The sequence below is a fragment of the Burkholderia sp. AU19243 genome (assembly GCF_018148075.1).
GTDB lineage: Bacteria > Pseudomonadota > Gammaproteobacteria > Burkholderiales > Burkholderiaceae > Burkholderia > Burkholderia latens_A.
On the sequence record NZ_JAGSTV010000008.1, the window covers coordinates 56,825 to 169,140 of the forward strand.

At 67.8% G+C, this 112,316-nt stretch carries 103 protein-coding genes and 2 pseudogenes (1 of these 105 cut by a window edge); 53 read left to right on the forward strand and 52 right to left on the reverse strand.

The window, feature by feature from the left end; translation table 11 throughout:
• Both KDW55_RS16755 and gabD read left to right on the forward strand, forming a co-directional pair.
• On the forward strand, positions 1–1,001 hold the 3' portion of the coding sequence (locus KDW55_RS16755) for a 4-aminobutyrate--2-oxoglutarate transaminase (protein ID WP_156789119.1). The gene continues 283 nt to the left of window position 1, outside the view; the window shows 1,001 of its 1,284 coding nt (coding positions 284–1,284); its start codon lies off the left edge, out of view; its stop codon occupies positions 999–1,001.
• Positions 1,002–1,098: 97 nt separating this feature from the next.
• Complete coding sequence (gabD, locus tag KDW55_RS16760; protein WP_069243367.1) at positions 1,099–2,568, forward strand: NADP-dependent succinate-semialdehyde dehydrogenase; 1,470 nt, start codon at positions 1,099–1,101, stop codon at positions 2,566–2,568.
• A 109-nt stretch (positions 2,569–2,677) separates the two neighbouring features.
• Here gabD and KDW55_RS16765 read toward each other — a convergent pair whose 3' ends face one another.
• The 3 genes from KDW55_RS16765 to KDW55_RS16775 form a co-directional block, all read right to left on the reverse strand.
• Complete coding sequence (locus KDW55_RS16765) at positions 2,678–4,222, reverse strand: PAS domain-containing methyl-accepting chemotaxis protein (RefSeq protein WP_209825353.1); 1,545 nt, start codon at positions 4,220–4,222, stop codon at positions 2,678–2,680.
• Positions 4,223–4,617: 395 nt separating this feature from the next.
• Positions 4,618–6,162: a PAS domain-containing methyl-accepting chemotaxis protein gene (locus KDW55_RS16770; protein WP_212161446.1), complete on the reverse strand. Its 1,545-nt coding sequence runs from the start codon at positions 6,160–6,162 to the stop codon at positions 4,618–4,620.
• A gap of 75 nt (positions 6,163–6,237) precedes the next feature.
• Positions 6,238–6,513: a hypothetical protein gene (locus KDW55_RS16775; protein WP_212161447.1), complete on the reverse strand. Its 276-nt coding sequence runs from the start codon at positions 6,511–6,513 to the stop codon at positions 6,238–6,240.
• Positions 6,514–6,652: 139 nt separating this feature from the next.
• Here KDW55_RS16775 and KDW55_RS16780 point away from each other — a divergent pair, with 139 nt between their 5' ends.
• Positions 6,653–7,213 carry a GNAT family N-acetyltransferase gene (locus KDW55_RS16780; RefSeq protein WP_212161465.1) on the forward strand — a complete coding sequence of 187 codons (561 nt, stop codon included), beginning with the start codon at positions 6,653–6,655 and terminating at the stop codon, positions 7,211–7,213.
• Between the two features lie 65 nt (positions 7,214–7,278).
• On the forward strand, positions 7,279–7,806 hold the full coding sequence (locus KDW55_RS16785) for a DUF523 domain-containing protein (RefSeq protein ID WP_040138767.1): 528 nt from the start codon (positions 7,279–7,281) through the stop codon (positions 7,804–7,806).
• 105 nt (positions 7,807–7,911) lie between these two features.
• On the opposite strand, the gene pcaF is transcribed toward KDW55_RS16785, so the two are convergent.
• On the reverse strand, positions 7,912–9,114 hold the full coding sequence (pcaF, locus tag KDW55_RS16790) for a 3-oxoadipyl-CoA thiolase (protein WP_040138768.1): 1,203 nt from the start codon (positions 9,112–9,114) through the stop codon (positions 7,912–7,914).
• 227 nt (positions 9,115–9,341) lie between these two features.
• Here pcaF and KDW55_RS16795 point away from each other — a divergent pair, with 227 nt between their 5' ends.
• Positions 9,342–10,130, forward strand: coding sequence for an IclR family transcriptional regulator (locus KDW55_RS16795; RefSeq protein ID WP_040140837.1), 789 nt, complete (start codon positions 9,342–9,344; stop codon positions 10,128–10,130).
• Positions 10,131–10,448: 318 nt separating this feature from the next.
• Here the strand turns inward: KDW55_RS16795 and KDW55_RS16800 are convergent, their stop codons facing one another.
• Positions 10,449–11,780: an MFS transporter gene (locus KDW55_RS16800; RefSeq protein WP_212161448.1), complete on the reverse strand. Its 1,332-nt coding sequence runs from the start codon at positions 11,778–11,780 to the stop codon at positions 10,449–10,451.
• A 64-nt stretch (positions 11,781–11,844) separates the two neighbouring features.
• On the reverse strand, positions 11,845–13,035 hold the full coding sequence (locus tag KDW55_RS16805; RefSeq protein ID WP_040140838.1) for a M20 aminoacylase family protein: 1,191 nt from the start codon (positions 13,033–13,035) through the stop codon (positions 11,845–11,847).
• Positions 13,036–13,259: 224 nt separating this feature from the next.
• Between KDW55_RS16805 and KDW55_RS16810 the strand changes: the two genes are divergently transcribed.
• The 3 genes from KDW55_RS16810 to KDW55_RS16820 all read left to right on the forward strand — a co-directional run bounded on the left by KDW55_RS16810 (position 13,260) and on the right by KDW55_RS16820 (position 15,590).
• Entirely contained in the window at positions 13,260–13,898 is a 639-nt protein-coding gene (locus KDW55_RS16810; RefSeq protein ID WP_040138771.1) for a TetR/AcrR family transcriptional regulator, read from the forward strand.
• A gap of 45 nt (positions 13,899–13,943) precedes the next feature.
• Positions 13,944–14,927: an MDR family oxidoreductase gene (locus tag KDW55_RS16815; protein WP_069243373.1), complete on the forward strand. Its 984-nt coding sequence runs from the start codon at positions 13,944–13,946 to the stop codon at positions 14,925–14,927.
• A gap of 84 nt (positions 14,928–15,011) precedes the next feature.
• Positions 15,012–15,590: a peroxidase-related enzyme gene (locus tag KDW55_RS16820; RefSeq protein ID WP_212161450.1), complete on the forward strand. Its 579-nt coding sequence runs from the start codon at positions 15,012–15,014 to the stop codon at positions 15,588–15,590.
• A gap of 130 nt (positions 15,591–15,720) precedes the next feature.
• Here KDW55_RS16820 and KDW55_RS16825 read toward each other — a convergent pair whose 3' ends face one another.
• A complete protein-coding gene (locus KDW55_RS16825) occupies positions 15,721–16,596 on the reverse strand; it encodes an SDR family NAD(P)-dependent oxidoreductase (protein WP_040138774.1) in 876 nt (291 codons plus the stop codon).
• Between the two features lie 204 nt (positions 16,597–16,800).
• Entirely contained in the window at positions 16,801–17,379 is a 579-nt protein-coding gene (locus tag KDW55_RS16830; protein WP_069243375.1) for a TetR/AcrR family transcriptional regulator, read from the reverse strand.
• 202 nt (positions 17,380–17,581) lie between these two features.
• On the opposite strand from KDW55_RS16830, the gene zwf reads away from it, so the two are divergent.
• Positions 17,582–19,057 carry a glucose-6-phosphate dehydrogenase gene (gene zwf, locus KDW55_RS16835; protein WP_040138776.1) on the forward strand — a complete coding sequence of 492 codons (1,476 nt, stop codon included), beginning with the start codon at positions 17,582–17,584 and terminating at the stop codon, positions 19,055–19,057.
• Positions 19,058–19,257: 200 nt separating this feature from the next.
• Here the strand turns inward: zwf and KDW55_RS16840 are convergent, their stop codons facing one another.
• Entirely contained in the window at positions 19,258–20,199 is a 942-nt protein-coding gene (locus KDW55_RS16840) for a LysR family transcriptional regulator (protein ID WP_040138777.1), read from the reverse strand.
• Positions 20,200–20,300: 101 nt separating this feature from the next.
• Between KDW55_RS16840 and KDW55_RS16845 the strand changes: the two genes are divergently transcribed.
• The 5 genes from KDW55_RS16845 to KDW55_RS16865 all read left to right on the forward strand — a co-directional run bounded on the left by KDW55_RS16845 (position 20,301) and on the right by KDW55_RS16865 (position 24,958).
• Entirely contained in the window at positions 20,301–21,503 is a 1,203-nt protein-coding gene (locus KDW55_RS16845; protein WP_212161451.1) for an MFS transporter, read from the forward strand.
• 29 nt (positions 21,504–21,532) lie between these two features.
• On the forward strand, positions 21,533–21,856 hold the full coding sequence (locus KDW55_RS16850) for a hypothetical protein (protein WP_059548323.1): 324 nt from the start codon (positions 21,533–21,535) through the stop codon (positions 21,854–21,856).
• Between the two features lie 12 nt (positions 21,857–21,868).
• On the forward strand, positions 21,869–22,813 hold the full coding sequence (locus KDW55_RS16855; protein WP_209825347.1) for an LLM class oxidoreductase: 945 nt from the start codon (positions 21,869–21,871) through the stop codon (positions 22,811–22,813).
• Between the two features lie 149 nt (positions 22,814–22,962).
• Positions 22,963–23,769 carry a 2,5-didehydrogluconate reductase DkgB gene (gene dkgB / locus KDW55_RS16860; RefSeq protein WP_212197994.1) on the forward strand — a complete coding sequence of 269 codons (807 nt, stop codon included), beginning with the start codon at positions 22,963–22,965 and terminating at the stop codon, positions 23,767–23,769.
• 70 nt (positions 23,770–23,839) lie between these two features.
• Complete coding sequence (locus KDW55_RS16865) at positions 23,840–24,958, forward strand: alkene reductase (protein WP_212161452.1); 1,119 nt, start codon at positions 23,840–23,842, stop codon at positions 24,956–24,958.
• A gap of 23 nt (positions 24,959–24,981) precedes the next feature.
• Here KDW55_RS16865 and KDW55_RS16870 read toward each other — a convergent pair whose 3' ends face one another.
• Positions 24,982–25,662, reverse strand: a complete 681-nt coding sequence (locus KDW55_RS16870) for a class I SAM-dependent methyltransferase (protein WP_212197995.1) — start codon at positions 25,660–25,662, stop codon at positions 24,982–24,984.
• Positions 25,663–25,710: 48 nt separating this feature from the next.
• Between KDW55_RS16870 and KDW55_RS16875 the strand changes: the two genes are divergently transcribed.
• From KDW55_RS16875 to KDW55_RS16885, 3 genes are all read left to right on the forward strand, one after another.
• Positions 25,711–26,388: a TetR family transcriptional regulator gene (locus tag KDW55_RS16875; RefSeq protein WP_059548330.1), complete on the forward strand. Its 678-nt coding sequence runs from the start codon at positions 25,711–25,713 to the stop codon at positions 26,386–26,388.
• Positions 26,389–26,909: 521 nt separating this feature from the next.
• Positions 26,910–28,298 (forward strand): NCS2 family permease, encoded by a 1,389-nt coding sequence (locus KDW55_RS16880; protein ID WP_040138784.1) that lies wholly within the window; start codon positions 26,910–26,912, stop codon positions 28,296–28,298.
• A 213-nt stretch (positions 28,299–28,511) separates the two neighbouring features.
• Positions 28,512–29,105: a hypothetical protein gene (locus tag KDW55_RS16885; RefSeq protein WP_059548333.1), complete on the forward strand. Its 594-nt coding sequence runs from the start codon at positions 28,512–28,514 to the stop codon at positions 29,103–29,105.
• A gap of 9 nt (positions 29,106–29,114) precedes the next feature.
• Here KDW55_RS16885 and KDW55_RS16890 read toward each other — a convergent pair whose 3' ends face one another.
• Together KDW55_RS16890 and KDW55_RS16895 are read right to left on the reverse strand one after the other, a co-directional pair.
• Positions 29,115–29,516: a CopD family protein gene (locus KDW55_RS16890; RefSeq protein WP_059548521.1), complete on the reverse strand. Its 402-nt coding sequence runs from the start codon at positions 29,514–29,516 to the stop codon at positions 29,115–29,117.
• Entirely contained in the window at positions 29,513–29,815 is a 303-nt protein-coding gene (locus KDW55_RS16895; protein WP_212161456.1) for a DUF3817 domain-containing protein, read from the reverse strand. Before KDW55_RS16895 ends, KDW55_RS16890 begins: the two co-directional genes overlap by 4 nt.
• A gap of 106 nt (positions 29,816–29,921) precedes the next feature.
• Here KDW55_RS16895 and KDW55_RS16900 point away from each other — a divergent pair, with 106 nt between their 5' ends.
• The 4 genes from KDW55_RS16900 (at position 29,922) to KDW55_RS16915 (ending at position 34,240) form a co-directional block, all read left to right on the forward strand.
• Entirely contained in the window at positions 29,922–30,869 is a 948-nt protein-coding gene (locus tag KDW55_RS16900; RefSeq protein WP_212161457.1) for a helix-turn-helix domain-containing protein, read from the forward strand.
• 67 nt (positions 30,870–30,936) lie between these two features.
• Positions 30,937–31,857 (forward strand): LysR substrate-binding domain-containing protein, encoded by a 921-nt coding sequence (locus tag KDW55_RS16905; RefSeq protein ID WP_040138788.1) that lies wholly within the window; start codon positions 30,937–30,939, stop codon positions 31,855–31,857.
• A gap of 225 nt (positions 31,858–32,082) precedes the next feature.
• A complete protein-coding gene (locus KDW55_RS16910; protein ID WP_212161458.1) occupies positions 32,083–32,865 on the forward strand; it encodes an ABC transporter substrate-binding protein in 783 nt (260 codons plus the stop codon).
• A gap of 259 nt (positions 32,866–33,124) precedes the next feature.
• Positions 33,125–34,240, forward strand: coding sequence for a succinylglutamate desuccinylase/aspartoacylase family protein (locus tag KDW55_RS16915; RefSeq protein WP_212161459.1), 1,116 nt, complete (start codon positions 33,125–33,127; stop codon positions 34,238–34,240).
• A gap of 162 nt (positions 34,241–34,402) precedes the next feature.
• On the opposite strand, the gene KDW55_RS16920 is transcribed toward KDW55_RS16915, so the two are convergent.
• Positions 34,403–35,209: a MetQ/NlpA family lipoprotein gene (locus KDW55_RS16920; RefSeq protein ID WP_040140846.1), complete on the reverse strand. Its 807-nt coding sequence runs from the start codon at positions 35,207–35,209 to the stop codon at positions 34,403–34,405.
• A gap of 308 nt (positions 35,210–35,517) precedes the next feature.
• Here KDW55_RS16920 and KDW55_RS16925 point away from each other — a divergent pair, with 308 nt between their 5' ends.
• The 9 genes and pseudogenes from KDW55_RS16925 (at position 35,518) to KDW55_RS16965 (ending at position 44,798) form a co-directional block, all read left to right on the forward strand.
• Positions 35,518–36,678 carry a porin gene (locus KDW55_RS16925; protein WP_040138791.1) on the forward strand — a complete coding sequence of 387 codons (1,161 nt, stop codon included), beginning with the start codon at positions 35,518–35,520 and terminating at the stop codon, positions 36,676–36,678.
• Positions 36,679–36,898: 220 nt separating this feature from the next.
• Entirely contained in the window at positions 36,899–37,159 is a 261-nt protein-coding gene (locus KDW55_RS16930) for a DUF2866 domain-containing protein (RefSeq protein WP_040138792.1), read from the forward strand.
• Between the two features lie 112 nt (positions 37,160–37,271).
• A complete protein-coding gene (locus tag KDW55_RS16935) occupies positions 37,272–37,655 on the forward strand; it encodes a DUF6232 family protein (RefSeq protein WP_040138793.1) in 384 nt (127 codons plus the stop codon).
• Positions 37,656–37,726: 71 nt separating this feature from the next.
• Positions 37,727–37,954 carry a hypothetical protein gene (locus KDW55_RS16940; protein WP_040138794.1) on the forward strand — a complete coding sequence of 76 codons (228 nt, stop codon included), beginning with the start codon at positions 37,727–37,729 and terminating at the stop codon, positions 37,952–37,954.
• A 238-nt stretch (positions 37,955–38,192) separates the two neighbouring features.
• Positions 38,193–40,463 (forward strand): TonB-dependent hemoglobin/transferrin/lactoferrin family receptor, encoded by a 2,271-nt coding sequence (locus tag KDW55_RS16945; protein WP_212161462.1) that lies wholly within the window; start codon positions 38,193–38,195, stop codon positions 40,461–40,463.
• Between the two features lie 70 nt (positions 40,464–40,533).
• Positions 40,534–41,625 carry a hemin-degrading factor gene (locus KDW55_RS16950; protein WP_040140847.1) on the forward strand — a complete coding sequence of 364 codons (1,092 nt, stop codon included), beginning with the start codon at positions 40,534–40,536 and terminating at the stop codon, positions 41,623–41,625.
• 14 nt (positions 41,626–41,639) lie between these two features.
• Positions 41,640–42,533: a helical backbone metal receptor gene (locus tag KDW55_RS16955; RefSeq protein WP_349252605.1), complete on the forward strand. Its 894-nt coding sequence runs from the start codon at positions 41,640–41,642 to the stop codon at positions 42,531–42,533.
• Positions 42,534–42,993: 460 nt separating this feature from the next.
• Positions 42,994–43,944: pseudogene (locus KDW55_RS16960) on the forward strand (iron ABC transporter permease); the annotation flags it as partial.
• Positions 43,945–43,961: 17 nt separating this feature from the next.
• Positions 43,962–44,798 carry a heme ABC transporter ATP-binding protein gene (locus KDW55_RS16965; RefSeq protein ID WP_212161464.1) on the forward strand — a complete coding sequence of 279 codons (837 nt, stop codon included), beginning with the start codon at positions 43,962–43,964 and terminating at the stop codon, positions 44,796–44,798.
• Positions 44,799–44,834: 36 nt separating this feature from the next.
• Here the strand turns inward: KDW55_RS16965 and KDW55_RS16970 are convergent, their stop codons facing one another.
• The 8 genes from KDW55_RS16970 to KDW55_RS17005 all read right to left on the reverse strand — a co-directional run bounded on the left by KDW55_RS16970 (position 44,835) and on the right by KDW55_RS17005 (position 52,413).
• Positions 44,835–45,446, reverse strand: a complete 612-nt coding sequence (locus KDW55_RS16970; RefSeq protein WP_040138798.1) for a trimeric intracellular cation channel family protein — start codon at positions 45,444–45,446, stop codon at positions 44,835–44,837.
• 8 nt (positions 45,447–45,454) lie between these two features.
• The gene (locus KDW55_RS16975) at positions 45,455–47,608 is read right to left on the reverse strand and encodes a PBP1A family penicillin-binding protein (protein WP_212197996.1); all 2,154 of its coding nucleotides are present in this window, start codon (positions 47,606–47,608) and stop codon (positions 45,455–45,457) included.
• 473 nt (positions 47,609–48,081) lie between these two features.
• Positions 48,082–48,918 carry a bifunctional allantoicase/(S)-ureidoglycine aminohydrolase gene (locus tag KDW55_RS16980; protein ID WP_040138800.1) on the reverse strand — a complete coding sequence of 279 codons (837 nt, stop codon included), beginning with the start codon at positions 48,916–48,918 and terminating at the stop codon, positions 48,082–48,084.
• A gap of 894 nt (positions 48,919–49,812) precedes the next feature.
• On the reverse strand, positions 49,813–50,250 hold the full coding sequence (locus KDW55_RS16985) for a hypothetical protein (RefSeq protein ID WP_040138802.1): 438 nt from the start codon (positions 50,248–50,250) through the stop codon (positions 49,813–49,815).
• A 374-nt stretch (positions 50,251–50,624) separates the two neighbouring features.
• A complete protein-coding gene (locus tag KDW55_RS16990; protein WP_212161430.1) occupies positions 50,625–51,284 on the reverse strand; it encodes an isoprenylcysteine carboxylmethyltransferase family protein in 660 nt (219 codons plus the stop codon).
• A gap of 158 nt (positions 51,285–51,442) precedes the next feature.
• Entirely contained in the window at positions 51,443–51,607 is a 165-nt protein-coding gene (locus KDW55_RS16995; RefSeq protein WP_212161429.1) for a hypothetical protein, read from the reverse strand.
• Positions 51,608–51,777: 170 nt separating this feature from the next.
• Positions 51,778–51,990 carry a hypothetical protein gene (locus KDW55_RS17000; RefSeq protein ID WP_212161427.1) on the reverse strand — a complete coding sequence of 71 codons (213 nt, stop codon included), beginning with the start codon at positions 51,988–51,990 and terminating at the stop codon, positions 51,778–51,780.
• A 3-nt stretch (positions 51,991–51,993) separates the two neighbouring features.
• Positions 51,994–52,413: an HIT domain-containing protein gene (locus tag KDW55_RS17005; protein WP_040138804.1), complete on the reverse strand. Its 420-nt coding sequence runs from the start codon at positions 52,411–52,413 to the stop codon at positions 51,994–51,996.
• A 258-nt stretch (positions 52,414–52,671) separates the two neighbouring features.
• On the opposite strand from KDW55_RS17005, the gene KDW55_RS17010 reads away from it, so the two are divergent.
• On the forward strand, positions 52,672–54,081 hold the full coding sequence (locus tag KDW55_RS17010) for a serine hydrolase (protein WP_069243390.1): 1,410 nt from the start codon (positions 52,672–52,674) through the stop codon (positions 54,079–54,081).
• A gap of 69 nt (positions 54,082–54,150) precedes the next feature.
• Here the strand turns inward: KDW55_RS17010 and KDW55_RS17015 are convergent, their stop codons facing one another.
• The 3 genes and pseudogenes from KDW55_RS17015 to KDW55_RS17025 all read right to left on the reverse strand — a co-directional run.
• Entirely contained in the window at positions 54,151–54,774 is a 624-nt protein-coding gene (locus tag KDW55_RS17015; protein WP_212197997.1) for a glutathione S-transferase, read from the reverse strand.
• Positions 54,775–54,846: 72 nt separating this feature from the next.
• Positions 54,847–55,071, reverse strand: coding sequence for a DUF1731 domain-containing protein (locus tag KDW55_RS17020; protein ID WP_069243392.1), 225 nt, complete (start codon positions 55,069–55,071; stop codon positions 54,847–54,849).
• A gap of 133 nt (positions 55,072–55,204) precedes the next feature.
• Positions 55,205–55,381: pseudogene (locus KDW55_RS17025) on the reverse strand (DUF2269 family protein); the annotation flags it as partial.
• Positions 55,382–55,458: 77 nt separating this feature from the next.
• On the opposite strand from KDW55_RS17025, the gene fabV reads away from it, so the two are divergent.
• Positions 55,459–56,661 carry an enoyl-ACP reductase FabV gene (gene fabV, locus KDW55_RS17030; protein ID WP_040138809.1) on the forward strand — a complete coding sequence of 401 codons (1,203 nt, stop codon included), beginning with the start codon at positions 55,459–55,461 and terminating at the stop codon, positions 56,659–56,661.
• Positions 56,662–56,719: 58 nt separating this feature from the next.
• Here the strand turns inward: fabV and KDW55_RS17035 are convergent, their stop codons facing one another.
• A complete protein-coding gene (locus tag KDW55_RS17035) occupies positions 56,720–57,424 on the reverse strand; it encodes an SDR family oxidoreductase (RefSeq protein WP_212197998.1) in 705 nt (234 codons plus the stop codon).
• A 344-nt stretch (positions 57,425–57,768) separates the two neighbouring features.
• Between KDW55_RS17035 and KDW55_RS17040 the strand changes: the two genes are divergently transcribed.
• On the forward strand, positions 57,769–58,353 hold the full coding sequence (locus KDW55_RS17040) for a TetR family transcriptional regulator (RefSeq protein ID WP_040138810.1): 585 nt from the start codon (positions 57,769–57,771) through the stop codon (positions 58,351–58,353).
• Between the two features lie 34 nt (positions 58,354–58,387).
• Here the strand turns inward: KDW55_RS17040 and KDW55_RS17045 are convergent, their stop codons facing one another.
• Together KDW55_RS17045 and KDW55_RS17050 are read right to left on the reverse strand one after the other, a co-directional pair.
• The gene (locus tag KDW55_RS17045; protein WP_212197999.1) at positions 58,388–58,966 is read right to left on the reverse strand and encodes a hypothetical protein; all 579 of its coding nucleotides are present in this window, start codon (positions 58,964–58,966) and stop codon (positions 58,388–58,390) included.
• A gap of 263 nt (positions 58,967–59,229) precedes the next feature.
• Positions 59,230–59,760: a GNAT family N-acetyltransferase gene (locus KDW55_RS17050; protein WP_069243394.1), complete on the reverse strand. Its 531-nt coding sequence runs from the start codon at positions 59,758–59,760 to the stop codon at positions 59,230–59,232.
• A gap of 202 nt (positions 59,761–59,962) precedes the next feature.
• On the opposite strand from KDW55_RS17050, the gene KDW55_RS17055 reads away from it, so the two are divergent.
• From KDW55_RS17055 to KDW55_RS17070, 4 genes are all read left to right on the forward strand, one after another.
• Positions 59,963–60,340, forward strand: coding sequence for a metalloregulator ArsR/SmtB family transcription factor (locus KDW55_RS17055; protein WP_212148050.1), 378 nt, complete (start codon positions 59,963–59,965; stop codon positions 60,338–60,340).
• Complete coding sequence (locus KDW55_RS17060) at positions 60,303–60,788, forward strand: SRPBCC family protein (RefSeq protein ID WP_069243395.1); 486 nt, start codon at positions 60,303–60,305, stop codon at positions 60,786–60,788. Before KDW55_RS17055 ends, KDW55_RS17060 begins: the two co-directional genes overlap by 38 nt.
• A 116-nt stretch (positions 60,789–60,904) precedes the next feature.
• Positions 60,905–61,381: an SRPBCC family protein gene (locus KDW55_RS17065; protein WP_059548360.1), complete on the forward strand. Its 477-nt coding sequence runs from the start codon at positions 60,905–60,907 to the stop codon at positions 61,379–61,381.
• Between the two features lie 299 nt (positions 61,382–61,680).
• Positions 61,681–62,319 (forward strand): 2-hydroxychromene-2-carboxylate isomerase, encoded by a 639-nt coding sequence (locus KDW55_RS17070; protein ID WP_059548361.1) that lies wholly within the window; start codon positions 61,681–61,683, stop codon positions 62,317–62,319.
• A gap of 17 nt (positions 62,320–62,336) precedes the next feature.
• Here the strand turns inward: KDW55_RS17070 and KDW55_RS17075 are convergent, their stop codons facing one another.
• Complete coding sequence (locus KDW55_RS17075) at positions 62,337–63,320, reverse strand: LysR family transcriptional regulator (protein WP_212161421.1); 984 nt, start codon at positions 63,318–63,320, stop codon at positions 62,337–62,339.
• Between the two features lie 100 nt (positions 63,321–63,420).
• Between KDW55_RS17075 and KDW55_RS17080 the strand changes: the two genes are divergently transcribed.
• Entirely contained in the window at positions 63,421–64,653 is a 1,233-nt protein-coding gene (locus KDW55_RS17080; protein WP_040140855.1) for an MFS transporter, read from the forward strand.
• A 425-nt stretch (positions 64,654–65,078) separates the two neighbouring features.
• Positions 65,079–65,774, forward strand: coding sequence for a phosphatase PAP2 family protein (locus tag KDW55_RS17085; RefSeq protein WP_059548527.1), 696 nt, complete (start codon positions 65,079–65,081; stop codon positions 65,772–65,774).
• 121 nt (positions 65,775–65,895) lie between these two features.
• Here the strand turns inward: KDW55_RS17085 and KDW55_RS17090 are convergent, their stop codons facing one another.
• Positions 65,896–66,555: a glutathione S-transferase family protein gene (locus KDW55_RS17090; RefSeq protein ID WP_212161420.1), complete on the reverse strand. Its 660-nt coding sequence runs from the start codon at positions 66,553–66,555 to the stop codon at positions 65,896–65,898.
• A 124-nt stretch (positions 66,556–66,679) separates the two neighbouring features.
• Positions 66,680–67,750: an MBL fold metallo-hydrolase gene (locus KDW55_RS17095; protein WP_212161419.1), complete on the reverse strand. Its 1,071-nt coding sequence runs from the start codon at positions 67,748–67,750 to the stop codon at positions 66,680–66,682.
• Between the two features lie 248 nt (positions 67,751–67,998).
• On the opposite strand from KDW55_RS17095, the gene KDW55_RS17100 reads away from it, so the two are divergent.
• Both KDW55_RS17100 and KDW55_RS17105 read left to right on the forward strand, forming a co-directional pair.
• Positions 67,999–68,904: an HTH-type transcriptional regulator ArgP gene (locus KDW55_RS17100; RefSeq protein ID WP_040138820.1), complete on the forward strand. Its 906-nt coding sequence runs from the start codon at positions 67,999–68,001 to the stop codon at positions 68,902–68,904.
• 225 nt (positions 68,905–69,129) lie between these two features.
• Positions 69,130–69,342, forward strand: coding sequence for a DUF1059 domain-containing protein (locus KDW55_RS17105; protein WP_040138821.1), 213 nt, complete (start codon positions 69,130–69,132; stop codon positions 69,340–69,342).
• A gap of 121 nt (positions 69,343–69,463) precedes the next feature.
• Here KDW55_RS17105 and ltaE read toward each other — a convergent pair whose 3' ends face one another.
• Positions 69,464–70,477, reverse strand: coding sequence for a low-specificity L-threonine aldolase (gene ltaE / locus KDW55_RS17110; RefSeq protein WP_069243583.1), 1,014 nt, complete (start codon positions 70,475–70,477; stop codon positions 69,464–69,466).
• Between the two features lie 387 nt (positions 70,478–70,864).
• Here ltaE and KDW55_RS17115 point away from each other — a divergent pair, with 387 nt between their 5' ends.
• From KDW55_RS17115 to KDW55_RS17125, 3 genes are read left to right on the forward strand one after another with little or no spacing between them, the layout of a single operon-like run.
• The gene (locus KDW55_RS17115) at positions 70,865–72,277 is read left to right on the forward strand and encodes a cytochrome ubiquinol oxidase subunit I (RefSeq protein WP_212161418.1); all 1,413 of its coding nucleotides are present in this window, start codon (positions 70,865–70,867) and stop codon (positions 72,275–72,277) included.
• Positions 72,278–72,306: 29 nt separating this feature from the next.
• Entirely contained in the window at positions 72,307–73,314 is a 1,008-nt protein-coding gene (gene cydB / locus KDW55_RS17120) for a cytochrome d ubiquinol oxidase subunit II (RefSeq protein ID WP_212161416.1), read from the forward strand.
• Positions 73,286–73,465: a hypothetical protein gene (locus tag KDW55_RS17125; RefSeq protein WP_040138825.1), complete on the forward strand. Its 180-nt coding sequence runs from the start codon at positions 73,286–73,288 to the stop codon at positions 73,463–73,465. The genes cydB and KDW55_RS17125 overlap by 29 nt, the downstream gene beginning before the upstream one ends.
• A 111-nt stretch (positions 73,466–73,576) precedes the next feature.
• Here KDW55_RS17125 and KDW55_RS17130 read toward each other — a convergent pair whose 3' ends face one another.
• From KDW55_RS17130 to KDW55_RS17155, 6 genes are all read right to left on the reverse strand, one after another.
• Positions 73,577–73,771: a YqaE/Pmp3 family membrane protein gene (locus tag KDW55_RS17130; RefSeq protein WP_040138826.1), complete on the reverse strand. Its 195-nt coding sequence runs from the start codon at positions 73,769–73,771 to the stop codon at positions 73,577–73,579.
• Positions 73,772–73,890: 119 nt separating this feature from the next.
• Entirely contained in the window at positions 73,891–74,346 is a 456-nt protein-coding gene (locus KDW55_RS17135) for a TIGR00725 family protein (protein WP_156789130.1), read from the reverse strand.
• 76 nt (positions 74,347–74,422) lie between these two features.
• Positions 74,423–75,253, reverse strand: coding sequence for an ABC transporter permease subunit (locus KDW55_RS17140; RefSeq protein ID WP_040138828.1), 831 nt, complete (start codon positions 75,251–75,253; stop codon positions 74,423–74,425).
• 10 nt (positions 75,254–75,263) lie between these two features.
• Positions 75,264–76,352, reverse strand: coding sequence for an extracellular solute-binding protein (locus KDW55_RS17145; protein ID WP_212161415.1), 1,089 nt, complete (start codon positions 76,350–76,352; stop codon positions 75,264–75,266).
• A 26-nt stretch (positions 76,353–76,378) separates the two neighbouring features.
• A complete protein-coding gene (locus KDW55_RS17150) occupies positions 76,379–77,422 on the reverse strand; it encodes an ABC transporter ATP-binding protein (protein WP_212161414.1) in 1,044 nt (347 codons plus the stop codon).
• 7 nt (positions 77,423–77,429) lie between these two features.
• Positions 77,430–78,281 carry an ABC transporter permease subunit gene (locus KDW55_RS17155; protein WP_212161413.1) on the reverse strand — a complete coding sequence of 284 codons (852 nt, stop codon included), beginning with the start codon at positions 78,279–78,281 and terminating at the stop codon, positions 77,430–77,432.
• Positions 78,282–78,445: 164 nt separating this feature from the next.
• Between KDW55_RS17155 and KDW55_RS17160 the strand changes: the two genes are divergently transcribed.
• Positions 78,446–79,342, forward strand: a complete 897-nt coding sequence (locus KDW55_RS17160) for a LysR substrate-binding domain-containing protein (protein WP_212161411.1) — start codon at positions 78,446–78,448, stop codon at positions 79,340–79,342.
• Between the two features lie 112 nt (positions 79,343–79,454).
• Here the strand turns inward: KDW55_RS17160 and KDW55_RS17165 are convergent, their stop codons facing one another.
• Positions 79,455–81,107, reverse strand: coding sequence for an alkaline phosphatase family protein (locus tag KDW55_RS17165; RefSeq protein ID WP_212161410.1), 1,653 nt, complete (start codon positions 81,105–81,107; stop codon positions 79,455–79,457).
• A gap of 251 nt (positions 81,108–81,358) precedes the next feature.
• Here KDW55_RS17165 and KDW55_RS17170 point away from each other — a divergent pair, with 251 nt between their 5' ends.
• Complete coding sequence (locus KDW55_RS17170; protein WP_040138834.1) at positions 81,359–81,580, forward strand: hypothetical protein; 222 nt, start codon at positions 81,359–81,361, stop codon at positions 81,578–81,580.
• 97 nt (positions 81,581–81,677) lie between these two features.
• On the opposite strand, the gene KDW55_RS17175 is transcribed toward KDW55_RS17170, so the two are convergent.
• Together KDW55_RS17175 and KDW55_RS17180 are read right to left on the reverse strand one after the other, a co-directional pair.
• Complete coding sequence (locus KDW55_RS17175; RefSeq protein ID WP_212161409.1) at positions 81,678–85,496, reverse strand: DUF748 domain-containing protein; 3,819 nt, start codon at positions 85,494–85,496, stop codon at positions 81,678–81,680.
• 151 nt (positions 85,497–85,647) lie between these two features.
• The gene (locus KDW55_RS17180; RefSeq protein WP_212161408.1) at positions 85,648–87,087 is read right to left on the reverse strand and encodes a DUF1254 domain-containing protein; all 1,440 of its coding nucleotides are present in this window, start codon (positions 87,085–87,087) and stop codon (positions 85,648–85,650) included.
• Between the two features lie 403 nt (positions 87,088–87,490).
• On the opposite strand from KDW55_RS17180, the gene KDW55_RS17185 reads away from it, so the two are divergent.
• Positions 87,491–90,313, forward strand: coding sequence for a heavy metal translocating P-type ATPase (locus KDW55_RS17185; RefSeq protein ID WP_212161406.1), 2,823 nt, complete (start codon positions 87,491–87,493; stop codon positions 90,311–90,313).
• A gap of 346 nt (positions 90,314–90,659) precedes the next feature.
• Here KDW55_RS17185 and KDW55_RS17190 read toward each other — a convergent pair whose 3' ends face one another.
• From KDW55_RS17190 to KDW55_RS17205, 4 genes are all read right to left on the reverse strand, one after another.
• Positions 90,660–91,139: a GNAT family N-acetyltransferase gene (locus KDW55_RS17190; protein ID WP_040138837.1), complete on the reverse strand. Its 480-nt coding sequence runs from the start codon at positions 91,137–91,139 to the stop codon at positions 90,660–90,662.
• 180 nt (positions 91,140–91,319) lie between these two features.
• On the reverse strand, positions 91,320–91,475 hold the full coding sequence (locus tag KDW55_RS17195; RefSeq protein ID WP_167432683.1) for a hypothetical protein: 156 nt from the start codon (positions 91,473–91,475) through the stop codon (positions 91,320–91,322).
• Between the two features lie 175 nt (positions 91,476–91,650).
• Complete coding sequence (locus KDW55_RS17200; RefSeq protein ID WP_349252604.1) at positions 91,651–92,901, reverse strand: flagellar hook-length control protein FliK; 1,251 nt, start codon at positions 92,899–92,901, stop codon at positions 91,651–91,653.
• A 287-nt stretch (positions 92,902–93,188) separates the two neighbouring features.
• A complete protein-coding gene (locus tag KDW55_RS17205; protein WP_040138839.1) occupies positions 93,189–93,887 on the reverse strand; it encodes an MgtC/SapB family protein in 699 nt (232 codons plus the stop codon).
• A 113-nt stretch (positions 93,888–94,000) separates the two neighbouring features.
• Here KDW55_RS17205 and KDW55_RS17210 point away from each other — a divergent pair, with 113 nt between their 5' ends.
• Positions 94,001–95,110, forward strand: coding sequence for an AGE family epimerase/isomerase (locus KDW55_RS17210; RefSeq protein ID WP_212161404.1), 1,110 nt, complete (start codon positions 94,001–94,003; stop codon positions 95,108–95,110).
• On the opposite strand, the gene KDW55_RS17215 is transcribed toward KDW55_RS17210, so the two are convergent.
• Positions 95,083–96,705: a methyl-accepting chemotaxis protein gene (locus KDW55_RS17215; protein WP_209825333.1), complete on the reverse strand. Its 1,623-nt coding sequence runs from the start codon at positions 96,703–96,705 to the stop codon at positions 95,083–95,085. The two genes, KDW55_RS17210 and KDW55_RS17215, sit on opposite strands and share 28 nt — an antisense overlap.
• 300 nt (positions 96,706–97,005) lie before the next feature.
• Here KDW55_RS17215 and KDW55_RS17220 point away from each other — a divergent pair, with 300 nt between their 5' ends.
• Positions 97,006–97,449, forward strand: coding sequence for a PaaI family thioesterase (locus tag KDW55_RS17220; protein ID WP_209825332.1), 444 nt, complete (start codon positions 97,006–97,008; stop codon positions 97,447–97,449).
• Positions 97,450–97,544: 95 nt separating this feature from the next.
• Here the strand turns inward: KDW55_RS17220 and KDW55_RS17225 are convergent, their stop codons facing one another.
• From KDW55_RS17225 to prpB, 5 genes are all read right to left on the reverse strand, one after another.
• Positions 97,545–98,597: a CaiB/BaiF CoA-transferase family protein gene (locus KDW55_RS17225; protein WP_059548400.1), complete on the reverse strand. Its 1,053-nt coding sequence runs from the start codon at positions 98,595–98,597 to the stop codon at positions 97,545–97,547.
• Positions 98,598–99,028: 431 nt separating this feature from the next.
• Positions 99,029–100,219, reverse strand: coding sequence for a 2-methylaconitate cis-trans isomerase PrpF (prpF, locus tag KDW55_RS17230; RefSeq protein WP_069243410.1), 1,191 nt, complete (start codon positions 100,217–100,219; stop codon positions 99,029–99,031).
• A gap of 27 nt (positions 100,220–100,246) precedes the next feature.
• The gene (gene acnD, locus KDW55_RS17235) at positions 100,247–102,841 is read right to left on the reverse strand and encodes a Fe/S-dependent 2-methylisocitrate dehydratase AcnD (protein ID WP_040138845.1); all 2,595 of its coding nucleotides are present in this window, start codon (positions 102,839–102,841) and stop codon (positions 100,247–100,249) included.
• Positions 102,842–102,923: 82 nt separating this feature from the next.
• Complete coding sequence (gene prpC, locus KDW55_RS17240) at positions 102,924–104,096, reverse strand: 2-methylcitrate synthase (RefSeq protein ID WP_040138846.1); 1,173 nt, start codon at positions 104,094–104,096, stop codon at positions 102,924–102,926.
• 107 nt (positions 104,097–104,203) lie between these two features.
• A complete protein-coding gene (gene prpB, locus KDW55_RS17245) occupies positions 104,204–105,097 on the reverse strand; it encodes a methylisocitrate lyase (RefSeq protein ID WP_069243412.1) in 894 nt (297 codons plus the stop codon).
• Positions 105,098–105,267: 170 nt separating this feature from the next.
• On the opposite strand from prpB, the gene prpR reads away from it, so the two are divergent.
• The gene (gene prpR / locus KDW55_RS17250; RefSeq protein WP_212161402.1) at positions 105,268–107,259 is read left to right on the forward strand and encodes a propionate catabolism operon regulatory protein PrpR; all 1,992 of its coding nucleotides are present in this window, start codon (positions 105,268–105,270) and stop codon (positions 107,257–107,259) included.
• Between the two features lie 62 nt (positions 107,260–107,321).
• Here the strand turns inward: prpR and KDW55_RS17255 are convergent, their stop codons facing one another.
• The gene (locus KDW55_RS17255; protein WP_212198000.1) at positions 107,322–107,978 is read right to left on the reverse strand and encodes an ABATE domain-containing protein; all 657 of its coding nucleotides are present in this window, start codon (positions 107,976–107,978) and stop codon (positions 107,322–107,324) included.
• Between the two features lie 214 nt (positions 107,979–108,192).
• Between KDW55_RS17255 and KDW55_RS17260 the strand changes: the two genes are divergently transcribed.
• Complete coding sequence (locus KDW55_RS17260) at positions 108,193–108,576, forward strand: VOC family protein (protein WP_040138850.1); 384 nt, start codon at positions 108,193–108,195, stop codon at positions 108,574–108,576.
• Between the two features lie 208 nt (positions 108,577–108,784).
• Here KDW55_RS17260 and KDW55_RS17265 read toward each other — a convergent pair whose 3' ends face one another.
• Positions 108,785–109,633, reverse strand: coding sequence for an ureidoglycolate lyase (locus KDW55_RS17265; RefSeq protein ID WP_040138851.1), 849 nt, complete (start codon positions 109,631–109,633; stop codon positions 108,785–108,787).
• A 657-nt stretch (positions 109,634–110,290) separates the two neighbouring features.
• Between KDW55_RS17265 and KDW55_RS17270 the strand changes: the two genes are divergently transcribed.
• Positions 110,291–111,112, forward strand: coding sequence for an IclR family transcriptional regulator (locus tag KDW55_RS17270; protein ID WP_249181329.1), 822 nt, complete (start codon positions 110,291–110,293; stop codon positions 111,110–111,112).
• A 260-nt stretch (positions 111,113–111,372) separates the two neighbouring features.
• Positions 111,373–111,924: a hypothetical protein gene (locus tag KDW55_RS17275; protein WP_040138853.1), complete on the forward strand. Its 552-nt coding sequence runs from the start codon at positions 111,373–111,375 to the stop codon at positions 111,922–111,924.
• The last annotated feature ends 392 nt before the right edge of the window (positions 111,925–112,316 follow it).

Genomic DNA, 112,316 nt, shown 5'->3' on the forward strand with positions numbered 1-112,316 from the left:
GCGCGCCGGGCGACTACCCGAAGAAGACCGCGTTCTTCACGACCGGCGCCGAAGCCGTCGAAAACGCGATCAAGATCGCACGCGCGGCGACGGGCCGTCCGGGCGTCATCGCGTTCTCGGGCGGCTTCCACGGCCGCACGATGATGGGCATGGCGCTGACCGGCAAGGTCGCGCCGTACAAGCTGAACTTCGGCCCGTTCCCGGGCGACGTGTTCCACGCACCGTATCCGAATGCGCTGCACGGCGTGACGACGGCCGACTCGATCAAGGCGATCGAGATGCTGTTCAAGGCCGACATCGATCCGAAGCGTGTCGCCGCGATCATTTTCGAACCGGTCCAGGGCGAAGGCGGCTTCAACCCGGCGCCGGCCGAATTCGTGCGCGCGCTGCGCAAGATCTGTAACGAGCATGGCATCCTGCTGATCGCCGACGAAGTGCAGACCGGCTTCGCGCGCACCGGCAAGCTGTTCGCGATGCAGCACTACGACGTGCTGGCCGACCTGATCACGATGGCGAAGAGCCTCGCGGGCGGCATGCCGCTGTCGGGCGTCGTCGGCCGTGCGGACCTGATGGACGCGGCCGCTCCCGGCGGCCTCGGCGGCACCTACGCGGGCAACCCGCTGGCCGTGGCATCGGCGCACGCGGTGCTCGAGATCATCGACGAAGAGAAGCTGTGCGAGCGCGCGACGCAACTCGGCGACGTGCTGAAGGCGAAGCTGAACGCGCTGCAGGCGGACGTGCCGCAGATCGCCGACGTGCGCGGTCCGGGCGCGATGATCGCGGTCGAATTCCTGAAGCCGGGCACGGGCGAGCCGGACGCCGACTTCACGAAGCGCGTGCAGGCGCGTGCGCTCGAGCGCGGGCTGCTGCTGCTCGTGTGCGGCGTGTACTCGAACGTCGTGCGCTTCCTGTTCCCGCTGACGATCCCGCAAGCCGTGTTCGACGAAGCGCTCGTGATCCTCGAGGAAGTGCTGAAGGAAACGGTCGGCGTGCCGGCCTGAGTTCCCGTCCACTGCGGCTGAATGCGCCGCCGCCGTCTTCACGACGGCGGCGGCGTTCATCTGTCCTTACCCGTCCTTTTCGAAGCAGGCGATTCATATGAGCACCGTTCAGGAAACCCTGGCACTGAAAGATCCGTCGCTGTTCCGCCAGCACGCGTACGTCAACGGCGAATGGCAACGCGCGGCGAACGGCGAGTCGTTCGAGGTCCGCAACCCGGCCACCGGCGGACTGCTCGGCACCGTGCCGGCGATGGGCGCGGCCGAGACGCGTCACGCGATCGAGGCCGCGAACGCCGCGTGGCCGGCGTGGCGCAAGAAGACCGCGAAGGAACGCGCGACGATCCTGCGCAAGTGGCACGACCTGATGATCGAGAACGCCGACGATCTCGCGCTGATCCTGACCACCGAGCAGGGCAAGTCGCTGGCAGAAGCAAAAGGCGAGATCGGCTATGCGGCATCGTTCCTCGAATGGTTCGCGGAAGAAGGCAAGCGCGTGTACGGCGATACGATCCCGACGCCGGCAAGCGACAAGCGCATCGTCGTGACGAAGGAAGCGATCGGCGTGTGCGCGGCGATCACGCCGTGGAACTTCCCGGCGGCGATGATCACGCGCAAGGTCGGCCCGGCGCTCGCGGCGGGCTGCCCGATCGTCGTGAAGCCGGCCGAGGCGACGCCGTTCTCGGCGCTCGCGATGGCCGTGCTGGCCGAGCGCGCGGGCGTGCCGGCCGGCGTGTTCAGCGTCGTCACGGGCGACCCGAAGGCGATCGGCGGCGAACTGACGTCGAACCCGATCGTGCGCAAGCTGTCGTTCACGGGCTCGACGCCGGTCGGCCGGCTGCTGATGTCGCAGTGCGCGGCAACGGTGAAGAAGGTCTCGCTGGAGCTGGGCGGCAACGCGCCGTTCATCGTGTTCGACGACGCCGACCTCGACGCGGCCGTGCAGGGCGCGATCGCGTCGAAGTATCGCAACAGCGGCCAGACATGCGTGTGCACGAACCGCTTCTACGTCCACGAAGCCGTGTACGACCAGTTTGCGCAGAAGCTCGCGGCGGCGGTCGGCCAGTTGAAGGTCGGCCGCGGCACGGAGCCGGGCGTCACGCAAGGGCCGCTGATCAACGAAGCGGCGGTGCTGAAGGTCGAGGCGCACATCGAAGATGCGCTCGCGAAGGGCGCGACCGTCGTGACGGGCGGCAAGCGCCATGCGCTCGGCCACGGCTTCTTCGAGCCGACCGTGCTGACGGGCGTCACGCCGGCGATGAAGGTTGCGAAGGAAGAGACGTTCGGGCCGCTCGCGCCGCTGTTCAAATTCGGCAGCGATGACGAGGTGATCCGCCTCGCGAACGACACCGAATTCGGTCTCGCCGCGTATTTCTACAGCCGCGACATCGGCCGCGTGTGGAAGGTCGCCGAAGCGCTCGAATACGGGATGGTCGGCATCAACACGGGCCTGATCTCGAACGAAGTCGCCCCGTTCGGCGGCGTCAAGCAGTCGGGCCTCGGCCGCGAAGGCTCGCATTACGGCATCGACGACTACGTCGTGATCAAGTACCTCTGTCTGGCCGTCTGACGGCTCGGGGCCGGTCGCGTGAGCGGCAGGCCCTGACCGCCCGGCCGGAACCGGGCGGTCACGACGCGGGCCGGCGCCCCTCTCCGCCGCGCCCGCGTCATCTCCGTCTTCAGCGAAACACGTTCACCGCATCCACGAGCCGCGTCGCCTGCTGCTTCAGGCTTTCCGACGCCGCCGCGCTTTGCTCGACCAGCGCCGCGTTCTGCTGCGTGATGTTGTCCAGATGCACCACCGCCTGGTCGACCTGCGCGACGCCCGTGCTTTGCTCCGCCGTCGACGAGCTGATCTCCGCGATCAGGTCCGATACGCGTTTCACCTGCGTGACGATCTCCTCCATCGTCTTGCCCGCGCCATCGACGATTCGCGCTCCGGATTCGACCCGCTCGACGCTCGCGCCGATCAGCGTCTTGATTTCCTTCGCCGCGTTCGCGCTGCGCTGCGCGAGCGCACGCACCTCGCCCGCGACCACCGCGAAACCGCGTCCCTGATCGCCCGCGCGCGCGGCTTCGACCGCCGCATTCAGCGCGAGAATGTTGGTCTGGAACGCGATCCCGTCGATTACGCCGATGATGTCCGAGATCTTCCGGGAGCTGGCCGTGATGTCGTTCATCGTCGTGACGACTTCGCTCACCGCGTGCCCGCCGCGTTCGGCCGCTTCGCTCGCCGACACCGACAACTGATTCGCCTGCAGCGCGGTCTCCGCATTGCTCGATACGGTCGCCGTCATTTCGGCCATCGACGCGGCCGTCTGCTGCACGCTGGTGGATGCCTGTTCGGTGCGCGCGCTCAGGTCGTTGTTGCCCTGGGCGATCTCGTTGCTCGCACGCTGCACGTTGAGCACCTGCTCGCTGACGTCGTCGACGAGCCAGCGGAACATCAACCCGAGCTGGTTGATCGTGCGCAGCGTCATGCCGATCTCGTCGACGCGGTTCATCGCGACACCGGTGCGGCTCTCGCCGGTCGCAACGCGCAACGCCTGGTCGCGCAGCTGCATCAGCGGACGCGCGATCTGTGCATCGAGCCACAGGCCGGCGGCCACCGACACGCCCGCGGTCGCAGCCGCGAACGCGGCGAGCGCGCCGCCGGCGAGCCCGCACGCCCAGCCCGCGCCGACGACGGCCGGCGCGAGCACGCACAGCGTCGAATGCAGCCGCGCGCGCACCGACATCGTCTGAAACAGCGACGCGACGCGCATCAGTCCGGTCCGGACGATCAGCCCCTTGTAGAAACGGCGGTTGCCTGCCTTGCCTTCGCGGAAGGCGCGGTACAGCGCATCGGCGGCAGCGATCTCGTCGCGCGTCGCCTTCGTGCGCACCGACATGTAACCCGTCGGCTGTCCGTTGCGCATCACCGGCACCGTGTTCGAACGCACCCAGTAGTGATCGCCGTTCTTGCGGCGATTCTTCACGAGCGCGGTCCACGGTTCGCCGTTCTTCAGCGTCGTCCACATGTCGGCGAACGCCTCTTTGGGCATGTCCGGATGGCGCACGACGTTGTGCGGCTGACCTTCGATTTCCTCCGGCGAGAATCCGCTGACCTGGATAAAGGCGGCGTTCGCGTACGCGATGTAACTGTTCGCGTCGGTAGTCGACATCAGCGTCGCGTCGTCGGGAAATTCGAATTCGCGTTGCGTGACAGGCTGGTTATTGCGCATGGTGTGGAGTTCCTGGTTGCAGATCTTGCGTCCGCTTGGTGACTGGATCGGGACCGCCCGCATCGCGGTCGGCCCGCATGCGTTCGATCCCACTCCTGCGCTTTCGGCAAAACTTCGGAAAACATTATGCCGGGCGCGGATAAATATGCACTAAATTTGCATCAACCTGCTTTAGCCGAACATTTTGTTTATACGTGAATAAAAACGCCTTTTTATCAATGACTTGAAACACATTCGTCTGATAATTCGGCGCGCCGCCACTACCCGGATTAACGACGAGGTTAAGAAATCCCGACCGCGAATGCGCATCGTTCGCCGCGTGCATATCGAAACGGAAACGCAAACGCGTCGCCTCGCGTCGGGCATGGCCCACGCGCAAGCGTGCGCCGCAATCGTTATCGAAATACGTTCACCGCATCCACGAGCCGCGTCGCCTGCTGCTTCAAACTTTCCGACGCCGCCGCGCTTTGCTCGACCAGCGCCGCGTTCTGCTGCGTGATGTTGTCCAGATGCACCACCGCCTGGTCGACCTGCGCGACGCCGGTGCTTTGCTCCGCCGTCGACGAGCTGATCTCCGCGATCAGGTCCGACACGCGCTTCACCTGCGCGACGATGTCCTCCATCGTTCTGCCCGCATCGTCGACTCGCCGCGCGCCGGACTCGACCCGCTCGACGCTCGCGCCGATCAGCGTCTTGATTTCCTTCGCCGCGTTCGCGCTGCGTTGCGCGAGCGCGCGCACCTCGCCCGCGACCACCGCGAAACCGCGTCCCTGTTCGCCCGCGCGCGCGGCTTCGACCGCCGCATTCAGCGCGAGAATGTTGGTCTGGAACGCGATCCCGTCGATCACGCCGATGATGTCGGCGATCCTGCGCGAACTGTCGGTGATGTCGCGCATCGTCGTGACGATCTCGTTCACCGCCTGCCCGCCACGCTCGGCCGCATCGCTCGCGGACATCGCGAGCCGGTTCGCCTGCAGCGCGGTCTCCGCATTGCTGTCGACGGTGGCCGTCATCTCGGCCATCGACGCGGCCGTCTGCTGCACGCTGGACGCAGCCTGTTCGGTGCGCGCGCTCAGGTCGTTGTTGCCCTGCGCGATCTCGTTACTCGCGCGCTGCACGTTGTGCACCTGTTCGCTGACGTCGTCCACGAGCCAGCGGAACATCAACCCGAGCTGGTTGATCGTGCGCAGCGTCATGCCGATCTCGTCGACGCGGTTCATTCTCACGCCGCGGCGGCTTTCGCCGGTCGCGACGTTCAGCGCCTGATCGTGCAGCCGCTTCAGCGGACGCACGATCTGCGCATCGAGCCACAAACCCGCCGCCGCCGACACGCCCACCGTCGCCGCCGCGAACGCGGCGAGCGTGCCGCCGGCGAGCCCGCAGGCCCAGCCGGCACCGACGACGGTCGGCGCCAGCACGCACAGCGCAGCGTGGACGCGTGTGCGCACCGACATTGTCTGCGGCAGCGACAGGATGCGCATCAGCCCGGTGCGCACGACCAGTCCCTTGTAAAATCGGCGGCCGCCTGCCTTGCCCGCGCGGAACGCGCGGTACAGCGCATCCGCGGCCGCGACCTCGTCGCGCGACGCGCGCGTGCGCACCGACATGTAGCCATGCGGCGCGCCGTTGCGCATCACCGGCACCGCGTTCGCGCGCACCCAGTAATGGTCGCCGTTCTTGCGGCGGTTCTTCACGAGCGCGGTCCACGGCTCGCCGTTCTTCAGCGTCGCCCACATGTCGGCGAACGCCTCCTTCGGCATGTCCGGATGGCGCACGACGTTGTGCGGCTGGCCAACGAGTTCGTCGGCCGGGAAACCGCTCACGTGCGCAAACGTCGTGTTCGCGTACGTGATGATGCTGTCGGCATCGGTGGTCGACATCAACGTGACGTCGTCGGGAAACTCGAATTCCTGTTGGGTGACTGGCTGGTTGTTGCGCATGCAAGGCTCCGATAGGCGGTTCCGGATGCGGAATCCGCGCAGCGCTGAAATCGCGCTCAGTAGCCGAAAAACGGTTTATCGCTTTACGACGGTCTCGTCCTTGCTGTCGGCACGTTCCGGAAAAACCTTAATCCGAACGCGCATAAATTCCCGAATTCGTCCATCGGGATGATTTCGATCAAATAATCCCGCGATAATCTCAGCCGGCGCTTCTCGAATAATGCGCGATGCTTTACGGGATAACATCGGCGCACACACCAATCCGGCCAGCCATTGCAGACGACGAAACGACTCATCCGGATCGGTCTTTCGACCGGCATTCGATCGCGAAAATGCGGCAGCCTGATGCATGGCTGACGACGAACATTATTAGCTGCCTGTTCTGGAAGCCGCGATGCGGCGCGTTTTGCGAAAATGCGCGCGAGGCTCACGGCACCGCAACGGGCACCACGGCAAGCACATGACAACCTACCCCGCCCGCGGCAACCGCATGACGCGCCGCACCGCCGCCGAACGCGACGCACTGTCGTCCCGCGAGCTCGCTCGCGACGAGATTCCGCTCGTGTGGACCATCGACCGGCGCGAGATCATTCATCATTTGTACGTGCTGCGCGACGGCGAACTGCGGCTCGTTCCCGACTTTTACGACGTGCGCAGCTGGCCGGACGGCGAAGCCGAGCACTACACGCCGATCCTGCTCGACTGCCACGATCGCGGTGGCTGGTGTGTCGGAATGTTCGACGGCGCGACGCTCGTCGCGGCCGTCATCGTCGACAGCGATCGGCTCGGCCCGCGACGCGACATGCTGCAACTGAAATTCCTGCATGTGAGCCATGACTGGCGCGGCTGCGGGCTCGGCGAGCGGCTCTATCGCGCGGCCCGCGCGCAGGCCCGGGCGATGGGCGCGGAACGGCTGTACGTGTCGGCGACGCCGTCGCAGCGCACGATCGACTTCTATCTGCGTCTCGGCTTCCGCGTCAGCCCGTCGCCCGATCCGGCGCTGTATGCGCTGGAGCCGGAAGACATCCATCTGGAAGCGCCGACGGCCTGACACGCGCACGCGCCCGCGTCCGTAGAATTTCCGCTTGCCCTAACCCGCCTTCACGGAGAACGCCCATGCAAAACGCGGCGCGGCAGTCAGCCCTGGCGAAGATCCTCGTCAGCATGTGCGTGCTCGGCCACCCGGTCCGCTACAACGGCTCGGCGAAAACCGCCGCACATGACGCGCTCGCGCGGTGGCAGCGCGAAGGGCGGCTGGTGCCCGTGTGTCCGGAACTTGCGGGAGGATTGAGCGTGCCGCGCCCGCCCGCCGAAATCGCGGACGGTGCAACAGGGCAACGCGTGCTGACGGGCGCCGCGCGCATCGTCGACGTGCACGGCGCCGACGTGACCGCGCAATTCGTCGACGGCGCACAGGCGGCGCTCGCGCTCGCGCGTGCACACGATTGCCGCTTCGCGATCCTCGCGGACGGCAGCCCATCGTGTGGAAGCCGTTTCATCCACGACGGAAGTTTCACGGGCCGGCGCCATGCCGGCGCGGGCGTGACGGCGGCGCTGCTGCGCCAGCATGGTGTCGAGGTATTCGCGGACACCGAGATCGACGCGCTTGCCGCGCGGGTCGCGCAATATTCGCAGGCCGAATGACGATGTGGCCGCCACGACGATCTCTCGTGGCGGCCACATCGTTTTGGAAAGAACATGCGGCGAAGCGGCGCGCGCACTGCGCACACGCGTCGCCGCATCGCGCTGTCACACGCGTTCGATCGCGATCGCGATGCCCTGGCCGACGCCGATGCACATCGTGCACAGCGCGAAGCGGCCGTTGGTGCGATGCAGCTGGTACATCGCGGTCGTCACGAGGCGCGCACCCGATGCGCCGAGCGGATGGCCGAGCGCGATCGCACCGCCGTTCGGGTTCACGCGGGGATCGTCGTCGGCGACGCCGAGCATGCGCAGCACCGCGAGCCCCTGCGACGCGAACGCTTCGTTCAGCTCGATCACGTCGAACTGGCCGATCGTCATCCCGAGCCGCGCAAGCAGCTTCTGCGTCGCCGGCGCCGGGCCGATGCCCATCACACGGGGCGCGACGCCGGCTGTCGCGATGCCCAGCACGCGTGCGCGCGGGGTCAAGCCGAAGCGCTTCGCGGCGGCTTCGTTAGCGAGCAGCAACGCGGCCGCGCCGTCGTTGACGCCCGACGCGTTGCCGGCCGTGACGGAGCCGTCCGGGCGCACGACGCCCTTCAGCTTCGCGAGCGCGTCGAGCGACGTCTCGCGCGGATGTTCGTCGCGCGAAAACACGACAGGATCGCCCTTCTTTTGCGGAATCGTGACCGGCACGATTTCCTCGGCAAGCGTGCCGTCCTGCTGCGCGCGCGCGGCCTTCTGCTGGCTGCGCAGCGCGAACAGATCCTGGTCGGCGCGGCTGATGTTGTAATCGACCGCGACGTTCTCGGCGGTCTCCGGCATCGAGTCGACGCCGTGCAGCTGTTTCATCAGCGGATTGACGAAGCGCCAGCCGATCGTCGTGTCGTAGATGTCGGCCTGGCGCGCGAACGCGCTGGCGGCCTTGCCCATCACGAACGGTGCGCGCGTCATGCTTTCGACGCCGCCGGCCACCATCAGCGCAGCCTCGCCCGACTTGATCGCGCGCGCGGCCACGCCGACCGCGTCCATCCCGGAACCGCACAGGCGATTGATCGTCGAACCCGGCACGCCTTCCGGCAAGCCCGCGAGGAGCGCGGACATGCGCGCGACGTTGCGGTTGTCTTCGCCGGCCTGGTTCGCGCAGCCGTAGATCACATCGTCGATCGCCGTCCAGTCGACGTCGCGGTTGCGCTCGACGAGCGCCTTCAGCGGCACTGCGCCGAGGTCGTCGGCGCGCACGCCGGACAGCGCGCCGCCGTAACGGCCGATCGGGGTACGGATCGCATCACACAGAAAAGCTTCGGTCATCGGTGTCTCCGGTCTCATGCAAGGCTGGTAAGTGAATCAAACGCGCCCCTTGCATTGCCCGCCGGGATGCGCTTAAATGTTCTATATACGAACATAAGATCGTGTATCGAACGTTCAACGCATCATAGGGAGTGCGGGGACGACCTGTCAAGCGCGCGGTCCGTCGCGCGGTTGGCGTGCCGGGCCCCATGCGCTATCTTCTCGGCTGCACGACAATCCGACCGTTCATGACCATCGAAGACATCCAGACCAAACCGGGCGACTCCTACGTACAGTCGTTCGCGCGCGGCCTTGCGGTAATCCGCGCATTCGACGCGCAACGCCCGGAGCAGACGCTCACCGAGGTCGCGTCGGCCACCGGGCTCACGCGCGCGGGCGCGCGCCGGATCCTGCTGACGCTGCAGACGCTCGGCTACGTCGAAGCCGACGGCCGGCTGTTCCGCCTCACGCCGAAGATCCTCGAGCTCGGCTTCGCATACCTGACGTCGATGCCGTTCTGGAATCTTGCCGATCCGGTGATGGAGCAACTGTCCGCGCAGATCCACGAAAGCTGCTCGGCCGCCGTGCTGGACCGCACCGAGATCGTGTACGTGCTGCGTGTGCCGACCCGCAAGATCATGACGATCAACCTGTCGATCGGCAGCCGGCTGCCCGCGTACTGCACGTCGATGGGCCGCGTGCTGCTGTCCGCGCTCGACGATGCGGCGCTCGACGAAACGCTCGCGCAAAGCGGCATTCGCGCGCACACGCCGCGCACGATCACCGATATCGGCGAATTGAAGGCGACGATCGCGCAGGTGCGCCAGCAAGGCTGGGCCGTGGTCGATCAGGAACTCGAAGTGGGCCTGATGTCGATCTCCGCGCCGATCCGCAACCGGCGCGGGCAGGTGATCGCCGCGATGAACATCAGCGGCAACGCGCAGCGGCATACCGCGAAGCAGATGGTGAAGGAGTTTCTGGGGCCGCTGCAGCAGGCCGCGCAGACGGTGTCGGAACTCGTCGCTCGGCGAGGGTGAGCGGTTGCTTCGCTCGCCGGACGGGCCGCACACGACCGTTCGCGGATTGCGCGGACAAAAAGACGGGCGGCAGGAGCCGCCCGCTCAACTCTCTGACTCTGCTTGCAACTTGCTTCGTGCGGAACACTGGGCGCGCTCCGCATCGGCAAACTTAGGGATGCGCCAAAACACCGTCAATTTGACGAGAACGAAATTGCGCCGCATCGCTCTGACACACGGCCATCCCGCCGATCGCGCATCCTGCAGCATCCCGTTTCGCATCGGCATCGTGCCCGTGATGCGCTCAACCGGGGCGCCGGCAGCCGCCCGCATCGCGCATCAGTCCATCGACTCGCGCGCCGTCTCGCGCAGCATCGCGACCGCGACCAGCGACAGCACCACGCACGCGGCCACATAGCCTGCCGGCGCGAGTTTGCTGCCGGTGATCTTCACGAGCCATGTCGCGATCAGCTGTGCGGTGCCGCCGAAGATCGTCACCGCGAGCGCGTACGCGATCGAGATGCCGGTCGCGCGCACGTGGCGCGGCAGCGACTCGCACATCAACGCCATTTCGGATGCCGACCCGAGCGAATAGAACAGCAGCATCAGCGCGGTAAGCGGCAGGATCACCGACAGCGTCGGATGATGGTTCATCAGCCAGAACGCCGGAAACAGCAGCAGCACGAGCACGCCGCGCCCGACGAAGATCGGCATGCGCCGGCTGCCGAGACGATCCGACAGCCAGCCGAACAGCGGACACGTCACCAGCATCACGCAACCCGACGCGACGCCGACGAACATCGACAGCTTCATCGGCAGCCCGAGCGTATGAATCGCGTAGGTCGGCATGTAGAAAGTCAGGATGTAGGTCGACACCGTGCCGCCCATCACCGTCAGCATCAACAGCAGCACCGTGCGCGTGTGCTTCGAGAACAGCTCGCGCAGCACGCCGCGTTCGATCGCGTGATGGTTGTCGCCGGGCGCATCATCCGCGAGCCGGCGCCGCAAAATCATCCCAACCGGCGCGATCAGCACGCCCACGAGGAACGGCAGACGCCAGCCCCAGCCTTCGAGCGCATCCTTCGTCAGCGTGTTGGACAGCAGCGCCGCGAAACCCGAACCCATCAGCGCCGCGCCGCCCTGCGTCGCGAGCTGCCAGCTCGCGCGGTACGCGCGGCGCGACGTGCCGCCCTGCTCGATCAGCGTCGACGTCGCCGCGCCGAATTCGCCGCCCTGCGAAAAGCCCTGCATCAGCCGCGCGCAGACCACCAACAGCGGCGCGGCCACGCCGATCTGCGCGTAGGTCGGCGCGATCGCGATCAGGCCGGTGCCGAGCGCCATCAGCATGATCGTCAGGTTCAGCGCGGCCTTGCGGCCCTTCCGGTCCGCATAGACGCCGAGCACGACGCTGCCGAGCGGCCGCGTGAAGAAACCGGCGGCAAACGTTGCGACGGACAGCAGCAGCGACGTGGTCGCGTCGCTCGACGGGAAGAACAGCTTGCCGATCAGCACCGCGAAGAAGCCGTACACGGTGAAATCGAAGAACTCCAGCCAGTTGCCGATCACGGCCGCCGCGATCGCGCCGCGTTTCGTGACGGCCGGCGCGGCGCGCGTACCGGTTTCGACGGCGTCCGCCGACACGGGGTGCAGTGCGAGATGGTCCTTCTGCATCGCTCGAATCTCCTGTCAATGCGGCCGGAAACGCCGGCCTGCCGTCGCCCGTCGCGACGGATCGTCACTGCGCCAGGTAACGTTCGACGAGGCGCGTCCAGTACGCCGCGCCAATCGGCAGGTTGCGGTCGTTGAAGTCGTACTTCGGGTTGTGCACCATGCAGCCGTCCTCGCCTTCGCCGTTGCCCAGCCGTACGAACGAGCCGGGCCGCTGCTGCAGCATGAACGCAAAATCCTCGCTGCCCATCAGCAGGTCGGCCTGCTCGACCACGTGCGCGTCGCCGACGAGTTCGCGCGCGACCTGCGCGGCAAAATCCGTTTCGGCATCCGTATTGACGACGACCGGATAGCCTTCGATGTATTCGACGTTCGCGGTTGCGCCGTAGCTCGCGGCTTGCGACTCCGCGAGCTCGACGATGCGGCGCTTGAGCAGCGCACGGACTTCGGGGCTGAACGAGCGCACGCTGAGTTCGAGGCGTGCACCGTTCGGAATCACGTTGTTTGCGGTGCCCGCGTGCATCGAGCCGACCGTGACGACCGCCGGTTGCGACGGGTCGACGTTGCGCGCGACGATCGTCTGCAGCGCCATCACGATGCTTGCGGCAACCACCACCGGATCGACCGTCAGGTGTGGACGCGCCGCGTGGCCGCCCACGCCCTCGATCGAGATGACCGCCTTGTCGCCGGCCGACATGAACGGGCCGCGGCGCGTGAGGAATACACCGGGCGCCGCGCCCGGATGGTTGTGCATTCCGAACACCGCATCGCACGGAAAGCGTTCGAACAGGCCGTCGTCGATCATCTTCTTCGCGCCGCTGTCGACGCCGTGCTCTTCCGCCGGCTGGAAATACAGATGCACGGTGCCGGAGAAGTTGCGCGTCCTGGCGAGGTGCTGCGCGGCGCCGAGCAGCATCGTCGTGTGTCCGTCGTGCCCGCACGCGTGCATCTTGCCGTGCGTGCCGCTCGCGTACGGCAGCCCGGTGGCCTCGACGATCGGCAGTGCGTCCATGTCCGCGCGGATGCCGATGCTGCGCTTGCCGTCGCCGACGCGCAGCGTGCCGACCACGCCCGTCTTGCCGACGCCGCGCGTGACCTGCCAGCCCCATTGCTCGAGTTTGTCCGCGACGAGCGCCGCGGTTTCGTGCTCCTCGTACGCGAGTTCCGGGTGATGGTGAATGTGATGGCGAATCTCGCGCAGCGCGCCGGCGGCGGGCATCAGATCGTCGATTTCGGTAAATCGGGCGGCGGTGGTCATCAAGCGGCTCCTGCTGGTCGGCGGTCAGCCGCACGCGGCGATTGCGTGCGGGAAAGCGAGCCACTATAGCTAGCCGATATCGGTTCAATAAGATGCGGAATTTTTCACCGCGATAAGATTTTTTAATCAGGGTTAATACGGGTGAACCTGGCATCGGCCGCGGTCGTTCGCTCGACCGTCAACGCGGGGCTTGATTTTAGAGACGAACGGTCTATTATTCGCGAATGGACATTCGCACCACTCCGCCGCGCCGCCGCGGGCGGCCGCCCAAGCAGCACGAAGACCTCGTCGCCACCCGAGACATGCTGTTGCGCACCGGGCTGGAAGCGCTCACCGAAAAGGGCTTTTCGGCCACGGGGCTCGACGAGATCCTCGGCCGCGCCGGCGTGCCGAAGGGCTCGTTCTATCACTACTTCGACAGCAAGGAAGCGTTCGGCCTCGAACTGATCGATCGCTACGCCGAGTTCTTCGCGCGCAAGCTCGATCGCCATTTGAGCCGGACCGATGCGCCGCCGCTGGCACGCGTGCGCGCGTTCGTCGACGATGCGCGCGACGGCATGGCCCGTTACGAATACGCGCGCGGCTGCCTGATCGGCAATCTCGGCCAGGAAATGAGCGCGCTGCCCGAGAGTTTCCGTGCGCGGCTGCGTGCGACGTTCGACGACTGGCAGCGCCGGCTGGCCGACTGCCTCGTCGCCGCTCAACAGGCCGGCGAGCTGGCCGACGCGGCCGATCCCGCCGCTATCGCCGCGTTCTTCTGGATCGGCTGGGAAGGCGCCGTGCTGCGCGCGAAGCTCGAACGCAGCGACGCACCGCTCGCACTGTTCGCCGAGTTTTTCTTCAACGGACTACCGCGCCGCTGAATTTTTTTGCAATTGACTAGACGATCGGTCTAAAAAGGAGGACGCATGTTCCAGGGCATCGTGATCGACAAGGACGAAACCGGCCAGCACGCGCGGTTGCAGACGCTGGACGACACGCAACTGCCGCCGGGCAACGTGACGATCCGCGTCGGCTATTCGACGCTGAATTACAAGGACGGACTCGCGATCACGGGCAAGGGCCCGGTGGTGCGCAAGTTCCCGATGGTGCCGGGCATCGATCTCGTCGGCGAGGTCGAGCACAGCACGCATCCGGATTACCGCGCCGGCGATTGCGTCGTGCTCAACGGCTGGGGCGTCGGCGAGACGCACTGGGGCGGCCTCGCGCAAAAGGCGCGCGTCGACGGCGACTGGCTCGTGCCGCTGCCATCCGAGTTCTCGCCGCGCCAGGCGATGGCGATCGGCACGGCCGGCTATACCGCGATGCTGTGCGTGATGGCGCTCGAACGGCACGGCGTGCGCCCGGGCGACGGGGAGATCGTCGTGACCGGTGCGGCGGGCGGCGTCGGCAGCGTCGCCACGGCGATCCTCGCGCGGCTCGGCTATCGCGTCGTTGCCGTGACCGGCCGCCCCGCCGATGCCGACTACCTGCGGCAGCTCGGCGCGTCGGAAATCCTCGACCGGTCGCAATTCAGCACCCCCGGCAAGCCGCTCGGCAAGGAACGATGGGCGGGCGCCGTCGACGTCGCCGGCAGCCACGTGCTTGCGAACGTATGCGCGACGACGCGCTATCGCGGCGTGGTGACGGCCTGCGGCCTCGCTGCGGGCATGGACTTCCCTGCGACCGTCGCGCCGTTCATCCTGCGCGGCGTGACGCTCGTCGGCATCGATAGCGTGATGTGTCCGCGTGCCGAGCGACTCGAAGCATGGCGCCGCCTCGCGTCCGATCTGGACGTGGAGAAGCTCGGTACGATCGGCCACCAGGTCGGCCTCGGCGACGCGATTCCGCTCGCCGGCGAGTTGATCGGCGGGAAGGTGCGCGGCCGCATCGTCGTCGACGTCAACGCATGAGCCGGCAACGGCAATGCGTCGTTTGTTTATCGACGGGCGGCCCGCGCGTCGGAACCGCCCGCAACGCTTTATTCAGGAGACCCCATGACTGCCGCAGACAACGCCCCCGTCAGCCGCTTCCCGGTGCCGGCACTCGAAGAACTGCCCGACGACATTCGAGAACGGATCGCGGCCGTGCAGGAAAAATCGGGCTTCATCCCGAACGTGTTCCTCACGCTCGCGCATCGCCCGGACGAGTTTCGCGCGTTCATCGCGTATCACGACGCGCTGATGGACAAGCCCGGCAACCTCACGAAGGCCGAACGCGAAATGATCGTCGTGGCGACCAGCAGCGCGAACCAGTGCCAGTACTGCGTAATCGCACACGGCGCGATCCTGCGCATTCGCGCGAAGGATCCGCTGATCGCCGACCAGGTCGCGACCAACTACCGCAAGGCCGACATCACGGTGCGCCAGAAAGCGATGCTCGACTTCGCGATGAAGGTGTCGCAGTCCGCGCATCTGGTCGGCGAGGCAGACTTCGACACGCTGAAGTCGCATGGCTTCACCGAGGAAGACGCGTGGGACATCGCAGCGATCTCGGCATTCTTCGGGATGTCGAATCGCATCGCGAACGTGACGAACATGCGGCCGAACGCGGAGTTTTACACGCTGGGGCGGTAACCGGGCATCGGCGGCGCCGGCCGCGCAAGCCGGGCGAGCGCATGCCGCCCGTCTCCGGCTTGCGCTCGCGCGCCGCGCCAGCGGCGACCGCCGCGCCGCTCACCGAACCCGCGACACCGCCGCTGCGTGTTCAACCGGCCTTCTTCAGCGCCTGCAGCCCGTCCGGCAGCTTCGCATCCGGGAACATCGTCGACAACGTCGTGTCCCGCCACCGCGCCGCCTCGTCCGCACGCTGCGTCTCCGCCTGCTCGCACACGAACAGCGCATCGCCGCCGAGCAGCAGCCGCATCGGCACGTCGTCGCGGCGCGACAACCCGACGATCAGCGCCGCGATCCGTACGGGATCGCCGACTTCGTTGCCGCCGTACGAGCCCAGCAGGTCGAGCATTTTCCCGACCGACGGCCGATAGTCGGGCAACAGCCCGTCGACTTCGCGCTTCGCTTGCGCGGCCCAGTCGGTCCGCATCCCGCCCGGCTCGAGCGTGCACACACGGACGCCGAACGGCGCGACCTCCTTCGACAGCACGTCGCTGAATCCGCCGACCGCCCATTTCGCGGCCTGATATGCGGACAGCCCCGGTGTGGACGTGCGCCCGCCGACCGACGATACCTGGAAGATGTGGCCCGCGCGCTGCGCGCGCATCGTCGGTAACACCGCGCGCGTGAGGTTGACCACGCCGAAGAAATTCGTTTCGATCTGAGCGCGGAAGTCGTCGCCACCCATTTGCTCGAACGGCGCCGTGTGACCGTAGCCGGCGTTGTTCACCAGCACGTCGATGCGGCCGAACGCGTCGCGAGCCGCCGTCACCGCGTGCGCGGCCGCTGCTTCGTCGGTCACGTCGAGCGCGACCGGGAGCACGCGCTCGCCGTACCGTTCCACCAGATCCGCAAGCCGCTCAGGATCGCGCGCGCCGGCCACCAGGCGGTCGCCCGCCGCCAGCACCGCTTCCGCGATCGAACGCCCCAGGCCGCGTGCGGCCCCCGTTACCAGCCAGACTTTCGACATATCCCGCTCCTCGACAAGGTTGAAACCAAAATGAATGATTACTCACTCATTAACATGACGCGATCAAACAGTCGTTCGACCGTGACTCGCCCATCCTGAAACCACGTCCCGCCCATTCCCGGCGGCAGCCCGGTGCGTGCAACGGCTGCCGATGCCGCGTTCAGGCCTGGCGCTCTTGCGCCCGTCGGCCCGTCACCGCTTCGCTCACACCGCGTGCAACACAGCCCACAACGCGCGGAAACCCGCTTCCCGGTAACCTTCGGCCTGGGCCGGATCCCGGGCGATCGAGTCCATCGCCGTTTCCGCGATCGACGTGAACAGCGCCGCGCAGAACGCATGCGCATCATCGGCCTTCAGCCCGCGAGCCGCGGCGGCATGCTCGCGCAGCAGCGCACGGACCGCACCGAAACCTTCGGCTCCGGCCGCGCGGTGCGCGTCGTCGATGCGGCCGCTCACGCCCAGCTGTTGCAGCGCTCGCCGGCCGTCCGGATTCTCGATGCCCCACGTCACGTACCCATTCCACGCATGCCGCATCGCCTGCTCGGCCGGCGCGTGCTCCGGAAACCCGGTCATCATCGCGTCGCGCATGCCGGCCTTCAGGCTCAGGTACAACGCGTTCAGCAACACGTCCTTGGTCTCGAAATAGGTGAATACCGTGCCTTCGGCAACGCCGGCGAGCCGCGCGATCCGAGCCGTGGTCGCGCCCGCGCCGTCCTCCGCAAGCGCGCGCGCGGCCGCAGAAAGGATCGCTTCGTGCTTGTCGGGACTACGCGGTCGGGCCACGTCGACGCTCCTTTAATGAGTGAGTGCTCAATCATAATCGGACTTTCGGCTGGAATGCAAGCGCCGTTACATCGGGGACCCATCCGCAATTCGTCAAAACCGTGCACTATTAGCGTTTTCACGTACTGGCACGCCAACCCACCAGCGGCCGGCGCGTCGGCGTCCGTTCCACGCTCACCCGTTCCCAGACCGCGAATCACTCATGACGAACAAGCCCAACCAGACCGAAGCCGAGCAGCCCGTCGACATGATCATCTTCGGCGGCGGCGGCGACCTGGCCGCCCGCAAGCTGCTGCCCGCGCTGTACATGGCGCATCTGCACTGCAACCTGCCGCCGGACACGCGGATCATCGCGGTCGGCCGGCGCGACTGGGGCATCGACGGCTACCGCAAGTTCATGGACGAGCAGTCGCGCCCGTTCATCGACGAGAAGGCGTTCGACGCCGAAGCCTGGGCCCGCTTCCTCGACCTGTTCAAATACGTGCTGATCGACGTGAACGCGCCGCAGGACTACGCACGGCTCGCCGAAGCGGCGCGCGGCGACGCGATCCGCGTGTTCTACCTGTCGACGTCGCCGGAACTGTTCACGACGATCTGCGACAACCTGTCGGCAGCGCATCTCGTCGATGCGCGCTCGCGCGTCGTCCTCGAAAAGCCGCTCGGCCACGATCTCGCGTCGGCGAAAGCGATCAACGATGCGGTCGGCAAGCATTTTGAGGAATCGCAGATCTACCGGATCGACCATTACCTCGGCAAGGAAACCGTACAGAACCTGATGGTGCTGCGCTTCGGCAACCCGATCTTCGGGCCGCTGTGGCAGGCGCCGAGCATCCGCAGCGTGCAGATCACGGTCGCGGAGACGGTCGGCGTCGGCAGCCGCGCGGGCTTCTACGACCACACCGGCGCGCTGCGCGACATGGTGCAGAACCACCTGCTGCAACTGCTGTGCATCGTCGCGATGGAGCCGCCGGTGTCGCTCGACCCGGACGCGGTGCGCGACGAAAAGCTGAAGGTGCTGCGCTCGCTGCGGCCGATGGCGCTGTCGGATGTCGCGCGCGACACGGTGCGCGGCCAGTACACGGCGGGCGCGGTGGACGGCCAGCCGGTCAAGGGTTATCTCGAAGAAGACAACGTGCCGGCGGACAGCCACGCGGAGACGTTCGTCGCGCTGCGTGCGTACGTCAACAACTGGCGCTGGGCGAACGTGCCGTTCTTCCTGCGCACCGGCAAGCGGCTGCAACGCCGCCAGTCGGAGATCGTGATCGAGTTCGCGGACATGCCGTTCTCGATCATCCCGAGCGGCCCGCGCCACTACAGCAACCGCCTCGTGATCCAGCTGCAGCCGGAAGAATCGATCCAGCTGCAAATGCTCGCGAAGGAACCGGGCAGCGGGATGAAGATGGTGCCGGTGAGCCTGAACCTCGATTTGCAGCAGGCGATTCCGGAGCGACGCGCGGAAGCGTACGAGCGGCTGCTGATCGACGTGATCCGCGGTCGCCTTACGCACTTCATGCGGCGCGACGAGCTCGAAGCCGCCTGGTCGTGGGTCGAGCCGATCCTCGACGGCTGGAAACAGCTCGGCGACCGCCCTCGCCTCTACACGGCCGGCACGTTCGGGCCCGCCGCATCGTCGGCGCTGCTCGCGCGCGACAACATGTCGTGGGCCGAAGAGGCGTAACGGATCGCGCAACCGGCGCAAGGGCACGAGAAGCGCTTCATGTGAACGCATGCGGGCGGCGCGAGCGCCGTCGGCATGCGCGCACAGCAGGGTGAGCGGCGCACGCGTGCGCCGCCGTCAAATCCGGCGCAGGCAAATCATGCAAATCCGGCGGGCCCCCACGTGCGGGAACGGCGCCGGGCCCCGCCACACGGCGTCCGCTACGCGTGCCCCAGCCACGCGGCCTTGCGCCGCGCCGGCGCATCGCCACTGGTTCCGCCACCCAGCGCCTCGATCATGTAATCGACGAACGACGCAATCCGCGACGAAATTGCGGTGTTCCGGTAATACACCGCGTTAATCGGCTGCTCGACGTCGAGCGTCTGCCGCGCGAGCACCTGCACGAGCCTGCCGGTGTCGCGATCCTGCGCGGTCATGAAATCCGACAGGCACACGATGCCCGCACCTTCGAGCGCGAGCTGCCGCAGCGTCTCGCCGCTCGACGACCAGATGCCGGGCTCGATACGGCAAGGCTCGCCGTCCGTGCCAAGGATCGGCCACAGGTTCAGCGACTCGGGCTGCGTGAAGCCGAGCAGCGTGTGTTTCGCGAGATCCTCCACCTTGCGCGGCTGGCCGTGCGCATCGAGATACGCGGGGCTTGCGAGGATACGCAGCCTGCTGTTGCCGATCCGCCGGCTGTGCAGCGTCGAATCCTTGAGCCGCCCGATCCGGATCGCGACGTCGGTGCGCCGCTCCAGCAAGTCGATGATTCCCTCGTTGCTGTTCAGTTCCAGGTCGACCTTCGGAAAGCGTTCGCGGTAGCCGCGCACGAGCGGCACGATCACGTGCAGCATGAACGGCGTCGCGGCGTCGACGCGCAGCCGCCCCGACGGCATCTCGCGCCGCGCGAGCATCTGCTCCTCGGCATTCTCGACCGACTCGATGATCGCGCGCGCATCCTGCAGGAATGCGCGCCCCTCTTCGGTCAGTTCGAGCCGGCGCGTGGTCCGGCGCAGCAGCGTGGTCTTCAGCTTTTCCTCGAGCCGCGCGAGCGTGCGGCTCGCGGCCGACACGGTCAGGTCGAGCTGCTGCGCGGCAGCAGTGATCGAACCGGTATCGACCACGGCGGCAAAGGCCTGGAGTTCGTCGAGCGTGATTTTCATTGTTGATCTGAAATCAAAACAATTTGGTTTATAGACCAGTTTTTCCGCAAAAGTAAAGGCGGCACACTGCGATCCATCCTTACTGGACCCTGGATCCCATCATGCCTCTCGCCCTGCTTGCGCTGACCATCAGCGCGTTTGCCATCGGCACGACCGAGTTCGTGATCGTCGGGCTGATTCCGACGATCGGCGCCGACCTCGGCGTCAGCCTGCCGTCGGCCGGCCTGCTCGTCAGTCTCTACGCACTGAGCGTCGCGATCGGCGCGCCGCTCCTCACCGCGCTCACCGGCCGCGTGCCGCGCAAAACGCTGCTTGCCGCGCTGATGGCACTGTTCACCGTCGGCAACCTCGTCGCGTGGCAGGCGCCGAGCTATGAATCGCTGATCGTCGCGCGCGTGCTCACCGGCCTCGCGCACGGCGTGTTCTTCTCGGTCGGCTCGATCATCGCGACGACGCTCGTGACGAAGGACAAGGCTGCGAGCGCGATCGCGACCATGTTCAGCGGCATGACCGTCGCGTTCGTCGCCGGCATTCCGCTCGGCACCTTCATCGGCCAGCACTTCGGCTGGCGTGCGACGTTCCTGATCGTCGCGCTGTTCGGCCTCGTCGCGTTCGTCGGCGCGGTCGCGTTCGTGCCGCGCGGCCTGCCGCAAACGCCGCCGGCGCCGCTCGCCCGCCAGTTCCGCGTGCTCGCGCAACCGCGCCTGCTGCTCGTCTATGCGATGACGGCGGTCGGCTACGGCGGCTCGCTGATCGCGTTCACGTACATGGCGCCGCTGCTCGAACAGATCGCCGGCTTCACGCCGTCGCAGGTCAGCCTCGTGCTCGTCGGCTATGGCGTGTCGGTCGCCTTCGGCAACGTGTGGGGCGGCAAGCTCGCCGACCGCGTCGGACCGGTCAAGGCGCTCAAGCGAATTTTCGTGTTGCTGGCGATCGTGCTGCTCGCGCTGACCTTCACGGTGCAGGTGAAGTGGCTCGCGGTGGTGACGATGCTCGCCTGGGGCGCCGTTGCGTTCGGCAACGTGCCGGGGCTGCAGGTGTACGTCGTCAAGCAGGCGCGCCACTTCGCGCCCGACGCCACCGACGTCGCATCGGGCTTCAACATCGCCGCGTTCAACCTCGGCGTCGCGGGCGGCTCGTCGCTCGGCGGCCTGATCGTCGCGAACGTCGGTCTCGGCCATACGCCGTGGATCGCTGCCGTCGTCACGCTCGGCGCATTCACGCTGACCGCACTCAGCGGCCGCCTCGATCGCGGTCAGGGCCTGCCGGAACGCACGGCCGAACCCGTCGAACTCGCCCATTGAACGTCATCTTCTGGCAGGAGCCACACACCATGACTGCACCGACCCAACGTCCACCTTTTGCCGGCAAGACCTTCGAAGTCCGCTACGACGGCCTCACCGCGCTCAACGCGTATGACGAAGACGGCCGCCACATGCGCTACGAGATCACCGAAGGCCCGTACGCGGGTGCGAAAGGCGAAGTCGCATACACGTGGCAGCCCGTCGCCGGCGACACCTACGCGATCTCGTGGCAGGAAGCCGACCGTGCGACCGTCGTGCATATCGATGATTTCGCCGCCGGCACGTCGCGCTCGTTCTTCACCGCGGCGTCGCTCGATTTTCATCGCCTCGAAGGCAGCCTGCGCGCGGTCTGAACGGAGCCGATCATGCCCACTTCGCTCGACACACTCGCCGACGGCGGTTTCAGCATCGGCGTCGAACTGCCGCTCGACAACGACTGGACGCCGGCCGGCAACGCCAAACGCCAGCATGACGGCCGCCACCCCGGCGTGCCCGACATGGAGATCCACGCGGAGCTCGCGCAACTCGCCGACACGCTCGGTTTCCGCGCGCTCTGGGTGCGCGACGTGCCGGTGTACGACCCGTCGTTCGGCGACGCCGCGCAGGTGTTCGAGACGTTCTCGTATCTCGGGTATCTCGCCGGCATCACGCGTGACATCCTGCTCGGCACGGCGGCGGTCGTGCTGCCGCTGCGCGAGCCCCTGCTCACGCTGAAATCGGCCGCGACGATCCAGGAACTGAGCCGCGGCCGTCTGCTGCTCGGCGTCGCGAGCGGCGACCGGCCGGTCGAATATCCGCTGTTCGGCCGCGACTTCGCCACGCGCGGCGCAACGTTCCGCGACCAGATCGCGGTGCTGCGCGACGGCGCGCGCCGACAGCTGCCGCCCGGCCTCGACGTGCTGCCTGCCGCACGCTCGCCGGTCCCGCTGCTCGTCGCCGGCCTCGCGCAGCAAACGCCCGAATGGATCGGCGAACACATGGACGGCTGCCTCGCGTATCCGGGCACGCCGGCCGATCACGTGCGGCGCGTCGCGAACTGGCGTGCGGTGGCCGGCAGCAAGCCATACGTGAGCTTCATCCATCTCGATCTCGCCGACGATCCGCACGAACCGCTGCAGCGCCACCGCTTCGGCGCGCGCGCCGGCCGCATCGCGCTCACGGAAGAACTCGCGGCGATGCGCGATGCGGGCGTGCAGCATATCGGCCTGCATTTTCGCCGCAACCGGCGTCCGCTCGACGAGACGATGTGCGAGATCGCATCGGACGTGCTGCCGGCGTTCCATGCGAACGCGCCGGCCAGCGTCGCATAAGGGCGGCGCACGCAGACGCCGCGGAAGTAATGCACGTCGATATTTGATTTCAGATCAAATATTTTTGACGTCTGAAGGCGTTTATCTCACCAGTCCCAAGCGTCAGAATGACTTCCATACCGCAATCGCCCCCCTTCCAGGAGCACATGATGAGCAACATTCCCGCATTCGGCCTCGGCACGTTTCGCCTGCAAGGCCAGGTCGTCATCGACTCCGTTCGCAGCGGGCTCGAGCTCGGTTACCGAGCGATCGACACCGCACAGATCTACGGCAACGAGGCCGAAGTCGGCGACGCAATCGCCGCATCGGGCGTGCGCCGCGAAGACCTTTTTCTCACGACCAAGATCTGGGTCGACAACTACGCACCGGAAAAGCTCGCCGCGAGCCTCGAGGAAAGTCTGCGCAAGCTGCGCACCGACTATGTCGACCTGACGCTGATCCACTGGCCGGCACCGGACAACGGCGTGCCGCTCGCCGCGTTCATGACCGCGCTGGCCGACGCGAAGGCGAAGGGCCTTACGCGCCAGATCGGCATCTCGAACTTCAACATCGAACTGACGAAGGAAGCGATCGCCGTGGTGGGCAAGGATGCGATCGCGACGAACCAGATCGAACTGAGCCCGTATCTGCAGAACCGCAAGCTGGTCGAATTCCTGCAACGCGAAGGCATACACGTGACGTCGTACATGACGCTCGCGTACGGCAAGGTGCTCGGCGACCCGGTGATCGGCGCGATCGCGCAGCGCCACGACGCGACGCCGGCGCAGGTCGCGCTCGCGTGGGCGCTGCAGCTCGGCTATTCGGTGATTCCGTCGTCGACCAAACGCGAGAACCTCGCGAGCAACCTGCTCGCGCAGACGCTGCGCCTGACCGACGAAGACCTCGTGCAGATCGCCGCGCTCGAGCGCAACGGCCGCGAGGTCGACCCGGCCGGTCTCGCACCGAAGTGGGATTGAGCGCGCCCCGCACGCTCCTCCAAACGACCCGCCCGCGGCCAGCCGGCTGCGGCACCGACAGGACACCACCATGACTCAACAGGATCCGCTGTTCCAACCGCTGCAACTCGGCGCGCTGACGCTGCCGAACCGCATCGTGATGCCGCCGATGACACGCTCGCGCGCGAGTCAGCCTGGCGACGAAGCCAACGAATTGATGGCCGCGTATTACGCGCAGCGCGCGAGTGCGGGGCTGATTGTCAGCGAAGGCACGTACATCGCGCCGCTCGGCAAAGGCTACGCATGGACGCCCGGCATCCACACGCCGTCGCAGGTAGCCGGCTGGCGCAAGGTGACGGACGCCGTCCACGCGGCGCACGGCCGCATCTTCGCGCAGCTGTGGCACGTCGGCCGGCTGAGCCATACGAGCCTGCTCGGCGGCCGCCAACCCGTGTCGTCGTCGCCGCTGCAGGCGAAGGGCGTGAACGTGTTCGTCGCCAGCGACGACGGCAGCACGCCGGGCTTCGTGCAGGCGTCCGAGCCGCGCGCGCTGTCGGTCGATGAAATCGGCGAGATCGTCGACCAATACCGCGCCGCCGCCCGCAACGCGATCGAAGCCGGCTTCGACGGCGTCGAGCTGCACGGTGCGAACGGCTATCTCGTGAACCAGTTCATCGACTCGAACGCAAACACGCGCACCGACGCATACGGCGGCTCGCTGGACAACCGGTTGCGCTTCCTGCGCGAAGTCGCGCAGGCGCTGATCGAAGGCACCGGCGACGCGTCGCGCGTCGGCATCCGGCTCGCGCCGTTGACCACGCTGAACGGCTGTGTCGACGACGATCCGGAAACCACCTATCTCGCCGCCGCGAAGCTGCTTGGCGAACTCGGCGTCGGCTATCTGCACATCGCGGAAGCCGACTGGGACGACGCGCCGCTGATGCCGGTCGCATTCAAGCAGCAGTTGCGTGCCGCGTACCCGGGCGTGCTGATCTACGCCGGCGCGTACACCGCCGAGCGTGCGCGCGATGCGATCGCCGCCGGCTGGGCCGACCTCGTCGCGTTCGGCCGTCCGTTCGTCGCGAACCCCGACTTGCCCGAGCGCCTGCGCACCGGCGCCCCGCTCGCGCAGCACGACCGCAACACGCTGTTCGGCGGCGGCGCGCGCGGCCTGACCGACTACCCGACGCTCGCACAAACCGCAGCGTAACGACAGAAGCTCGGCGGCCAACGTCAATCCGGTCGCGATCCGCGGATCCGCATCGACAGCTCGACGTCGCCGCCGAACGGCACCGACAGAAAGCCGTTGCGCGGCTCGCGCACGTACGCGAGGTACTCGGGGCTGTACTGCGCGTTGTCGGCGACGACAAACGCACCCGGCCGCAGGCGCGGCTCGACCCGCGCGAGTATCTCCGAATACAGCGCCTTCGCGCCGTCGAGCAGCAGCAGGTCGACGGTATCCGGCAGATCCACGGCCAGCGTGCTCAGCGCATCGCCTTCGCGGATCTCGACCAGATCGGCCAATCCCGCCGCCGTGAGGTTCGCACGCGCCCGCGCGACCTTCGACGCTTCGAACTCGCTCGTGATCACGCGGCCGCCGCCGTTGTCGCGCAACGCGGCGGCGAGGTGCAGTGTCGAGATGCCGAACGACGTTCCGAATTCGACGATCGAACGCGCGCCGCAGCTGCGCGCGAGCATGTACAGAAGCGTGCTCGTCTCGCGCGACACCGCGAGCGGGTAGTCCTTCAGGCGTGCATAGAAGTCCGCGTAGCCGGTCTTGCTGCGCATCAGCCGCGCTTGCTCGTCGCGCGTCAAGTCGGCGAAGTCCGGGTTCGACGCGGGCGACGACGCGTCGGCTTCGTCGAACAGGCGCTCCAGCAGCGACGCGAGCGGGTCTTGAATCAGGGTGGTCATGCGAATCTCCGGTGTCAGGTTGAATGCGTCAGTGCGCCCGACTAGAATATGACGAACTATTCAGGTTTTACTATTCGCATTGGCAGGCCCGTCATGACCCAGCGTCGCAACGCCCCGATCGCCTCGCGCCGACAGCCTCGGCAGGCCCGCTCGACCCAACTCGTCGACGACGTGCTCGAGGCCGCTATTCAGGTTTTGGCTGCCGAAGGCGCACAGCGCTTCACGATGGCGCGCGTCGCCGAGCGCGCCGGCGTGAGCGTCGGCTCGCTATACCAGTACTTTCCGAACAAGGCGGCCGTGCTGTTCCGGCTCCAGCACGACGAATGGCGGCAGACGTCGGGAATGCTGTGCGAGATGCTGCAGGACACGAGCAAGACGCCGCCCGAGCGGCTGCGCACCGCCGTCCACGCGTTTATCCGTTCCGAATGCGACGAGGCGCCGATGCGCATCGCGCTCGACGACGCCGCGCCCCTCTATCGCGACGCCCCCGAGGCCCAGGCAGTGAAGGCCGAGGGCAACCGCGTGTTCAGCGCGTTCATGCGCGAAGCGCTGCCCGGCGTATCCGACGCCGAACATGCGCTCGCGTGCACGCTCGTCATGACGACGCTCACGTCCGGCGGCAAGGCGTTCTCCGAAACCGCGCGCACGCCCGCGGAGATCGCCGCGTTCTCGGACGCGATGGCCGACATGTTCGACGCGTACCTTGCACATCTGTCGCGCGGTTGACGGGCGGTCGAAATGCGGCGGCAGCTGCACGGCTCACGCGCCGCGGCGGCATCGTCCGGATGCGGGCTGCGCGCGGCGGCGTCCGTGCCGCCGTACGCGGCCGATGAAAGACGCGCGTAAGATTCGACGCATCACCCGCCATCCGCGCGGCGCGCCGGTCCGGCATTCAAATAGTCGCCTTAACGGATTCCATCTAGGCGTATACACGCGTTCCGCGCCGACAAAGCCCCGTTCCACGCCGATATAAGCGTTGCGACATGCGCTGCATGCACGTCCCCCAATGGGACGTGATGACCCGTTCGCCTAACCTTCGCTACGGCAAAGCACACGTGACGGGTCGACCCCACCATGCGTCGCACGACGCGCCATCCGCGCGCCCTTCGGAGCGCGCACGACGACACGCACCACGCGTGACGCGTCATGCGCGCCCACGACGTTGCCGATAACTTCAACCAGATACGAGACACCCTGACGACGGTCCGCCACGGCCCGTTTCAGCACGCTGATAAAGGAGCAAGCTCATGAGTGATACCCCGGTGCAACCGACGGTCGGCGTCGGCGCGCAAGAAACTGACCTCCGCACCACGGGGCTCATCGACCGGTACTTCGGCATTTCGTCGCGCGGCAGCACGCAACGTCGCGAAATCGTCGCGGGCGTGACCACCTTCCTCGCGATGGTGTATTCCGTATTCGTCGTGCCCGGCATGTTCGGCAAAGCCGGCTTCGACACGAGCGCCGTGTTCGTCGCGGTCTGCCTGACCACCGCGTTCGGTTCGCTGCTGATGGGCCTGTGGGCGAAGCTGCCGATCGCGATCGGCTGCGCGATTTCGCTGACCGCCTTCACCGCGTTCGGCCTCGTGCTCGGCAAGGGACTGCACCCGAGCGTCGCGCTCGGCGCCGTCTTCCTGATGGGTGTCGTGTTCACCGGCATCTCGGTCACCGGCGTGCGTTCGTGGATCCTGCGCAACTTGCCGGCAGGCGTCGCCCACGGCACCGGCATCGGCATCGGCCTGTTCCTGCTGCTGATCGCGTCGAACGACGTCGGCCTCGTGATCAAGAATCCGGGCGCCGGCCTGCCGGTGTCGCTCGGGCAAATCAGCGCGTTCCCCGTCATCATGTCGGTCATCGGCCTCGCCGCGATCTTCGGGCTCGAAAAGCGGCGCGTACCGGGCGGCATCCTGCTCGTCGTCGTCGCGATCTCGCTGATCGGCCTCGCGTTCGATCCGGCGGTGAAGTACCGCGGCGTCTTCGCGCTGCCGTCGCTGAGCGCGCCGGGCCATGCGTCGCTGATCGGTGCGATGGACATCAAGGGCGCGCTGTCGATGGCCGTGTTGCCGAGCGTGCTCGCGCTCGTGATGACGGCCGTGTTCGACGCGACCGGCACGATTCGCGCGGTCGCCGGCCAGGCAGGGCAGCTCGACGACAACGGCCGCATCGTCAACGGCGGCCGCGCACTGACCGCGGATTCGGTCAGTTCGATCTTCTCCGGCTTCCTCGGCGGCGCGCCGGCGGCGGCCTATATCGAGTCGAGCGTCGGCGTGGCCGCCGGCGCGAAGACGGGCCTTGCAGCCGCGGTCGTCGGCCTGCTGTTCCTCGTCGTGATGTTCTTCTCGCCGCTCGCGGGCCTCGTGCCCTCGTATGCGACGGCGCCCGCGCTGATGTACGTCGGCCTGCTGATGCTCGGCAGCGTGAGCAAGCTGCACATGGACGACATGGTCGACGCGATGTCGGGCCTCGTATGCGCGGTGTTCATCGTGCTGACCGCGAATATCGTGACGGGGATCATGCTCGGCTTCTCGACGCTCGTGATCGGCCGCCTCGCCAGCGGCGAATTTCGCAAGCTCAACGTCGGCACCGTGCTCATCGCGGCCGTGCTCGTCACGTTCTATCTCGGCGGCTGGGCCATCTGAGCGCAGATCGTGCGCGACGCCGCTCGCAAAAAGGCCGCGCGCATCGGGACGACAACGTCTCCTCCACCATCGTCGTCGATGGCCTCATGGCCTGGAAGCGTTCGTTTCCAGGCCTTTTTTGCGGATGCGCGGCAGCGTGTCGCGCTGCGCGAAAACGGCGCGACGCTCATTCGCGCCCGATGCTACGATCGCGTTTTGCCTTCAGGAGTCGCGATGAATTCACTCGGCATCGTCTCCGAATCGAGCACCCGGACCTCGGCGCGCAAGCCGCCATTCATTCCATCGTTCGGCTTCCACGAAGTGCACGAATCGCAGCCGATCGGCGCGCCGCCCGCGCGCATCATCGATGTCGTCGCATCGCTCGACATGCGCGCCGATCCCGTCATCGACGCGCTGCTGACGGTGCGCGAACTCCCGGCCGCGATCGCCGGCACGCTGCGCAACGCGCCGGCTGCCCCGGAACGCGCGCGCTTCGGCCTGGACGCCTTCACACCGCTTCATCGCGACGACACGTCGCTGTCGCTCGGTCTCATCGGGCGCTTCTGGCGCCCGACGCCCGACATGCGTTCCATCGCCGACGCCGACGCGTTCGTCCGGCACAACGACCCGCGCGACGCAAAGCTGGTGCTCCGGTTCGAGGTGATCGGACTCGCCGCCGGCGCGCACATCCTGCGCACCGAAACCTTCGTTCACTGCCCGAGCGCACGCACGCGCTGGCTGTTCGCGCCGTACTGGCTCGCTATCCGGCTGGGCAGCGGCTGGATCCGGCGTCGTACGTTAGCGGCCGTCGAGATCGCGCTGGCCTGATTCGCCGCGTCAGAACGGTTTGATCACGGCGAGTCCGACGACGAACGCCATTGCAACGATCACCGCACCGGCCGCCTGCCCGAGCCACGGCACAGGCACGACGACGAGATCGTCGCGCTCCATGCGCCGCAGCGTGCCGCTCAGGATCCCGTGCAGCGCCGACAGCGCGACGACGATCGCGAGCTTCACCGACAGCCACGCGCTGCCGAACCAGTGACCGCTCAGCGCGAGCGCGACACCCGCGCCCCAGACGATCGCGAGCGCGGGCGCCGTCACCGTGCGATCCCAGCGCCGCACCGCGCGATGCACGGCCAGGTTCGCGATGCGGACCGCGACCGACGACAACAACAGCCCGCCGACGAACGTGACGACGGCGACCAGATGCACGGCCTTCAGTATCAGGTAGATCATCGCGCGTGCCGCCTGCGCGCGATCCACGCGGCGCTCGCCAGCCCCACGAACGGCACGACGGCCGACAGCACGAGCCGCGCGACTTCGCCCCTGTTCCACAGCCCGCTCGACGCGGTGCCGACCACCGCCCACACGTACAGCACGAACGCGATGCCGTGCACCGGGCCCACGATCGACACCGCGACCGGATAACCCGCGAGGTGCTTGAGCGGCACGCACATCAGCACGATGAGGGTGGTCGCCTCCACCAGCGACAGGTATTGCAGGTTCCGCAACGCGTTGCGATCGTCTTGTTTCATCGGCAGGCCTCCGGATGGTCCGCGGCGATTGTCGCGCGCGGTGCGGGTTCGAGCCATTGGCTAGAATGACATCTTTCAACGGATTCTGGCCACGGCCGCGGACGCCATGCATACGGTCGCCGTTCTCGCTTTGCCCGATGTCGTCCCGTTCGATCTGGGCGTGGCGTGCGACACATTCGCGCGCGTGCGTGCGCCCCACGTCGCGCAGGCGTACCGCGTCCGTGTATGCAGCGATCGGCCGCGCGTCGGCGGCGACCTGTTCGAGCTGCGCCCGCCGTTTCGCCTCGATGCGCTAGCCGACGCCGACACGATCATGGTCCCCGGCACGTCGGTGCCGCTCGCGCCGACGTCGCGCCGCGTGCTCGACGCGCTGCGCGCGGCGGCCGCGTGCGGCTGCCGGATCGCGTCGATCTGCAGCGGCGCGTTCGTGCTCGCGGAAGCCGGGCTGCTCGACGGCCTGCGCGCGACGACGCACTGGCTCGCGGCCGCCGAACTCGCGCGCCGCTATCCGGACGTCGACGTCGATCCGAACGTGCTGTTCGTCGACAACGGCCGGATTCTGACGTCGGCCGGCGCGGCGGCCGGCCTCGATCTGTGCCTGCACATGATCCAGGCAGACTATGGCGCTGCGGTCGCGGTCGACGCCGCCCGCAGCGCGGTGGCGCCGCGCGTGCGCGAAGGCGGGCAGGCGCAGTTCATCGCACCCGAATGGCCGGCCGGCGGCGACGGACTGCACGACCTGATGGACTGGCTTCAGGCGAACCTGCGCAAGCCGCTGACGCTCGACGCGATCGCGCGCAAGGCGTCGACGAGCGTGCGCACGCTGACGCGGCGCTTCCACGAGCAGACGGGCACGTCGCCGGGACAATGGCTGCAGACCGCGCGCGTGCGTCATGCGCAACAGTTGCTGGAGGTGACCGAATTGTCGATCGAACACGTGGCGACGGAAGCCGGTTTCGGTTCGGTAGGCGCATTTCGCGAACGCTTCGCGCGTATTGTCGGCACGTCGCCGCAGCGCTATCGGCAGGCGTTCCGCGCACGCGCCGATGCGTGACCTTCATCCGGATCGACACCTGAAGCACGCAGCAACAGCCCCCTTTCGCGCCAACCGGACCCGATCGATGACCCGCATCCGCAATCACCTGAACATCGCGCAGCTCCACGCGTTCGTCTCCGCCGCGCATCACAAGAGCCTGCGCGCCGCCGCGCGCGAGCTCGGCGTCACGCAGCCCGCGATCACGCATACGATCCGCGAACTCGAAACGGCGCTGAACGCCGAGCTGCTCGTGCGCAGCGTGCGCGGCGTCGAGTTGACCGCGTGCGGGCACGCGCTGCTGCCGCGCGCGGAACAGCTGCTCGGCGACGTGCGCCGCACCGTCGAGGCCGTCGAACAGGTGAAAGGCGAAATGTCGGGGCGCGTCGCGGTCGGCACGATGCCGTCGATCGCGCTGACCGCGCTGCCGCATGCGGTCACGGCGTTTCGCCGGTCGATGCCGAACGTGAGCCTGCATCTCGAGGAAGTGACGGTGCCCGACGCGCTCGCGCAGCTGCGCAACGGCACGCTCGACATCGCTGCGATGCACCATGTGCCCGCGCTCGACCGCGATTTCACGCAAGTGCCGCTGCTGTCGACCGAATTCACGGTCGTGATGCGCGACGGCCACCCGCTCGCGCACGCGCGCCGGTTAGAGGATTTGCTCGAAGCCGAGTGGATCGTGACCGTCGGCGCCGAACAGTTTCCGCACAGCGTGATGATCGCGATGTTCGAGGCGCGCGGGCTGCCGCTGCCGAAGCGACTGTTGCGCTCGCCGATGTCGTTCGCGGTGACGCTCGGGCTCGTCGCGCGCTCCGACGTGATCGGCTGCTTCACGCGCCCGCTGGCCGCAATGGTGGCGCCGCTCGGCATCCGCACGGCCGCGCTCGACGAAAGCATGCCGCGCTTCGACCTGTCGATCATCGCGCGCCGCGACCTGCTGCCGACGCCCGCCGTATCGCAATTCGTCACGTGCCTGCAGCGCGCGGTCAACGAAACGCTCGGTTGAATCGTTCCTTGGTCTGAAACGGTCGCGCGGCGCATGCGCGGCCGTCGGTCCGGTATCGGGGCATGTACTAGGCGCCCTGCCGGTATTTTGTCTTGATAATCTTGCGCACGTCGCGCGCCCGCATCGGGCAGGCGAAACGGACAGTCCGGCACGAAACCGCGCCGGGCCGAAGGCTTACGGCGCGGCACAACCGCGCACCCATCGAACAAAACGAGGAGTCACCGAGTGAAAAAGATTCTTGCGGCTGTGACCGTAGCCCTGCTCGCCGTATCGGCCGGCACTGCCTACGCGAAGGACTGGTCGACCGTGCGCTTCGGCGTCGACGCAAGCTACCCGCCTTTCGAGTCGAAAGGCGCTGACGGCAAAGTGGTCGGTTTCGACGTCGATCTCGGCAACGAAATCTGCCGCCGCATCAACGCGAAGTGCGTGTGGATCGAGAACGACTTCGACGGGATGATCCCGGCGCTGAAGGCGCGCAAGTTCGACGGCGTGCTGTCGTCGATGTCGATGACCCCGGCGCGCCAGGAACAGATCGCGTTCTCGTCGAAGCTGTTCAACACGCCGACGCGCCTCGTCACGAAGAAGGGCGCGGGCCTGATGCCGACGGCCGAATCGCTGAAGGGCAAGTCGATCGGCGTCGAGCAAGGCACGATCCAGGAAACCTACGCGAAGACGTACTGGGCGCCGAAGGGTGTCACGGTCGTGCCGTACCAGAACCAGGACCAGGTCTACGCCGACCTGATCTCGGGCCGTCTGGACGGCGCGCTGCAGGACGCGGTGCAGGCTGAAATCGGCTTCCTGAAGACGCCGCGCGGCGCGAACTTCGATTTCGCCGGCAAGGACATCGACGATCCGAAGACGCTCGGCAACGGCGCCGGCATCGGCCTGCGCAAGGAAGACACCGACCTGAAGACGAAGATCGACGGCGCGATCGCCGCGATGCGCAAGGACGGCACGTACCAGAAGATTGCGAAGAAGTACTTCGATTTCGACGTGTACGGCAAGTAATACCGCGTAAAAGCGCGCTTCTCATCCGCGCACACGGGCTCCGCAAGGAGCCCGTTTTTTTTGCGCCCGCGCGCCGCGAAGCGCGCCGATGCGCGTCGGGGAACGGCCGCGCCCGCGTTATTTTTTACGCGTCAACCCGATGATTCGAAAAGGAAAATGACGCGCCCGGGAACCGGTTTGATAGGTTCGCGCAAGGCAACGTACAATCGATCTTCCACGCATACCGGATCACTCGCGGCTGCGCCGCCCTCCCCTCATCATGCAAACGCAGACCCATCCGCTGATTTCGCCCGCCATCGGCACCCAACGCCAGATCACCAGCTTTCACTACGGCCCGCGCGGCGGCAAGAAGGTCTACATCCAGTCGTCGCTGCACGCGGACGAGCTGCCCGGCATGCTGGTCGCCGCGCTGTTGCGTCGCAAGATCGCCGCGCTCGAGACGGCCGGCAAGCTGCGCGGCGAAGTGGTGATCGTGCCGGTGCCGAATCCGATCGGTCTGTCGCAGCATGTGTTCGGCGATCACCTTGGCCGCTTCGAGCTCGGCTCGATGCAGAACTTCAACCGCAATTTCCACGATCTCGCGGCGCTCGTGCTGCCGCGCATCGAAAGCCGGCTGACGAACGACGCGCAGCGCAACGTCGCCGCGGTACGCGCCGCGATGGGCGAGGCGCTCGACGAACAAAAGCCGCGCACCGAGCTCGAATCGCAGCGCCTCGCGCTGCAAAAGCTGTCGTTCGACGCCGACATCGTGCTCGACCTGCATTGCGACAACGACGCGGTGATGCATCTGTACACGAATCCCGACCTGTGGGAAGACGTCGAGCCGCTGGCCCGCTACCTCGATGCGCAGGCGTCGCTGCTCGCGCTGAACTCGGTCGGCAATCCGTTCGACGAGATCCACAGCTTCTGCTGGTCGGATCTGCGCAACCGCTTCGGCGACCGTTTCCCGATCCCGAACGGCGCGATTTCGGTCACGGTCGAACTGCGCAGCGAGCGCGACGTGTCGTACGAGTTCGCGGAAAAGGATTCGCAGGCGATCGTCGAATACCTGACCGAGCGCGGCGTGATCGACGGCACGCCCGCCCCGCTGCCGCCGCTCGCGCATCCGGCCACGCCGCTCGCGGGCACCGATCCTCTCGTTGCGCCGGTCTCCGGCGTGATCGTGTTCCGCACGCCGGTCGGCGCGTGGATCGAGGCCGGCCAGGAAGTGGCCGACATCGTCGATCCGCTCAGCGATCGCGTAATCTCGCTGAAGAGCAGCGTATCCGGCGTGCTGTACGCGCGCCAGGTCGTGCGCTTCGCGACGGCCGGGATGGAAGTCGCGCGCATCGCCGGTGCGACGCCGATCCGCACCGGGTCGCTGCTGTCGGCCTGAGCAAGCGCCGGGCTCCTTCGGCCGCCGGCCGTGCGCGGCATCGCCGCGCGCACCAATGAAATCGCCCGCTTGCGCGGGCGATTTGCATTTCGGTTTCGCGCGATGCGCGATGCCTGGCGGCATGGCGGCCGCGGGCGCGGCTCGCGTGGGGGCTGCCGGCGTTCAGAACGCCGGCACGATCGCGCCGCCGAATTTCTGGTCGATGAACTTGCGCACGTCGTCCGATTCATAGGCCGCGACGAGCTTCTTCACCCAGGGCTTGTCCTTGTCCTGCGCGCGCACGGCGATCAGGTTCGCGTACGGCCCGCGCAGGTCCTCGATCGCGATCGCATCCTTCACCGGCGTGAGCCCGGCCTTCACCGCGTAGTCGGTGTTGATCGACGCGGCATCGAGATCCGGCAGCGCGCGCGGCAATTGCGCGGCGTCGAGCTCGACGATCCGGATTTTCTTCGGATTCTCGGCGACGTCGAGCGGCGTCGCGTTCACGCCGTTCGTGCCGACACCCGGCTTCAGCTTGATCACCCCGTATTTCTGCAACAGCAGCAGCGCACGGTTGCCGTTCGACGGATCGTTCTGGATCCCGACCTTCGCGCCCGCCGGCAAATCCTTCAGCGACTTCAGCTTCTTCGAATAGAAGCCCATCGGCGCCGTATACGTCAGCCCGACATTGACGATCTTGTAGCCGCGCTGCTTGATCTGGCTGTCGAGAAACGGCTGGTGCTGGAAACCGTTCGCGTCGAGGTCGCCCGCGTCCAGCGCCGCATTCGGCTGCACGTAGTCGTTGAATTCGATGACCTTGATCGCGAGGCCTTCGCGTGCGGCGACTTTCGTCACCTCGGTCCAGATCTGCGCGTCGGGGCCGCTCATCGTGCCGATCTTCAGCGTCTGCGAATCGGCGTGCGCGCCGGGCGCGGCAAAGGCCAGCGCGGCGGCAAGCGCGCCGAGGCCGGTCAGGATCGAACGTCGCATGGTGTCCTCTTGTCCCGTGTCGTTGTTGAAGCGCGCATCGTGGCACGGCGCCGCAGCGGCACCAACCAAGCTTATTTCATGTGCATATTCCGGACCCCGATCGAATCTCAGGCGGAATCGGTATAACTCCCCGCTGTACAACCGGGGCAAAATCCAGTGTCGCATCGGCACCACACATTCGTCATATGACAGTCGCTGTCATATTCATTACGTGGCCCGCCGATAAAGTTGCGACCGGTCCGTGAAAGCGCCCATAGAGAGCGCCGGAACCGCAACTGGACACGCCATTCATTCGCTCGGAGAATCCTTTGAACAAGAAACTGTTGACCATCGCCATCCTCGCAGCAACGGCCGGCGCGGCACACGCACAAAGCAGCGTCACCCTGTACGGCGTGATCGACGCCGGTATCAGCTACGTGAACCACAGCAAGACCGCCAACGGCGGCAGCGGCAAGCTGTTCAAGTACGACGACGGCGTGGCCCAGGGCAGCCGTTGGGGCCTGCGCGGCACCGAGGACCTCGGTGGCGGCCTGAAGGCGATCTTCGTGCTCGAAAACGGCTTCAACAGCGGCAACGGCACGATCGGCCAGGGCGGCGCGATCTTCGGCCGTCAGGCTTACGTCGGCCTGAGCCAGGCGCAATACGGCACGGTCACGTTCGGCCGCCAGTACTCGTTCTCGACCGACATCCTCGGTTCGAACTACTCGACGGGCGGCAACACGGTCGCGGGCAACTACGCTTACCACGTGAACGACATCGACCAGCTGACGTCGAGCCGCATCAACAACTCGGTGAAGTTCCAGAGCGCGAACTACGCCGGCTTCACGTTCGGCGCGTTGTACGGCTTCTCGAACTCGACCGACTTCGCCGGCGCACCGGCGACGACGACGGGCACCACGACGACGGCCGGTTCGTCGCGCGCATACAGCTTCGGCCTGAACTACGCGAACGGCCCGTTCGCGCTCGGCGCCGCCTACACGGACATCCGCTTCCCGAGCCAGTCGACGCCGGCATTCTCGACGTCGATCGCGAACATCGCGCTGACGAACATCCGCGACCTGCGCACGTACGGCGTCGGCGGCCGCTACATCTTCGGCCCGGCAACGGCATGGCTGCTGTGGACGCGCACGCAGTTCACGCCGATCGCCTCGGGCGCATCGGGCACGTTCTACAACGCATACGAAGCAGGCGTGAAGTATGCGATCACGCCGGCGCTGTCGGCAGCAGCGGGCTACACGTACACGAACGCAACGCAAAGCGGCAGCTCGGCGCACTGGAACCAGGGCAACCTGGGCCTGGACTACGCGCTCAGCAAGCGTACCGACGTGTACGGCCTGGTCGTGTACCAGAAGGCATCGGGCAACAACGTGCAGGCGCAGATCGGCTCGAGCACGAGCTACTTCAACACGTCGGGCAACGGTTCGTCGAACCAGCTGGCCGCTCGTGTCGGTATCCGTCACAAGTTCTAAAGCATTCGCCTGACTGGCCGCTCCTCACGCGGATCACGACGGTAACAGGCGCCCCGCTCCGGCGGGGCGCTTTTTTATGGGCTTTTAAGTTTCGCTTAATTCTGGGCTGAGAGGATGCTCTCACCCCCCCTGTTGGCCGCCTGAGCACCGGCGGCTTTTTTTTTGAGACCCTCTACGGCACCGCCATCAGATTGCCTACAAGCCAGGATCGGAGGCCACGATGATCGAAGATTCCGTTTTCAGCCATCTGCACGCGATTCTGACGCGCCAGCATTCGCTTCCCGTCCAGAGCTGCCGCGTGTCGGTGGAAATGCAGCGCCCGTGGGGCCGCCCGTACCGGCTCGTCGAATGGACGATGCATCTCGACGCGCCCGCGCGGCGCCAGATCGTGCCGGCAGAATCGACCGACGAAGAAATCGCCGAGGTCGTCGCATCGCACGTGCCGGGCCGCCTGTACGGCGACGGCCGGCTGCAGTTCTGACGCCCCGCTTTCCGCCGCCGTGCGCGGCCCGCACGCATCGTGCGGCACTCGGTCTCGTTTGACGCGGCAACGAAGTCTGCTACGCTGCGCGTTTTCGTCCACGCACCACACGATGGAAAACGCATTCAACGAACGCGGCGTGATGGTCACGCGCAACGGCCTGTCGGCCGCCGGGCAAGTCTTCCCACTGCGTGACATCCGCGACGTCGACGTCGTCAAGATCCCGAAGAATCGTCTCGTGCCGTCGCTGATCTCGCTGATCGGCGTGGCCACCGCCATCGCCGGCGGCATCGGCGCATCGAGCGCCGCGCTCGTCGTCGGCGTGATGCTCGCCGTCGTCGGCTACCTTGCCTGGACCACGCAGGACGTCACGTACCGGCTGATGGTCGAAATGCCGGACGGCAAGCGCGAAGCGCTGTCGAGCGTCGACGCCGCGTTCGTCGAACGTGTCGCGCAGGTCGTGCGCGACGCCCGTTCCACCACGTCCGCCGGCTGATTTCCGCTCGGCGCGCCGACCGCCTACCATGAAATGAGCGGCCCGCCGCCGCATCGTTCGAGGAGGTCGGCATGAACGCCCAATCGCTGTCCGGCATGCTGCGCGCGCAGGAACTGCTGCTCGTCTCGATGATCCGCACGCTGCCGCCCGACGGGCGCCGCGCGCTCGTCGACCTCTACGCCGAACAGCTCGCATTCGCCGAGCAGGCCGGCTTCGAAGGCCACGGCGATCGCGCGACGCACGACGCATTCATCGCCCACGCACGCAATCTGCTGATTCGCATCGAATCCCTCGCCTGACGGCCCCATTCTCCTTGGTCGGCTTCCTGCGCGAATCGCCCGAGCCGCGCCGGTCGCGCGCGTCCGTGCACTCGCCGCCTTTCGTTCTTGTACTGATAATCATTCTCATTTAGACTGCTGCAGTTATCAGTTGCCTTTCAATTCGCCGTTCGTCGCGTGTCGCGCGCGAACGGGCCAGCCAGGTGAACGCGTCACCCAGCCAGCCTTCGGGCTAGTCATCATTAATGGGAGACCACCTGTGCATTGCTATCCGCTGGCGCGGCGGCCGATCTGCGCCGCGCTGTTCGGCGCGTTCGGCCTGTCCGCCGCCCCGGCTTGCGCCGATTCGTCGGCTCAACACGCCAACCAGCCCTCCACCGCCGCCGTTGCCGCGTCCCCGCGCGGCGGCGCGGCGCTGCTCGACCCCGTCACCGTCACGGCAACCCGCACCGCCACCGCGACGAGCCGCACGGCCGCGTCCGTGTCGGTCATCACCGACGACGATCTGGACGAACAGCAGGCCGCCAACATCAAGGACGCGCTGCGCTACGAGCCCGGCGTCACGGTGCGCCGCACCGCGTACCGCCCCGGCAGCGCCGCGCTCGGCGGCGGCCGGGACGGCGATTCGAGCATCAACATCCGCGGCCTCGAGGGCAATCGCGTGCTGCTGATGGAAGACGGCATTCGCCTGCCGAGCGCATTTTCGTTCGGCCCGCTCGAAGCCGGGCGTGGCGACTACGCCGATCTGGACACGCTCAAGCGCATCGAGATCCTGCGCGGGCCGGCGTCGGCGCTGTACGGCAGCGACGGGCTGACCGGTGCGGTGAACTTCATCACGAAGGATCCGCGCGACCTGCTGTCGGTCTACGGCAAGCCCCGCTACTTCGCGTTCCGGCCGAGCTACGACTCGGCCGACCGCAGCGTCGGCGCGACCGTGACGGCCGCCGCCGGCAACGATCGCGTGCAGGGAATGATCATCGCCGACGGGCGGCGCGGCCACGAAATCGACACGCGCGGCAGCAACAACTCGGCGGACACGCTGCGCACGACATCGAATCCTCAGGACGTCTATTCGGAATCACTGCTCGGCAAGCTGGTGCTGACGCCCACCGCGCGCGACACGATCAGGTTCACCGCCGAAACCGTGCAGCGGCGCGTGAGCACCGACGTGCTGTCGGCGCTCAATCCGCCGAACACGCTCGGCCTCACGACTCGCGATCGGATCGAACGCAACCGCTTCAGCGTCGATTACGACCTCCGCGACGATGCACTCCGCTGGTTCCAGAACGCGCACGTGCAGTTCTACTACCAGGACGCGAAGCAGGATCAATACGCGTTCGAGACGCGCGGCGCGCCGCTGAAATCGCGTTCGCGCGACAACCAGTACAAGGAGCGCACGTTCGGCGGCTCCGCATTCGCCGAAAGCGGCTTCTCGACCGGCCCGTTCGCGCACAAGCTGCTGTACGGTGTCGACGGCAGCTTGTCGCGCGTGACGAACCTGCGCGACGGCACGGTGCCGGGCGTTGGCGAAGCGTTCCCGAACAAGGCGTTTCCCGATACCGATTACACGCTGTTCGGCGCATTCGTGCAGGACCGGATCGGCTACGGCCGCCTGCTCGTCACGCCGGGCCTGCGCTTCGACACGTACCGGCTGAGCCCGACCGGAAACGATCCGCTGTTCACCGGCAAGGCCGTGTCGACCAGCGCGAACGAAGTGTCGCCGCGCGTCGCGGTGCTGTACGAAATCACGCCCGCGCTGATTCCGTACGTGCAGTATGCGCACGGCTTCCGCGCGCCGACGCCCGATCAGGTGAACAGCAGCTTCTCCAATCCGGTGCACGGCTACACGTCGATCGGCAACCCGAGTCTGAAGCCGGAGACGAGCGACACGTTCGAAGCGGGCCTGCGCGGCAACGCCGGCACCAGTTACGGCGTCGTGCGCTACAGCGCGGCCGCGTTCACCGGCCGCTACCGCAACTTCATCTCGCGCACGACGATCGCGGGCAGCGGCCGACCGGCCGACCCGTTCGTATTCCAGTACGTGAACTTCGCCGACGCGCGGATCCACGGCCTCGAGGGCCGCGCCGAATGGGTGATGCCGAACGGCGTCACGCTGAAGACGGCGATGGCGTTCACGAAGGGCTCGACGCAGAACAATGGCGCGGCGAGCCAGCCGCTCAACACCGTCAACCCGTTCTCCGCCGTGTTCGGCGTGCGCTATGAGCCGACCGAGCGCTGGATCGTGCAGAGCGACCTGCTGTTCCAGGCCGCGAAACGCGACAACGACATCGACAAGTCCGACTGCTCGAACAAGACGTGCTTCGCACCGCCGTCGTCGTTCGTCGTCGACCTGCGCGCCGGCTACCGCTTCAACAAGCACGTGAGCGCGACGATCGGCATTCGCAACCTGTTCGACCGCAAGTACTGGAACTGGTCCGACGTACGCGGAATCGCGGCCGATTCGCAAGTGCTCGACGCGTACACGTCGCCCGGCCGCACCGTGGCCGTCAGCATGAAGGTGGATTTCTGATGCTCGTTCCGATGTTCCGATGCGCGCCGTCACGCGTTCCTGCCCCAACCGTTACCTGAAGGAGTCCGACATGATGCATTCCGCCCTTCCCGGTCAGCCGGCCGCGCCGGCCCGCGCGGCCGCCGCGCTGCGCGACGCGTTCGTCAGGCTGAAAGCCGAACGCCAGCTGCGCAACCGCGACGTCGCGCACGCGCTCGGCGTAAGCGAAGGCGAAGCGCTCGCCGCGTTCGTCGGCGAACACGTGGTGCGGCTCGACGCACGATTTCCGGCGATGTTCGAGGAAATGCCGCGCCTCGGCCGCGTGATGGCGCTCACGCGCAACGACGCGGCCGTCCACGAAAAGGACGGCGCATATGCGCAGATGAGCCATGACGGCCCCGTCGGCCTCGCGCTCGGCGACATCGATCTGCGCATTTTCTATCGTCACTGGGCGTCCGCGTTCGCGGTGCGCGACGAAACCGCGCACGGTGCACTGAAGAGTCTGCAGTTCTTCGACGCACATGGTCATGCGATCCACAAGGTCTACCTGCGCGCGCACAGCGATCACGCCGCGTACGATGCGTTCGTCGAGCGCTGGCGCGCGGCATCGCAAGAGCCGGGGCTCGACGTCGCGCCCGCCGCGCGGAAAACGCCCGAGCGGGCAGACACCGAGATCGACGTCGCGGGCTTTCGCGCCGCGTGGGACGCAATGACCGACACGCACCAGTTCTTCGGCATCACGCGGCGCTTCGGCGTGAGCCGCATGCAGGCGCTGCGTCTCGCCGATCCGCGGTATGCATATCCGGTCGAAGCCGCGCGTGCGCTGCGGCACGTGCTCGAACAGGCCGCGCGCAGCGGCCAGCCGATCATGGTGTTCGTCGGCAATGCGGGGATGATTCAGATCCACACGGGCGCCGTCGCGAACGTGCGCGAGGTCGGCGCGTGGATCAACGTGCTCGACCCCGGCTTCAACCTGCACGTGCGCGAAGACCTGATCGCCGCCGCATGGGTCGTAAAGAAGCCGACGAGCGACGGTATTGTCACGTCGCTCGAACTGTTCGATCGCCAAGGCGACCACGTTGCGCTGCTGTTCGGCGAACGCGAGCCGGGTCACGCCGAACGCGACGACTGGCGCGGGCTCGTCGCGACGTTGCCGTCCGCGGTGCGCGGAGGTGCACGGTGAGCGCGCGATCGTTCGTGCCGCGACGCCGCATCGTGCTCGCGAGCGCGGTCGCCGGTGCGCTCACGGGTGCGCTGGCCGGCCGAGCGCTAGCGCAAGCCGCGCCGAAGCGCGTGGTCGTGATCGGCGGTGCGCTTGCGGAAACCGCGTTCGCGCTCGGTGGCGGCGACACGCGCGGCTTCCGGCTCGTCGGCACCGACACGACTTGCACGTACCCGGATGCCGCGAAGCGTCTGCCGAAGGTCGGCTACCAGCGCGCACTATCGGCCGAGGGACTGTTGTCGCTGCGTCCCGATCTGGTGCTCGCGTCGGCGGAAGCCGGGCCGCCCGCCGCGATCGCGCAGGTAAGAAGCGCGGGCGTCGCGGTGACCATGTTCGACGAACGCCACGACGTCGAATCGGTGCGCGCGAAGATCACGGGCGTCGCGCGGGCGCTCGACGCCCGTGATGCGGGCGCCGCGCTACTGGAACGCTTCGATCGAGACTGGCAAGCTGCGCGCGAAGCGGTCGCCGCACGACCGCCGGGCAGTGCCGCGCAGCAGCAGCGCGTGCTGTTCATGCTGAATCACACCGGCAATCAGGCGCTCGCCGCCGGCCAGCGCACGGCCGCCGACGCAATGATTCGCTACGCCGGTGCGCGCAACGCGATGCAAGGCTTCGATCACTACAAGCCGCTGACGACCGAAGCGCTCGCCGCCGCGGCGCCCGATGTCGTACTGATCTCCGACGAAGGGCTCGCAGCCGTCGGCGGGCGCGCCGCGCTGCTCGCCTCGCCGGGGTTCGGCGCGACGCCGGCCGGCCGCGCGCAACGCGTCGTGTCGCTGGATGCGCTGCTTCTGCTCGGGTTCGGCCCGCGCCTGCCGCTCGCGGTCACGACCCTGCACCGACGGCTGTCGGATGCGCTCGCCTGATTCCGGAGTCGCGTCGATGGGTGCCGATGCTTCGACTTTCAACGCGCCGTCGCCAGCCTCCCGTGCTTGTGCCAATGCCGGTCTTGGTGCTGGTGGTGCTGGTGGTGCTGGTGCTGGTGCTGGTGGTGGTGCTGGTGGTGGTGCCGGTGCTCGTGCCAGTGCTGCCATTGCTGCCAGTGCTGCCGCCGATGCCGGTGCAACCACCACCGCCGGTGCAACCACCACCGCCGGTGCTGCCGCCGCTGCTGGTGCTGGTGCTGGTGCTGGTGCTGGTGCCGGTGCTGGTGCCGGTGCTAGTGCTGGCGCCGCGGCCGGTGCTGCCACCGCTGCCGGTGCTGCCACCACTGCTGGTGCTGCCACCGCTGCCGCCGCTGGCGCCGCCCGTGTCGCCACTTCGCGCCGCGTTGCGCCGTTCGCGCTCGCGGCACTCGCCCTCCTCGTGTGTGTCATGTCCGCCGTCGCGCTGTGCGTGGGCGCGTACCGCATTCCGTTCGCGCAAGCGTGGGCCGCGCTTGCCGGCGATCCGTCGGCACAACAAGCGCGCACGGTGCTGCTCGACATCCGCGCACCGCGTGTCGCGCTCGCGTTGCTCGTCGGCGGCGGCTTCGGCGCGGCCGGCGCCGCGATGCAGGCGCTGTTTCGCAATCCGCTCGCCGATCCCGGGCTCGTCGGCGTGTCGAGCGGCGCGGCGCTCGGCGCAACCGCGACGATCGTGCTCGGCCCAGCACTGTTCGCCGCGCACGCAAGCGCGACCGTCCTGCCTGTTGCCGCGTTCGCGGGCGCGCTTGCGGTGGCGGCGCTCGTCTACCGGCTCGCGGCGTCGCGCGGCCGGCTCGCGCTTCCGCTGCTGCTTCTCGCCGGCATCGCGATCAACGCGCTCGTCGGCGCGGCGATCGGCTTGCTCACGTTCGTCGCCGACGACGCGCAATTGCGTTCGCTGACCTTCTGGAGCCTCGGCAACCTCGGCGGCGCGCAATGGTCCGCGCTCGCGGCCGTCGCACCGTGTGTCGCGATCGGCTGCGTGCTGCTCGCGCGCGACCGTGATGCGCTGAATGCATTGCAACTCGGCGAAACGGAGGCGTTGCACCTCGGCGTGCCCGTGCAGCGGCTCAAGCGGCGCGTGCTCGTCGCGGTCGCGCTTGCGGTCGGCGCGCTCGTGTCGTGCGCGGGAATCATCGGGTTCATCGGGCTCGTCGCGCCGCACTGCGTGCGTCTCGCGTGCGGCCCCGATCAGCGCACCGTGCTGCCCGGCGCCGCGCTGCTCGGCGCGCTGCTGACGCTCACCGCCGATCTCGCCGCGCGCACCGTCGCGGCGCCGGCCGAGATTCCGCTCGGCGTGCTGACCGCGCTGCTCGGTGCACCTTTCTTTCTCGCGCTTCTGTGGAAAAGCCGCGGCGCCCTCGGTGGCTGACCCGTGCTCCATTCATCATGCTGACCGCCCATCATCTTGACGTCGCCCGCCGGCATCGCGCCGTTCTGCGCGACCTGTCGCTGTCGATCGAACCCGGCCGCGTGACCGCGCTGCTCGGCCGCAACGGTGCGGGCAAGAGCACGCTGCTGAAGGCCCTGGCGGGCGAACTGACCGGCCGCATCGCGGCCAATAGCGTGCACGTGAGCGGCGACATCACGCTGAACGGCGAACCGCTCGCACGCATCGACGCGCCGCGGCTCGCGTGCCTGCGCGCGGTGCTCCCGCAAGCTGCACAGCCGGCGTTTCCGTTCAGCGTCGACGAAATCGTGCTGCTCGGCCGCTATCCGCATGCGCGGCCAAGCGGCGCGACGCACGCGATCGCGCGCCGCGATCGGGACCGCGACATCGCATGGCAGGCGCTCGAACGCGCCGGCGCCGATACGCTCGTCGGCCGCGACGTGACGACGCTGTCGGGCGGCGAACTCGCCCGCGTGCAGTTCGCGCGAGTGCTCGCGCAGCTGTGGCCCGACGAAGACGCGAAGGACACACAGCCGCGCTATCTGCTGCTCGACGAGCCGACTGCGGCACTCGACCTCGCGCATCAGCATCGTTTGCTCGATACCGTGCGCTCGGTCGCGCGCGAATGGACGCTCGGCGTGCTCGCGATCGTTCACGATCCGAACCTCGCCGCGCGGCACGCCGATACGATCGCGCTGCTTGCCGACGGCACGATCGTCGCGCACGGAGCGCCGCGCGACGTGATGACGCCCGCGCATATCGCGCACTGCTACGGCTTCGCGGTGAAGATCGTGGAAACCGGCGATGGCGCGCCGCCGGTCATGGTGCCGGCGTAGCGCGCGTGAATTACCGTATCCGGCCGCCGACGCCGCTCAGCGTTCGACATCCGCGACACCGAACGTGCGCATCTTCCACCCGAGCCGCACGGCCAGCATCCGCATCGAGAAGCCAGCCGTCAACGCGGCTGCCGTCGCGATACCCGAGCCGATGCCGAGATGCTGGATGCCCACATAGAGCGTGCCCGTGAAGAACGCAACGCTCGCATACAGTTCGTCGCGCAGAATCAGCGGCATCTCGTTGCACAGCAGGTCGCGCAGCATCCCGCCGCACACGCCGGTGATCGCGCCGGCCAGCACGACGATGATCGGCGCGGTGCCCGCCGCCGCGCCGATGTCGCAGCCGATGATCGTGAACGCCGCAAGGCCGACCGCATCCACGGTGACGAACAGCGTCTTCATCCGTGCGACGTGCCGCGCGGCCCACGATGCGACGGTCGCCGCGACAAGCGTGATTACCAGATACTCCGGATGCGCGATCCAGCCGAGCGGATAGTGGCCGAGCAGCACGTCGCGCACGGTGCCGCCGCCGAGCGCCGTCACCGCGCCGACGAGCGCGAGCCCGAAGCGATCCATTCCGCGCCGCATGCCCATCAGCGCACCCGACATCGCTTCCGCGACGATCGCAATCAGATAAAGCGTATGCATCGCGCGCCTCAGTCGTCGATACGGAACAGGTCGAGCACGCGCTCGCGCTCGGCCGCGTCGACGGCGGCTGGCATCGGCTCGTCGCGCTCGTTGCGCTCGTTGCGTTTGCCGCGGTCGGCCGCGGCGTCAGGCGCATCGACGGCCGCCGCACCGCCGCAGGCGAAGCGGCTGCGGATATACGCCGGCACGTCCGCCGTGCACGCGCCGCGCGTGTATTCGGCATAGACGAAATCGCCGTCGACGAGCGCGACGTCCTGCGGCGGCGTCGCCGCGACAGGCGTACGTCCGTCGACGGCCGTCTTCATGTAGTCGAGCCAGACCGGCAGTGCGAGCGTCGCGCCGGTTGCGCGTCCCATCGGGCGTGGCGTGTCGTAGCCGAGCCATGCGACCGCGACGATCCCCGACGAATAGCCGGCGAACCACACGTCCTTCGACCCGTTCGACGTGCCGGTCTTGCCGGCCGCGTCGTCACGACGCAGCGCGAGTGCGCCGCGCGCGGTACCGCTGCGCACGACATCGCGCAGCATGCTGTCCATCACGAACGCGTTGCGCGCGGACACGACGCGCTCGCCCGCAGGCGCCGATGCGTCGTACAGCGCGCCGCCATGACGCTGCTTCACCGACACGATCAACCGGGGCACCATCCGCATCCCGCCGTTCGCGAACACGCCGTACGCGCTCGCGAGTTCGAGCGGCGTCACGGCGCCCGCACCGAGCGCGAGCGGCAGTGACGCCGGATTGCGCTGCGCATCGAAACCGAAGCGGATCGCGTGCTGCTGCACGTACCGTGCATCCGCTGCCTGCATCAGGTTGACCGCGACGAGGTTCTTCGAGCGCACGAGCCCGCGCCGCACCGGGATGAAGCCTTCGTAACGGTTGCCGTAATTGCGCGGACGCCACGGCCGTGCGCCGGTTTCCGCATGTGTGAGCGTGCGCTGCGTGTCGTCCACGAGCACCCCCGGGAAATAGCCCTTCTCCAGCGCCGCCGAATAGACGAACGGCTTGAAGCTCGATCCCGGCTGGCGATACGCCTGCAACGCGTGATCGAACACGTTGCGGTGGAAGTCCGCGCCGCCGACGAGCGCAAGCATGTCGCCCGTCGCGGCATCGAGCGACACGAGCGCACCGTCGAGGCCGTGGCGCGTATCGCGCGTCGCGCGCGACTGGCGGCTCAGCGTGCGCTCGAGCGCGGCTTCGGCCGCGCGTTGGTCGCGCATCGAGATCGTCGTGGTCACGTCGAGGCCGAGCGTATACGCGTCGTCGTGGAAGCGCTCGACCATGATCCGGCGCGCGCGCTCCGCCGCGTACGGTGCGGCGACGATGCCGGGCGGCGGCGTGCTCGCCAGGACGATCGGCGCGTCGAGCGCCGCGCGGTAGGCCGCATCGTCGAGTTCGCCGAGCGCATGCATGCGGCCGAGCACGTAATTGCGTCGCGCGGTCGCGCGCGCCGGATTCACGACCGGGTTGAATGCGGACGGCGCCTTCGGCAGCCCGGCGAGCACGGCCGCTTCGCCGGCGCTCAACGCGTCGAGCGGCTTGCCGAAATACACGTTCGCGGCGGCTGCGAACCCGTATGCGCGCTCGCCGAGATAGATCTGGTTCATGTACAGCTCGAGCAGCTTGTCCTTGCCGTATTCGCGCTCGAGCTTGATCGCCATCAGGATCTCGGCGAGCTTGCGGCTCAGCACCTTGTCGCGCGTGAGGTAGAAGTTGCGCGCGACCTGCATCGTGATCGTGCTGCCGCCCTGCCCTGGCTGCCCGGTCACGACGTTCGCGAACGTCGCGCGCGCAAGCCCGCCGATATCGACGGCGCCATGCTGGTAGAACTTCGCGTCCTCGGCCGCGAGCAGCGCGCGCCGCATCAACGGCGGAATCCGTTCGAGCGGCACGAATTCGCGACGCTCGACGCCGTATTCCGCCAGCAGTTCGCCATCCCGCGAGAAGATCCGCAGCGGCAGCGCGGGACGGTACACGGCCAGGTGTTCGACGGACGGCAATTGCGTCCAGATCCGGTCGATCGTCCATGCACCGATGCCCGCACATGCAATCGTCAAGCCGAGCAGCGCACCGGCGAACACGCGCCACATGCGGCGGCGCGGCGACGCGGGCGGCGGAGCCGACGGCGGTTCAGAAGGCGGCGGGTTGGCGGTGCGGTCGGTCATGCTGGCTCCTTCTTCGATGCGGCGTCAGACGAGCGACGAAGTAACGCTCGTCGATCGCGGAAAGGCGCGCATTGTCGAAGGGATGCCCGAATACCGGAACATTCTTTAGCCAAAGTTTGGCTGGCTAAATTTTCTTTAGGAAAGACGGGCGGCCCTGTTCACGCCGCGCGTGCGGACTCCCGCACGCCGTCACGACGGGTCGACCGGCACGTGAGCCGGATTGCTCGTACCAGCGTCTGATGTTCGATCGATACCGCGACCGGCGGAGCCTCGTTCCCGACGGCAGCCCGATCCTGAACGGGCGCCGCGGCGTGCTGCCCGTCGTCAGGCACGCGCGGGCCGCGATGTCGAGGGCCGCGCTGCCGACCGCGTAGCGCGGCCCCTGCGCTACGCGTCTCCCGCATCGAACCGCATCGCCAATAAAAAACCGCCGGCATCGACCGGCGGTTTTTCGTGCCCGACGCTCGCGACGCTCAGCGCGCCGGATTCAGCGTCAGGTTCATGTGACGGTTCACATCCTTGTACAGCAGGTAACGGAAGCGGCCGGGGCCACCCGAATAGCATGCCTGCGGGCAGAATGCGCGCAGCCACATGAAGTCGCCCGCTTCCACCTCGACCCAGTCCTGGTTCAGACGGTAGACGGCCTTGCCTTCGAGCACGTACAGCCCGTGCTCCATCACGTGCGTCTCGGCGAACGGAATCACGCCGCCCGGCTCGAACGTGACGATGTTCACGTGCATGTCGTGACGCATGTCGCTCATGTCGACGAAGCGCGTGGTCACCCATGCGCCGTTGGTGCCCGGCATCGGGATCGGCTCGACGTCCTGCTCGTTGGTCACGAATGCGTCCGGCAGCGGAATGCCGTCGACGGCCTGGTAGTGCTTGCGGATCCAGTGGAAACGCACGGCGGCATCGCTGACGTTGTGCAGCGTCCAGTCGGCGCCGGGCGGAATGAATGCGTAGCCGCCCGGCTTCAGCGTGTGCTTGTTGCCTTGCAGCGTCAGCTCTGCCTCGCCTTCGACGACGAACAGTACGGCTTCGGCGTTCTTGTCCTGCTCGGGCTTGTCGCTGCCACCGCCCGGATTCACTTCGACGATGTACTGCGAGAAAGTCTCGGCGAAGCCCGACAGCGGACGCGCGATCACCCACAGGCGAGTGTTCGTCCAGAACGGCAGCCAGCTCGTGACGATGTCGCGCATCACTCCCTTCGGAATGACCGCGTACGCCTCGGTGAACATCGCGCGATCGGTCAGCAGATCGGTTTGCGGCGGGTGGCCGCCATGCGGCGCGTAATACGTTGTCTTAGACATAAAGCATCCAGGCAATGGGGTTGGTCCGGCCCCGGGCCGCAACGGCACGCGCGGCATGCGCGTGGGGCACGCATGCGGCGGCGGGACATCGTTGCCGGGGTGGCTTGAAAGCGCGGGCGCCTTCGTTCGGTCGGCCAAGCTTCGCGACGGGCCACCGATTCGGCGGACGTGGCGGCCGATGCCAGTGAGTCCAGCGGCCAGGCCGCGGACACGTTCGGTGGTGCGGCGAGGCACGGGGACGGCACGGTTCGATTCCGTACGCGGGCAGCGTTGACGATAGCGAAGTCGATCCGGATCGACCAATTAAATGTTGCGATGGCGCTCATTCGATTTCGCACTACCTGGCGCCGCCCGCGGCGGGCCGGTCAACACGTGCGACGGACGCCGCGCCCGTCAGGGAAATCCTGATGACGGTCGCCGCGCGAGCGCGGGACCTTGCGGCAGCGACATGCACAAGCGTTTGTGCGCATGTCGGTGGTGGAGCAAACTCCCGATCGAGTCGTCATGCAGGTCGAGAGAGGTGCGGACCGACGGCAAGCGCACGCCGAAGAACCGCTGAGCGGGATGCGAACCGCCAGGGCGCGGCCTTGCGCTCGACGCGTCGCGATATCGCGCGGTATCCGGCCGGAGTTGGCCGCGTGCAGGTCGATGTACGTCGTGGTGGCTTCTACGAGCGGGGAAGATACAGCGGCGGAGGCAGCGTGCGACAGCGTCGGACGGGGCCGGCAGGAACTGAGGAGGGGGAAAAAGGAGGCAGGTGTTGCGGCGATGTCGGCCCGGCTGAGGCCGCCGGGCCGTTTGTCCGATCGTCGCGCCGGATCGCCGCATCGGGCGCCGACGGATCGGGCGCGCCGGTGCGCCGGCTAGCCGCGCACCGTGTCGCGCTCGCGACGATCAGTCCCAATCGCGGTGATGACGATGCTTGCGGTGACGATAGCCGCGATCGCCGTGATCGCGTTCGTACGAGCTGCGCGACAGGTTGCCGCCCAGCGCCGCGCCTGCGCCGCCGCCGACGGCCGCGCCCAGCAGGCCGCCCGTGCGGCCGCCCATCGCGTTGCCGGCTGCGGTGCCCGCGCCGCCGCCGAGGGCGCCGCCGATGATTGCGCCGGTGCGCTCGCGACGGTTCGACGTCACTGCGCCGCCTGCGCCGCCGCCGATGGCGCCGCCGATGACGGAGCCCGTGCTGCCGCCGACCGCGCCACCGACCGCTGCGCCGGCAACCCCGCCGAGCGCGCCGCCGAGCGCGTTGTTCAAGTCACCGGCCATTGCCGGCAGTGCCGTCGCGCCGGTCAACGCGGCGACGACGAGAGCGGGGGCGATTTTCTTCCACATTCCCGTATTCTTCCTTGTTCGCAATCTGGTTATCGAAGGTCCGCTCGTGATGACGATCTGAATCGATCGACGTCGATTTCGGCATTGTGCCGAATCCCGGACCAATTCATTTCAATGAGCTTGCGGCGAAGAATAGCACCGGTCGAGCGTCCTTGCTGTCGACATTCTGGTAACAAGTTGTTTACCGGAACACGACCGGAAAAGCTTGCCGAAATCACGGAAAACCCGCGCCGGGCGGCCGTCTGCGCCGATCAAGCCCCGTTTATGAGCGAACCGCGACGCGTCCGCTACGCCGGTTCAGACACACGTGGCAACACATCGGGGATACCGCGCAAGCCGGCCGCACTCGCCCGCGCTCCGGCAACCAACGAGGGTCAGTACACACCGGGAACCAGCCGCCACGAGCGCGCGCAGTATGCGTCGTATTCGGCGCCGAATTGCGCGCGCAGCAGCGCTTCCTCGGCGCGAATGCGCGCCACCAGCGGCACCATGGTCAGCGCGACGAGCAGCAGCCCGACGCCCGAGCGGAACGCAAGGGCCCAGCCCGTCGCATTGACGAGCAGCCCGAGATAGCTTGGATTGCGGATTCGTCGATAGATGCCGTCCGTCACCAGCGCATGGCCGGGCTGGATCGCGACGAGCCCGCTGAAGCGCTTGCCGAGCACGAACACCGGCCAGAGGCGCAGCGCTCCTCCGGCGACATACAGCGCGACGCCGACCCAGCGCAGCGTGTTGCCGCCGAACGTCCATATGCCGAGCCGGTCGGTCAGCGCGGGCAGATAAGCGAGCAGGAACCCGCTTGCTGCAAAGCCCGCGAGCACCCAGCGATTGTCGCGGTCCTCGCGCTCGCCGGTGCTCAGATTGCCCTCGGTGAACAGCGCGGCGACGCCCAGCGCGAGCGTCGCGACGGCGACGGCGGCCAGTTGCGGGCGGGAGAAGAAGGCGGCAAACCCGCCGAAGCCGAACACGGCGAGCCCCAGATAGACGAGCGTGGAGACGCTCGACACGATTGCGACCTTGCGCGTCACGGCCATCGGTGCCTCGCCGGGCAGGTTCCTCCCGTGAAGTATAGGAATACGGGCGAGCGATACGCACGCGCCGCGTCGTGCGGCGCGCGTAGTCGTGCAACGAAGTGGCGACGGAGCGAACGAAGGCGCTGACGGATGCGCGGACGATGCCCGACGCCGCCGCGTCAGCGAATCCTGAAGCTGCCGCCGATCCCGACACTGACCGGCGGCGCGTAATACGCCGGCGCATAGCCGTAGTAGACCGGTGCGGGCGCGTAGCCGTACGGCGGCGCGACGTAGCAGCCGGACAGGCCGGCGATCAGCACAAACGTGATGAGCACTCTGTACATGGTTCGATTCCCGGCGAAGAGGACACATGGCGCCTCGCGAGCGCCGTACCGCCGCACGCTGCGGCGGCCGGCACGAAGGTGCGGATCGGCCCTTCCTGTCGCTCGATGAAGCAATGCGCGGAGTCTAGCGCCGGGGCCGCCGGAACGCGTTTCGCTGGCGGTTACACGTGTTACTTGGCGTGACCGCTGAAACAGGCGCGCGGCGGGAAGGCCCGCGGTCGGTTGCCGCCGTCCGCGGCAACCGCTATGCCATGACCATGACCTTCGACGACGCGACGACGGCGGCGATCGACGCGTTTGCGCATCTGGATTTCCACACGGCCGTGCAGGCGATGCGCGCCGAGGCGGATTACGACCGCGAACCGGACCAGTGCATCGGGCACGCGTTACACGAAGTGCGCGCGGATACGTTGCGCGACCGATTCGAGCGCGGCCGAGTCGGCGACGTCGCGCGCATGCATCCGCAGCTCGGCGCCTTCCCAGCGTGGGATCACGTGGAAATGCACGTGCGGGACCGTCTGGCCCGCCGCCGCGCCGTTGAACTGGCCGATGAACATGCCGTCCGGTCCAAGCGCCGCGCGCACGGCCGCCGCGACGCGCTGCGTCATGCGGATGCCGGCCGCGGCCGCGTCAGCGGACAGCTCGAAGATCTGCGCGGCCGGCTCCTTCGGGATCACCAGCACGTGGCCGTCGGCCTGCGGCATCAGATCCATGATCGCGAGGGTCGCGTCGTCTTCGGCGACTTTCACGCACGGGAGTTCGCCGCGCAGGATGCGCGCGAACGGGTTGTTGTTGTCGTAGGACATGGCGTGTTCCGATATTTCCGATTGCGGTTGGAGTGGGAGCGCTGCCGGACGATTATCGGCCTGCGGCCGGCCGGAGTTCAACCGGTTGTCCGCCCCTGCCCGACGCTGCTGCTGGCGCCGTCGGCAGCCGGACGCGCACGGCAACGAAGCACGCGCGCGGCGCGGCGTTCGTCATGCCGCCGCGATTGCACCGCATCGCCCGAACCTGCGACACTGCCGGATCGTTGCCGGCCGGCACGCCACCGAGGACGCTCGCGCATGACGATCCCCTTCAAATCGCTGATCCTGCGCGGCGCAGCAGTCGCGCTCGTCGCCGCGCTCGGCTACACCGGCTACATGCTGTCGCGGCTCGCGCCGATCGCGACCGGCTATGCGGCGAAAGCGCTGTGCTCAGGGGTGTTCGTGTCGGGGCGGCCCGCCGCATCGGTGATCGACGTCGACATCATGGCCGGCGTGCATCCGCTGCTGAAACTGGTGCGGCCGTCGATCGATCCCGCCCGTCATCGCGCAGTCGCCACTTTCGCCGGTTTCGCGCAGCGCGAAGCGGATTTCCGGCCCGGCCTCGGCTGCACGCTCGCGCTCGGGCCGTCGCGCGACGTGCTGCCGGCCGCGCTGCCCCCGGTCGCGGATCCGTCGGCCGGGCACGCGATGCCGGTCGCGCTGGGCACCGCGGCCGCCGGCATCGACGCGCGCAAGCTGCGCGCTGCGCTCGACCGCGCGTTCGACGAACCCGATCCGGCGCGGCCGCGACGCACGCGCGCGGTCGTCGTGATGTGGCGCGGCCGGATCGTCGCCGAACGCTATGCGCCCGGCTTCACGGCCGACACGCCACTGCCCGGCTGGTCGATGACGAAGACCGTGACGGCCGCGCTCGCCGGCATGCTCGTCGCGCAACACAAGCTCGCGCCGGACGCGTCGGCGCTGCTCCCTGAGTGGCGGGGCCACGCCGATCCGCGCGCGGCGATCACGCTCGACCAGCTCCTGCGGATGACGAGCGGCCTGGCATTCAACGAGGACTACGACGACCCGTTGTCCGACGTCGCCGTGATGCTTTTCACGCAGCCGGATACCGCGCGCTACGCGTCGGCCAAGCCGCTCGCCGCGGCGCCCGGCACGCAGTGGGCCTACTCGAGCGGCACGAGCGCGATCGTTGCGCGCGTGATGCGCGTTGCGATGGGCGGCACCGAGGACGACTACCTCGCGTTTCCGCGCCGTGCGTTGTTCGCGCCGCTCGGGATGCGCAGCGCGGTGTTCGAGCCCGATGCGGCGGGCACGCTCGGCAGCGCGTCGTTCATGTATGCGAGCGCGCGCGACTGGGCGCGCTTCGGGCAGCTTCTGCTGCAGGACGGCGTGTGGAACGGGCAGCGGCTGTTGCCGGAAGGCTGGGTACGATACCTGACGCGGGTCACGCCGCTGTCGACTCGGGAAGAATTCGGCGCACATCTCTGGGTGAGGGTGCCGGAGCCGTTCGACGATCGCGATACGCACGCGAGTCCGCTGCCGGCCGACGCGTTTCATGCGGTCGGCCATGAAGGCCAGTTTGTAAGCGTAGTGCCGAGCCGCGAGCTGGTGGTCGTGCGGCTCGGGCTGTCGCGCCCGGAATCCGCGTGGAATCATGGGGCATTCCTCGCGCGCGTGCTCGACGCCGTGCCGGCCCCCGGCAACTGACGGCAGCGGCCCGACGGCCGTCGGTGCGCCGCTGCGCGCCGAAGCGGGTGCGGCGCATTACGGGGCGCGTTACGGATTCGCGCTGCCCGCGTACCGCTTGAACCCGTCGCGCGTCGCGAGCCGGTCGATGTAGCGCTGCACCGCCGGGAAATCCGGATGCTCGAACGGCGTGCCGAACCAGCGGTTCACCGACAGGCCGATCGGAATGTCGGCGAGCGTGAAGCGATCGCCGGCCACGAACGCGTCGGTCGACTCCAATTGCGCGTTCAGCACCTGCATGTGTCTGGTCCAGCCCGCGATCGACTGCGCGATCGCTGCGGGATCCTGATGGTCGGGCGACTTGCGCACGAGGCCAAGGAACGCGCCGACCCAGGACCGGTTCAGGTCCGACGCCTGCCAGTCGATCCACTGGTCGACTCGCGCACGCGCACGCGGCTCGGCCGGATAGAGCGCGTCGCCACCGTAGCGGTTCGCGAGATAACGGACGATCGTGTTCGACTCCCACAGCACGAAGTCGTCGTCCTTGACGACCGGCACGAGGCCGTTCGGATTCAGCGCGAGATAGGCCGGGTCGTTGGTGGTGCGGAATCCCGCACCCCAGTCTTCCTGTTCGAACGGCAGATCGAGTTCGGTGCACAGCCACAGCACCTTGCGGACGTTGATGGACGGAATCTTGCCGAGGACATGCAGCATGCGGGCTCCTGGTGAGGTCGGATGCGGGTCGTCCGGGGCGCACGACACGGCCCGAACGCGGTCACGTCGAAGTTATACACGACCCCGGGGAAAACGGCGGGCCGCATGCGCGAAATCGATGTGCGGCCGCCTCGTCGGGTCGCGCAGCGCGTGCTCGCCCGTCGGAATGCAGAACGTGAATCCGTGCTGAAGCAGCCGCGCCGGCATCGCGCGCTGCCCGTCCAGCAGCGGCTCGCCCATCGCGGCGCGCAGCGACGCGGCCGGCACGCGCAGGAACGCCGGCTTTCCGCGACGCATAACCGACATCGCCGTCGAAGTAGAGAACCCACTCCGCCGATCTCATGCTTTGCGCTCCTGCTTTTGGCGCGAGCATCACGAATCGATCGATTGACTGCGCTTGCGCCGCCGCTCCCGCACGCCGGCAACAGGCTCACATCGGCTTGAGCACCATCAGGAAATGGACGGTCAGCATCGCGAAGAACGCCGGGCAGCCGAGCCATTCCCAGCGATTCGCGTGGCGCCAGTAGCGCTGCGGCAGAGCGGCATCGCCGTTCGCATGCGCGAGCTTCGCCATCGCTGCCAGCTCGACCGGCAGCCGCGCCACCGGTGCCCGCTTCCATTACAATGCGCGGGATTTTTCCGATTTCAGGCCGTCCCCGCCTTTCCGATTAGACAGAGGTTTTCATGATCATCAAACCGCGCGTGCGTGGCTTCATCTGCGTGACGACTCATCCGGTCGGCTGCGAAGCCAACGTCAAGGAACAGATCGACTACGTGACTTCGCACGGCCCGATCGCCAACGGCCCGAAGAAGGTGCTCGTGATCGGCGCGTCGACCGGCTACGGCCTCGCCGCCCGGATCTCGGCCGCATTCGGCTCGGGTGCGGACACGCTCGGCGTGTTCTTCGAGCGTGCCGGCAGCGAAACGAAGCCGGGCACGGCCGGCTGGTACAACAGCGCCGCATTCGAAAAATTCGCCGCCGAAAAGGGGCTCTATGCGCGCAGCATCAACGGCGACGCGTTCTCCGACAAGGTCAAGCAGATCACGATCGACACGATCAAGCAGGATCTCGGCAAGGTCGACCTGGTCGTCTACAGCCTCGCTGCGCCGCGCCGCACGCATCCGAAGACGGGCGAAACGATCAGCTCGACGCTGAAGCCGGTCGGCAAGGCGGTCACGTTCCGCGGCCTCGACACCGACAAGGAAGTGATCCGCGAAGTGTCGCTCGAACCGGCGACGCAGGAAGAGATCGACGGCACCGTCGCCGTGATGGGCGGCGAGGACTGGCAGATGTGGATCGACGCGCTCGATGAAGCCGGCGTGCTCGCCGACGGCGCGAAGACGACCGCGTTCACCTATCTCGGCGAACAGATCACGCACGACATCTACTGGAACGGCTCGATCGGCGAAGCGAAGAAGGATCTCGACAAGAAGGTGCTGTCGATTCGCGACAAGCTGGCTGCGCACGGCGGCGATGCACGCGTATCGGTGCTGAAGGCCGTCGTCACGCAGGCGAGCTCCGCGATTCCGATGATGCCGCTCTACCTGTCGCTGCTGTTCAAGGTGATGAAGGAAAAGGGCACGCACGAAGGCTGCATCGAGCAGGTCTACGGGCTGCTGAAGGACAGCCTGTACGGCGCGACGCCGCACATCGACGAAGAAGGCCGGCTGCGCGCGGACTACAAGGAACTCGATCCGCAAGTGCAGAATCAGGTCGTCGCGATGTGGGACAAGGTCACGAACGACAACCTGTACGAGATGACCGACTTCGCAGGCTACAAGACCGAGTTCCTGCGCCTGTTCGGCTTCGAGATCGCCGGCGTCGACTACGACGCGGACGTGAACCCGGACGTGAAGATCCCGGGCATCATCGACACGACGGTTTGACACGCCCCGCCGGCCGCACCCTCGCGGCGCGGGCGGCGGGTTCGCATTGCCGGCTGCGTCAACGCGGCGCCGGTTCTTCCAGATAAACGCCAGACGACAACGCAGCCTTCACCTGTCGCGTGAACTCGTCGGTGGACACCTCCTCCGCACCGGACTCGATCGCGTCGTACGCCTGGCGTACGACGTCGGACGGCGTCGCCTTCGGCACGTCGAAGCCGCGCGTGAGGTCCGTATCGATGAACCCGGCATGCAGCCCGACCACCTGCGTGCGCTGCTCGCGCAGCGAATGCCGCAATCCGTTGGTCAGTGCCCACGCGGCCGACTTCGATACGCCGTAGCCCGACAGGATCGGCCGGTTCACCCAGCTCGCGATCGACAACACGTTCAGGATCGCGCCGCCGCCGTTGCCGGCGAGGGTCGGCGCAAATGCGCGGGACATCGCCAGCATTCCGAACACGTTGGTTTCGAAATGATCGCGCAACGCGTCCACCGCGCCGTCGTCGACGAGGCTGCCGAGCCGCGCGATGCCCGCGTTGTTGATCAGCAGCGTGACGTCGCGGGCCGCATCGGCGGCTGCGGCGACGGCCGACGGATCCGTCACGTCGAGCCTCACCGGCACCACGCCCGGCAACGTGACGCTGGCCGGATCGCGCGCACCTGCATACACCCTCCGCGCTCCGCGTTCGAGCGCCTGCTTCGCGAATTCGAGACCCAGCCCGCGATTTGCGCCCGTGACGAAAACGACTGCACCCTCGATCCTCATGATCGTTCCTTTCGGATAGTCGACCCCAGTCGCGCCGGTTCGCCGCACGGCCGGGATCCTGTGAAATAACACGCTGCCTTCGCTTACCGAACCGTTGCTTCGCAGGTGCGGGAACGCCGCCTGAGCCGCCGGCCGCGCCCGCCCGCCCGCATCCAAGACCCGAGCGACGCCTTCGCGTGTCGCGCCGAGGGCTTCGCTTCGGTCGCGAAGTCGGCTACACTCGATGTCAATGGCGATCACCATTGTCTTTGCCGCGCATTGTGGCAGCGGGACGCGGACACGTCAATGGTGATCGCCATTGTGTTTTTCAATCGCTGCAATATGCAGGTATGACGGAGAGATCGATGGGTGTGTCGAGACAACAGGCGGCAGAAAACCGCAACGCGATCATCGCGGCGGCGGAGCGGCTGTTCCGGGTGCGCGGCGTCGATGCGGTCGGGTTGACCGAGCTGATGAAGGAAGCGGGCTTCACGCAAGGCGGCTTCTACAATCACTTCAAGTCGAAGGACGCGCTGGTGGCCGCGGTGATGGAAAAGGCGATGCAGGATCGCGCGGATTCGCCGAATGCCGGCAGCGTCGCGACGCAGGTGACGGCGTACCTGTCGAGCGCGCATCGCGACAACGTCGAAGCCGGCTGCCCGCTGTCCGGCTTCGCCGGCGACGCCCCGCGCGTCACCGACGCGGCGCGCGCCTGCTATGCGCACGGCGTGGCCGGTTATCTCGACCGGCTCGAGCGAACGATAGCCGCGGAAAACCCGGCGGCGACCGATGCACGCGCCGACGCAATTGCCCTCTTCAGCCAGATGATTGGCGCGCTGGTATTGTCGCGTGCGGTCGCCGGCGCCGATCCGGCGCTGGCCGACGAAATCCTCGACGCGAGCCGGCGCGCGCTCGTCGGGACGCCCGACGATCCGGCCGTCCGGGCGTAGCGGCACGGCGCCGCACACCGGTCGGGCGCGACCATTATTCCACCGCCTTCGCCGCCTCCCACAGCGGCTCGCGCCCCAACGCGGCATGCCATGCCGCGAACCGGGTGCGCCACGACTCGAACGGCTCCGTCAGCGGATGACGCGGATCGTCGCTGAGCGCATACGCCATCCCTTCGATCAGCCAGCGCGGCTTGGTCGCGACCGCGAAATTGCCGAGTACTTCGGCCTGGCGATGATGGATCAGTTCATGTGCGAGAAAGTAGGTCTGCCAGCCGCGCGGCGCGATGACCACCCCGAAATCGCCGAGCGTCAGTGCCGCGCGTTCGCCGAGACCGAACTTGTCCGCACATTCGCGCGTCGAGCAGAACACGACGCGCGGCGCCGCGCGGAACGCGCCCACTGCCGCCGCCGCGCGCGCGTACCCGTTGCGATAGAGCTGCTGCGCGTCGCCGAGCTTCGCGGGGTCGTCCGTGCAGATGTCCGCGCTCGGGCAGGACACGCCGGGCAGCAGCGCGGGCGCGACGACCCGCAGCGGCTTGACGAGCGCGTACGCGGCGATCGGCACTGCGACGAGCAGGCCCGTGAGGGCGAAAGCGACATGGGAGCGTTTCATCGACGCGGCGATTCCGTGGGCGATCCGGGGCAATTTCCAGCGCCACTATATCGGAGCGGCGCCGCCCATGGCGCGGCTTTTCGTGCTGTCGGGATCCCGCCGCCGACCGGGCCGGGCCCGGGCCGTCCGGCGGCAGCGTGCGCCGCGCCCCGCCGCGTGCGTGGCGAACAGCAGCGACGAGATTCACGGCGGCATGAAAGACCGACGTTCGCCGGCGCATCGTCGCGCCGCTGCACGCCTGCGTCGAAGCGGCCCGAACCGTTTTACCCGAGCTGCTTGTGAAAGTACGTGGTCGAGCACAACGAGCCGTCCGGCATCAGCGCATAGTTCGGCACGACGCCGACACGCTGCCAGCCGGCACGTTCGTACAGGCGCTCGGCATCGCCGCCCGTCACCGTATCGAGCACGAGCACGGTCTTGCCCGCATCGCGCGCCGCTTCGTCGGCCGCCGCCATCAGCCGCGCGGCAATCCCCTGCCTGCGTGCGTGGCGGGACACGAGCATCTTTGCGATGTCGGCGCGATGCGGCTGGTTCTCCGGCTGCGCGGTGACGATCTGTACGGTGCCGACGATGCGGCCGGCGGCATCCTCGGCGACGAGCAGAATCCGCTCGCCGCTCGCGACGCCTTCGGCGACGCCGGTCCAGAACGCGACGGCCGTCGAGCGCGCGATCGGCAGCATGAAACTGACGGACGCCCCGCCCTCGACGCAATCGATCAGCACGTCGGCCAGTGCGTCGATGCAGGCGCGTGCTTCGCTCGCGTCGACGCGGCGTACGGCAACAGCTTGAGTCATGCCCTCTCCGGTATCGATACGGACGCCATGCGCGCGATCGGCATGCGGCCGAATGTGACGTGACGCCGGCGGCCAACCGATGCGCGCCGCCGACGGCTGGCAACGCCGCACCCGGCGGCGGCCGGCTCACGTCACCCGCCGCTCATCCTACTCGACGAAAATTTCGATTGCATCGCCCGACATTCCGCCTACACTTAGCCGAATGGATAACTGTCAATCCGGTATCAGCGAAGTCTTCCACGCGCTTGCCGACCCGACGCGCTGCAGGATCGTCGGCGCGCTCCGCGACGGCGGCCGGACCGTGTCCGAACTGGCCGCGCCGTTCGACATGGCGCTGCCGTCGTTCATGAAGCACGTCGCGGTGCTGGAACGCAGCGGGCTCGTGCAGACCCGGAAAGCCGGCCGCTCGCGCACCTGCGAACTGGTCGGCAGCCGTCTCGCCGAAGCCGAGCAGTGGCTCGCCGCGCAGCGTGCGCTGTGGGAAGCGCGCTCGGATCGTCTCGTGGAATTCGTCGAACGCCAGCACCTGGAGGAACACACGCATGTCAGCCAGCCACGCCGAACCCGCCGAAGCCAATGATCTCGTAATCACGCGCACGCTGCGCGCGCCGCGCCGCGCGCTGTGGCGCGCGTGGACCGACCCCGACCTGCTGAAGGAATGGTGGTGCCCGCAACCGTGGACGACCGAAGTCCGCGCGTTCGACCTGCGCCCGGGCGGGGCCTTCCACACGTTCATGCGCGGCCCCGAAGGCGGCACGAGCGACAATCCCGGCTGCTTCCTCGAAATCGTGCCCGAAACGCGGATCGTGTTCACGTCGATGCTGGCCGGCGGGTGGCGGCCGCAAGCGCCGTGGCTCGGCTTCACGGCCATCGTCACGATGACCGACGCCGACGCAGGCTGCCGCTACGAGGCCCGCGTGATGCACCCCGACGCGGCGACGCGCGAACGCCACGACGCACTCGGTTTTTTCGAGGGCTGGAACACCTGCATCACGCAGCTCGACGAACTCGCGGGCGCGCTGCGCTGAAAACGCTGGACCCGGCCATTGCGTGCCGCGTTGTACGCGCCTAGCATTCCTGAACAACGCGTGACGACACGCCGGACGCCGGCGTGCACCGTCGCGCGCGTTCCGCAGGAGGCGACATGCTGCACATGCACACGCATTCGACCCGGGTCAGCCGGCACCTGAACGCACCGCGCGGGCGCGTCTATCGCGCGCTGCTCGATCCGCACGCGGTCGAACAATGGAAAGTGCCGGACGGCATGACATGCCGCGTGCACGCTTACGACACGCGCGAAGGCGGCGCGCTGCGCGTATCGCTGAGCTACGACGAACCGTCGGGCGATAGCGGGAAGACCACCGCGCACACCGACACCTATCACGGCCGCTTCGTGACGCTCGTGCCCGACGAGCGCATCGTCGAAATCGACGTGTTCGAAACCGACGATCCGATGCTGCGCGGCGCCATGACGGTCACGATCACGCTGCGCGACGAGGAAGGCGGCACGCGCGTCGACGCGGTGCATGACGGCGTGCCGCCCGGTGTGCCCGCCGCCGACAACGAAACCGGCTGGCGCATGGCGCTCGCGAAACTCGCGGCGCTGGTCGAGAAGGGCTGAACCGGCCGCCGGACGCGCGGCAGAGCGCCGGTCACAATCCAACCGATACACGAGCGTGCCGTGCCGGGGAAAAACGGGTCCCGCACGCCTGCGCAAGCGTGCGTGCTCGCGCCCTCGAACGCATTCCAGCCGTTCATGTACCAATACGCCGCTTTGTCGACCGGGAAATTGGTGCCGAACATGCTGCGCTCGACGCCGGATAAGGCGCCCATGCGACACTGGCCGCTGATGCGCGCGTCGCGCCGCCTGCCTGCGCCGCCCGCTCAACCGCCCGCCCATATGCACAACAGGAACCGACGATGACCACCGCGCGCACCGCCACCTGGTATTTCGATTTCGTTTCGCCGTTCGCCTATTTGCAGCAGGAACGGTTCGACCTGCTGCCCCCTGCCGCCGCGTACGAACCGAAGCCGATCGTGCTGGGCGCGCTGCTCGCGCACTGGGGGCAGAAAGCGCCGGCCGAGATCGCGGCGAAGCGCATCTTTACCTATCGCCACGCGCAATACCGCGCGGACAAGCTCGGCATTCCATTCCGGATGCCGCCCGCCCATCCGTTCAACCCGATCCGGCCGCTGCGCCTCGCGATCGCGATGGGAAACACGCCCGACGCGATCCGGCGGATCTTCCGGCACATCTGGCGCGACGGCCACGACGTGTCGACGCCGGACGGCTTCGCCGCGCTGTGCGAAGCGGTGGGTTTTCCGGAAGGCGTGACGGCGGTCGATGCGCAACCGGTGAAGGATGCGCTGCGCGCGAACACCGATCGGGCCATCGCGCACGGCGTGTTCGGCGTGCCGACCTTCGAACTCGACGGCGACTTGTTCTGGGGCGACGACGCGACCGACATGTTCGTCGACTGCGCGAGTTCGCGCGCGTGGCTCGACTCGCCCGAAGTGCGCCGCATCAGCGCGCTGCCCGAAGGCATCCGGCGCGGCTGACCGCGCGAGCCGACGCGCTAGATGTCGGGCCCTTCGACGAGCGGGGGCACGGCCTCGCGCATCATCGCAACGAAGCGCACGAGCCGCGACGGATAGAACTGCGCGTGCGGGTAAGTTAGGTACACCGGCAATGGCGCGGCCTGCCAGTCGGGCGCGAGATGCACGAGCTCGCCGCGCGCGAGGTTGTCGGCGAGCAGCCACGATGAGCCGACGCACGCGCCGATGCCCAGCAGCGCCGCGCTGCGCAGCGCGTACAGGTTCGCGGTCGTGATGCGCGGCCGGATCGCGATGCGGCGCGTGTCGCCCGTGACGGCATGTGTGAGCGTCAGCTCCGTCCGGTAATACGTGCGCAGCGCGAGCCACGGCAACGCGGCGAGCGCGTCCGGATCGGCCGGCACCTGCGCGCCGTTCAGCACCGACGGCGCGGCCACCACGAAGCGCGGCACCCTCGACAACCGGATCGCGACGACCCCGGGATCGGTCGGCTCGCCGACCTGGATCGCGCAGTCGATCCCGCTGCCGACGAAATCGCGCACGTCGTCCTGCAGCAGCCATTCGACCGATACGCGCGGGTAATCGCGCAGAAACGTCGCAAGCGGCGCGACGAAGCGCTCCTGCCCGAACGCATGCGGCACCGCCACGCGCAGCAACCCGTCAGGCTCCTCCTGCGCGCCGCGCAGGTCGGCCTCGAATGCCGCCCAACTGGCAAGCAGCTCCTTTGCGCGCGTAAAGCAACGCTCGCCGTCGACGGTCAGCCGCATCGTATGCGTCGTCCGCTGCAGCAGGCGCATGCCAAGCGAGCGCTCGAGCGTCTGCAACCGCCGGCTGACGGTCGGTTGCGTCGTATGGAGTTGCACCGCAGCCGCCGACAGACTGCCAGCTTCCACTATGCGTACGAACGTTTCCATCAACTCGAAACGATAGCCGGCGCCGTCGACAGGCACCGTGTCGATGTGGGCAGAGCCGCCAACGGCGGGCGAAGCGGAGATTTTGTCGGTCATGCGCGCAGCGTATAACAAATCTGCACCGCGCGGCACTACCGTGGCTGCGGGCGCGTCGGCACACTGGCGTCCATCCGCTAACCGAACAAGGATGCACGCGATGTCCACTCCGACCCGTCTCGCTGCCGCGCCGCGCGCGGCTCATGCACCGGCCCACGCGGCCGCCTCGTCGACGCTCGATCGCCGGCTCGTGCTGCTGCTCGCCGCGGCCGCCGGTCTCGGCGTCGCGCCGCTGTACTACGCGCAGCCGATGCTCGCCGCGCTCGGCGCCGATCTCGGCGCGTCTGCCCGTGCGATCGGCTTCGTGCCGACGCTCACCCAGCTCGGCTACGCGCTCGGCATCCTGCTGCTCGCGCCGCTCGGCGATCGCTTCGACCGGCGCCGCGTGATCGTGACGAAAGCCGCGGCGCTGGTGGGCGCTTTGCTGCTCGCGGCGGTCGCGCCGTCGCTCGGGCTGATGCTGGCGGCAAGTTTCGCGATCGGGCTGACCGCGACGATGGCGCAGGACGTGGTGCCCGCCGCCGCGACGCTCGCACACGATACGCATCGCGGCCGCATCGTCGGCACGGTGATGACCGGGTTGTTGCTCGGCATTCTGCTGTCGCGCGTCGTTGCCGGCTTCGTCGCGGAAACGGCCGGCTGGCGCGCGATGTTCGCGCTCGCGGCCGCCAGCGTCGCCGCAATCGGCGTCGTAGCCGCACGCGGGCTGCCGCGCTTCGCGCCGACCACGCAGTTGTCGTACCGCGCGCTGATCGGATCGCTCGGCGAACTGTGGCGCCGTCACCCCGCACTGCGCCGCGCGGCGCTTGCACAGGGATTGCTCGCCGTCGGGTTCAGCGCGTTCTGGTCGACGCTCGCGGTGATGCTGCATGGCGCGCCGTTCCACCTCGGCAGCGCGGCCGCCGGCGCATTCGGACTCGCAGGCGCGGCCGGTGCGCTGGCTGCACCCATTGCCGGACGCCTCGCCGACCACCATGGCCCCGAGCGCGTCACGCGGATCGGCATCGCGATCTCGACGGTGTCGTTCGCGTCAATGGCCGCTGCGCCGCTGCTGACCCCGCATGCGCAACTCGTGCTGCTCGCCGCCGCGACGATCGGCTTCGATCTCGGCGTACAGGCCACGCTGATCGCGCACCAGTCGATCGTGTATCGAATCGATCCGGCATCGCGCAGCCGCCTCAACGCGGTGCTGTTCGTCGGCATGTTCATCGGGATGGCGGCCGGGGCGGCGGCGGGCAGTACATTGCTCGCGCAGTTGGGCTGGACCGCAGTGATCGTGCTGGCAGTGGCAACGTCGCTGGGTGCGCTGGCCGTGCGTATGTGGCGCCGGTAATTTGCGGCGCCGGGATGTGACGCGGGCAGGCCGCAGGGCTTGCCCGCCTTTTCTTTTCGATTTCGTTCGGCGCGGCGTCACACGGCGCGGCACGACAATTCGGCGCGAGCCGCGGGCCGCACTCGCGCATCCGGCGCAAGCTTGCCGACCACGCGCCGAATCGCGCAGTTCAACGGATTATTTTTTGGCCGCTCCGATCGGTGCGCGCGCAACCATCCGATGAATCGACATGACCGCAGCGCACGGCGCGCTCCAATCCGTCCCCACTACGACAGCGCGTTTTCTCAGGGGAATCCCGGTATTTTTTCCCATTTTCTTCGAAATTACCGATGACATACTTGCCCCCCATTGCGCCCCGGTGCGGGCGCGCTCTCTGATCCTGCCGGCCGCGCGGCGTGCGCGGGCGGCCGTCGGGGTCGCACGACATGAACAATTTCGACACCACGATCCAGACCTTTCTCACTCACATCACGTTCGGCCCGCTGATCAATCATGCAATCCGCGTGATCGCCGGCCTGTACACCTTCAAGGGCTTCGTGCTCATCCCGGTGCTGTGCTGGCTATGGTTCCAGCCCGGGCCGCAGCGCGAACGGCAACGCGAGCTCGTCGTCGCGACGGTCGCGAGCGGCCTCGTCGCGCTCGCGTTCGGCCGGTTGCTCGCGAAAGTCCTGCCGTTCCGCGTGCGGCCGATCTACAACCCGGACTTGCATCTGCACTTTCCGTCCGAGGAGTTGCGTGCGGCCACGCTGCAGGCGTGGAGTTCGTTTCCGAGCGATCACGCTATGCTTTGGATGGCGATCGCGACCGGCATCTTCATCATCTCGCGGCGCGCCGGCGTGCTCGCGCTGCTGTATGCGGTTTTGTTCATCTGCGTGCCGCGCGCGTATCTCGGCTATCACTATCCGACCGACCTGATCGCCGGTGCGGCGATCGGCATCGCGATCGCGTGGCTGCTGACGCGCGATGCGATTCGCGCGCGATTCGCGCCGCAAGTGCTGGAAGCGATCCGGCGCTTCCCCGCGCCCGCCTATACGTTCGCGTTCCTGCTCTGCTTCGAGCTGATCACGCAATTCGACGAACTGCTGACGCTCGCGCAGTCGGTCAGGCACACCGCGATGTAACGGGGCGGCGCCGTAATGCATCCGCTGCTGTCGTCACGCCGCCCGGGACCGCGCTGCCGGCCCGGCGCGCCGGCCGCCCGACATGCGCATGCCGCGGCCTGCGCGGCCGCGAACTCGCATGTCAGTCGCGATTGGGCGCACCGAGCGGGAAGAACGAACGGTACGGCCGCGCCTCGTCGACCGCACGCGCGAACGAGGGCCGCGCAAGCAGCCGCTTGCGGTACGCGATCACGTTCGAGAACGACGGATCGATCCGGTGCGTCCAGTCCGCGTAGAACAGGAACGGGGCCGCGCCGCAATCGGCGAGGCTGAAGCGGTCGCCGGCCGCCCATTCGCGATCGGCCATCGTGCGATCCAGCCATGCATACGACGTCTCCAGCATCGCGCGCGCGTCGGCCACGCCGCGCGCATCGCGCTCGTGCTCCGGCCGCAGCGCATCGAACACGACTTTCTGCTGCGGAGTAGCCACGTAGTTGTCGAAGAAGCGATCCATCGTCCGCACTTCCAGCGCCGCACGCCGGTCTTCCGGCACCAGCCGCACGGGGCCCGGATGGTAGAGATCGAGGTACTCGACGATGATCGTTGCCTCGATCACCGTGCGGCCCGCGTCGACCAGCACCGGGAAGCGTTTCATCGGCCATAGCGCAGCCAGTTCCTGCATCGGCTTCGGATCGTCGTGCGCGAGCACGCGGTATTCGAACGGCGTGGCGTTCTCGTACAGCGCGGTGAGTGCCTTCTGGCAGTACGACGAAAAGGGATGGGCATAGAGCGTCGGCGTCATCTCGGGTCTCTCAGGGTGTCGGCGCCGCGTCGTGCAGCGCCAGGTGGTCGGATACCTGGACGACGAACGGCGCGACGCCGATTCGACATCCGGCCGAGTTTTTTTCGTTGCGGGCGTCGTACCGCTACGACCGGCCGTCCATCACGACGCGCCCTTCGCCGCGCCAGCGGAGCATGCCGCCACCGAGATTTGCGACGGCGTCGAACCCGGCCTTGCGCAGGATCACCGTGGCCTGCGCCGAGCGTCCGCCCGCGCGGCACACGGTCACGATCGGCCGGTCGTGCGCGAGTTCAACGGTACGCGCGGCCAGTTCGCCGAGCGGGATCGGCGTTGCGCCGGGCAGATGGCCGAGCGGGCCGGTGAATTCGTCGGGCTCGCGCACGTCGACGATCTGCACCGCCGGCAGGTGATCCTCGAGCCACTGCGGATCGATTTCCCAGAACCCGGCGAACGTGTAGACGAGCGGCGCCCAGTCGGGCGCCGCCTGTGCATCGGGCGCGTTTGCGGCGACCCCGCATTGCAGGTTCGCGGGCACCGCGACGTCGATCTGGCGCGGATGCGCGAGCCCGAGATTGCGCATGTAGCCCGCGAAGTCGTCCTCGCTGAGATCGCCGCCGAGACGTGGATTGAAGCGCCGCTCCTCGCCGACGCTCGTCACCGTCAGCCCACGATAGTCGTGCGCCGGGTACAGCAGGCACGCGGCCGGCAGCGTGAACAGCCGGCCGTGCACCGCGCGATACAGCGCACGCGGGTCGCCCTGCTGGAAGTCGGTGCGTCCGGTGCCGCGAATCAGCAGGCAGTCGCCGGTAAACGCCATCGACTCGTCGTCGAGCACGAGGCTGATGCAGCCGCTCGTATGGCCGGGCGTCGCGCGCACGGTCAGGTAACGCGCGCCGAATGCGCAGCGATCGCCGTCGTTCAGATAGCGGTCGGCGCCGTGCGCGCCGCTCGCGGCCGAGATCGCGATCGCGCTGCCGGCGCGCTGTTTCAGCAGCCACGCGCCCGTCACGTGATCGGCATGCACGTGCGTGTCGACGGTCGCGACGAGCCGCAGCCCGAGCTCGTCGAGCAGCGCGGCGTCGCGGCGCACCTGCTCGAACACCGGATCGATCAGCAGCGCTTCGCGCGATGCGGGGTCGGCGAGCAGATAGGTGTAGGTCGACGATTGCGGGTCGAACAGTTGCCGGAAGATCATCGTGGGTTGCTCCGTCGTCTGGGCGGTTGCGCGGATCGGGATGCGAATCGCAACGGTGGCGCGACCTGCTCTGCGTGCGTCGTTACTGGCGCAGCGGCGTGTGTGTCCACACAGCGTAGTGCAAATCCCGCGTGCGTCGCCATCGCCGCATGCATCCGGGCGAACGCCGTCCCGCGCGCTGAGCCGTCGCGCGCGCTGCCTTACACTAGCGCCTGTTCTCGTCTTACGTTCACAGGAATTGCGCCGACATGTCGATGACGATCGATCCGAAGCAGGCCGCAGCGCTGCTGGCCGTCGCCGACACCGGCAGCTTCGAGCAGGCGGCCGTGCGGCTGCACGTGACCGCGTCCGCGATCACGCAGCGGGTGCGTGCGCTCGAAGCGAGCCTCGGCACGCCGCTCGTGCTGCGCACGCGCCCGTGCCGGCCGACGGTGGCCGGCCAGCGCGTGCTGCAGCATCTGCGCCGCGTCGCGCTGCTGCAGGCCGATCTGCAAAGCACGCTCGCGGCCGAGCGTGAATCGCCGATCTCGGTCACGATCGCGCTGAACTCCGACAGTCTCGGCACCTGGTTCCTGCCCGCGCTGACGTCGGTGCTCGCGGGCGAACGCATCCTGTTCGAGCTGATCGTCGAGGACCAGGATCACACGTTCGCACTGCTGGAGAGCGGGATGGCCGTCGGTTGCGTGACGACCGAGCCGAAGCCGATGCGAGGCTGCGTCGCGACGCCGCTCGGCACGATGCGCTACCGGCTGCTTGCCGCGGCCGCGTTCGCCGCTCGCTGGTTCCCGCGCGGCCTGAACCGCACGAGCGCGCGGGCCGCACCCGTCGTCGCGTATTCGCGGCGCGACACGCTGCAGTCCGCGTTCCTGAAAGAGAAATTCGGCTTGCCCGAACGCGCGTATCCGTGTCACTACGTGCCGGGCACGCACGCGCACTTCGCGGCGGTGCGGCATGGGCTCGGCTACGCGATGGTGCCGGAGCCGCTGATCGGCGGCGCGCCGCTCGACACGCAGGGGCTCGTCGATCTCGCGCCCGCGCATCCGACCGACGTCGCGCTGTACTGGCATGCATGGACCGTGCAATCGCCGACGATGGCGTCGCTGTCCGCGCGCGTGGTCGAAGCGGCGCGCCGGCTGCTCGCGCCGTTGCCGTAACCCGGCGCATCGCGTGCAGCGGATTGCCGGCCCTCTCCGCAACGAAGCACGTGCGGGACTGAACGCGAGCGTCGGCGGACGCGGTCGATCGACGCCGCGGGGGCGTGCGCGCCGCTCCCGGAAAGTCCGGCGCTGCCGCCTATACTTTTTGTCATCGGCTTCGCGAACGCGCCGCGCGGCCGATCATGCAAGTCCGGCCGTTCCCTTTCCCGTGAGGAGAACATCATGCCCCGCCGCTATATCGATTGCCGCGAGTTTCCCAGCGCGACGCATTGCTCGGTCGCCATTTCCGCCGATTCCGACAACGAACTGCTGGAAGCGGCCGTGCAACATGCGGTCTCGGTACACCAGCACACCGACAGCGCCGAACTGCGCACGCAGCTGAAATCGCTGTTCCACGACGGCACGCCGCCCGTCGACACGCCGCGGCAAGCGTAAGCCGCCGGCACGGCAATTATCGACACGCAACGCGCTGCGTGACCCGTCCCGATGTCTTGCGCGTTGCCGCATCGCGCCGGCCCGCGAAGGGTCGGGTCTGCGCGGCGCGGCGCGTTACGCGTTAAGCGCGACGCTTCGCGAAATATGCGCCGACCGCGTCGACGAACGTGTCGATGTCCGCGCGCGACACGTCGCAGTGCGTGACGAAGCGCGACGCGTACAGCATCTGCGTCAGAATCCCGCGTTCCTTGAGCCACGCCTCGAGCGGTGCGCAGTCGGCTTCGGGGAATTGCGCGAACACCATGTTCGTCGCGTGCGACAGCACCTTCACGGGCTCGATGCGCGCGAGGCCTGCCGCGAGATGTGCGGCGTTCGCGTGATCGTCGGCGAGCCGCTCGACGTTGCGATCGAGCGCATGGAGGCAGGCTGCCGCGAGAATGCCAGACTGCCGCATCCCGCCGCCCAGCACCTTGCGCCAGCGCTGCGCGCGCTCGATCAGCGCACGACTGCCGACCAGCACCGAGCCGACCGGCGCGCCGAGCCCTTTCGAGAAGCAGATCGAAATCGTGTCGAACGGCGCGCACAGCTCGGCAATCGTGCGCCCCGACGCGACGGCCGCATTGCACACGCGTGCGCCGTCGAGGTGCGCAGCCAGCCCGCGGCTGCGCGCGAGCGCGACGGCTTCCTGCACGTAACCTTCCGGCAACACCTGGCCGCCGATCGTGTTTTCCAGCGCGAGCAGCCGCGTGCGCGCGAAGTGGTTATCGATCGGCTTGATCGCCGCGGCGATCTTCGCGAGCGGCAACGTGCCGTCGGGCGCGTTCTCGATCGGCTGCGGCTGGATGCTGCCGAGCACGGCCGCGCCGCCGCCTTCGTACTTGTAGGTGTGCGCGAGCTGGCCGACGATGTATTCGTCGCCTCGCTCGCAGTGGGCCATCAGCGCGGCCAGGTTGCTCTGCGTGCCGCTCGGGAAGAACAGTCCGGCTTCCTTGCCGGCCCGCTCGGCCGCGACGGCCTGCAGGCGCAGCACGGTCGGGTCGTCGCCCCATACGTCGTCGCCGACTTCGGCGGCAGTCATCGCGGCCAGCATCGCCTGGCTCGGACGTGTCACGGTATCGCTGCGCAAATCGATCATCTTCGTGCCCTTGTGAACGCGGACCGGAACCGAGGCGCCCGGCCCTGCCGAAACGAGACTGAGAGTGTACGCAATTCGCGCGGCGCCCGCCCGAGGCCGGACGCACACCGATTGTCCTCGCAGGCCGCCGTTCGGATGATGCGACGCGCCATATTGCCGCACGTGCGGCAGACCGCCGCGCCGCACCAGCGCAGGCCGCGCAACGCGTTCTTGATGCGAATCAACGATTTAGCGCGAAAGCGGGCGCGGCGGGCTGGACATCTGCGACGAGTTGGCACATTTCGCGGCGCAACATCGCGATCCATACTCCAGCCAACCCCTGCCGCATCGCCGGCCCGGGTCCGCCGGCACCCGCCGGCGGGTATCGTCAAGCCTCGGTCAACTGGTATGGACACCGCATTTTCGGCCCTCGATCTGGCCCGCCTGCAATTCGCGTTCACCGTCTCCTTCCACATCGTCTTCCCGGCGCTGAGCATCGGCCTCGCCAGCTTCATCGCCGTGCTCGAATATCGCTGGCTGAAGACGGGCAAGCAGTACTACAAAACCCTCTGCCTGTTCTGGTCGAAGATTTTCGCGGTCGCGTTCGGGATGGGCGTCGTCTCCGGCGTCGTGATGAGCTATCAGTTCGGCACGAACTGGTCCGGCTTCTCGAGCTTCGCGGGTTCCGTCACCGGTCCGCTGCTGATGTACGAAGTGATGACCGCGTTCTTCCTCGAAGCCGGCTTCCTCGGCATCATGCTGTTCGGCTGGAATCGCGTGAGCCCGCGCGCGCACTTCGGCGCGACGCTGATGGTCGCGATCGGCACGCTGATCTCGACGTTCTGGATCCTCGCATCGAACAGCTGGATGCAGACGCCGCAAGGCTTCGAGATCGTCGACGGCCGCATCGTGCCGACCGACTGGTTCGCGATCGTGTTCAACCCGTCGTTCCCTTACCGCCTGTTCCACATGGCGATCGCCGCGTTCATCGTCGCCGCGCTCGTGGTAGCCGCGACGGGCGCATGGCACCTGCTGAAGGGCCGCCGCGACGAGGGCGTGAAGAAGATGTTCTCGATGGCGCTTTGGCTGCTGCTGGTGCTCGCGCCGCTGCAAGCCGTAATCGGCGACCAGCACGGGATCAACACGCTGAAGCACCAGCCGGCAAAGATCGCCGCGATCGAAGGTCTGTGGGAGACCGAAAAGGGCGGCACCGCGCTGAACCTGTTCGGCATTCCTGACATGCAGGCCGAAACGACCCGCTACGCGGTGAAGGTGCCGCACCTCGGCAGCCTGATCCTCACGCATAGCTGGGACGGCGAAATCCGCGGGCTGAAGGACTTCCCGCCGGAAGACCGGCCGAACTCGACGGTCGTGTTCTGGAGCTTCCGGATCATGGTCGGCCTGGGCTTCGCGATGATCGGTCTCGCCGCGCTCGCATGGCTGCTGCGCCGCCGCGGCGCCCTGTATGAATCGAAGGGGTTTCAGCGCTTCGCGCTCGCGATGGGGCCGACCGGGTTCGTGTCGCTGCTCGCGGGGTGGGTGACGACCGAAGCAGGCCGTCAGCCGTGGGTCGTGTATGGCGTGATGCGCACCGCGCAAGCCGTGTCGCCGCTGTCCGTACAGCAGGTCAGCCTGTCGATGATGACGTTCGTGATCGTGTACTTCCTCGTATTCGGCACCGGCGTGTACTACATGCTGAAGCTGATGAAGGCCGGCCCCGCGTTGCCCGACGTCAAGCATGACGACAAGCCGGACACGCGCCCCGATCACACCGGACGCCGGCCGATGTCGGCCGTCGACGAGTTGATCGAGACCGTCTGAGCCCACTCCTTTCGCATACGAGAAAACCTATGGACGTCACCGTAATCTGGGCCGCGATCATCGCATTGGGGCTCTTCATGTACGTCGTGCTCGACGGCTTCGACCTCGGCATCGGCATCGTCTTCCCGTTCTTCCCTGACGAGAAGGAACGCGACCTGATGATGAACACCGTCGCGCCCGTGTGGGACGGCAACGAGACGTGGCTCGTGCTCGGCGGCGCCGGGCTGTTCGCGGTGTTTCCCGTCGTCTATTCGACGGTGCTGTCCGCGCTGTACCTGCCGCTGATCTTCATGCTGGTGTGCCTGATCTTCCGCGGCGTGTCGTTCGAGATCCGCGCGAAGGCGCGGCGCACGAAGCAGCTGTGGGATCTCGCGTTCATCGGCGGCTCGGCCGGCGCGACGCTGTTCCAGGGAATCGCGCTCGGCGCGTTCCTGCAGGGCATCGACGTGAAGGACGGCGTATACGCCGGCGGCGCATTCGACTGGCTCACGCCGTTCAGCCTGCTGACGGGCCTCGGGCTGATCGTCACGTACGCGCTGCTCGGCTGCTGCTGGCTCGTCGCGAAGACGGAAGGCGACCTGCAACGGCGTCTGCATCGCGTCGTGTGGCCGCTGACCGTCGTGCTGCTCGGCTTCATTGCGATCGTCAGCCTGTGGACGCCGCTGCAGGATCCGGCCGTCGCGCAGCGGTGGTTCGATTCGGGGCTGTTCTGGCGCCTGCTGCCGGTGCCGTTCCTCGTCGCCGGGTGCGCGGCATGGATGCGCCGCGCGGTACGCGAACGGCACGACGTGACGCCGTTCGTGCTCGCGCTGGCGCTCGTGCTGCTCGGCTACGTCGGCCTGCTCGTCACGATGTTCCCGTACGCGATTCCGCAGACGATGACGATCTGGGAAGCGGCCGCGCCGCGTTCGAGCCAGACCTTCACGCTGGTCGGCGCAGCGGTTATCCTGCCGATCATCATCGCCTACACGACGATGGGTTACTGGGTATTCCGAGGCAAGGTGCGCCATGAAGACCAGCATTACTACCACCACTGATTCCCCCGCCGGCCAGGCCGGCGCGCCGCGGCCGCGGATGCGCGGCTGGATGTGGTTCGTCGTCCTGTGGGCCGGCGGCGTGCTCGGCGCCGTCACGCTCGGCTACGCGTTCAAGATCTTCATGAACCTGACGCTGTTTGCGGTGAAGTAGGCACATCGGCCGCTGCGATCGGATGACGATCGCAGCGGCCGTTTTCATATCGCGGGCCGGTTTGCAGCGTTCGCGCATCGCTCGAAGCGCGTCGCCGCGCCGCCGCGCCGCCTACCGCCGCCCGCGCAGCGCCGCGTCGATCTTTCTATCGGTCTTGTACTGGCTCAGCGCATAGACCGACCAGATCGCGGCCGGCAGCCAGCCGATGATCGTGAGTTGCAGGATCAGACAGACGATCCCGGCGATCGGACGGCCGATCGTGAAGAACTGGAACCACGGCAACAGCAGGGCAAGCAGCAGGCGCATCTGGAATCCTCGCGAAGCGTCGTTGAACGTCGATGCCCGAACAATATGGCGAGTCGCGCGCCGGTTTCAAGTCCGACGTCCGCAACGATGCCCGCCGCACGAGATGCCGCCGCCACCGCCTAAGCCGAATCGCTCAGCCACTGCGCGGCGCGCGCGACGAGCCGGTCCGGTTCGTCGAAGCACTCGACGCCCGCGACGTACGGCGCGTCGCAAATCGTGAACACCGGCTTGCCCCATTGCAGCCCGAGCGCGATCTCCGACAGCGTGCCGAGACCGCCGCCGACCGCGATCAGGCACAGCGATGCGCGCGCGACCAGCGCGTTGCGCGTGATGCCGAGCCCGGTCGGCAGCGCGACGCTCAGATACGGATTCGCGAGCGCCGCGTCGTCTTCGGGCAGCAATCCGATTGCACAGCCACCTGCCGCATGCGCGCCGCGCGCGGCAGCTTCCATCACACCCTGCTTGCCGCCGCCGACGAGCGCGACGCCCGCCGTCGCCAATGCGTGCGCGATCCGTTCCGCGACCCGCATCTGCTCGTCCGTCGCGTCGCGCGGGCCGATCAAGCCGACCGGCATTCGGTGCCGGTGCGTGCCGCGTTGCCGTTGCGCCAGTCGCGCGAGCGCGTCGCGTGCCGGCTCGGACCACGCGCATTCAATGACGTCGTTGGCGAACAAGGCCTTCCCCCAGTGCAAGAACGCAGGTGCAAATGGCCGTCAGCACGATCGACAGCACGGCCGCCTGCGAAAAATCGGTTTGCCCGTCCGACAGCTTCAGGTACATCAGCAGCGGCAGGATATTGATCTGCGTGCCGGCCAGCGCCAGTGCCGTGCCATACGTGCCGAGCGCGATCGCCGTCACGAGGCACCACGCGGACGCGATCGACGGCCACAGCTCGCGCCACGCAACGTCGAACCACGCGCGCCATGGCCGCGCGCCGAGCGTCAGCGCCGCTTCGAGCGGCCGCCGGTCGAGGTTCGCGAGGGTCGGATAGATCATCAGCGCGACGCGCGGGATCAGGTAATACGCATAGGCGACGGCGAGCCCGGGCATCGTGTAGATGGCGCCGCCGATCACGTTCGAATCCGCACCGAGCGCCGCCAGCAGCGTGGTGACGAAGCCCGCGCGGCCGAACGCGAGAATGAAGCCGTACGCGATCACCAGTCCGGAGAACGCCAGCGGCACGCCGAGCAGCGCGAGCGACCAGTGGCGGCGAGCAGGCGACTGCCCCGCCAGTGCGAAGGCGAGCGGCACGCCCACGCCAACCGACAACGTCCCGGCGCCGACGGCCAGCGCGACCGAGCGCGCGATCGCATCGGCGACGAGCGGGTCGCGCAGCACCGCCGCGAACGCGCGCCCGCCGCCCGCACATGCCGCGTCGACGAGCGCGGCGAGCGGCAGCACGAAGCACACCGCGAGCAACGCCGCCGCCGGAATCGCGCCGAAGCGGCGCAGCACGCCGCGTTCCGGTAACGAAGCCTGCATGCCGATCCCCTTAGTTGCCGAGCGTGGCCTGCGACCACAGCTGGTCGACTTCGGCCTTGCGCGCGGCCGCCTTCGCGACATCGAGCGGACGCACCTGCGGTGCGTTCGGCAGCTTCGCCGCGGTTTCCGGCGCCACCGGCGTGCCGGGCACGGCCGGACGCACATAGCCCTGCGCGAACAGCGCCTGGCCGACGTCGCTCATCACGAGGTTGAGCCACAGCTGCGCGGCGAACGGATTCGGGCCGTTCTTCACGAGACTCATCGCATACGGCGCCGACACGCTGCCGTCCTGCGGAATCACGACGTCGGCCGCGTCGCCCATGCGGTCCGTGTACTTCGCCTTGAGGCCGTCGTTTTCGTAGCCGATCAGGATCGGAATCTCGCCCTTCACGAACTTCGCATACGGCGTCGTGCCTTCGACACGCAGCACGTTGCCGGCCTGCTTCAGCTTGCCGAAGAAGTCGGCGCCCGGTTTCGGATTCTCGACGCTGCCGCCGTTCGCATAGGCGGCCGCGAACACCGCGACCTGGCCCTGCCCGGTCGAACGCGGGTCGAGATAAACCACCGCGTTGCGGTACTCGGGCTTGAGCAGATCGGACCAGCGCTGCGGTACGTTCTTCACGAGTTTCCGGTTGACGAGGAACGCGATGTTCAGCGAATGCACGGCGAACCAGCGCGCGTCGGTTGCACGGAACACGCCCGGCAGCCGGTCGAAGTTGACGGGCTTGAACGGCGCGACGACGTCCTTGCCCGCGGCGTCGAGCGCCGACGCCGCGAAGTAGTACGCGGTATCGGCCTGCGGACGGCGGCGCGACTTGTCGAGCGCGACGACGGTGGCCGCCGAGCCGATATCGTTGTACGTGATCTCGACCTTCGGATACCGCTTGCGGAACTCGGCGAACAGCGCCTTCCAGTTCGCCCATTCGGGGCCGGTGTCGAACGATACGACGAGGCCTTCGTCGGCGGCCTTCGCGTACAGCGCGTCCTCGCCCGGATACAACGGCGCGGCATGCGCCGCCGCGCAGAAAAGCGCGGCAAGCGCGCACAGCGCGAGCATGCGGGCGCGCACGGCCTTCACGAAAAGGGAACCTGCAGACATGGTGAATCTCCGTTGAACGAAAGGAATCAGTGCGCGTCCGGCAACGCCGGCAGCACGAGCAGATGGCGCGGGTCGATCGCGATGCTGCGCGCGGCGGGCTCGCGCCCTTCGCACAGCAGCGGGTCCGGCGATCCGTCCGGAATGAAGTCGTAGCGCTGCGTCGCGCCGAAGTACCGCACTTCGCCAAGACGGCCGTCGAGCCGGTTCGCGCTGTGCGCCGGCGGATCGGCCTGTACATGCTCGGGCCGCACCAGCACCGCGATTTCGGCGCCGGGCCGGTGTGCGCCCGTGTCCGCGCGCAGCATCGCGAAGCGCACGTCGATGGCGCCGTGCGTGAGCACGCGTCCGCGCAGCAGCGTCGAATGGCCGACGAAGCGTGCAACCTGCGCGCTCACGGGCCGCTCGTACAGGTCGCGCGGCGTGCCGGCCTGGAGCACGCGGCCGCCGTCGACGATCGCGACGCGGTCCGCCATGCTCAGTGCCTCGTCCTGGTCGTGCGTGACGAACAGCGTCGTCGCGCCGCACGCGCGTTGCAGCGCGCGGATCTCGTCGCGCAGCTGATGACGGATGCCGGCATCGAGCGCGGCCAGCGGCTCGTCGAGCAACAGCAGCTTCGGCTCGATCACGAGCGCGCGCGCCAGCGCGACGCGCTGTTGCTGTCCGCCCGACAGCATCGCGACGCCGCGCGTCGCATGTGCGGCCAGGCCGACCCGCTCGAGCATGTCCAGCGCGCGCCGACGCCGCACGCCGGCCGCGACGCCGCGCATCCGCAGCCCGTACGCGACGTTGTCGACGACCGACAGATTCGGAAACAACGCATAGTGCTGAAACACCATCCCGACTTCGCGGCGCCATACCGGCACGCCGGCCACGTCGTCGCCGCCGATCGCGATGCGCCCGTGCCAGCCGTCGAGCAGCCCGGCGGCAAGCCGCAGCAGCGTCGATTTGCCGGAGCCGCTGCGCCCCATCACCGCGAGCAGCTCGCCTGGCGCGGCGGACAGCGTGACGTCGTCGACGCCGTGACGCGCACCGGGATACTGAAAGCTGACGTGTTCGAATTCGACGCTCATGAAGGACTCATTTCAGACGTTGGACGGTGCCGACGGACACGAGCGTCGCGAGGACGGCGAGAACGAGCAGCACGACGGTCGCCGCGCATGCCGTCCCGGTCGCGCCGTAGAACGCCTGCAGCAGCACGATCGGATAATTCCGGTAGCGAAAACCGGCGATCAGGTTCGAGATCTGGAATTCGCCGATCGACAGCGCGACCACCATCACGAGGCCGGAGAACAGGCTGTGCCGCAGGTTCGGCAGCACGATCGTGAAGAACTGCCGCGACGGCGTTGCACCGAGCGTCGCCGCGCAGTCTTCGAGGCGCGCAAGATCGAGATGGCGCAGGTCTCCCAGCAGGGTCTGCAGCAGATACGGCAGCGTCAGCACCGCGTGGGCGGCGACCATCAGCGGCAGCGTGCCGAGCCACGGCAATATGTCGCCGCTGAAGATCGCGATGTAGCCGAAGCCGAGCGTGAGCGCCGGCACGGCGACCGGCATCAGCATCACGATGCGCGTCGCGAAGCCGCCGCCGGCCCGCGCGCGGTGATGCAGCGCATACGCGAGCGGCAGCCCGATCGTCGCGTTGAGCGCGCAGCAGGCCAATGCGACCATCAGGCTCACGCCGAACGCCCGCGTGAAGCTGCGGTTCGCGGCCAGATCGGCAAACCAGTGCGCGGTGAAGCCGGTGGGCAGTAACGTATTGGTCCACGATTCGCCGACCGAGCCGATCAACAGCAACGCGATCGGCAACAGCAGATAGAACCCGAACACCGCGACGAAGGCCTGCAGTATCAGCCGGCCGATGCGCGGGCGCGCGGCTCTGCTACGACGAATCGGAACACCGTCGGCCACGGCCGGGACGGATGACGGACGCATGACACACTCGCTGGCGATGAGGGAAGACCGCGCGCAATGCCCGCCGATTCAGGGGCTTGCGCATGGTCGGAACGAGCGCAGTGTGAGGATCCGACATGGCATCGTCATGAAAAAAACGTACAAAGTCCGCATCGATCCATGCGAGAACGGAACAACAGCAGCGGATGAAACACCTGTATCCGAACGTCGCGGAGCTGCACGCGTTCGTCGCCTCGGCGAAATACCTGAACTTCTCCTACGCGGCCCGCGAACTGGGCTTGACGCCGAGTGCGGTCAGCCGGCAGATCGCAAACCTCGAGGCGCTGTTCGGCGTGAAGCTGTTCGTGCGCGAGGGGCGCGGCCTGGCGCTGACGCGCGCGGGCCACGTGTATCACGCGCGCGTCGCCGGCCCGCTGCGCGAAATCGGCAACGCGTCGATCGAGCTGCTGAGCGCACGCGAGAACGGCGACCTGCTGACGATCGCAAGCGTGCCGACGTTCACGACCAAGTGGCTGTTGCCGCGACTCACGCGCTTTCTCGCCGCCGCGCCGGGTGTCACGCTGAGCTTTCGGCGTCATCTCGCGCCCGGTGACGTGTTTCCGTTCGGGCTCGACGCGGCGATCCGCTACGGCGACGGCGCATGGGACGGCGTGCGAAGCGACTATCTCGGCGGACGGACCTTCGTGCCCGTCTGCTCGCGCGAATTCGCCGACCGGCACGCGCTGCACGAGCCCGCCGATGCCGTGGCAGCGCCGCGCCTCGTGCACGAACAGGCAGAGATCGCATGGGCCGCATGGGCCGAGCGCCATCGCGCATCGCAAATGAACGCGCTGGCCGGACCCCGCTTCGAACAGTATTCGGTGCTGATCCAGGCTGCCCAGGCCGGGCTCGGGATCGCGCTGGTGCCGCGCTTCCTGATTCTCGACAATCTCGCGGCCGGCACGCTGGTCGAGCCGTTCGACGCGCCGGTCGACGTGGACGCGCAGGGTCACTATCTCTGCTACGCGCCGGAGCGTCTCGAAACCAGCGACGCGCTGCGGCGTTTCCGCGAATGGATGCTCGACGAGGCAACGGCTCGCTGACGGCGACGGCGGGCAACGGCGGTCGGCAAAAAACCCCTGGAATGACGGGACGCGCGCCGCCGCGCGTCCCGGGCCGGACGCCGCGCGACCGCGGCATCCGGCGCGCGCAACGTCAGTGATCGATACCGAGCCCCGGCAGCACGTGCGTGTTCTCCGCGACGACCGCGTGCAACAGCTGCGGATCGGCGCCCAACAGCCCGAGAATCGTCGGCGCGACCTGCTTCGTGCCGACGACGTCCGACACGGTGCGCGCGCGATGCAGGCCCGGATACGACACGAGCAGGCCGAGATGGCTGTCGTCCGGCGCGTTGCCGCCGTGCTCCTCGTCCTTCTTCGTGCTCGACGTGTAGATCACGCCCGGATTCGGCTGCACGATGATGTCCGGCGTGCGGCCGTTGGCCGGATCGCCGAATCGCTCGGCCAGCGCTTCGCCATACAGGACGTACGCCTGCGGGCCGTCCGCGCAGATCCCCGGCGCATTGCAGCCCAGGTTCGCCTTCAGCGTCTGCACCACGGCCGTGCGCTGGCTGCGGTCGCGCAGCCAGATCAGGCCGACGTCGTCGGTCTGCACGAAGCCCGTGCCGACCAGGCCCGAGCCGTCGTTCAGGTTGCCCGTCGTCGTGTTGTTCTGGCCGAAATTGCCGTTCGGGTCGAGATAGTTGTTCGCTTCGAGCAGCTTCGTCAGCGTGTCGCCGTTCTTCACGAGCTTCGTGTGATCGGTCGGCGACTGGCCGTGCTTCGCGGTGACGATCACGGCCGTCGACGTGTACAGGTTGTGCTGCTTGAGTTCGTTGACGATGCGCCCGATCGAGTTGTCGACGTACGTGATCGCATTCGCGACCTGGCCGTTCGGCGTGAAGTTCGCATCGAGGTAGCCGCCGCCCTTCGCGACCGGCGCCTTCTGCGCGACGCTGAGCGTCTGGAAGTTCGCGCCGAACAGCGTCGGCACCGGTGCGTTCTTCGCGCCGGTCGAATCGCGGCCGTCGATCTGGTTGATCAGCGCCTGCACGTGCAGATTGTCGAAGCGCGCGGTGTGCGAATAGACGTCGGTGTAGTCCGTACCCGTGGCCGGGTCGATCGAGTTGATCTCGGTACGCATCAAGTCGTCGACGCCGGTGCCCGACGGGCCGTTCAGCCAGTCGTAACCCCACGCGTGCTTGTCGGCCCACGCGGTGTATGCGTTCGGCACGCCAGCCTTCACGGCCTCGAACACGGTATTGGTCTTCACGTAGTTGTGCGGGTAGACCGGCACGCACCGGCCGTCGACCTTCGCATGCGGGATCGCCTGCGGATTGAATGCGCCGCCGCCGTCCAGATGCACGAGCGCGCCGCCGTTCTGCGCATCGATGCCCGTCGTCTCGTCGAACACGACGTTCCAGCCCTGCTTGCCCGAGCACGTCGTGTCGCTCGGCGCGTACAGGTTGCGGTCGTACGACACGTCGTAGAACAGGCCGGCCGTCTTCGGCGAGCCGCCCGTCACGAGCGCGGCCAAGCCCGGAAACGAGTCCGACAGGCCCGGCGTATACGCATTCGTGTACGTGACACCGCTCTGCGCGAGCACCGCGATGTTCGGACACGTGTTCGCGCCGATGCAGCGCGCGAGATCCTGCTCGTGCAGACCGTCCACGCTGATCAGCAGCACGTGCTTCACCACGCGCTGACCGTGACCGGCCGGCTGCACCGCATGCGCGCCGGCGCTTGCGAGCGCCAGCGCGCCCGCCACCATCGCCGCAATGTTTCGTTGCTTGACGAACCTGGAAATCATCACCCCACCTCATCGATTGACGTTGAACCGCATGACTTGCCCACAGGCGCGCAAAATATGGCCGCGCCGTGCGGCGGTCCGATGAAGCGGGGCTTTCTGTTCTCTATCAAACGTAACCAATCGCAAATGACATCGCGCCGTCGCAATGCGGTGCGTGCACGGGCGCAGCCGCATGACGCCGGATTTTTTTCCCGGTTGGCGCGCGACTATTGGCGTGCGATAAAGGGTTTTCCCTGACCCGGAGCACGAGTATGTCGACCCTGGAAGCCCTCCGGTTCGTGCTGGACGACGCACGCACCCCCGAAATCATTCGCCACCACGTCGTCGACGCGCTGCAGTACGCGTTGCGGAATTACGGACAAGTATTCACCGCGAAGGAAGTCGAATGGCTCGCGCAGTGGGACGATGCGCGCCTGCCGTTGGCCGCGAGGAAGGAACTGGACAAGCGCGAGCCGGAATTCACCGCGCGCTGACGGGAAACGACGAAGCGACGGAGCAACGAGGCGCGCCGCCGCGCGCGGTTCCAGCGTGGGCGCAACGGCGGCGGATGGCGGATGATGGCGGTAACGCTTACTGCAGGCCGAAATCGACGCGCGTCGTCGCGCCCTTGTCGTCGATCCCCTTCGCATCGAGCTTCGGCGCCACGACGAACATGCGGCTCGAATCGATCTTGCCGTCGAGGTACTGGCGCACGGCCTGCGCGCGCTGCTGCGCGAGCGCACGCAGCGCGTTGTCGTCGGCCGGCGCGTGATCGGCGAGCGCCTGCTTCATATCCGCGTCGGGCAACGTCTTCTGCAGGCCGATCAGGTTGCGCGGCTTCTTGAAGTCGGCGGCCTTGTACGCACGCGCGAGGTACTTGCCGTATTCGGCCTGATCGACCTTCACCGACATCGGATCGACGCTCTCGCCCTGGCCGATCACGTCCTTCAGCTTCTGCTGGCGAACGAGCCGGTCGACGTACGCGTCGCGCAGCCCCGGCGTGTCTTTCGCCGGATCGACGCGGCCGATCAGGTCGAGCCGGATCGACGGCTTCTCGGTCAGCATCTTCACGACGGTGTCGAGCTTCTTCTGCTGCGAGTCGGTCAACTGGTACGAACCGGGCGCGAATTCGACATAGCCGAGATCCTCGCCGCCGCTGCCGCCGAACGCATTCGCGAGCAGCGTGAACGGCGACGTGACGGCCTTCGCGATCAGGTTCAGCACCGCGCGCCAGATCAGCCCGCCGACGCTGAACTCCGGATTCGACAGCGAGCCCGACACCGGCAGGTTCACGTCGATCTGGCCGCGCGTGTTCTTCAGCAGCGAAATCGCGAGTTTCACCGGCAGCTTGGTCGCCGTGTCGTTCTCGACGTGATCGCCAAACGTCAGCTGGTCGATGAAGATGTGGTTGTTCGCAGACAGCTGATCGTTCGCGAGCTGGTAGTGCAGGTCGACGTTGAGCTTGCCCTTCGTGATCGGATAACCCGCGTATTTCGCCGAATACGGCGTCAGGTTGGTCAGCTCGATGTCGTGCGCGGTCGCCGTGAGGTCCAGCGCCGGTTTGTCGATCAGCGGGTTCACCGTGCCCTTGATCGTGATCGGCCCGTTGCCCGCGAGATTCGCGGCAACGTCGACCGGCGCCGACGTCGTCGAATCGGTGCCGAACGCGCCGACCGTCCCGTTGATCGCGACCAGGTTCGCGGTGTAGTTCGGCTTGATGAAGTTGTCCGTGTAGGTCACGCGGCCGCTCTGCAGCAGCAGCTCGCCGAAATGCATGCGCACCGGGTTCTGCGGCGGCGGCGCGGCCTTCACGACGACCGTCGCCGACGCGGCGGCCGGGCCGGACGCCTGTTGCGCGGCCGCGGCCGACGCGGCCTGTGCGGCCGCCGGCGGCGTCACGCCCGGCGACAGCGGCACCGGCTCGTTCTTGCTCGCGTCGCGCGTCAGCGATTGCGCGGGGCCCGTCTCCTTCGCGACCACGTCCTTCAGGTTCAGCCGGCCCTGCGCGTCGAGCAGCACGCGACCGTAGAAGTTCGAGAACGTCACGCGCGCGGCGTCGACGTCGGTGCCCTTTTCGTCGTAGTTCACCTTCAGGTTCGACAGCGCGAGCGACCGCCAGCCCGCGAACGGGTCGGACGTCGCCTTGTCGAGCATCCGCACGTCGACCAGCGCGACGTCGCCGCGGTACGCCGCGCGCGGCGTGTCCTTCACCTGCGCGAACGTCAGGTTGCCCTGCGCGTTGAGCAGCGCGCTCGCGATGGTCGCGTTCAGCGCGCTGCCGAAATACGGCTCGAACGCGGCCGCGTCGACGCGGTTGCCGTTGATCTTCAGCCCGAGCTTCAGCGGCTGCGCGGTCACGTCGCCCGACACGTTCACCGAACCCTTGCGGTTCAGCGTCGCCTTCAGTTGCACCGGCAGCGGCTTCGTCATGTCGTCGCTGAGCTTCTGCACCGACAGGTCGAGCGGCTTGATCGCAAGCTTCACCGGGCGCGGCGTCGACAGGTCCGTGAAGTTCGCGGACGACGCCTTCACGTTCAGCGCGTCGATCCGGTAGTGCCACGACGGCGCGGCAGCCTGCGCCTTGCGCGCGACCGTGCGCTGCGGCACCGCCGGCTGCGCGGGCTCGGCCAGCGCGGCGAGGTCGATCTTGCCGTCCTTCAGGCGCTTCACGTCGAGCGCGAGGCCGCTCGCGTCGACGCTCGAAATCTCCGCCGTGCGCGCGGCGACGTCGACCTTCGCGATCTGCGCGCGCGCGTCGGGCAGCACGATCGCAGGCGCTTTCGCGTCCGGCGTCGCGAGCTTCAGCGACTTCAGGCTCACCGTGCTGTCGGCGATCTGCGCGTCGAACGGCGTCTTGCCCCAGTCGGCCTTCGCGTTGACGGTCGCGCCGAGCGCCCCGTCGAGCACGCGCGCGCGGGTCGCTTCGCCGAGGTACGGCTGCAGCGCCGGCAGCGCGAGCGCATCGACCGTCAGCTTCGTATCGGCCTGCTTCGCCGCAAGGTTGAACGCGCCTTCGGCCTTCACGTCACCGCCGTGCGACAGCGACGTCGACACCGTGTACTTCGCCGGCGTCTTGCCGCGCAGGGTGAAACCGTCGAGCGTCGCGGCAAGTCTGGTCAGCGACATCGCGGTCGGCGTCGCCGGTACGCGGTCGTCGACATTGATCGTGCCGCCGTCGATCGAGAAATGACGGATCGTCAGGTCGAGCGGCGGCGCTTCCTTCGCGGCGGCTTCGGCGTTCGCGCCGCTCGCGGCAGTCGCGGCGCTGGCGCTGGCGCCCGCAGCAGTCGATGCGGCGGCACCCGGCGCAGCGGGCCGGGCGGCCGTCGTCTTCTGCGCGGCCGCAGGCTGGCCGGCGAGCTTCTCGACGTTCAGCACGCCGTGCTTGTCGCGCGCGAGATCGACGACCGGCTGGTCGAGCCGGATCTCGTCGAAATGCAGCGCATTGCGCAGCGGCTCAAGGCCGGCGGCCGCAACATGCACACCGCGCGCGGCGAACAGCGGCGCCGACGCGCGGTCCGTCACCTTTGCGTCGTGGAGATCGACGGTGCCGGACACGCGCAGCGTCGGCGTGTCGCCGCTCATCACGAAGTTCAGCGACAGGTCGCTGCTCAACAGGCCGCTCGCGACGATCACCGGCAACTGCGCCGGCGCATACGAAATCAGCTTCGGCACGTCGAGCCGGTCGAATTTCAGCGCGACTTCCGACTCGCGCGACTGTGCGAACGGCTTCGTCCTGCCGTCGATCGAGATCGGGCTGCCGTCGAACCGCGCGCGCAGCTTCGGCTGCACGAAGATGTCGGTCTTCGACGGCAGCGTCGCGATGAACGGAATGCCGAGCGTCCAGTTGTCGACCACGTGCTTCTCATTCAGCAGGCGGTCGTCGAAGTCGATGCGGCCGTCGTTGACCTGGATGTTCGACACCGAGAAATGCGTCGGCTTGCTGTCCGGGCTGGACGGCGTCGAAAACTTCTCGATCAGGTCGGTGAAGTTGAAGCGTTGCGCGTCGTAGCGGACGATATGGAAGCGCGGCGAATCGACGCGCACTTCGTTGACGATCGGCGCGCCGCGGAACAGCGACGACCACGACGGCCTCACGACGAGCTTGCCGATGTCGATGAAGTCGCCCTGGCCGCCGCGCTCGCCGACTCGCACGCCATCGGCTTCGAGATTCAGCGTGTACGGGTTCAGTGCGATGCGCTGGATCGTGGACGGCCGCCCGAGCTGCTGGCTCAATTGCTGTTCGGCGATATGGCGAATCAACGGCGGTGCCGCGAAGAAGCCGAGCAGTCCGAACAAAACCAGGAAAATCAGCACGCCGATGCCGATACGCCGGGTCCGGCGCGAGCGGGCAACGCCGCCGAGGGCATGGAGGGTCGAGGGTACGGTTTGTTTGTCTGCGCTTGACATGCGGGGATGCCTCGGAAATGGACGGCGGCCGCACCGGAAAACCGGCACGGCGGCGCACGCTATCCCGGAAGTATAGGCTGAGGCGGTGACGGAACGGCGTTCGGGCGCGGCCGCCGCGCCCGCGGGCCGGGCAGAGGCCGCGCCTATCCGATCACTTGCGGACCACTGCGGGCGGCATCCAGGAGCCGTCGCTTGCTTGCGGCTTCGGCGCGTACAAACGCAGTGCCAGCGCGAAGTCGGTGCGCGGCGCCGGCAGCCAGTTCGCCGCATGCGCGCCGCCCGGCGACGCAGACACGACCACGTCGATCGACCCGTCCCGGTTGCGGCGCATCCGGTCGCGGTCGCCGAGCGAGCGGCGCGCGGCGCCGACGTCGGGCAGCGCGCCGTTCGTCGTATAGGGCGTGAGCGTCCAGAATCCGCGCACCGGCGGCAGCGCACCCGGCGCGAAATGCAGCACGTACCGGTTCGCGCCGTTCAGCGGATGGCCGTCGCTGTCGACGCGCACGAGCGCGAGCGTCTCGTCGTCGCGCGTCGCGGTACCGAACTGCGTGTAGGCCGCGTACGCGCGCAGCGCGTAGTCCTGACCGTACTTGCCGGCCGTGTCGCCGATCCAGCTCCAGCCGTTCGCGTTCAGCAGATTGGACGGCGGCTCCGCGAGCCGCGCGCGCGCTTCGGCGACGCCGGCCGTCGCGGCAGTCAGGCGATCGCCCGTCCACAGCACCGGATAGCCGGCCGATACGCCGATGTCGTTCAGCAGTTCCTGCGCATGCGCGTCGTCGGCGGGCGGCGGGTTGTCCTGCAGCGCATGCGCGAAACGCGTGAAGAACGCCTTCGGGTCGAGCGCGGCAACCTGCTCGGCCGGCGTGCCGCCGCTCGCGGCCTCCGACGGCGCGCTGCCCGCATGGACCGCGACCGACGCACCGCGCGCCGCGCCCGTGTACACCGAAAGCGGCACCACGCGAATCGCGCGCTGCAGTTTTTTCACGTTCGTGAGGTCGCGGCCGCCGCTCGTTTGCAGCCGCACTTCGAGCCATGCATTGGCCGACGGCACGTCGACGCGCAACGCGCCCTTCGGCAGCGCGCCCTGCCAGTCCTTCGCGACGAAGGCAATCGTTTGCGATCGCGCGAGGCCGCGTGCGCCCCGTGCGCCCACGCTCGACGACGACCACAGTACGTTCGTCCACATGTCGAGCGCGCGGGCGTCCCAATAGCGGCCGCGGGTATCGGGCAGCGTGACGATGACGGGCTCGGCACCGACGTCGAGCCAGCCGGTCGAGTCGAGCGTGTCGACGCCGGGCAGCGGCGGGTTCACCGCGCCGACGGGCGGCAGCGCTTGCGCGTGGCGCAACGTGTTGAGCGGCGCCTGGCCCGGCTGCGCGCCGTCGCCGCCCGTGGCGGCTTCCTTCGCGACGTCCATCAGCACGAGCGGATACGCGTAGACGTAGGAGTCGGCCACTTCGGCGCGCATCCAGCCGGTTTTCCGCTGGATCGCGTCCGGTTGCGAGGCGCATCCCGCCAGCAGCGCCGCAACGGCCAGCGACACGCCTGCCGCGCGTCGCAGGGAAATTGTTTCTCGTCGATGTTCAATCATTGAATACTGGCCGAATTTCGTTCTTGTCAGTCAACGCCTTGTCCGACTCAATCGGTGAAAGCAAGGCACCCCAGCCTGCCCGTTCGCCGTCTCGCTACGGCGGGCGCTGATGTCAGGCCGGTATCATAGCGCCTACGGGCAATCCCCAATATGCCGAATAACGGGCAGAAGAACCGCCACGCGCTGCACGCGGCCGCCCGCCGGGCAGTGCCGGCCGAATTGGCGGGCATGCCGGCCGAGCGCGGCCTGCCTTTTTTGCATTCCGCCCCCAAACCCGAGCCACCGCCCCGGAGCCAGTACCACGCTCCTGCGCCAAATCGCCACCGCCTCTTGACCTTCCCATCATGGCAATGTTGATACTGACGTCATTCGCGGCTCGCGCCGCGCTTTTGGGGATTCGGACATGACTGAACCACTCGCCTCCGCCACGCTGCACACCGTCGAACTGGCGGTTGACGGCATGCATTGCGGCGGCTGCAGCGGCCGCGTCCAGCGGGCACTTGCCGCAGTGCCCGGCGTCGTCGACGCCACAGTCGATCTCGACGCGCACGCGGCAACGGTGACCGCGCACGATGCGGTCGCGCCCGCGCGGCTCGTCGATGCGGTCGAGGGCGCCGGCTACCGCGCGACGATACGCGAGCGGACCCGCGATACCGTTGAAACGGCGCAGGCGCGACATGCCGACGCGTCGCCTGCGTCGCACGCACCACCCTTCGCCACGACCGAGCTCGACATCGACGGAATGACCTGCGCGTCCTGCGTGTCGCGCGTCGAGAAGGCATTGGCGAAGGTACCGGGGGTCACGCGTGCGTCGGTCAATCTCGCCACCGAGCGTGCGACCGTCGATGCGGCGCCCGGCGTTTCCGCGTCGCAGCTGGCCGCAGCCGTGCAGCAGGCCGGCTATGACGCGACACCCGTCACCGCGACGCCGCCCGGCGCCGATGCCGCCGCTGCGCCGGCCGCCTCCACCGATCTCGAACTCGACATCGGCGGAATGACGTGCGCATCCTGCGCCGGCCGCGTCGAAAGAGCGCTGGCCGCGGTGCCGGGCGTTGCGCGTGCGTCGGTCAATCTCGCGACCGAGCGCGCCTCCGTGCATCGCGCCGCCACAGTCGGCGCCGACGCGCTGATCGCGGCGGTGACAGCAGCGGGCTACCGCGCGTCCGTCGCCGTCGCGCCGGAAGCCGCTGCCGCCGCGGCGACCGACGCCCGTGCCGCCGATCCGGCGCAAGCGCCGGACGTGCGCAAGCGTCGCGAAGCGATCCGGGAACGCAATCTCGTGATCGCGTCGGCCGTGCTTGGCGCACCGCTCGTCGCGCCGATGCTGGTCGGGCCGTTCGGCATCGACGCGATGCTGAACGGGTGGCTGCAGCTCGCGCTCGCGTCGATCGTCCAGTTCGGCTTCGGCGCGCGTTTCTATCGCGCCGCATGGCACGCGGTGAAGGCGCGCACCGGCAACATGGACCTGCTCGTCGCGCTCGGCACGTCGGCCGCGTTCGGCCTGAGCCTGTGGATGCTGCTGCGCGACCCGGCCCATCCGGGCCACCTGTACTTCGAGGCGTCCGCCGTCATCGTCACGCTGGTGCGCTTCGGCAAATGGCTCGAAGCGCGCGCGAAGCGGCAGACGACCGAAGCGATCCGCGCGCTGAACGCGCTGCGTCCCGACCGGGCGCGCGTCGTCGAGCACGGCGTGGAGCGCGACGTGCCGCTCGCGCAGGTGCGCGTCGGCACGACGGTCAGCATTCGTCCCGGCGAGCGCGTGCCGGTCGACGGCCGGATCGTGTCGGGCCGCTCGCACGTCGACGAATCGCTCATTACCGGCGAAAGCCTGCCGGTGCCGAAGGACGACGGCGATCTGGTGACCGCGGGCTCGATCAACGGCGAAGGCGCACTCGTCGTCGAAACCACCGCGATCGGCGCGGAGACGACACTCGCACGCATCATCCGCCTCGTCGAATCCGCTCAGGCGGAGAAGGCGCCGATCCAGCGGCTCGTCGATCGCGTCAGCGAAGTGTTCGTACCGGCGATCCTCGGCATCGCCGTGCTGACGCTGGCCGGCTGGCTCATTGCCGGCGCCGGCACCGAAACCGCGATCCTCAACGCGGTCGCCGTGCTGGTCATCGCATGCCCGTGCGCGCTCGGCCTCGCGACGCCTGCCGCGATCATGGCCGGCACCGGCGTCGCCGCGCGTCGCGGCGTGCTGATCAAGGACGCGCAGGCGCTCGAGCTTGCGCAGCGCACGACCGTGATCGCGTTCGACAAGACGGGCACGCTGACCGAAGGCAAGCCATCCGTGACGGCGTTCGACGCGGTCGGTATCCCGCGTGAGCAAGCGCTCGCTGTCGCGGCCGCGGTCCAGCGGCATAGCGATCATCCGCTCGCGCGGGCCGTGGTGGCCGCGTACGATGCCGACGTCGCCGCGCGTAACGGCGCCGCATCGGATTCAGCCAGCGCAGTCGTCGCGGCGGATGCGCGCGCGGTGGCCGGGCGCGGCGTCGAGGCACGCGTCGACGGACAGCTTCTCGCGCTCGGCAGCACGCGCTGGCGCGATGAACTCGGAATCGCCGTGCCGGCCGAACTCGACGCGCGCGCCGCGCAGCTCGAGCGCGCGGGCAACACGATCTCATGGCTGATGCGTGCCGATGCGCCGCGTGCGCCGCTCGCATTGATCGCGTTCGGCGACACCGTGAAAGCCGGCGCGCGCGACGCGATCGCGGCACTGGCGGCGCGCGGCGTCGCGAGCGTGCTGGTGACCGGCGACAACCGCGGCAGCGCGGCGGCCGTCGCGGCGTCACTCGGGATCGGCGAAGTGCATGCGCAGGTGCTGCCCGACGACAAGGCGCGCGTCGTGGCGGAACTGAAGCGCACGCACGGCGGCATCGTCGCGATGGTCGGCGACGGGATCAACGACGCGCCTGCGCTCGCCGCGGCCGATGTCGGTATCGCGATGGCGACCGGCACCGACGTCGCGATGCATACGGCCGGCATCACGCTGATGCGCGGCGATCCGGCGCTCGTAGCAGACGCGATCGACATCTCGAAACGGACTTACCGGAAGATCCAGCAGAACCTGTTCTGGGCGTTCGTGTACAACCTGGTAGGCGTGCCGCTCGCGGCGTTCGGCTTGCTGAACCCGGTCATCGCCGGGGCGGCGATGGCGTTCTCCAGCGTCAGCGTCGTGACGAATGCGTTGCTGTTGAGGAGATGGAAAGGCCGCGCGCAATGACGCGGCCCGATGCGGAAACGGGAGGGACGACACTCCGCCCGCTTCGCACCGCGCGGGGCGCGACGGCTTCGACGAATCCACCGACAATACGCGGCGGTCGCGACCGACATCGCGCCGCCCACGATACCCGGCAACGGAAGCGGGTTCGTCCACTTGTTCATGTCGGTGGCGCGCGCGCAGCAGGGCGGCCCACCGCCGCATGCGCAGTTGAGATCGATTGCGTTGAACGCCCGAACGGGCAGGATGGAAATCGGTAGCGCCACACCGGTCATGATCCGCAATGGGCGGTTCGCATGTCGGTATCGGATCTGCCGACGCGAAGCTGCCGAAGCGCCGATCCTGGCCGCTAGCCGTGAACGACGGGCTTGATCAGCGTCGTCGTGATCGGGACGAACCCGCACGCACGATAGAGCGCGCGCGCAGCCGTGTTGTGATTGAACACCGACAGCCCGATCTCCGTGACGCCACGACGGCGCGCGTCGGCCTCGAGCGCATCGAGCGCACGGGTGGCCCAGCCCTGGCGGCGCCGGGACGGGGCGATGTCGAGGTCGTAGATGAACAGCGTGCGGTTCGGCCCTTCGGCCACGATCGCGTACCAGAGGTCACCGACCGTATCGCCGGTGGCGGTGTCGATCAGTTCGACGAGCGTCTGGCCGGCGCTGAGCAGGCCGTCGGGCAGCAGCGTATCGAAGCATGCGCGGGCGCGAACGGCCGCATCGTCTATCGCGTTCTGCCCGGATGACACGAGATCGCGCGCGTAGCCGTCGATGGCGCGCGTGCGATATGCATGGAATTCGCTGGCCGTCATCGGCCGCATCTGCAGCATGGCCCGGGTGTCGAGGGAAGTCGGACTTCCAGTGTAGCGGGACGGTCGCACCGGCGCGCGATGCGGCGGCGGAAAACGGCAGGCAAGTGCGGCACGCGCCGCGCCGAATCAGCGAATCAGCGAATCAGCGAATCAGCGAATCAGCGAATCAGCGAATCAGCGAATCAGCGAATCAGCGAATCAGCGACGATACAGGACGATCGGCACGAGGTTTGCACGGCGCATACGCTCGACCTCGGCGTGACGCGCGGCGTACGAATAGTCCGTATCGAGCGGGAGATGCGGGGAGACGAACAGGTCGTCGATCTTTTGCAGCAGGGCGAAAATGAAGCTCATCTGAGACTCCTGACAGAGGGCGCTAGGGTTTTCCCTTAGATGGGTTCCATTCTAAGGGTTTTCCCTAAAGTCTGCCAGCACACCGCATCAGTTTGCCGCACCGGCGCCGCGCATCTCACAATGCCGCAACCCGTCCGCCCTTCCCTGACGGGCCTGCGAGATAGGGCCGGATCGTTTAGCGAGCGCGGCGCGCGCGCTTCGCGACCGCCGCCTCGCGATTCGCATTGCGCTGAAGCCGGTCGACCTGCGACAGTAGCGCCTCGTGGTGTTCGGCAAGCGTCATCAGGGTCGCCTGCTGTGTCGACAGATCGGCTGCCAATCGATCGATTCGCAGTTGCCGACTATCCAGTTCCTGTTTCAGCTGCGCGATTTGCCGGGTCTGCAGCACCAGCGCGACGAGCCCCGCGAACACGACGACCGCCAGCGCCAGCAGCAACCGATTGACGCGACGCATCTCGCGATCGGCCGCCTGCTTGATGCCGGCCGTGTCCGTCTGCAGCGTCGCGAGCCGATCGGCCAGCGGACGCAGATCGGTGTCGGGATCGAGTGCCGCCGAACCCGGCCCCGCCGGTTGCGCGCGATCGGACGACGGCTTCGTCACGAACGACGCCGCGGACGTCACCGGCTGCGCGGTCGGCGACGTCGGCGCGGCGGTGTGCGTGGGGTGGCCTGCGGTGGTCGTAATCGCGGCGGCGGTGAGATCGACCCGCGCAGCCGGCTCAACCGAGGCCTCGCGTTCAGTGGATTGCGCAGCGTAGTCGGTCGTCGCTGAAGCCGAGACCGAAGCCGGCTCGGCGTTCGCGGCGACCGCGTCGACTCGCGCCGTGCCACCGCTTGCCGCCGCTTCGCGAGCACCGTGCGCCACGCGCCGCTTGCCGCCCGACGCCGCGCGGCGTGCCTTGCTGGCCTCGCCTGGCGTGCGCGCTGCTTGATCGTGTTTGGCGGGCGCACCGCCCGCTTCCGCGTCGCTACCGGGTTTCGCGGGCCGAGCGTCACGGGCTGCACCGGCAACCGCAATCGCACTCGCCGTCGCCAACCCGGCAGCCGTTTCGGCATCGCCGGCAGTTTCCGGCATCCCGCCAGCCTTCGCCTGCGCATCGCCGGACGCCGGCTCGCCCATCGCACCGGCACCGGCACCAGCACCGGCGGGCTGCTGCAGGTCGGTCACCTTCGTTGCATCCGCATCGAACGTGCGCACGACAACCGCTTCACGCGCGGCGCCATGTCCCGCCGCCGGCGCCGATTCCGATCCCGTCGGCACGGCAACGTCGCCATCGCGCATCGCGGTTGCGCCGGGCGTACCGAATCCGTCGAGCGACGCCTGCCGGCCGGCGTCCTCGGTATCCGGCGTGGCCGCGGCCGGCTGCGCGTCCGCCAACGTATCGTCGCGCGCAACGGCCGCCGCCCGTGCAGCGGGCTCGAACACCGGATCGCCGAACAGATCGAGCGTGCGTTCATCCCGCGACGCGTCGCCTGCAGGCGCATTGCGAGGCCGCGCCGATGCATTGGCGGCGTTATCCGCGGCGGCCGCCGCCGAGCGCAAACGCGAGCGGGCCGGTGAATGGCGGGAACGGGAACGCGGGCGAGGCAGGGAAACGGATTCGGTCATGGAGTCGGATTACAGGCCCGCGCAAGCGGAACCGGATGTCGAACGGAATCGGTGACCGGCCATTGTCGCATGACAGATCGCCGATTCGGCCGGTCGGATGCCGTCTATTCGTCGCCCGGCACGCCGTTGCCTTCGTCGAAGCGCGTCACGCACGGCAGCGCGCGCAGCTTGTCGCAGATCGCGCGATATTCGAGGTCCGATACGCGCGCGAGTGCGATGCGCACCTCGTCGTGCTCGCCCGTGTCGTCGGCGCGCTGCACGATGAACTGCTTCACGCGTGCGCTGTCCGGGCCGAGCGCCGCGTGCAGCGAATCGAACGTCAGCGCGCCGCCGACCACGGTCAGCGTGAACTGGCGGCGCTGGCGCACCGTGAAGTAGCGTCGCTCGAGCGGCTTGATGCCGGCGAGGATGATGAGAATGATCACCGTCGCGGAAATCGACGCGACATAGAGACCGCCGCCCACCGCGAGGCCGATCGCGGCGACCGACCACAGGCTCGCAGCCGTCGTCAGCCCGCGCACGATCTCGCCGCGCAGCAGGATCGAGCCCGCGCCCAGGAAGCCGATGCCCGACACCACCTGCGCGGCAATCCGCGACGGATCGAGCACGACGTGATCGCTGCGGCCGAGCACGTCCGCGAAACCGAAGGCCGACACGATCATGATCAGCGTCGAGCCGACGCACACGAGCATGTGCGTACGCAGGCCGGCCGCCCACGACAGACGCTCGCGCTCGAAGCCGATGACGCTGCCAAGCGCCGCCGCGAGAACCAGCCGCATCACGAGTTCCAGATTGCTGAGCATCGGATTTATCTCCTTTTTTGGTGCCGGCGCCGCGGAATGTTTTATCCTTGGTCCGGCCGCGCCTATTGTCCGGGCCGCGCCGACACGTTCCGATTCAACCGTACAACTCCGCCATGTCCGTTTCCGACTCCGCTTCCGCCCAGGCCGCCCAGTTGCGCGACCATTTTGCGCACGTCATCTTGCCGATCTGGCAAGGTTCAGGGTTCGACCACACGCTGCGGCTACCGTTCGAGGCGGTCGATCCGGCCACTCACGCACCGCTGCCCGTCAGTCGTTATCGCGCGATGGCGTGCGCGCGCCAACTATTCGTGTTCGCGCAGGCCGGCCACACCGCGCACGCGGCCACGCTGTTCGATTCGCTGTGCAGCCGCTTCCGCGATCCGGTCCACGGCGGGTGGTTCTACAGCGTCGACGCGCATGGCGCGCCGCTCGACACGACGAAAGACCTCTACACGCACGCGTTCGTCGTGTTCGCGTGCGCCGCATGGCATGCCGCGTCGGGCGACGCCGCCGCCCGGACAGTCGCCGAGGACACCGCCGCACTGATCCAGGACCGCTTCGCGCCGCAGCGGGGCGATGCGCTGCTCGACGCCGCGCGTCACGCCGATTTCTCGTCGTCGGGCAGCGGCGCGCTGCAAAATCCGCTGATGCACCTGACCGAAGCGTGGCTCGCCGCCGCCGACGCGTTCGGCGACGCGGCCTTCGACGATGCGCTCGCGCGCACCGCGCAGGCCGTCGAGCACACGTTCGTCGATCCCGCGACCGGTTGCGTCGCCGAGTTGCCGCTGGGCGCGGCCGGCAACCGCTTCGAGCCGGGCCATCAGTTCGAATGGTTCTACCTGGTCGATGCGGCCGGCGCGCGGCTCGCGCAAACCGGGCTGCCACGCGCATTGGCGCGCGCATTCGCGTTCGCGGAACGGCACGGCATCGATTCGCAGACGGGCGCCGTGTGCGCGGCGCTCGACGCGCAAGGCGCGTGCATCGACACCACGCAGCGGATCTGGGCGCAGACTGAATACCTGCGCGCGCTCGCGACGCACGGCGGCACGCCGGCGTCCGCACCGCTTGCGCGGCAGATCGAGCGATTCGCCGCGCGCTTCCTGCATCCGCGCGGCTGGTTCGAGTGCAAGGCGGCGGATGGACAGGTGTCGCGCGCGGACATGCCGTCGACCACGCCCTACCACCTCGCGACCGCCTACGCCGCGCTGCCCGCCGCCTCGTAACCCGCGCCGGCGTCGGCAAACGACGACGCACGCGCATCGCGCGCCGTGCGTGCGTCGCCCAGTTCGAACACCGACACCGCCTGCATCAGGTGCGCGGTCTGCTCGTTCAGCGACGCGGCCGCCGCCGCGACTTCCTCCACCAGCGCCGCGTTCTGCTGTGTCAGCTGATCCATCTGCGTAACGGCCTGGTTCACCTGCTCGATGCCGACGCTCTGCTCGACCGACGCCGCCGTGATCTCCGACATCGTCTGCACGACGCGCGTGATCGATTCCGACACGGTCCGCATCGCATCGCCGGCGCGCTCGACGAGTTCCGAGCCTCCGTCGATCTGCGCGACCGATTCCTCGATCAGGGCCTTGATTTCCTTCGCCGATTGCGCGCTGCGCTGCGCGAGCGAGCGCACTTCTCCGGCGACCACCGCGAAGCCGCGGCCTTGCTCGCCGGCCCGCGCAGCTTCCACCGCTGCGTTCAGCGCGAGGATGTTGGTCTGGAACGCGATACCGTCGATCACCGAGATGATCTCGGCGATTCGCCCGGAGCTCTGCGCGATCCCGCGCATCCGGTCGATCACGCTGTCCACCACGCCGCCGCCATGACGCGTCGCGTCGAGCGCCGCGTCGGCCAGCGCGCTGGCTGCGCGCGCGCTGTCGGTGTTCTGGCGGACGGTCGCCGTCAGCTCTTCCATGCTCGCGGCCGTTTCCTCGAGCGACGCGGCCTGCGTGCCGGTGCGCGCGGACAGGTCCGCGTTGCCGCCGGCGATCTCGCCCGCACCGAGGTGGATCGCGTCGGACGCCTGACGCACGGTTCGCACGGTGTCGGCGATGCTCGCCTGCATCGCGGCGAGGCCGCGCAGCATCCGGTCGATTTCGAACACGCCGCCTGCTCGCACGGCTTCGTCGAGCCGACCTTGCGCGATCCGCTCGAAGTGGCGGCCGGCTTCGTCGAGCGGCGCGACCACCGCGCGCCGCGCGGCCGCGTAAATGGCCGCGCTCGCCGCGAGCATCGCCACCAGCAGCACGATGCCGACCCACTTGAACCACTGGATCCCGCCGTCGATCGTGTCGAGCGCGGCGCGGCTCGATGCGCCGCCGTAGTCGGCAAAACGGTGCAGTTCGGCGATGTACGCGTCCTGGAAACCCTGCGTCGGCTGGTCGAGGAATGCCTGGATGTTGCCGGCGTCGAGGAACTGCACGAGTTCGCCGAGCGCGCCCCGCAGTGCGCGATAGCGCTCGGTGAGCGCGGCGACGCGCGCGCGGTTGGTTTCGTCGACGGCGTGCGCGGCCGTCAGCGAAGCGAACGCCTTGTCCGCTTCGGCGAGCGATGCGCTGGCGTGGCGGATGATGTCGTCGGGCTTCGGGCCGCCGCGCACCATGCGCGTGCCGGCGCGCGACAGGTTCACGCGCGCGTCGAGCAGGCGCTCGGTGGCCTGGCTCGCCGCGTCGACCTGCGCGATCGCGACGTTCGACAGATCGTCGACGCCGCTGCGCGTCGACGCGAGTGCCCAGAAGCCGAGCGCCTCGATCGCGAACAGAAACAGGCAAAACACGGTCAACACGCCGAGCAGACCCGACGCGAGCTTGATTTTTCCGAACATGGGGAGATTTCCTGGAGAGCCGACGATGGAGCAATGACGCATGCCCCGGCATTAGCGGCATTTCTTCGTCGGACTTTAGGTGTGCGCGGGCAACGGGTGCGAAAAGGGGCGCAGGTATCCGTGCCGACGCGCCGTCATTCAGGTCGAATCGCCGTCAAACGCACGCAACTCTGCTGTTCGACGCAATAATCGACGCGCATCGCGTCCGCAATTGCACGAAAAGCGGATGAATTTCCTTGCTTATCCGCAGCCCCCTTCCTAGAGTTCAGCGCAAGCGGACACGCATTGCGAGGCAACTCGATGACGGATATCACGGACCACGCGCGCGGCGCATTGCGCGCGCAACCGTTCAGCATGTTGCTGGGCACGAAGCTGATGCATATCGGCGACAACGAGGTGTCGCTGTGCCTGCCTGTGCGGGACGAACTGCGGCAGCAGCACGGCTTCGTGCACGGCGGCGTGATCGGCTATCTCGCCGACAACGCGCTGACGTTCGCCGGCGCGCTCGTGCTCGGCCCGCGCGTGATCACCGCCGAATACAAGATCAACTATCTGCGGCCGGCCGTGAACGGCACGCTGGTCGCGCGCGCGAAGGTCGTGTACGCGGGGCGGCACCAGGCAACCTGCCAGTGTCACGTGTTCGTCATCGACGGCGATCACGAGCGGCTCGTCGCGATCGCGCAAGGCACGATCAATCGTGTCGGCGACGGGAAGATGCCGGATGCGCCGGAGGAAAAGGCTTGACGTGGTGTCGGGCCGCCGCGCCGGTGATCACGTGACGGGCCACAGGCAACGCGATGTCGCACCGGCCGGCCCGGTCGCTTCATGCCGACACGGGCCTATCCCGTTCCATCCGCCTTCAACGGCATAAATCGCGGCGCCACGCGCGCCCGGACGTTGCCGGCCGCATCGGTACGATAGATCCCGCGCGCCGCATTGTGCGGATGCGTCACCGCATCGGCCACGCTCAGCACCGGTGCGAAGCATGCGTCCGTCCCTTCGAGCAGCGCGCGCCAGTGCGCGGACGGCAGCTGCGCGAACACTTCGGCGAATCGCGCCTTCAGCGCCGGCCAGCGCGCGCGGTCGTACTGCGACGCCGGATCGACGTCGGTCAACCCGAGCCGCTCGATCAGCAGTGCATAGAACGGCGGCTCGAGCGCGCCGATCGTCACGTATTCGCCGTCGGCGCAGCGATACACGTCGTAGAACGGCGCATCGTGGAAGAGACTGGGCTGCGCGCCGTCGAGCTGCCCGTTCGCGCGTGCCCACAATGCGAGCGAGCCGAGCATCGACACGATGTCGACGATCGCGCCGTCGACCACACGCCCCGGTCCGCCGCCGCGCACGTCGAACAACGCGCAGACGATTCCGAACGCAAGCCCGAGCGCGCCGCCCGCGTCGCCGACGACGGTCGGCGGCACGCCGGGTCGTCCGTCGCGCGGCGCGGACAACGAAAGCAGCCCTGTCAGCGCCACGTAGTTGAGGTCGTGTCCGGCAGACGATGCGAGCGGGCCGTGCTGGCCCCAGCCGGTCATCCGTCCGTACACGAGCTTCGGATTCGCGCGTGCGCAATCGTCGGGACCGAGGCCGAGGCGCTCCATGACGCCGGGCCGCAGGCCTTCGATCAGCGCGTCGGCCTGCGCGATCAGCGCGAGCGCCGCGGCGTGGCCGGCCGCGGTTTTCAGATCGAGTTCGACGACGGTCTTGCCTTCGCGGAGCAGGTCGCCGTCGCGTCCGTGCAGCGCGGCGGGCGCGCTGGTGCGGCCGGCCGGTCGCGCGATCAGCGTGATGCGGGCGCCCATTCCGGCCAGCATCCATGCGGCGAGCGGGCCGGGGCCGAGGCCTTCGAATTCGACGATATGGACGCCGGAGAGCGGAACACCAAGCGACATACGATTCTCCTGTCGGCCTACGTTAGCGCTTTAGCGCTTACGTAGGCCCCATGCTTCGCGGTCGGCCTACGTTAGCGCTTTAGCGCTTACGTAGGCCCCATGCTTCGCGGTCGGCCTGCGCTAGCGCTTTGGCGCTTACGCAGGCCCCATGCTTCGCGGTCGGCCTGCGCTAGCGCTTTAGCGCTTACGTAGGCCCCATGCTTCGCGGTCGGCCTACGTTAGCGCTTTGGCGCTTACGTAGGACGCATCCTTCGCGGTCGGCCTGCGCTAGCGCTTTGGCGCTTACGTACGCCCCATGCTTCACAGTCGGCCTGCGCTAGCGCGCCAGCCCCGCCGCCTGCATCAACAAAAAATCCCTGCACAGCGCGGTTCGCCGTGCAGGGATCGATTACCGGTCGCCGCCGCTGCGTCGCGGGGGCGCCCGACGCGCGTCAGAACGCATCCCCCGGCACCCGCACCCAGCCTTCCATCAGCACGCGCGCGCTGCGGCTCATGATCGCCTTCGTCACCGTCCATTCGCCGTTCTCGAACCGCGCTTGCGCGCCGACGCGCAGCGTGCCCGACGGATGGCCGAAGCGCACCGCGTTGCGTTCGCCGCCGCCCGCCGCGAGGTTGACGAGCGTGCCGGGGATCGCTGCGGCCGTGCCGATCGCGACCGCCGCCGTGCCCATCATCGCGTGGTGGAGCTTGCCCATCGACATCGCCCGCACCAGCAAATCGACGTCGCCCGCGTTCACGCGCTTGCCGCTCGACGCGACATAGTCGGCCGGCTTCGCGACGAACGCGACCTTCGGCGTGTGCTGACGCGTCGCGATCTCGTCGAGCGTGTCGATCAGCCCCATGCGCAGCGCACCGTGCGCACGGATCGTCTCGAATTTCTCGAGCGCCTTCGGATCGCCGTTGATCGCATCCTGCAATTCCGTGCCGGTGTAGCCGATCGCTTCGGCTTCGACGAAGATGGTCGGAATCCCCGCGTTGATCATCGTCGCCTTCAACGTGCCGATGCCGGGCACCGCGAGATCGTCGACGAGATTGCCGGTCGGAAACATCGAGCCGCCCGCGCCTTCTTCTTCCGCGGCCGGGTCCATGAACTCGAGCTGCACTTCGGCGGCCGGGAACGTGACGCCGTCGAGCTCGAAGTCGCCCGTCTCCTGCACCGCGCCGTTCACGATCGGCACATGCGCGATGATCGTCTTGCCGATGTTCGCCTGCCAGATCCGCACGGTCGCGATACCGTCGCGCGGCACGCGCGACGCGTCGACGAGACCGCCGGCGATTGCGAACGGGCCGACTGCCGCCGACAGGTTCCCGCAATTGCCGGTCCAGTCGACGAACGCCTTGTCGATCGCGACCTGCCCGAACAGGTAATCGACGTCGTGGCCGGGCCGCGTGCTCTTCGACACGATCACGGTCTTGCTGGTGGACGACGTCGCGCCGCCCATCCCGTCGATCTGCTTGCCGTACGGATCGGGGCTGCCGATCACGCGCAGCAGCAGCGCGTCGCGCGCGGCGCCCGCTGTCTGCGCGGCATCCGGCAGATCCTGCAGCCGGAAAAACACGCCCTTGCTGGTGCCGCCGCGCATGTACGTCGCAGGAATCCTGATTTGAGGAATGTGAGCCATGTTTTGTGTTGTCCCTGTATGACCGGGTCAAGCCGCCTGCGACGATTCGAGGAAGTCCTGCGCGAAACGCTGCAGCACGCCGCCCGCTTCGTAAATCGACACTTCCTCGGCCGTATCGAGCCGGCACGTCACCGGCACTTCCACGCGTTCGCCGTTCTTGCGATGAATCACGAGCGTGAGATCGGCGCGCGGCGTACGCTCGCCGATCACGTCGAAGGTCTCGGTGCCGTCGATGCCGAGCGTCGTCCGGTTCGTGCCCGGCTTGAACTCGAGCGGCAGCACCCCCATCCCGATCAGGTTCGTCCGATGGATCCGCTCGAACCCTTCGGCGACGATCGCCTCGACGCCCGCGAGCCGCACGCCCTTCGCGGCCCAGTCGCGCGACGAGCCCTGACCGTAGTCCGCGCCGGCGATCACGATCAGCGGCTGCTTGCGATTCATGTACGTCTCGATCGCTTCCCACATCCGCATGACCTTGCCGTCCGGCTCGACGCGAGCGAGCGAGCCCTTCTTCACCGCGCCGTCGACGACGGCCATCTCGTTCACGAGCGTCGGGTTCGCGAAGGTCGCGCGCTGCGCGGTCAGGTGGTCGCCCCGGTGCGTCGCGTACGAGTTGAAGTCTTCCTCAGGCAGCCCCATTTTCGCGAGGTACTCGCCGGCCGCGCTGCTCGCGAGAATCGCGTTCGACGGCGACAGATGGTCGGTCGTGATGTTGTCGCCGAGCACCGCGAGCGGGCGCATGCCCTTCAGCGTGCGCGCGCCGGCCAACGCGCCTTCCCAGTACGGCGGACGGCGGATGTACGTGCTCTGCGGGCGCCAGTCATACAGCGGCGCCGCGCGCTCGAGCGCACCGGCCGGGCGCGCGAACATCGGTTCGTAGACCTTGCGGAACTGTTCCGGCTTCACGCTCGACGCGACGATCGCGTCGATCTCCTCGTCGGTCGGCCAGATGTCCTTCAGCGTGACGGGCGTGCCGTCCTGGTCGTGGCCGAGGACGTCCTTCTCGATGTCGAAGCGGATCGTGCCGGCGATCGCATACGCGACGACGAGCGGCGGCGACGCGAGGAACGCCTGCTTCGCATACGGATGGATGCGGCCGTCGAAGTTGCGGTTGCCCGACAGCACGGCGGTCGCGTACAGATCGCGCTCGACGATCTCCTGCTGGATCTTCGGATCGAGCGCGCCCGACATTCCGTTGCAGGTCGTGCACGCGAACGCGACGATGCCGAAGCCGAGCTTCTCCAGCTCCGGCAGCAGGTTCGCTTCCCGCAGATACAGTTCGACCGCCTTCGAGCCCGGCGCAAGCGAGCTCTTCACCCACGGCTTGCGCGTGAGGCCCTTCGCGTTCGCGTTGCGTGCAAGCAATGCAGCCGCGATCACGTTGCGCGGGTTGCTGGTATTCGTGCAGCTCGTGATCGCGGCGATGATCACCGCGCCATCGGGCATCTCGCCCGGCTTCTCCTCCCACTGGCCGGCGATCCCGCGTGCCGCGAGATCGGACGTCGGCAGCCGCTTGTGCGGGTTCGACGGGCCCGCCATGTTCCGCACCACGCTCGACAGATCGAACGTCAGCGTGCGTTCGTACTGCGCGTGCGTCAGCGTGTCGGCCCACAGGCCAGCCGTCTTCGCATACGCTTCGACCAGCTTCAGCTGCTCGTCGCTGCGGCCGGTGAGACGCAGGTAGTCGATCGTCTGGCCGTCGATGAAGAACATCGCGGCCGTCGCGCCGTACTCGGGCGCCATGTTCGAAATCGTCGCGCGGTCGCCGAGCGTCAGGCTCGCGGCCCCTTCGCCGCGGAATTCAAGATACGCGCCGACAACCTTCTCCTTGCGCAGGAACTCCGTCAGCGCCAGCACGATGTCGGTCGCGGTGATGCCGGGCTGGCGCTTGCCGGTCAGCTCGACGCCGACGATGTCGGGCAGCCGCATCCACGACGCGCGCCCGAGCATCACGTTCTCCGCCTCGAGCCCGCCGACGCCGATCGCGATCACGCCGAGCGCATCGACGTGCGGCGTGTGACTGTCGGTGCCGACGCAGGTATCCGGATACGCGACGCCGTCCTGCGCCTGGATCACCGGCGACATCTTCTCCAGATTGATCTGGTGCATGATGCCGTTGCCCGGCGGGATCACGTCGACGTTCTCGAACGACTGCTTCGTCCATTCGATGAAATGAAAACGATCCTCGTTGCGGCGATCTTCGATCGCGCGGTTCTTCGCGAACGCGTCCGGATCGAAGCCGCCGCATTCGACGGCGAGCGAGTGATCGACGATCAGCTGCACGGGCACGACCGGGTTGACCTTCGCCGGGTCGCCACCGCGCTCGGCGATCGCGTCGCGCAGGCCCGCGAGATCGACGAGCGCCGTCTGGCCGAGGATGTCGTGGCACACCACGCGCGCCGGAAACCACGGGAAGTCGCGTTCGCGCTTGCGCTCGATGATCTGCTTCAGCGAATCGGCGAGGATCGCCGGATCGCAGCGCCGCACGAGATTTTCGGCGAGCACGCGCGACGTGTACGGCAGCGTGTCGTACGCGCCGGGTGCGATCGCTTCGACCGCGGCGCGCGCGTCGAAGTAGTCCAGCGACGTGCCGGGCAGGGGTTTGCGGTAGGCGGTATTCATGATGTGGGGCGGAATTCGGGGTGAGACATGCCGCGCGCACCGGCCGCCCGCGTCACGGGCGCCGGCGCGCGCGGCGGGCGTTTCAGCGCTTCTCGATCGGCACGAACTGCAGGTCTTCAGGGCCGGTGTAGTTCGCGCTCGGACGAATGATCTTGTTGTCGATGCGCTGCTCGATGATGTGCGCGCTCCAGCCGGACGTGCGCGAGATCACGAACAGCGGCGTGAACATCGCGGTCGGCACGCCCATCATGTGATACGACACGGCGCTGAACCAGTCGAGGTTCGGGAACATCTTTTTCGCGTCCCACATCACCGATTCCAGGCGCTCGGCGATGCTGTACAGCTTCAGGTCGCCTGCTTCCTTCGACAGCTTGTGCGCGACGCCCTTGATCACCTTGTTGCGCGGATCGGAAATCGTGTAGACCGGATGACCGAAGCCGATCACGACTTCCTTGTTCTCGACGCGGCGGCGGATGTCGGCTTCGGCATCGTCCGGCGAGCTGTAGCGGCTCTGGATTTCATACGCGACTTCGTTCGCGCCGCCATGCTTCGGCCCGCGCAGCGCGCCGATCGCGCCGGTGATCGCCGAGTAGATGTCAGAGCCCGTGCCCGCGATCACGCGGCCCGTGAACGTCGATGCGTTGAATTCATGCTCCGCGTACAGGATCAGCGACGTGTGCATCGCGTCGACCCACGACTTCGACGGCGTCTTGCCGTGCAGCAGGTGCAGGAAGTGGCCGCCGATCGAATCGTCGTCGGTTTCGGTCTCGATGCGCTTGCCGTTGTGCGAGAAGTGGTACCAGTACAGCAGCATCGACCCGAGCGACGCCATCAGGCGGTCGGCGATATCGCGCGCGCCCGGCAGGTTGTGATCGTCCTTCTCCGGCAGCACGGTGCCGAGCACCGACACGCCCGTGCGCATCACGTCCATCGGATGAGCGGAAGCCGGGATCTGCTCGAGCGCAGCCTTCAGCGCGCTCGGCAGGCCGCGCAGCGCGCGCAGCTTGGTCTTGTACGCAGCGAGTTCGGTCAGGTTCGGCAGCGTGCCGTGCACCAGCAGGTGCGCGATTTCCTCGAACTCGCACGATTCGGCGACGTCGAGAATGTCGTAGCCGCGATAGTGCAGGTCGTTGCCGGTCTTGCCGACCGTGCACAGCGCCGTGTTGCCGGCCGTCACGCCCGACAGCGCCACCGACTTCTTCGGCTTGAATGCGCCTGCGGCGGCCGGTGCTGCTGCGTCTTTCGTCTCGCTCATGTTTCCGTTCTCCAATGGGGATCAATCTCCGCCGGGGCCGGCGCTGCAACGCGCGCCCCGGCTTCATGCAATGCGTTCCGGGAACCGCGTCCCGGCGCGCGGGCGCGTTACTTCTTGCCCTGCGCGAACAGCTCGTCGAGCTTTTGCTCGTATGCGTGATAGCCGAGGAAGTCGTACAGCTCGGCGCGCGTCTGCATCGTCGGCACCGCGGCCTTCTGCGTGCCGTCGCGGCGCAGCGTCTCGTAGAAATTCAGCGCGGCCTTGTTCATCGCGCGATAAGCGCCGCAGCAATACAACGCGATATCGACGTTCGCCTCGCGCAGTTCGTCGACCGTAAAGAGCGGCGTCGAACCGAACTCGGTCAGGTTCGCGAGAATCGGCACCTTCACCGCGGCCTTGAATCGGCGGTAGTCGTCGAGCGTCTTCATCGCTTCCGGGAAGATCATGTCCGCACCGGCTTCCACATATGCGATCGCGCGCTCGATCGCCGCGTCGATCCCTTCGGCGGCGGCCGCGTCGGTGCGGGCCATGATCACGAACTGGTCGTCGGTGCGCGCATCGACCGCGGCCTTCACGCGATCGACCATTTCCTCGGTCGGCACGACTTCCTTGCCCGGGCGGTGGCCGCAGCGCTTCTGGCCGACCTGGTCCTCGATGTGGACGGCCGCGACGCCCGCGTTGATGAACGAGCGGATCGTGCGCGCGATGTTGAACGCGCCGCCCCAGCCCGTATCGATGTCGACGAGCAGCGGCAGGTCGGTCGCGTTGGTGATCCGGTTCGCGTCGATCAGCACGTCTTCCATCGTGCTGATGCCGAGATCGGGGATCCCGAGCGAATTCGCGGCGACGCCGCCGCCCGACAGGTAGACGGCCTTGAAGCCGACGGCCTGCGCCATCTTGGCCGCGTACGCGGTGATCGCGCCGACCACCTGCAGCGGCTGCTCGGCCGCGACTGCCGCGCGAAACTTCGCGCCGGCGCTTTGAAGATGCGTGTTGCTCATGAACGGCCTCCTGAAGGAACGACCATCAACAGCAAGGACCGGGCCAGCGCATCAAACGCCGCTAACCCACTGATTCTTAAGCAACCGGCGCGCGAGTGGTTTCGTCCGGTGATTTCAATTCGGCAATTTCATGTTTCAAAAATGAAATCCCGCGCGCATAATCGGTCGCCATGGACCTTTCCTCGACCAAGCCCGTCGGCGTGGCCGACCGCACGGTGCGCCCGCGCATCTGGGCAATGGGCATCAGCCGCCTGCGCGACCTGTTTCGCGAGATCGCCGGCGAATTCGACGAGCGCGCCGACGTGCGCATCGTCACGCGCGCGTACGAAGACGCGCTGAGTGCGATCGCCGAGGCCGGCACCGCGCGGCCCGACGTGATCGTGGCGGCCGGCTCGAACGGCGGCTTCCTGAAAACGCGGGCGCCGGTGCCGGTCGTGGTCGTATCGCCGACCGGCTTCGACGTGATGCAGGCGCTCGCGCGCGCGCGGCGCGACGCATCGCGAATCGCGCTCGTCAGCGCCGGCGAGACGCCGCCGGAAGTGCGCCGCTTCGTCGCCGCGTACGGCCTCGACGTGCAGTTTGCGTCATATCAGTCCGCGCAGGAAGCGGAAGCCTGCGTGCACGACCTGCACGATCGCGGCATCGAGACGATCGTCGGCCCGGGCCTTGTCACCGATCTCGCGGCGAGCGCCGGCATGGGCGCGGTGTTCCTGTATTCGCATGCGTCGGTGCGCCAGGCGGTCGAGACGGCGCTCGAAGTCGCGTATGCGACGCACGCCGAGGCGTTTCGCCGCCAGCGGCTCGACAACCTGCTGCAGCATCTGCGCGACGGTGTGGTCGCGCTCGATGCGCGCGGCCGCGTCGAAGCGATCAACGAGCGGCTCGCGTCGGCGCTCGGGGTCGAACCGGCGGCGGCCGTCGGGCGCGCGCTCGTCGACCTGCGGCCCGAATTGCGCACGCTGCGCGGCGAGGACGGCGACGCGCTCGCGACCGTGCGCGGCGTGCGCTACGTCGTGCATCGCGGGCCGCTCGTCGATCGCGGCGTGACATCGGGCAGCGTGCTGACGTTCCAGGAGTCGCGCGCGGTCGAACGGCTCGATCGCGCGCTGCGCTCGCAGCCGAACACGCAGCAGTTCGCGGCGCGCTACGCGCTCGACGACGTGGTCGGCGCGTCCGCGCCGATGACGCGCGTGCGCGATCTGGTGCGCCGGTACGCGAAATCCGATGCAACCGTGCTCGTGCTCGGCGAAAGCGGCACCGGCAAGGAAATGATCGCGCAGAGCCTGCATGCGCTGTCCGCGCGAAGCAGCTATCCGTTCGTAGCCGTCAACTGCGGCGCGTTTCCGGAAGCGCTGCTCGAGAGCGAATTGTTCGGCTACGAGGAAGGCGCGTTTACCGGAGCGCGGCGCGGCGGCAAGACCGGGCTGTTCGAGGCCGCGCACCGCGGCACGCTCTTTCTCGACGAAATCGGCGAAATGCCGCCGTCGCTGCAAAGCCGGCTGCTGCGCGTGCTGCAGGAGCGCGAGGTGATCCGCCTCGGATCCACCGAGCCGATCCGCATCGACGTGCGCGTGATCGCCGCGACACACCGGCCGCTGCTCGCGGCCGTCGAGGCCGGTACGTTCCGTGCGGACCTGTATTACCGGCTCAACATCCTGAACATCGGCCTGCCGCCGCTGCGCGAGCGTGCCGCCGACATTCCCGCGCTCGCGGCCACGCTGCTCGTGCAGGCGGCACGGCGCGAGCCACGGCTCGCCGAGCGCGTGCGCGAGGTCGGCGATGCGATGCGCGTGCTCGACGCGGCGCGTGCGACGCTCGCGCGGTATCGCTGGCCGGGCAACGTGCGGGAACTGCAGAACGTCGTCGAGAGAATCGCCGTGGAACTGGCCGAGGAAGTCGACGACGGCGACCCGCACGCCGCGTGCCCCGTGCTCGCGGCCGATGCGCTGCAGGCGATCGCGCCCGAACTGTTCGCAGGAGCGGCTGGCGGGCGCGACACGGCCGAAGCCGCCGATGCGCACACGCTCCATGCGCGGCGCCGCCGCGCGGAAGCCGACGAGATCCGCGCGGTGCTCGACGCGTGCGGCGGCGACCGCGATCGTGCATGCGCGATGCTCGGCATCAGCAAAACGACGCTGTGGCGCAAACTCTCGGCGAAATAGATGCGGATTCGGCGCGCGCGATTCGGATGACGAGGATGTGACGCGCCGCACGCGCGTTGCGGTCAGCCGTCCTTGTGGTAATGGCGGTAAGCCTTCGCGCGATTCCCGCACGACGACATCGAGCACCAGCGCCGGCTCCCGTTCTTGCTGTCGTCGATGAACAGCCACTGACATGCGTCGTTCGCGCAGCGCTTCACCTTCGCAAGCCGCGCGCCGCCCAACAGATCCGTCGCCGACCACAGCACCGGGCTCAACAGCCGCGGCAGCGCTACCTCCCCCTGCGGGACTCGCCATGCATACGCGCCGTCGATCCGCGCGAGCGCGACGCGCGGCGCCGCTTCCGCGAGAAAACCGCCGAGCAGCACGAGATCGTCAGTCGCCGGCTCGCGCCGCTCGGCCTGCGCGTGAAAGAGCCGATACAGCGCTTCCCGCAATTCGAGCGCACGCGCCAGTATCGTGGGCTCATCCCGGCCAGCGCCCATGCCCTTTTCATATACGACGCACGCGTCGGCCACGCGCGTCGGCACGCCAGCCTGGTCGCGGCACCACCCGAACAGATCGTCGAGCGTGCCGAACGTTTCCGTCGGCGCGTCGGTGCCCCGCCAGTACAGCGTGTTCGCGAAATCGATGCTCAACGTTTCGGACGGTGCCGGAATGACGTAAGCCGGCGTGACGGAAGGTTGCGTTTTGGTCATTCCCCGATCGTATCTAACCACCATGCCGGTTGACAAGCGCCGAGGCCATTCCTAACATAACCAGCATGGTGGTTATGAAATTCTGCTACCGACACGCTTCCGCTTTCGGGCGGCACAGCAATACAAGCGGTTTTCGTGCGGAGTTGTCCACACTCGTCGCGGCACGCTCGGCATGACGCACGAAACGTGCTGGAACAGGTTTTGCGCTCACTCACCCTTTCAGTTCAAGGAGCCCCAGATGATCGATCACCTCTCCTTCGGCGTTGCCCACATCGATCGGAGCCGCACGTTCTACGACAACACGCTCGGTGCGCTGGGCTACAAGCGGCTGCACAGCGACGACGGATCGCTTGGCTACGGCACCAGCGAACCGGTGCTTTGGTTGCAGCACGCGAAGCGCCCGGTCGTCGCCGATCCCGAGTCGGGGCTGCACGTGTCGTTCCGCGCGGCGTCGCCGGTGGAAGTCGACGCGTTCTACCGGGCCGCGCTGCAGCATGGCGGACAGGACAATGGCGGGCCGGGCAAACGCGAGCAATACGGGCCGGGCTATTACGCGGCGTTCGTCGTCGATCCCGACGGGTATCGGCTCGAAGCCCATTGCGAGCTGGACAACGTGGTCTGATCGCGACGGGCGAATGCGGATCGATAACGAGAGCCCGATTCCGCGTCGCGCGGAAGCGGGCTTTTGTTTTTTGGTGGACAGCTGGTCAGAGCGCGACGGTCGCCACCGCGACTCGTCCGGCGCGATCGCGGCGCTCGTGCGGCGGCGCGGCGGGCAGCCGGATCGCCGCCGGTTTCACGTGCCGCTCCCGGCTTGAACGCGCAGGCCCTTACTGCGCGTCGCGCGTGCTCTGCAGTTGCTCGCCAAGGCCCTCTATGCCGAGCCGCACCGTCTGGCCGGCCTTCAGGAACACCGGCGCCGGCTTGATGCCCATTCCGACGCCCGGGGGCGTGCCGGTCGTGATCACGTCGCCCGGTTGCAGCGTCATGCAGCGCGACAGATACGCGATCAATTGCGCGACGGTGAACACCATCGTGCGCGTGTTGCCGCTCTGATAACGGCGCCCGTCAACCTCGAGCCAGAGGTCAAGGCGCTGCGGGTCGGGCACTTCGTCGCGCGTCACGAGCCAAGGGCCGATCGGCCCAAACGTGTCGAAGCCCTTGCCTTTGTCCCACTGGCCGCCGCGCTCGATCTGCCATTCACGCTCGGACACGTCGTTCACGACGCAGTAGCCGGCGACGCAATCGAGCGCGCGCGCTTCGTCGACGTCCTTGCAGGTCGTGCCGATCACGACGCCAAGCTCGACCTCCCAGTCAGTCTTGACCGAGCCCTTCGGGATCTCGATGCCGTCGTTCGGGCCGCAGATCGAACTCGTCCATTTGCCGAACACCACCGGCTCCTTCGGCACCGGCATGCCGGCCTCGGCCGCATGGTCCGCATAGTTCAGACCAATGCCGATGAATTTGCCGACGCGACCGACGCACGCGCCGATGCGCGGCTCGCCCGACACCAGCGGCAGCGTGGCCGGATCGATCGCGCGCACGCGCGCAAGACCGGCGTCCGACAGCGCGTCGCCGGCAAGATCCGCCAAGTGCGCGGACAGGTCGCGAATCCGGCCGTCCGCGTCGAGAATGCCGGGCTTTTCCTGGCCGGAAGGGCCATAGCGAAGCAGTTTCATCGTGCTCAACCTCTGTTGTCGAATGTGACTGGATACCGGCCGATGCAGCCGCTTGCGGCCACGCGCCGGATTGGATGCCGATCGTCGATGACGCGCGTCGGCGCCGTATCAGGCAGCCATTCGACACGCGACGCACGCGCAGGCGCAGCGATCGCGGCGTCGCACCGACGTGCGACGCGCATCGAACGGGCGGCCGCCGGTCTGCGCATCGGCGACGACGGTTCGGCGTTTGCGCAACGTGCCGGCCTCTGCCAGCCGGCTGCGTGCGCGGCCGCGCCGTCGTGGGCCCGCTGCTCTTTGTACCATTGCCGGCGCGCCGTGAATTGGCACGCCACGGATACCGACTATTGGTGCGCGTGCGGGCGTTGCATCGCAGCACCGGGATGGCACGCACGAATCGCGCGATGCCGCATTGCGTCGATCGTCGACCACGGAACGTGAATAAACAGTATTCGTTGTGACCCTGTCATCGAAAATGCCAGCTGATCCGTTCTTGCTCGGTAATGATCGGCAAAAGGACGCTGCATTGCACACTGAACATTGGTTGTCGGGCTCGCGCGGATATCGTTCCCCTCGCGCGTGGGCGTTGCCGGCCAGCGTGCAGGAAAGTCAGCGTGCGTCGCCACCGATCGGCCCTTCCCGAACCTCATACCCATGATGCAATCGACCAATATCCCCGTTCCCGTCAGCGACGCACGGGAACCGCTGAGCGCAGCCGACCGCTATCGCGCGCCCGCGCTCGACAAGGGTCTCGATATCCTCGAACTCCTGTCGGAGCAGAAGGAAGGACTCACCCGCACCGAAATCACCAAGGAACTCGGCCGCAATGCGAGCGAAATCTACCGGATGCTCGAACGGCTGGTTGCGCGCCGCTACGTCATGCGCTCGAGCGGCGGCGACCGTTACACGCTCAGCCTGAAACTGTTCGCGCTTGCGCACCGGCATCCGCCGATGAACCGGCTGATCGCCGAAGCGCTGCCGCTGATGCAGCGCTTTGCCGATGCCGCCGAACAGTCGTGCCATCTGTGCGTCTACGATCGCGGCAACTTGCTCGTGATCGCGCAGGTCGACGGACCGGGCCCGTGGGGCGTGTCGGTGCGGCTCGGCGCGCGCGTCGCACTTGTCGACACCGCATCGGGCCGCGTGATGCTGTCGTTCCAGAGCGCGGAGCAGCGTGCGCACATGCTCGCCGAGCATCGCAAGGTCAAGGGCGAAACGCCGATGAACGAGCAGGAACTCGCGCACGCATGCCAGTCGATCCGCCAGTCGGGCTACCTGCGCCAGGACAGCCGGCAGGCGTACGGCGTCACCGATCTCAGCGCGCCGATCCTCGGCCCGGCCGGCCACGCGATCGCGGTGCTGACCTGCCCGTACATGCGCCGGATCGATGCGCATATGGCGCCGTCGGCCGACGTCGCCGTCGCCGCGCTGCGCGATACGGCAGGCCAGTTGTCGATGTGCCGCGCGGAAGCCTGCTGACCCCGGTGCGGCGCTGCGCGGCCGCCGCGCGATCCGCCACCGTAGCGAATGCGGCCCGCCAAGAATCTGCCGGTCCGCAAAGCCTGGGGGTGCCGCCGCGGTATGCGAGCTGCCGCGGCCTCGCGTGTGCTCGCGTCCGCGAGTGACGTCTCGCTCGGCGGCCGGCTCGCGGGTGCGCAATCGCCGCGACTGCGGCGCTACGCTAGAATAGCGGCCCTCTCAAAAACTACGGCGGCCGGCTGTCGCGACCGTCGTATCCGATGGATGTCATGGCCAAACTTCTGAACGATCAAGAATTCCAGCGTTTCTCCGAACTTCAGCAGAAGCAGGCAAGCTTCACGATCACGCCCGAAGAAGCGGACGAACTGCGCGACATCGTCGCGCGCGCGCAGAAGAAGCGCGACGATCGTGCCGCGGCGATGCTCGCGATCGAGAACTACATCGAGCAGTTCGACATCACACCCGACGAACTCTTTTCGCCTGAACAAATCGGCGACGCCGCACGCACCTACGGCCTCATCACGGCTACCAAGAAGGAGCGCACGCTGCCGCCGTCGATCACGTTCAACGGCAAGCCGTACCAATGGACCAAGACGCTTCCGGACGAGGTCCGCGGCGCGCTGTTCGACGCGTTCACGTCAGGCGAATCGGTCAAGCGCTTCATTGCGATGCCGAAAGACACCGCACGTTGCGCGCTGACGATCGCGCGACTCGAGCGCGAAACCGGCGGCGTTTATGCGGACGCACACCTGGAGGAACTCGCGATTTCGCGCGAACAGGTAAACGACGCAGCGGCGAAACTCGCGGCGTAAAACCTGCAACGGGCGCGCTTCATGCGTGCCCGTATTGGCGCGGACGCCAGCAAACGCGTGTGCCGCACCTGTCGGGAAACGCCGTCTCCAGGCTCCCGAAAAATCTCACCGATGCGTCCTGGAAGCGCTCACCAGCACCTCCCGAAAAAGCTCACCTGAAGCGTCAAGCGGCACTCCCCGAAGCCTCCCGAACGTCCTCACCTACCCATCCCGCAGACACTCACCGCGCGTTCCCGCAAGGGCTCACCAGCACCTCCCGTAACGGCTCACCCGCGGTTCCCGGGAAGGCTCACCGATCGGTCCCGTATCGGCTCACCATTGCGCTCCCGAAAGCACTCACCTGCGGCTCCCGAAATACCTCACCTTTGTGTCGCGTCGGTGCCCGGGTTCGA

What these genes read in the sequence shown, in the direction of transcription:
- gabD (WP_069243367.1), top strand. Translation starts at nt 1,099, where the DNA reads ATGAGCACCGTTCAGGAAACCCTGGCACTGAAAGATCCGTCGCTGTTC.
- KDW55_RS16765 (WP_209825353.1), bottom strand. Translation starts at nt 4,222, where the DNA reads ATGCGCAATAACCAGCCTGTCACGCAACGCGAATTCGAATTTCCCGAC.
- KDW55_RS16770 (WP_212161446.1), bottom strand. Translation starts at nt 6,162, where the DNA reads ATGCGCAACAACCAGCCAGTCACCCAACAGGAATTCGAGTTTCCCGAC.
- KDW55_RS16775 (WP_212161447.1), bottom strand. Translation starts at nt 6,513, where the DNA reads ATGCATCAGGCTGCCGCATTTTCGCGATCGAATGCCGGTCGAAAGACC.
- KDW55_RS16780 (WP_212161465.1), top strand. Translation starts at nt 6,653, where the DNA reads ATGACGCGCCGCACCGCCGCCGAACGCGACGCACTGTCGTCCCGCGAG.
- KDW55_RS16785 (WP_040138767.1), top strand. Translation starts at nt 7,279, where the DNA reads ATGCAAAACGCGGCGCGGCAGTCAGCCCTGGCGAAGATCCTCGTCAGC.
- pcaF (WP_040138768.1), bottom strand. Translation starts at nt 9,114, where the DNA reads ATGACCGAAGCTTTTCTGTGTGATGCGATCCGTACCCCGATCGGCCGT.
- KDW55_RS16795 (WP_040140837.1), top strand. Translation starts at nt 9,342, where the DNA reads ATGACCATCGAAGACATCCAGACCAAACCGGGCGACTCCTACGTACAG.
- KDW55_RS16800 (WP_212161448.1), bottom strand. Translation starts at nt 11,780, where the DNA reads ATGCAGAAGGACCATCTCGCACTGCACCCCGTGTCGGCGGACGCCGTC.
- KDW55_RS16805 (WP_040140838.1), bottom strand. Translation starts at nt 13,035, where the DNA reads ATGACCACCGCCGCCCGATTTACCGAAATCGACGATCTGATGCCCGCC.
- KDW55_RS16810 (WP_040138771.1), top strand. Translation starts at nt 13,260, where the DNA reads ATGGACATTCGCACCACTCCGCCGCGCCGCCGCGGGCGGCCGCCCAAG.
- KDW55_RS16815 (WP_069243373.1), top strand. Translation starts at nt 13,944, where the DNA reads ATGTTCCAGGGCATCGTGATCGACAAGGACGAAACCGGCCAGCACGCG.
- KDW55_RS16820 (WP_212161450.1), top strand. Translation starts at nt 15,012, where the DNA reads ATGACTGCCGCAGACAACGCCCCCGTCAGCCGCTTCCCGGTGCCGGCA.
- KDW55_RS16825 (WP_040138774.1), bottom strand. Translation starts at nt 16,596, where the DNA reads ATGTCGAAAGTCTGGCTGGTAACGGGGGCCGCACGCGGCCTGGGGCGT.
- zwf (WP_040138776.1), top strand. Translation starts at nt 17,582, where the DNA reads ATGACGAACAAGCCCAACCAGACCGAAGCCGAGCAGCCCGTCGACATG.
- KDW55_RS16840 (WP_040138777.1), bottom strand. Translation starts at nt 20,199, where the DNA reads ATGAAAATCACGCTCGACGAACTCCAGGCCTTTGCCGCCGTGGTCGAT.
- KDW55_RS16845 (WP_212161451.1), top strand. Translation starts at nt 20,301, where the DNA reads ATGCCTCTCGCCCTGCTTGCGCTGACCATCAGCGCGTTTGCCATCGGC.
- KDW55_RS16850 (WP_059548323.1), top strand. Translation starts at nt 21,533, where the DNA reads ATGACTGCACCGACCCAACGTCCACCTTTTGCCGGCAAGACCTTCGAA.
- KDW55_RS16855 (WP_209825347.1), top strand. Translation starts at nt 21,869, where the DNA reads ATGCCCACTTCGCTCGACACACTCGCCGACGGCGGTTTCAGCATCGGC.
- dkgB (WP_212197994.1), top strand. Translation starts at nt 22,963, where the DNA reads ATGAGCAACATTCCCGCATTCGGCCTCGGCACGTTTCGCCTGCAAGGC.
- KDW55_RS16865 (WP_212161452.1), top strand. Translation starts at nt 23,840, where the DNA reads ATGACTCAACAGGATCCGCTGTTCCAACCGCTGCAACTCGGCGCGCTG.
- KDW55_RS16870 (WP_212197995.1), bottom strand. Translation starts at nt 25,662, where the DNA reads ATGACCACCCTGATTCAAGACCCGCTCGCGTCGCTGCTGGAGCGCCTG.
- KDW55_RS16875 (WP_059548330.1), top strand. Translation starts at nt 25,711, where the DNA reads ATGACGAACTATTCAGGTTTTACTATTCGCATTGGCAGGCCCGTCATG.
- KDW55_RS16880 (WP_040138784.1), top strand. Translation starts at nt 26,910, where the DNA reads ATGAGTGATACCCCGGTGCAACCGACGGTCGGCGTCGGCGCGCAAGAA.
- KDW55_RS16885 (WP_059548333.1), top strand. Translation starts at nt 28,512, where the DNA reads ATGAATTCACTCGGCATCGTCTCCGAATCGAGCACCCGGACCTCGGCG.
- KDW55_RS16890 (WP_059548521.1), bottom strand. Translation starts at nt 29,516, where the DNA reads ATGATCTACCTGATACTGAAGGCCGTGCATCTGGTCGCCGTCGTCACG.
- KDW55_RS16895 (WP_212161456.1), bottom strand. Translation starts at nt 29,815, where the DNA reads ATGAAACAAGACGATCGCAACGCGTTGCGGAACCTGCAATACCTGTCG.
- KDW55_RS16900 (WP_212161457.1), top strand. Translation starts at nt 29,922, where the DNA reads ATGCATACGGTCGCCGTTCTCGCTTTGCCCGATGTCGTCCCGTTCGAT.
- KDW55_RS16905 (WP_040138788.1), top strand. Translation starts at nt 30,937, where the DNA reads ATGACCCGCATCCGCAATCACCTGAACATCGCGCAGCTCCACGCGTTC.
- KDW55_RS16915 (WP_212161459.1), top strand. Translation starts at nt 33,125, where the DNA reads ATGCAAACGCAGACCCATCCGCTGATTTCGCCCGCCATCGGCACCCAA.
- KDW55_RS16920 (WP_040140846.1), bottom strand. Translation starts at nt 35,209, where the DNA reads ATGCGACGTTCGATCCTGACCGGCCTCGGCGCGCTTGCCGCCGCGCTG.
- KDW55_RS16930 (WP_040138792.1), top strand. Translation starts at nt 36,899, where the DNA reads ATGATCGAAGATTCCGTTTTCAGCCATCTGCACGCGATTCTGACGCGC.
- KDW55_RS16935 (WP_040138793.1), top strand. Translation starts at nt 37,272, where the DNA reads ATGGAAAACGCATTCAACGAACGCGGCGTGATGGTCACGCGCAACGGC.
- KDW55_RS16940 (WP_040138794.1), top strand. Translation starts at nt 37,727, where the DNA reads ATGAACGCCCAATCGCTGTCCGGCATGCTGCGCGCGCAGGAACTGCTG.
- KDW55_RS16950 (WP_040140847.1), top strand. Translation starts at nt 40,534, where the DNA reads ATGATGCATTCCGCCCTTCCCGGTCAGCCGGCCGCGCCGGCCCGCGCG.
- KDW55_RS16965 (WP_212161464.1), top strand. Translation starts at nt 43,962, where the DNA reads ATGCTGACCGCCCATCATCTTGACGTCGCCCGCCGGCATCGCGCCGTT.
- KDW55_RS16970 (WP_040138798.1), bottom strand. Translation starts at nt 45,446, where the DNA reads ATGCATACGCTTTATCTGATTGCGATCGTCGCGGAAGCGATGTCGGGT.
- KDW55_RS16975 (WP_212197996.1), bottom strand. Translation starts at nt 47,608, where the DNA reads ATGACCGACCGCACCGCCAACCCGCCGCCTTCTGAACCGCCGTCGGCT.
- KDW55_RS16980 (WP_040138800.1), bottom strand. Translation starts at nt 48,918, where the DNA reads ATGTCTAAGACAACGTATTACGCGCCGCATGGCGGCCACCCGCCGCAA.
- KDW55_RS16985 (WP_040138802.1), bottom strand. Translation starts at nt 50,250, where the DNA reads ATGTGGAAGAAAATCGCCCCCGCTCTCGTCGTCGCCGCGTTGACCGGC.
- KDW55_RS16990 (WP_212161430.1), bottom strand. Translation starts at nt 51,284, where the DNA reads ATGGCCGTGACGCGCAAGGTCGCAATCGTGTCGAGCGTCTCCACGCTC.
- KDW55_RS16995 (WP_212161429.1), bottom strand. Translation starts at nt 51,607, where the DNA reads ATGTACAGAGTGCTCATCACGTTTGTGCTGATCGCCGGCCTGTCCGGC.
- KDW55_RS17005 (WP_040138804.1), bottom strand. Translation starts at nt 52,413, where the DNA reads ATGTCCTACGACAACAACAACCCGTTCGCGCGCATCCTGCGCGGCGAA.
- KDW55_RS17010 (WP_069243390.1), top strand. Translation starts at nt 52,672, where the DNA reads ATGACGATCCCCTTCAAATCGCTGATCCTGCGCGGCGCAGCAGTCGCG.
- KDW55_RS17015 (WP_212197997.1), bottom strand. Translation starts at nt 54,774, where the DNA reads ATGCTGCATGTCCTCGGCAAGATTCCGTCCATCAACGTCCGCAAGGTG.
- KDW55_RS17020 (WP_069243392.1), bottom strand. Translation starts at nt 55,071, where the DNA reads ATGCGTCGCGGAAAGCCGGCGTTCCTGCGCGTGCCGGCCGCGTCGCTG.
- fabV (WP_040138809.1), top strand. Translation starts at nt 55,459, where the DNA reads ATGATCATCAAACCGCGCGTGCGTGGCTTCATCTGCGTGACGACTCAT.
- KDW55_RS17035 (WP_212197998.1), bottom strand. Translation starts at nt 57,424, where the DNA reads ATGAGGATCGAGGGTGCAGTCGTTTTCGTCACGGGCGCAAATCGCGGG.
- KDW55_RS17040 (WP_040138810.1), top strand. Translation starts at nt 57,769, where the DNA reads ATGGGTGTGTCGAGACAACAGGCGGCAGAAAACCGCAACGCGATCATC.
- KDW55_RS17045 (WP_212197999.1), bottom strand. Translation starts at nt 58,966, where the DNA reads ATGAAACGCTCCCATGTCGCTTTCGCCCTCACGGGCCTGCTCGTCGCA.
- KDW55_RS17050 (WP_069243394.1), bottom strand. Translation starts at nt 59,760, where the DNA reads ATGACTCAAGCTGTTGCCGTACGCCGCGTCGACGCGAGCGAAGCACGC.
- KDW55_RS17055 (WP_212148050.1), top strand. Translation starts at nt 59,963, where the DNA reads ATGGATAACTGTCAATCCGGTATCAGCGAAGTCTTCCACGCGCTTGCC.
- KDW55_RS17060 (WP_069243395.1), top strand. Translation starts at nt 60,303, where the DNA reads ATGTCAGCCAGCCACGCCGAACCCGCCGAAGCCAATGATCTCGTAATC.
- KDW55_RS17065 (WP_059548360.1), top strand. Translation starts at nt 60,905, where the DNA reads ATGCTGCACATGCACACGCATTCGACCCGGGTCAGCCGGCACCTGAAC.
- KDW55_RS17070 (WP_059548361.1), top strand. Translation starts at nt 61,681, where the DNA reads ATGACCACCGCGCGCACCGCCACCTGGTATTTCGATTTCGTTTCGCCG.
- KDW55_RS17075 (WP_212161421.1), bottom strand. Translation starts at nt 63,320, where the DNA reads ATGACCGACAAAATCTCCGCTTCGCCCGCCGTTGGCGGCTCTGCCCAC.
- KDW55_RS17080 (WP_040140855.1), top strand. Translation starts at nt 63,421, where the DNA reads ATGTCCACTCCGACCCGTCTCGCTGCCGCGCCGCGCGCGGCTCATGCA.
- KDW55_RS17085 (WP_059548527.1), top strand. Translation starts at nt 65,079, where the DNA reads ATGAACAATTTCGACACCACGATCCAGACCTTTCTCACTCACATCACG.
- KDW55_RS17090 (WP_212161420.1), bottom strand. Translation starts at nt 66,555, where the DNA reads ATGACGCCGACGCTCTATGCCCATCCCTTTTCGTCGTACTGCCAGAAG.
- KDW55_RS17095 (WP_212161419.1), bottom strand. Translation starts at nt 67,750, where the DNA reads ATGATCTTCCGGCAACTGTTCGACCCGCAATCGTCGACCTACACCTAT.
- KDW55_RS17100 (WP_040138820.1), top strand. Translation starts at nt 67,999, where the DNA reads ATGTCGATGACGATCGATCCGAAGCAGGCCGCAGCGCTGCTGGCCGTC.
- KDW55_RS17105 (WP_040138821.1), top strand. Translation starts at nt 69,130, where the DNA reads ATGCCCCGCCGCTATATCGATTGCCGCGAGTTTCCCAGCGCGACGCAT.
- ltaE (WP_069243583.1), bottom strand. Translation starts at nt 70,477, where the DNA reads ATGATCGATTTGCGCAGCGATACCGTGACACGTCCGAGCCAGGCGATG.
- KDW55_RS17115 (WP_212161418.1), top strand. Translation starts at nt 70,865, where the DNA reads ATGGACACCGCATTTTCGGCCCTCGATCTGGCCCGCCTGCAATTCGCG.
- cydB (WP_212161416.1), top strand. Translation starts at nt 72,307, where the DNA reads ATGGACGTCACCGTAATCTGGGCCGCGATCATCGCATTGGGGCTCTTC.
- KDW55_RS17125 (WP_040138825.1), top strand. Translation starts at nt 73,286, where the DNA reads ATGAAGACCAGCATTACTACCACCACTGATTCCCCCGCCGGCCAGGCC.
- KDW55_RS17130 (WP_040138826.1), bottom strand. Translation starts at nt 73,771, where the DNA reads ATGCGCCTGCTGCTTGCCCTGCTGTTGCCGTGGTTCCAGTTCTTCACG.
- KDW55_RS17135 (WP_156789130.1), bottom strand. Translation starts at nt 74,346, where the DNA reads ATGCCGGTCGGCTTGATCGGCCCGCGCGACGCGACGGACGAGCAGATG.
- KDW55_RS17140 (WP_040138828.1), bottom strand. Translation starts at nt 75,253, where the DNA reads ATGCAGGCTTCGTTACCGGAACGCGGCGTGCTGCGCCGCTTCGGCGCG.
- KDW55_RS17145 (WP_212161415.1), bottom strand. Translation starts at nt 76,352, where the DNA reads ATGTCTGCAGGTTCCCTTTTCGTGAAGGCCGTGCGCGCCCGCATGCTC.
- KDW55_RS17150 (WP_212161414.1), bottom strand. Translation starts at nt 77,422, where the DNA reads ATGAGCGTCGAATTCGAACACGTCAGCTTTCAGTATCCCGGTGCGCGT.
- KDW55_RS17155 (WP_212161413.1), bottom strand. Translation starts at nt 78,281, where the DNA reads ATGCGTCCGTCATCCGTCCCGGCCGTGGCCGACGGTGTTCCGATTCGT.
- KDW55_RS17160 (WP_212161411.1), top strand. Translation starts at nt 78,446, where the DNA reads ATGAAACACCTGTATCCGAACGTCGCGGAGCTGCACGCGTTCGTCGCC.
- KDW55_RS17165 (WP_212161410.1), bottom strand. Translation starts at nt 81,107, where the DNA reads ATGATTTCCAGGTTCGTCAAGCAACGAAACATTGCGGCGATGGTGGCG.
- KDW55_RS17170 (WP_040138834.1), top strand. Translation starts at nt 81,359, where the DNA reads ATGTCGACCCTGGAAGCCCTCCGGTTCGTGCTGGACGACGCACGCACC.
- KDW55_RS17175 (WP_212161409.1), bottom strand. Translation starts at nt 85,496, where the DNA reads ATGTCAAGCGCAGACAAACAAACCGTACCCTCGACCCTCCATGCCCTC.
- KDW55_RS17180 (WP_212161408.1), bottom strand. Translation starts at nt 87,087, where the DNA reads ATGATTGAACATCGACGAGAAACAATTTCCCTGCGACGCGCGGCAGGC.
- KDW55_RS17185 (WP_212161406.1), top strand. Translation starts at nt 87,491, where the DNA reads ATGACTGAACCACTCGCCTCCGCCACGCTGCACACCGTCGAACTGGCG.
- KDW55_RS17190 (WP_040138837.1), bottom strand. Translation starts at nt 91,139, where the DNA reads ATGCTGCAGATGCGGCCGATGACGGCCAGCGAATTCCATGCATATCGC.
- KDW55_RS17195 (WP_167432683.1), bottom strand. Translation starts at nt 91,475, where the DNA reads ATGAGCTTCATTTTCGCCCTGCTGCAAAAGATCGACGACCTGTTCGTC.
- KDW55_RS17205 (WP_040138839.1), bottom strand. Translation starts at nt 93,887, where the DNA reads ATGCTCAGCAATCTGGAACTCGTGATGCGGCTGGTTCTCGCGGCGGCG.
- KDW55_RS17210 (WP_212161404.1), top strand. Translation starts at nt 94,001, where the DNA reads ATGTCCGTTTCCGACTCCGCTTCCGCCCAGGCCGCCCAGTTGCGCGAC.
- KDW55_RS17215 (WP_209825333.1), bottom strand. Translation starts at nt 96,705, where the DNA reads ATGTTCGGAAAAATCAAGCTCGCGTCGGGTCTGCTCGGCGTGTTGACC.
- KDW55_RS17220 (WP_209825332.1), top strand. Translation starts at nt 97,006, where the DNA reads ATGACGGATATCACGGACCACGCGCGCGGCGCATTGCGCGCGCAACCG.
- KDW55_RS17225 (WP_059548400.1), bottom strand. Translation starts at nt 98,597, where the DNA reads ATGTCGCTTGGTGTTCCGCTCTCCGGCGTCCATATCGTCGAATTCGAA.
- prpF (WP_069243410.1), bottom strand. Translation starts at nt 100,219, where the DNA reads ATGGCTCACATTCCTCAAATCAGGATTCCTGCGACGTACATGCGCGGC.
- acnD (WP_040138845.1), bottom strand. Translation starts at nt 102,841, where the DNA reads ATGAATACCGCCTACCGCAAACCCCTGCCCGGCACGTCGCTGGACTAC.
- prpC (WP_040138846.1), bottom strand. Translation starts at nt 104,096, where the DNA reads ATGAGCGAGACGAAAGACGCAGCAGCACCGGCCGCCGCAGGCGCATTC.
- prpB (WP_069243412.1), bottom strand. Translation starts at nt 105,097, where the DNA reads ATGAGCAACACGCATCTTCAAAGCGCCGGCGCGAAGTTTCGCGCGGCA.
- prpR (WP_212161402.1), top strand. Translation starts at nt 105,268, where the DNA reads ATGGACCTTTCCTCGACCAAGCCCGTCGGCGTGGCCGACCGCACGGTG.
- KDW55_RS17255 (WP_212198000.1), bottom strand. Translation starts at nt 107,978, where the DNA reads ATGGTGGTTAGATACGATCGGGGAATGACCAAAACGCAACCTTCCGTC.
- KDW55_RS17260 (WP_040138850.1), top strand. Translation starts at nt 108,193, where the DNA reads ATGATCGATCACCTCTCCTTCGGCGTTGCCCACATCGATCGGAGCCGC.
- KDW55_RS17265 (WP_040138851.1), bottom strand. Translation starts at nt 109,633, where the DNA reads ATGAAACTGCTTCGCTATGGCCCTTCCGGCCAGGAAAAGCCCGGCATT.
- KDW55_RS17270 (WP_249181329.1), top strand. Translation starts at nt 110,291, where the DNA reads ATGCAATCGACCAATATCCCCGTTCCCGTCAGCGACGCACGGGAACCG.
- KDW55_RS17275 (WP_040138853.1), top strand. Translation starts at nt 111,373, where the DNA reads ATGGATGTCATGGCCAAACTTCTGAACGATCAAGAATTCCAGCGTTTC.